Annotated in this window: 106 protein-coding genes (1 of these 106 cut by a window edge); 64 read left to right on the top strand and 42 right to left on the bottom strand. The window is 72.9% G+C overall.

Features of this window, described 5'->3' with window-relative positions:
* Positions 1-787, bottom strand: partial view of a threonine aldolase family protein gene (locus tag WFH32_RS14280; RefSeq protein ID WP_336708001.1) — the 5' portion only. Its footprint begins 323 nt before the window's first position; the window shows 787 of its 1,110 coding nt (coding positions 1-787); it begins with the start codon at positions 785-787; its stop codon lies off the left edge, out of view.
* A gap of 254 nt (positions 788-1,041) precedes the next feature.
* On the opposite strand from WFH32_RS14280, the gene WFH32_RS14275 reads away from it, so the two are divergent.
* Both WFH32_RS14275 and WFH32_RS14270 read left to right on the top strand, forming a co-directional pair.
* Positions 1,042-2,517 (top strand): tyrosinase family protein, encoded by a 1,476-nt coding sequence (locus tag WFH32_RS14275; RefSeq protein ID WP_336707999.1) that lies wholly within the window; start codon positions 1,042-1,044, stop codon positions 2,515-2,517.
* A complete protein-coding gene (locus WFH32_RS14270) occupies positions 2,514-3,416 on the top strand; it encodes a copper chaperone (RefSeq protein ID WP_336707997.1) in 903 nt (300 codons plus the stop codon). The genes WFH32_RS14275 and WFH32_RS14270 overlap by 4 nt, the downstream gene beginning before the upstream one ends.
* 43 nt (positions 3,417-3,459) lie before the next feature.
* On the opposite strand, the gene WFH32_RS14265 is transcribed toward WFH32_RS14270, so the two are convergent.
* The gene (locus WFH32_RS14265) at positions 3,460-3,903 is read right to left on the bottom strand and encodes a YchJ family protein (RefSeq protein WP_318243950.1); all 444 of its coding nucleotides are present in this window, start codon (positions 3,901-3,903) and stop codon (positions 3,460-3,462) included.
* Positions 3,904-3,931: 28 nt separating this feature from the next.
* Here WFH32_RS14265 and WFH32_RS14260 point away from each other — a divergent pair, with 28 nt between their 5' ends.
* Genes WFH32_RS14260 through WFH32_RS14250 form a run of 3 tightly spaced genes read left to right on the top strand, consistent with a single transcriptional unit; the run spans position 3,932 to position 5,722 of the window.
* Positions 3,932-4,363 (top strand): VanZ family protein, encoded by a 432-nt coding sequence (locus tag WFH32_RS14260; RefSeq protein WP_336707995.1) that lies wholly within the window; start codon positions 3,932-3,934, stop codon positions 4,361-4,363.
* Positions 4,364-4,409: 46 nt separating this feature from the next.
* Positions 4,410-5,195 (top strand): SDR family NAD(P)-dependent oxidoreductase, encoded by a 786-nt coding sequence (locus WFH32_RS14255; protein ID WP_191794502.1) that lies wholly within the window; start codon positions 4,410-4,412, stop codon positions 5,193-5,195.
* Complete coding sequence (locus tag WFH32_RS14250; protein ID WP_191794501.1) at positions 5,192-5,722, top strand: MarR family winged helix-turn-helix transcriptional regulator; 531 nt, start codon at positions 5,192-5,194, stop codon at positions 5,720-5,722. The genes WFH32_RS14255 and WFH32_RS14250 overlap by 4 nt, the downstream gene beginning before the upstream one ends.
* Before the next feature lie 18 nt (positions 5,723-5,740).
* Here the strand turns inward: WFH32_RS14250 and WFH32_RS14245 are convergent, their stop codons facing one another.
* Complete coding sequence (locus tag WFH32_RS14245; protein ID WP_336707991.1) at positions 5,741-6,370, bottom strand: hypothetical protein; 630 nt, start codon at positions 6,368-6,370, stop codon at positions 5,741-5,743.
* A gap of 292 nt (positions 6,371-6,662) precedes the next feature.
* Here WFH32_RS14245 and WFH32_RS14240 point away from each other — a divergent pair, with 292 nt between their 5' ends.
* The 3 genes from WFH32_RS14240 to WFH32_RS14230 are packed head-to-tail and all read left to right on the top strand — an operon-like array spanning position 6,663 to position 8,248.
* Complete coding sequence (locus tag WFH32_RS14240) at positions 6,663-6,959, top strand: hypothetical protein (protein ID WP_191794499.1); 297 nt, start codon at positions 6,663-6,665, stop codon at positions 6,957-6,959.
* Positions 6,960-6,982: 23 nt separating this feature from the next.
* Positions 6,983-7,738, top strand: a complete 756-nt coding sequence (locus tag WFH32_RS14235) for an SDR family oxidoreductase (protein ID WP_336707989.1) — start codon at positions 6,983-6,985, stop codon at positions 7,736-7,738.
* A gap of 48 nt (positions 7,739-7,786) precedes the next feature.
* The gene (locus tag WFH32_RS14230; RefSeq protein ID WP_336707987.1) at positions 7,787-8,248 is read left to right on the top strand and encodes a hypothetical protein; all 462 of its coding nucleotides are present in this window, start codon (positions 7,787-7,789) and stop codon (positions 8,246-8,248) included.
* Positions 8,249-8,338: 90 nt separating this feature from the next.
* On the opposite strand, the gene WFH32_RS14225 is transcribed toward WFH32_RS14230, so the two are convergent.
* Together WFH32_RS14225 and WFH32_RS14220 are read right to left on the bottom strand one after the other, a co-directional pair.
* On the bottom strand, positions 8,339-8,992 hold the full coding sequence (locus WFH32_RS14225; protein ID WP_191794491.1) for a chitinase: 654 nt from the start codon (positions 8,990-8,992) through the stop codon (positions 8,339-8,341).
* 90 nt (positions 8,993-9,082) lie between these two features.
* A complete protein-coding gene (locus WFH32_RS14220; RefSeq protein ID WP_336707985.1) occupies positions 9,083-10,240 on the bottom strand; it encodes a hypothetical protein in 1,158 nt (385 codons plus the stop codon).
* A 270-nt stretch (positions 10,241-10,510) separates the two neighbouring features.
* Here WFH32_RS14220 and WFH32_RS14215 point away from each other — a divergent pair, with 270 nt between their 5' ends.
* The 11 genes from WFH32_RS14215 (at position 10,511) to WFH32_RS14165 (ending at position 25,280) form a co-directional block, all read left to right on the top strand.
* The gene (locus WFH32_RS14215) at positions 10,511-11,551 is read left to right on the top strand and encodes a LacI family DNA-binding transcriptional regulator (protein ID WP_191794489.1); all 1,041 of its coding nucleotides are present in this window, start codon (positions 10,511-10,513) and stop codon (positions 11,549-11,551) included.
* Entirely contained in the window at positions 11,548-12,516 is a 969-nt protein-coding gene (locus tag WFH32_RS14210; protein ID WP_191794488.1) for a carbohydrate ABC transporter permease, read from the top strand. The genes WFH32_RS14215 and WFH32_RS14210 overlap by 4 nt, the downstream gene beginning before the upstream one ends.
* A 4-nt stretch (positions 12,517-12,520) precedes the next feature.
* Positions 12,521-13,348 (top strand): carbohydrate ABC transporter permease, encoded by an 828-nt coding sequence (locus tag WFH32_RS14205; RefSeq protein ID WP_030151257.1) that lies wholly within the window; start codon positions 12,521-12,523, stop codon positions 13,346-13,348.
* A gap of 80 nt (positions 13,349-13,428) precedes the next feature.
* The gene (locus WFH32_RS14200) at positions 13,429-14,715 is read left to right on the top strand and encodes an ABC transporter substrate-binding protein (protein WP_336707982.1); all 1,287 of its coding nucleotides are present in this window, start codon (positions 13,429-13,431) and stop codon (positions 14,713-14,715) included.
* A gap of 115 nt (positions 14,716-14,830) precedes the next feature.
* Positions 14,831-16,009, top strand: coding sequence for an ADP-ribosylglycohydrolase family protein (locus WFH32_RS14195; protein WP_191794486.1), 1,179 nt, complete (start codon positions 14,831-14,833; stop codon positions 16,007-16,009).
* Positions 16,006-17,418 carry an ADP-ribosylglycohydrolase family protein gene (locus WFH32_RS14190; protein ID WP_336707981.1) on the top strand — a complete coding sequence of 471 codons (1,413 nt, stop codon included), beginning with the start codon at positions 16,006-16,008 and terminating at the stop codon, positions 17,416-17,418. Before WFH32_RS14195 ends, WFH32_RS14190 begins: the two co-directional genes overlap by 4 nt.
* Positions 17,415-18,422: a ribokinase gene (locus tag WFH32_RS14185; protein WP_336707980.1), complete on the top strand. Its 1,008-nt coding sequence runs from the start codon at positions 17,415-17,417 to the stop codon at positions 18,420-18,422. The genes WFH32_RS14190 and WFH32_RS14185 overlap by 4 nt, the downstream gene beginning before the upstream one ends.
* Positions 18,419-20,578 (top strand): SUMF1/EgtB/PvdO family nonheme iron enzyme, encoded by a 2,160-nt coding sequence (locus WFH32_RS14180; protein ID WP_336707978.1) that lies wholly within the window; start codon positions 18,419-18,421, stop codon positions 20,576-20,578. Before WFH32_RS14185 ends, WFH32_RS14180 begins: the two co-directional genes overlap by 4 nt.
* Positions 20,575-21,783, top strand: a complete 1,209-nt coding sequence (locus WFH32_RS14175; protein WP_191794482.1) for a CaiB/BaiF CoA transferase family protein — start codon at positions 20,575-20,577, stop codon at positions 21,781-21,783. Before WFH32_RS14180 ends, WFH32_RS14175 begins: the two co-directional genes overlap by 4 nt.
* Positions 21,780-22,610, top strand: coding sequence for an HpcH/HpaI aldolase/citrate lyase family protein (locus WFH32_RS14170; protein ID WP_191794481.1), 831 nt, complete (start codon positions 21,780-21,782; stop codon positions 22,608-22,610). The genes WFH32_RS14175 and WFH32_RS14170 overlap by 4 nt, the downstream gene beginning before the upstream one ends.
* A 141-nt stretch (positions 22,611-22,751) precedes the next feature.
* Positions 22,752-25,280: an alpha/beta hydrolase-fold protein gene (locus WFH32_RS14165; RefSeq protein WP_336707977.1), complete on the top strand. Its 2,529-nt coding sequence runs from the start codon at positions 22,752-22,754 to the stop codon at positions 25,278-25,280.
* Between the two features lie 157 nt (positions 25,281-25,437).
* On the opposite strand, the gene WFH32_RS14160 is transcribed toward WFH32_RS14165, so the two are convergent.
* Positions 25,438-26,400 carry a glycoside hydrolase family 19 protein gene (locus WFH32_RS14160; RefSeq protein ID WP_336707976.1) on the bottom strand — a complete coding sequence of 321 codons (963 nt, stop codon included), beginning with the start codon at positions 26,398-26,400 and terminating at the stop codon, positions 25,438-25,440.
* Between the two features lie 374 nt (positions 26,401-26,774).
* On the opposite strand from WFH32_RS14160, the gene WFH32_RS14155 reads away from it, so the two are divergent.
* Both WFH32_RS14155 and WFH32_RS14150 read left to right on the top strand, forming a co-directional pair.
* Entirely contained in the window at positions 26,775-27,104 is a 330-nt protein-coding gene (locus WFH32_RS14155) for a nucleotidyltransferase family protein (protein ID WP_336707974.1), read from the top strand.
* Between the two features lie 158 nt (positions 27,105-27,262).
* Positions 27,263-27,772: a hypothetical protein gene (locus WFH32_RS14150; protein WP_336707973.1), complete on the top strand. Its 510-nt coding sequence runs from the start codon at positions 27,263-27,265 to the stop codon at positions 27,770-27,772.
* 46 nt (positions 27,773-27,818) lie between these two features.
* Here the strand turns inward: WFH32_RS14150 and WFH32_RS14145 are convergent, their stop codons facing one another.
* Positions 27,819-28,859 carry an ADP-ribosylglycohydrolase family protein gene (locus tag WFH32_RS14145; protein ID WP_336707971.1) on the bottom strand — a complete coding sequence of 347 codons (1,041 nt, stop codon included), beginning with the start codon at positions 28,857-28,859 and terminating at the stop codon, positions 27,819-27,821.
* Positions 28,860-29,076: 217 nt separating this feature from the next.
* On the opposite strand from WFH32_RS14145, the gene WFH32_RS14140 reads away from it, so the two are divergent.
* The 3 genes from WFH32_RS14140 to WFH32_RS14135 all read left to right on the top strand — a co-directional run bounded on the left by WFH32_RS14140 (position 29,077) and on the right by WFH32_RS14135 (position 32,014).
* Complete coding sequence (locus WFH32_RS14140; RefSeq protein ID WP_336707969.1) at positions 29,077-29,916, top strand: VOC family protein; 840 nt, start codon at positions 29,077-29,079, stop codon at positions 29,914-29,916.
* A 78-nt stretch (positions 29,917-29,994) separates the two neighbouring features.
* Positions 29,995-30,999, top strand: coding sequence for an HNH endonuclease (locus tag WFH32_RS19310; protein ID WP_442946342.1), 1,005 nt, complete (start codon positions 29,995-29,997; stop codon positions 30,997-30,999).
* 292 nt (positions 31,000-31,291) lie between these two features.
* Complete coding sequence (locus tag WFH32_RS14135) at positions 31,292-32,014, top strand: hypothetical protein (RefSeq protein WP_336707967.1); 723 nt, start codon at positions 31,292-31,294, stop codon at positions 32,012-32,014.
* A 15-nt stretch (positions 32,015-32,029) separates the two neighbouring features.
* Here WFH32_RS14135 and WFH32_RS14130 read toward each other — a convergent pair whose 3' ends face one another.
* Entirely contained in the window at positions 32,030-33,541 is a 1,512-nt protein-coding gene (locus WFH32_RS14130) for an exonuclease domain-containing protein (RefSeq protein WP_336707965.1), read from the bottom strand.
* 132 nt (positions 33,542-33,673) lie between these two features.
* Between WFH32_RS14130 and WFH32_RS14125 the strand changes: the two genes are divergently transcribed.
* The gene (locus WFH32_RS14125; protein ID WP_336707963.1) at positions 33,674-33,949 is read left to right on the top strand and encodes a hypothetical protein; all 276 of its coding nucleotides are present in this window, start codon (positions 33,674-33,676) and stop codon (positions 33,947-33,949) included.
* A gap of 69 nt (positions 33,950-34,018) precedes the next feature.
* Here WFH32_RS14125 and WFH32_RS14120 read toward each other — a convergent pair whose 3' ends face one another.
* The gene (locus WFH32_RS14120) at positions 34,019-34,981 is read right to left on the bottom strand and encodes a hypothetical protein (protein ID WP_336707961.1); all 963 of its coding nucleotides are present in this window, start codon (positions 34,979-34,981) and stop codon (positions 34,019-34,021) included.
* Between the two features lie 124 nt (positions 34,982-35,105).
* Between WFH32_RS14120 and WFH32_RS14115 the strand changes: the two genes are divergently transcribed.
* On the top strand, positions 35,106-36,191 hold the full coding sequence (locus WFH32_RS14115) for a hypothetical protein (protein ID WP_336707960.1): 1,086 nt from the start codon (positions 35,106-35,108) through the stop codon (positions 36,189-36,191).
* A 100-nt stretch (positions 36,192-36,291) separates the two neighbouring features.
* Positions 36,292-37,137 (top strand): SDR family NAD(P)-dependent oxidoreductase, encoded by an 846-nt coding sequence (locus WFH32_RS14110; protein WP_191794468.1) that lies wholly within the window; start codon positions 36,292-36,294, stop codon positions 37,135-37,137.
* A gap of 144 nt (positions 37,138-37,281) precedes the next feature.
* Here the strand turns inward: WFH32_RS14110 and WFH32_RS14105 are convergent, their stop codons facing one another.
* The 5 genes from WFH32_RS14105 to WFH32_RS14085 all read right to left on the bottom strand — a co-directional run bounded on the left by WFH32_RS14105 (position 37,282) and on the right by WFH32_RS14085 (position 40,809).
* Positions 37,282-37,698, bottom strand: coding sequence for an Hsp20/alpha crystallin family protein (locus WFH32_RS14105; protein ID WP_336707958.1), 417 nt, complete (start codon positions 37,696-37,698; stop codon positions 37,282-37,284).
* Positions 37,699-37,837: 139 nt separating this feature from the next.
* A complete protein-coding gene (locus WFH32_RS14100; RefSeq protein ID WP_336707957.1) occupies positions 37,838-38,638 on the bottom strand; it encodes an excalibur calcium-binding domain-containing protein in 801 nt (266 codons plus the stop codon).
* A 144-nt stretch (positions 38,639-38,782) separates the two neighbouring features.
* On the bottom strand, positions 38,783-39,400 hold the full coding sequence (locus WFH32_RS14095) for a class I SAM-dependent methyltransferase (RefSeq protein ID WP_318243948.1): 618 nt from the start codon (positions 39,398-39,400) through the stop codon (positions 38,783-38,785).
* Positions 39,401-39,665: 265 nt separating this feature from the next.
* On the bottom strand, positions 39,666-40,304 hold the full coding sequence (locus WFH32_RS14090; protein WP_191794466.1) for an SDR family oxidoreductase: 639 nt from the start codon (positions 40,302-40,304) through the stop codon (positions 39,666-39,668).
* Between the two features lie 82 nt (positions 40,305-40,386).
* Positions 40,387-40,809, bottom strand: coding sequence for an organic hydroperoxide resistance protein (locus tag WFH32_RS14085; RefSeq protein WP_191794465.1), 423 nt, complete (start codon positions 40,807-40,809; stop codon positions 40,387-40,389).
* Positions 40,810-40,989: 180 nt separating this feature from the next.
* On the opposite strand from WFH32_RS14085, the gene WFH32_RS14080 reads away from it, so the two are divergent.
* The 3 genes from WFH32_RS14080 to WFH32_RS14070 all read left to right on the top strand — a co-directional run bounded on the left by WFH32_RS14080 (position 40,990) and on the right by WFH32_RS14070 (position 46,019).
* The gene (locus WFH32_RS14080; protein WP_191794464.1) at positions 40,990-42,468 is read left to right on the top strand and encodes an amino acid permease; all 1,479 of its coding nucleotides are present in this window, start codon (positions 40,990-40,992) and stop codon (positions 42,466-42,468) included.
* Between the two features lie 77 nt (positions 42,469-42,545).
* On the top strand, positions 42,546-44,669 hold the full coding sequence (locus WFH32_RS14075; RefSeq protein WP_336707950.1) for an MMPL family transporter: 2,124 nt from the start codon (positions 42,546-42,548) through the stop codon (positions 44,667-44,669).
* Between the two features lie 129 nt (positions 44,670-44,798).
* Positions 44,799-46,019: a Fic family protein gene (locus WFH32_RS14070; protein ID WP_336708084.1), complete on the top strand. Its 1,221-nt coding sequence runs from the start codon at positions 44,799-44,801 to the stop codon at positions 46,017-46,019.
* Between the two features lie 70 nt (positions 46,020-46,089).
* On the opposite strand, the gene WFH32_RS14065 is transcribed toward WFH32_RS14070, so the two are convergent.
* Positions 46,090-47,004, bottom strand: coding sequence for a lysylphosphatidylglycerol synthase transmembrane domain-containing protein (locus WFH32_RS14065; RefSeq protein ID WP_336707948.1), 915 nt, complete (start codon positions 47,002-47,004; stop codon positions 46,090-46,092).
* A gap of 314 nt (positions 47,005-47,318) precedes the next feature.
* Complete coding sequence (locus WFH32_RS14060) at positions 47,319-48,665, bottom strand: NAD(P)/FAD-dependent oxidoreductase (protein ID WP_138826692.1); 1,347 nt, start codon at positions 48,663-48,665, stop codon at positions 47,319-47,321.
* 313 nt (positions 48,666-48,978) lie between these two features.
* Here WFH32_RS14060 and WFH32_RS14055 point away from each other — a divergent pair, with 313 nt between their 5' ends.
* The 3 genes from WFH32_RS14055 to WFH32_RS14045 all read left to right on the top strand — a co-directional run bounded on the left by WFH32_RS14055 (position 48,979) and on the right by WFH32_RS14045 (position 53,099).
* A complete protein-coding gene (locus WFH32_RS14055) occupies positions 48,979-49,920 on the top strand; it encodes an ATP-binding cassette domain-containing protein (protein WP_191794459.1) in 942 nt (313 codons plus the stop codon).
* Positions 49,921-50,098: 178 nt separating this feature from the next.
* Entirely contained in the window at positions 50,099-52,417 is a 2,319-nt protein-coding gene (locus WFH32_RS14050; RefSeq protein WP_336707945.1) for a YhgE/Pip domain-containing protein, read from the top strand.
* A gap of 22 nt (positions 52,418-52,439) precedes the next feature.
* A complete protein-coding gene (locus tag WFH32_RS14045) occupies positions 52,440-53,099 on the top strand; it encodes a TetR/AcrR family transcriptional regulator (protein WP_336707944.1) in 660 nt (219 codons plus the stop codon).
* A 135-nt stretch (positions 53,100-53,234) separates the two neighbouring features.
* On the opposite strand, the gene WFH32_RS14040 is transcribed toward WFH32_RS14045, so the two are convergent.
* Positions 53,235-53,972, bottom strand: a complete 738-nt coding sequence (locus WFH32_RS14040; RefSeq protein ID WP_138826684.1) for an MIP/aquaporin family protein — start codon at positions 53,970-53,972, stop codon at positions 53,235-53,237.
* Between the two features lie 97 nt (positions 53,973-54,069).
* On the opposite strand from WFH32_RS14040, the gene WFH32_RS14035 reads away from it, so the two are divergent.
* Positions 54,070-54,579: a hypothetical protein gene (locus tag WFH32_RS14035; RefSeq protein ID WP_191794456.1), complete on the top strand. Its 510-nt coding sequence runs from the start codon at positions 54,070-54,072 to the stop codon at positions 54,577-54,579.
* Positions 54,580-54,750: 171 nt separating this feature from the next.
* A complete protein-coding gene (locus tag WFH32_RS14030; protein ID WP_336707943.1) occupies positions 54,751-56,484 on the top strand; it encodes a M20/M25/M40 family metallo-hydrolase in 1,734 nt (577 codons plus the stop codon).
* A gap of 91 nt (positions 56,485-56,575) precedes the next feature.
* Here WFH32_RS14030 and WFH32_RS14025 read toward each other — a convergent pair whose 3' ends face one another.
* Entirely contained in the window at positions 56,576-58,117 is a 1,542-nt protein-coding gene (locus WFH32_RS14025) for an APC family permease (protein ID WP_191794455.1), read from the bottom strand.
* Between the two features lie 212 nt (positions 58,118-58,329).
* Between WFH32_RS14025 and WFH32_RS14020 the strand changes: the two genes are divergently transcribed.
* Together WFH32_RS14020 and WFH32_RS14015 are read left to right on the top strand one after the other, a co-directional pair.
* Entirely contained in the window at positions 58,330-60,102 is a 1,773-nt protein-coding gene (locus WFH32_RS14020; protein ID WP_336707942.1) for a glycoside hydrolase family 9 protein, read from the top strand.
* The gene (locus WFH32_RS14015; RefSeq protein WP_336707940.1) at positions 60,099-60,707 is read left to right on the top strand and encodes a GNAT family N-acetyltransferase; all 609 of its coding nucleotides are present in this window, start codon (positions 60,099-60,101) and stop codon (positions 60,705-60,707) included. Before WFH32_RS14020 ends, WFH32_RS14015 begins: the two co-directional genes overlap by 4 nt.
* Before the next feature lie 66 nt (positions 60,708-60,773).
* Here WFH32_RS14015 and WFH32_RS14010 read toward each other — a convergent pair whose 3' ends face one another.
* Entirely contained in the window at positions 60,774-62,441 is a 1,668-nt protein-coding gene (locus WFH32_RS14010; RefSeq protein WP_336708083.1) for a beta-N-acetylhexosaminidase, read from the bottom strand.
* 333 nt (positions 62,442-62,774) lie between these two features.
* On the opposite strand from WFH32_RS14010, the gene WFH32_RS14005 reads away from it, so the two are divergent.
* The 11 genes from WFH32_RS14005 to WFH32_RS13955 all read left to right on the top strand — a co-directional run bounded on the left by WFH32_RS14005 (position 62,775) and on the right by WFH32_RS13955 (position 73,819).
* The gene (locus WFH32_RS14005; protein ID WP_336707939.1) at positions 62,775-63,635 is read left to right on the top strand and encodes an ABC transporter permease; all 861 of its coding nucleotides are present in this window, start codon (positions 62,775-62,777) and stop codon (positions 63,633-63,635) included.
* Positions 63,632-64,525 carry a carbohydrate ABC transporter permease gene (locus WFH32_RS14000; protein WP_336707937.1) on the top strand — a complete coding sequence of 298 codons (894 nt, stop codon included), beginning with the start codon at positions 63,632-63,634 and terminating at the stop codon, positions 64,523-64,525. The genes WFH32_RS14005 and WFH32_RS14000 overlap by 4 nt, the downstream gene beginning before the upstream one ends.
* Before the next feature lie 26 nt (positions 64,526-64,551).
* The gene (locus tag WFH32_RS13995) at positions 64,552-66,210 is read left to right on the top strand and encodes a hypothetical protein (RefSeq protein ID WP_336707935.1); all 1,659 of its coding nucleotides are present in this window, start codon (positions 64,552-64,554) and stop codon (positions 66,208-66,210) included.
* Complete coding sequence (locus WFH32_RS13990) at positions 66,207-66,956, top strand: ThuA domain-containing protein (RefSeq protein WP_336707934.1); 750 nt, start codon at positions 66,207-66,209, stop codon at positions 66,954-66,956. The genes WFH32_RS13995 and WFH32_RS13990 overlap by 4 nt, the downstream gene beginning before the upstream one ends.
* Complete coding sequence (locus WFH32_RS13985) at positions 66,953-67,753, top strand: sugar phosphate isomerase/epimerase family protein (protein WP_336707933.1); 801 nt, start codon at positions 66,953-66,955, stop codon at positions 67,751-67,753. The genes WFH32_RS13990 and WFH32_RS13985 overlap by 4 nt, the downstream gene beginning before the upstream one ends.
* Positions 67,750-68,739 carry an NAD-dependent epimerase/dehydratase family protein gene (locus WFH32_RS13980; protein ID WP_336707931.1) on the top strand — a complete coding sequence of 330 codons (990 nt, stop codon included), beginning with the start codon at positions 67,750-67,752 and terminating at the stop codon, positions 68,737-68,739. Before WFH32_RS13985 ends, WFH32_RS13980 begins: the two co-directional genes overlap by 4 nt.
* 130 nt (positions 68,740-68,869) lie before the next feature.
* Complete coding sequence (locus tag WFH32_RS13975; RefSeq protein WP_336707930.1) at positions 68,870-69,631, top strand: GntR family transcriptional regulator; 762 nt, start codon at positions 68,870-68,872, stop codon at positions 69,629-69,631.
* Positions 69,632-69,900: 269 nt separating this feature from the next.
* The gene (locus tag WFH32_RS13970; RefSeq protein ID WP_336707928.1) at positions 69,901-71,025 is read left to right on the top strand and encodes an SIS domain-containing protein; all 1,125 of its coding nucleotides are present in this window, start codon (positions 69,901-69,903) and stop codon (positions 71,023-71,025) included.
* Positions 71,022-71,972 (top strand): BadF/BadG/BcrA/BcrD ATPase family protein, encoded by a 951-nt coding sequence (locus tag WFH32_RS13965; RefSeq protein WP_336707926.1) that lies wholly within the window; start codon positions 71,022-71,024, stop codon positions 71,970-71,972. Before WFH32_RS13970 ends, WFH32_RS13965 begins: the two co-directional genes overlap by 4 nt.
* Positions 71,969-72,886 carry a zinc-dependent alcohol dehydrogenase gene (locus WFH32_RS13960; protein ID WP_336707924.1) on the top strand — a complete coding sequence of 306 codons (918 nt, stop codon included), beginning with the start codon at positions 71,969-71,971 and terminating at the stop codon, positions 72,884-72,886. The genes WFH32_RS13965 and WFH32_RS13960 overlap by 4 nt, the downstream gene beginning before the upstream one ends.
* 237 nt (positions 72,887-73,123) lie before the next feature.
* Positions 73,124-73,819 carry an MOSC domain-containing protein gene (locus WFH32_RS13955; RefSeq protein ID WP_336707922.1) on the top strand — a complete coding sequence of 232 codons (696 nt, stop codon included), beginning with the start codon at positions 73,124-73,126 and terminating at the stop codon, positions 73,817-73,819.
* Positions 73,820-73,909: 90 nt separating this feature from the next.
* On the opposite strand, the gene WFH32_RS13950 is transcribed toward WFH32_RS13955, so the two are convergent.
* Both WFH32_RS13950 and WFH32_RS13945 read right to left on the bottom strand, forming a co-directional pair.
* Positions 73,910-74,434, bottom strand: coding sequence for a PH domain-containing protein (locus tag WFH32_RS13950; protein WP_191798268.1), 525 nt, complete (start codon positions 74,432-74,434; stop codon positions 73,910-73,912).
* Positions 74,435-74,482: 48 nt separating this feature from the next.
* Entirely contained in the window at positions 74,483-75,112 is a 630-nt protein-coding gene (locus tag WFH32_RS13945; RefSeq protein WP_336707921.1) for a histidine phosphatase family protein, read from the bottom strand.
* Positions 75,113-75,328: 216 nt separating this feature from the next.
* On the opposite strand from WFH32_RS13945, the gene WFH32_RS13940 reads away from it, so the two are divergent.
* Positions 75,329-75,523, top strand: coding sequence for a hypothetical protein (locus WFH32_RS13940; protein ID WP_129429526.1), 195 nt, complete (start codon positions 75,329-75,331; stop codon positions 75,521-75,523).
* Positions 75,524-75,531: 8 nt separating this feature from the next.
* Here the strand turns inward: WFH32_RS13940 and WFH32_RS13935 are convergent, their stop codons facing one another.
* Positions 75,532-76,182 carry a GNAT family N-acetyltransferase gene (locus tag WFH32_RS13935; RefSeq protein WP_336707919.1) on the bottom strand — a complete coding sequence of 217 codons (651 nt, stop codon included), beginning with the start codon at positions 76,180-76,182 and terminating at the stop codon, positions 75,532-75,534.
* 221 nt (positions 76,183-76,403) lie between these two features.
* Between WFH32_RS13935 and WFH32_RS13930 the strand changes: the two genes are divergently transcribed.
* Both WFH32_RS13930 and WFH32_RS13925 read left to right on the top strand, forming a co-directional pair.
* Entirely contained in the window at positions 76,404-77,714 is a 1,311-nt protein-coding gene (locus tag WFH32_RS13930) for an ROK family transcriptional regulator (protein ID WP_336707918.1), read from the top strand.
* A gap of 246 nt (positions 77,715-77,960) precedes the next feature.
* Positions 77,961-78,410, top strand: coding sequence for a peptidoglycan-binding domain-containing protein (locus tag WFH32_RS13925; protein ID WP_191798261.1), 450 nt, complete (start codon positions 77,961-77,963; stop codon positions 78,408-78,410).
* Positions 78,411-78,754: 344 nt separating this feature from the next.
* On the opposite strand, the gene WFH32_RS13920 is transcribed toward WFH32_RS13925, so the two are convergent.
* Entirely contained in the window at positions 78,755-80,569 is a 1,815-nt protein-coding gene (locus tag WFH32_RS13920) for an FAD-dependent oxidoreductase (protein ID WP_191798259.1), read from the bottom strand.
* A gap of 509 nt (positions 80,570-81,078) precedes the next feature.
* On the opposite strand from WFH32_RS13920, the gene WFH32_RS13915 reads away from it, so the two are divergent.
* The 3 genes from WFH32_RS13915 (at position 81,079) to WFH32_RS13905 (ending at position 82,560) form a co-directional block, all read left to right on the top strand.
* Positions 81,079-81,444: a hypothetical protein gene (locus WFH32_RS13915; protein WP_336707917.1), complete on the top strand. Its 366-nt coding sequence runs from the start codon at positions 81,079-81,081 to the stop codon at positions 81,442-81,444.
* A gap of 11 nt (positions 81,445-81,455) precedes the next feature.
* Positions 81,456-81,716 carry a metal-sensitive transcriptional regulator gene (locus tag WFH32_RS13910; RefSeq protein ID WP_138826660.1) on the top strand — a complete coding sequence of 87 codons (261 nt, stop codon included), beginning with the start codon at positions 81,456-81,458 and terminating at the stop codon, positions 81,714-81,716.
* A 235-nt stretch (positions 81,717-81,951) separates the two neighbouring features.
* Complete coding sequence (locus tag WFH32_RS13905; RefSeq protein WP_191798255.1) at positions 81,952-82,560, top strand: DinB family protein; 609 nt, start codon at positions 81,952-81,954, stop codon at positions 82,558-82,560.
* 151 nt (positions 82,561-82,711) lie between these two features.
* On the opposite strand, the gene WFH32_RS13900 is transcribed toward WFH32_RS13905, so the two are convergent.
* Positions 82,712-82,984, bottom strand: coding sequence for a hypothetical protein (locus WFH32_RS13900; protein WP_336707916.1), 273 nt, complete (start codon positions 82,982-82,984; stop codon positions 82,712-82,714).
* A 146-nt stretch (positions 82,985-83,130) separates the two neighbouring features.
* On the opposite strand from WFH32_RS13900, the gene WFH32_RS13895 reads away from it, so the two are divergent.
* Both WFH32_RS13895 and WFH32_RS13890 read left to right on the top strand, forming a co-directional pair.
* Positions 83,131-83,802, top strand: a complete 672-nt coding sequence (locus WFH32_RS13895; protein WP_191798252.1) for a DsbA family oxidoreductase — start codon at positions 83,131-83,133, stop codon at positions 83,800-83,802.
* Positions 83,803-84,019: 217 nt separating this feature from the next.
* Positions 84,020-84,178, top strand: coding sequence for a hypothetical protein (locus WFH32_RS13890; RefSeq protein ID WP_191798250.1), 159 nt, complete (start codon positions 84,020-84,022; stop codon positions 84,176-84,178).
* Between the two features lie 103 nt (positions 84,179-84,281).
* On the opposite strand, the gene WFH32_RS13885 is transcribed toward WFH32_RS13890, so the two are convergent.
* The 7 genes from WFH32_RS13885 to WFH32_RS13855 form a co-directional block, all read right to left on the bottom strand.
* Positions 84,282-85,187 (bottom strand): ABC transporter ATP-binding protein, encoded by a 906-nt coding sequence (locus WFH32_RS13885; protein ID WP_336707914.1) that lies wholly within the window; start codon positions 85,185-85,187, stop codon positions 84,282-84,284.
* Positions 85,188-85,189: 2 nt separating this feature from the next.
* The gene (locus WFH32_RS13880) at positions 85,190-86,269 is read right to left on the bottom strand and encodes a FecCD family ABC transporter permease (protein ID WP_336707913.1); all 1,080 of its coding nucleotides are present in this window, start codon (positions 86,267-86,269) and stop codon (positions 85,190-85,192) included.
* Positions 86,266-87,324 (bottom strand): FecCD family ABC transporter permease, encoded by a 1,059-nt coding sequence (locus WFH32_RS13875; protein ID WP_191798246.1) that lies wholly within the window; start codon positions 87,322-87,324, stop codon positions 86,266-86,268. The genes WFH32_RS13880 and WFH32_RS13875 overlap by 4 nt, the downstream gene beginning before the upstream one ends.
* Positions 87,325-87,337: 13 nt before the next feature.
* Complete coding sequence (locus WFH32_RS13870) at positions 87,338-88,396, bottom strand: iron-siderophore ABC transporter substrate-binding protein (RefSeq protein WP_336707912.1); 1,059 nt, start codon at positions 88,394-88,396, stop codon at positions 87,338-87,340.
* Between the two features lie 253 nt (positions 88,397-88,649).
* Positions 88,650-89,615 (bottom strand): DNA-3-methyladenine glycosylase family protein, encoded by a 966-nt coding sequence (locus tag WFH32_RS13865; RefSeq protein WP_336707911.1) that lies wholly within the window; start codon positions 89,613-89,615, stop codon positions 88,650-88,652.
* Between the two features lie 119 nt (positions 89,616-89,734).
* Positions 89,735-90,325, bottom strand: a complete 591-nt coding sequence (locus tag WFH32_RS13860) for a ribonuclease H family protein (protein ID WP_191796590.1) — start codon at positions 90,323-90,325, stop codon at positions 89,735-89,737.
* A 282-nt stretch (positions 90,326-90,607) separates the two neighbouring features.
* Positions 90,608-90,985: an FKBP-type peptidyl-prolyl cis-trans isomerase gene (locus tag WFH32_RS13855; protein ID WP_030151190.1), complete on the bottom strand. Its 378-nt coding sequence runs from the start codon at positions 90,983-90,985 to the stop codon at positions 90,608-90,610.
* Between the two features lie 123 nt (positions 90,986-91,108).
* Between WFH32_RS13855 and WFH32_RS13850 the strand changes: the two genes are divergently transcribed.
* Positions 91,109-92,227: a VIT1/CCC1 transporter family protein gene (locus tag WFH32_RS13850; protein WP_336707910.1), complete on the top strand. Its 1,119-nt coding sequence runs from the start codon at positions 91,109-91,111 to the stop codon at positions 92,225-92,227.
* A gap of 73 nt (positions 92,228-92,300) precedes the next feature.
* Here WFH32_RS13850 and WFH32_RS13845 read toward each other — a convergent pair whose 3' ends face one another.
* On the bottom strand, positions 92,301-93,713 hold the full coding sequence (locus WFH32_RS13845; protein ID WP_318244157.1) for a GntT/GntP/DsdX family permease: 1,413 nt from the start codon (positions 93,711-93,713) through the stop codon (positions 92,301-92,303).
* Positions 93,710-94,330, bottom strand: a complete 621-nt coding sequence (locus WFH32_RS13840; RefSeq protein WP_336707909.1) for a gluconokinase — start codon at positions 94,328-94,330, stop codon at positions 93,710-93,712. The genes WFH32_RS13845 and WFH32_RS13840 overlap by 4 nt, the downstream gene beginning before the upstream one ends.
* 130 nt (positions 94,331-94,460) lie before the next feature.
* On the opposite strand from WFH32_RS13840, the gene WFH32_RS13835 reads away from it, so the two are divergent.
* The 3 genes from WFH32_RS13835 to WFH32_RS13825 all read left to right on the top strand — a co-directional run bounded on the left by WFH32_RS13835 (position 94,461) and on the right by WFH32_RS13825 (position 98,465).
* A complete protein-coding gene (locus tag WFH32_RS13835; RefSeq protein WP_191789876.1) occupies positions 94,461-95,147 on the top strand; it encodes a FadR/GntR family transcriptional regulator in 687 nt (228 codons plus the stop codon).
* 113 nt (positions 95,148-95,260) lie between these two features.
* A complete protein-coding gene (locus tag WFH32_RS13830; protein ID WP_336707908.1) occupies positions 95,261-96,622 on the top strand; it encodes an MFS transporter in 1,362 nt (453 codons plus the stop codon).
* A 355-nt stretch (positions 96,623-96,977) separates the two neighbouring features.
* A complete protein-coding gene (locus WFH32_RS13825; RefSeq protein WP_191796586.1) occupies positions 96,978-98,465 on the top strand; it encodes a sugar porter family MFS transporter in 1,488 nt (495 codons plus the stop codon).
* 84 nt (positions 98,466-98,549) lie between these two features.
* Here WFH32_RS13825 and WFH32_RS13820 read toward each other — a convergent pair whose 3' ends face one another.
* Positions 98,550-99,236: a response regulator transcription factor gene (locus WFH32_RS13820; protein WP_336707906.1), complete on the bottom strand. Its 687-nt coding sequence runs from the start codon at positions 99,234-99,236 to the stop codon at positions 98,550-98,552.
* Complete coding sequence (locus WFH32_RS13815) at positions 99,233-100,714, bottom strand: sensor histidine kinase (protein ID WP_336707904.1); 1,482 nt, start codon at positions 100,712-100,714, stop codon at positions 99,233-99,235. The genes WFH32_RS13820 and WFH32_RS13815 overlap by 4 nt, the downstream gene beginning before the upstream one ends.
* A 127-nt stretch (positions 100,715-100,841) precedes the next feature.
* Between WFH32_RS13815 and WFH32_RS13810 the strand changes: the two genes are divergently transcribed.
* Both WFH32_RS13810 and WFH32_RS13805 read left to right on the top strand, forming a co-directional pair.
* A complete protein-coding gene (locus tag WFH32_RS13810) occupies positions 100,842-101,651 on the top strand; it encodes a GAP family protein (RefSeq protein ID WP_336707902.1) in 810 nt (269 codons plus the stop codon).
* A gap of 104 nt (positions 101,652-101,755) precedes the next feature.
* Positions 101,756-102,418 (top strand): class I SAM-dependent methyltransferase, encoded by a 663-nt coding sequence (locus WFH32_RS13805; RefSeq protein ID WP_336707901.1) that lies wholly within the window; start codon positions 101,756-101,758, stop codon positions 102,416-102,418.
* A gap of 12 nt (positions 102,419-102,430) precedes the next feature.
* On the opposite strand, the gene WFH32_RS13800 is transcribed toward WFH32_RS13805, so the two are convergent.
* The 5 genes from WFH32_RS13800 to WFH32_RS13780 all read right to left on the bottom strand — a co-directional run bounded on the left by WFH32_RS13800 (position 102,431) and on the right by WFH32_RS13780 (position 107,743).
* The gene (locus WFH32_RS13800; protein ID WP_336707899.1) at positions 102,431-102,976 is read right to left on the bottom strand and encodes a DivIVA domain-containing protein; all 546 of its coding nucleotides are present in this window, start codon (positions 102,974-102,976) and stop codon (positions 102,431-102,433) included.
* Positions 102,977-103,145: 169 nt separating this feature from the next.
* Complete coding sequence (locus WFH32_RS13795; RefSeq protein ID WP_191796580.1) at positions 103,146-104,627, bottom strand: flotillin family protein; 1,482 nt, start codon at positions 104,625-104,627, stop codon at positions 103,146-103,148.
* A gap of 139 nt (positions 104,628-104,766) precedes the next feature.
* Positions 104,767-105,261: an NfeD family protein gene (locus WFH32_RS13790; RefSeq protein WP_318244155.1), complete on the bottom strand. Its 495-nt coding sequence runs from the start codon at positions 105,259-105,261 to the stop codon at positions 104,767-104,769.
* Positions 105,262-105,469: 208 nt separating this feature from the next.
* The gene (locus WFH32_RS13785) at positions 105,470-106,594 is read right to left on the bottom strand and encodes a phosphotransferase family protein (RefSeq protein WP_336707897.1); all 1,125 of its coding nucleotides are present in this window, start codon (positions 106,592-106,594) and stop codon (positions 105,470-105,472) included.
* Between the two features lie 84 nt (positions 106,595-106,678).
* Positions 106,679-107,743: an ABC transporter permease gene (locus WFH32_RS13780; RefSeq protein WP_336707895.1), complete on the bottom strand. Its 1,065-nt coding sequence runs from the start codon at positions 107,741-107,743 to the stop codon at positions 106,679-106,681.
* 92 nt (positions 107,744-107,835) lie between these two features.
* On the opposite strand from WFH32_RS13780, the gene WFH32_RS13775 reads away from it, so the two are divergent.
* Positions 107,836-108,429: a TetR/AcrR family transcriptional regulator gene (locus WFH32_RS13775; RefSeq protein ID WP_168210032.1), complete on the top strand. Its 594-nt coding sequence runs from the start codon at positions 107,836-107,838 to the stop codon at positions 108,427-108,429.
* Positions 108,430-108,577: 148 nt separating this feature from the next.
* On the opposite strand, the gene WFH32_RS13770 is transcribed toward WFH32_RS13775, so the two are convergent.
* Positions 108,578-110,365 carry a pyruvate dehydrogenase gene (locus tag WFH32_RS13770; protein ID WP_191796577.1) on the bottom strand — a complete coding sequence of 596 codons (1,788 nt, stop codon included), beginning with the start codon at positions 110,363-110,365 and terminating at the stop codon, positions 108,578-108,580.
* Positions 110,366-110,572: 207 nt separating this feature from the next.
* Positions 110,573-111,841, bottom strand: coding sequence for an MFS transporter (locus WFH32_RS13765; protein ID WP_318244154.1), 1,269 nt, complete (start codon positions 111,839-111,841; stop codon positions 110,573-110,575).
* 144 nt (positions 111,842-111,985) lie between these two features.
* On the opposite strand from WFH32_RS13765, the gene WFH32_RS13760 reads away from it, so the two are divergent.
* Complete coding sequence (locus WFH32_RS13760) at positions 111,986-112,285, top strand: GNAT family N-acetyltransferase (RefSeq protein WP_336707894.1); 300 nt, start codon at positions 111,986-111,988, stop codon at positions 112,283-112,285.
* Positions 112,286-112,408 lie beyond the last annotated feature (123 nt).

Raw genomic sequence — 112,408 nt, 5'->3', positions numbered from 1 at the left:
CGTGCGCCGCGTTGGTGCGCCACAGGTCGTCCTCGAGCAGCGCCGTGAGCTGCGCCGAGACGAAGCGCATCTTGGACGCGAGCTGCATGGTCATCTTGCGCACGAAGTCGACCCCCTGGGCCGCGTCGGGGTCCAGGACCACGACGGCCTCACCGAACAGCAGGCCGTTCTTGGTGCCGCCGAACGACACGACGTCCACTCCGACGTCGGTCGTGGTCGCACGCAGCGACACCCCGAGCGAGGCCGCCGCGTTCGCGAGGCGGGCCCCGTCGAGGTGGACCCGCAGGCCCGCGGCGTGCGCGCGGTCGCTGATCGCGCGGATCTCGTCGGGGGAGTAGACCGTGCCCAGCTCGGTCGCCTGCGTGATCGAGACGACGAGGGGCTGCGCGCGGTGCTGGTCGCCCAGGTCGCCCACGAACCGGTCGATCGCCGCAGGGGGCAGCTTCCCGTCCGGCGACGGGACCGTAAGGAGCTTGATGCCGCCGACACGCTCCGGCGCAGCGTTCTCGTCCTGATGGATGTGCGCGTGCTCCGACGTCACGACCGCGCCCCAGCGCGGCAGCATCGACGTGAGGGCGACGACGTTCGCGCCCGTCCCGTTGAACACCGGGTACGCCGTGGCCGCCTCGCCGAAGTGGTGCCGGACGACCTCCTGGAGACGCCCGGTCCACGGGTCCGCGCCGTAGGACCCGGCGTGCCCCACGTTCGCCGCGGTCAGGGACGCGAGGACCGCGGGGTGGGCGGGGGCGTAGTTGTCGGACGCGAACGAACGCTGGGTCGAAGACACCCGGCCAGGGTAGACCCGGGCCGTCGCCCGCCGAGAGTGACGCACGAGGAACCCGAGGGTGACGCGTCCGCGCCGCCGGGCCCGCGCGACAAGAACCCCCACGAGGCGCACCCTGGAAGTGCGGGGGCGGTCGCCCCTGCACGACGCAGGGGGACGCGGCGGGCGAGCAGCCCGTCCGCCCGGGCATCGCGGCCCGGGGCACGACCGATCACCCGCTCCCACGCCGCCCCCGCCGGCACACGAGGGGGAACACCATGGCAAGCGCACCGCACCCCGACCCGCAGCTGGGTGGACCGTTCGTCCGTCAGGACGTCTGGAAGCTCTACCTGCAGGGACCCGACGGCCAAGCCGTCATCGACGCGTACGCGAAGGCCGTCGCGGTCCTCAAGGCCGGCCCGCCCACGGGAGCCCGGTCCTGGCTGCACCAGACCCAGGTCCACGGCATGAGCCCGGACCCCCACGACGGGCTGCGCAACCAGTGCCAGCACGGCTCCTGGTACTTCCTGCCCTGGCACCGGCTCTACCTGGGCTACTTCGAGGCGATCTGCCGCGACATCATCCGCAACCGGAACGACATCCCTCAGAAGGTCAAGGACACGTGGGCCCTGCCCTACTGGGACTACGACACGGCCACGACCAACACGCTGCCACCGCCCTTCCGGGACCCCATCGGGCCGGACGGCCTCGCCAACCCGCTCTACGAGGTGCAGCGCAAGAGCGGCGTGAACGCCGGGACGGCAGCCCTCGCCGCCACCGAGACCACCGCGAAGGGCTGGTTCCACCAGCCGCTCTTCACGTCGAAGATCCCGAACACGGCCACCTTCGGCGGGCCCACGACCGGGTTCAGTCATCTCCCCGGCACGATCGGCACCCTCGAAGGCACACCGCACGGCACCGTCCACAACTTCGTGGGCGGCAAGATGGGGAACTTCAACACCGCGGCCTCCGACGCCGTCTTCTGGCTGCACCACTCCAACATCGACCGGCTGTGGGAGGTGTGGCGGTCCCACACCGGGCAGGGGCGCGACCCCGCGAAGAGCGTGTTCACCCAGAAGTTCGCGTTCCTCGACCCGTCCGGGGCCCGCAGAGAACCCGAGAGCTGGGAGGTGCTCGACACCAGCGCGTTCGGGTACGTGTACGCGGACATCGGCGTCCCGCCGTCGGCCCGCACGCTGAAGCGTGAGAGGAGGCGGCCCGTGGCCGGTATCGGAGACACAGGGGGCGAGGACGATGCTCGTCGCGAGGAGGAGGTGCGGCGCCTCGAGCAGGTCCCGCCCGAGGCCGTCGCGGTCAACCGTGAACCGGTACGCCTCGCGTCCGGGACGGCGAGCGTCGACATCGCGGTCGGGCCGGGCGCGGCCCGGGACCTGACCGACCGGGCGGCGTCGCCGACCGAGCCGGAGCGGCTGCTGCTCGTGCTCGAGCACATCACGCTGGAGGGCGACAACCAGCCGCCCACCTACGCCGTGTACGTGGGCGACACCGAGGACGACGACGCGCTCGTCGGGAACCTGCCGCTCTTCGGAGTCCGCGAGTCGCAGGAGGCCGACGCCGAGCACGGGCTGTCGTACGTCTTCGACATCACCGACGTCCCGGCCGTCCTCGGCGAGAGAGGAGCCTGGGACCCCGGTCACCTGCACCTGACCTTCCACCCCCTCGTCCACGACGAGCAGGAGGCGTTGGCGGCGCCCGAGGTCGTCGTGCGGACCGTCCGCCTCATGGTCCAGTGACCGTCGCGGCCGGGCGTCCTCCGCGCCCGGCCGCCGTGCGCCCGGCAGCCCACGGGCTGCGCGTCCGCGGGGCGGCTGGCCACGGGCGGGGCGTCCGGGCGGCGGGCACCGAGGCGCGACGGTTCCTCGGTCGTCATCCCGAGTGGCCGTTCCTGCTGGCGGCGGCCGCCGCGTGGGTGGCGCTCCTCGGTTCCTGGTCGCCCACGTCGGGCTCCGGCGCCAGCGGACCGGGACCCGCGGCGGGGCACCACGCGCTCCAGGGAGCGGGCGCCGGGTGGTCCTCCGCGTGGCTCGACCCGGCGGCACCCGCGACGGGCTGGGCCGACGGCATCCACGGGTTCGTGCCCGGAGCGGCGGCGGACTGGGGGCACTGGGGGCTCATGGTCGTCGCGATGATGCTGCCCGGGCTGGTCCCGTCCGTGCGGCACGCGGCGTTCGCCTCGCCGCGCAGGCGACGGCACCGGACCACGGCGACGTTCGTCGCCGCCTACCTCGCGCTGTGGATGGTCGTGGGACTCGGGGTGACGTTCGTCGTCGGCCTGCTGCGTCCCGGGGTCATGGCCGCCGCCGCGGTCCTCGTCGCGGCGTCGGCGTGGCAGCTGACCCCCGTCGTCCGGCGAGCCCTGGCCCGGTGCCATCGCTCGGTCCCGCTGGGCGTCGAGGGCCGGCCGGCCGACGTCGCGGCCCTGCGGTTCGGCTGGTTCCACGCCCGCGCGTGCGTGCTCACGTGTGCACCGTTCATGGTGGCGTTGACCTTCGCGGGGCACCCGCTCTGGCTCACGCTCGGGATCGCGACCGTGACGTGCCTCCAGAAGCTCGGCACCGACGCCGAACGCTGGGTGCATCCTGTGGCCGTCCTCGGGGTGCTGTCGGCCGTGGTCCTGGTCGGGACGAGCTGAGTGCGACGCGCCCACCCGCCGAGGGTGACGGCGCGGAGAGCGGTCACCCTCGGTGGGCAGGGACGTCACCGTCGACGTAGTACCAGCGTCCGCCCTCCCGGACGAACGCGCTGACCTCGTGCAGCGACCCGCGCTCGCGGGTCTCCGCGGACCGGTAGTGGGCGACGAACTCCACCACGCCCGTCCGGTCGAGCGGGCCGCCCGCGCTCGTCGCGACGACGTCCAGACGGCGCCACGTCACGTCGTCGTCGAGGTCCAGGTCCGTGGGGCGCGTCGAGGGGTGCCAGGTCGCGAGCAGGTAGTCGGCGTCACCGACTGCGAACGCCGCGTAGCGCGAACGCATCAAGGCCTCGGCCGTCGGAGCCCCCACCGTGTCGGAGCCGCCCGCAGCGAGCCCGCGGTGGTACCGCCCGCAGCACGCCCCGTACGTCTCTCCGGACAGGCAGGGGCAGCGGGCGTCGTCGGGCAGGGGAGAGGTCGCGGTCACCCGACCATCCTTCCGTAGGGTGTGAGCCGTGCGCCTCCTCCGCTGGACCTTCGCCGTCTACCTTGCCGCCGTGCTGGTCGTGACGTGCTGGCCGTCCCCGCAGTCGACGGCCGCGCCCGGGTGGGCGCTCGCCGTCCTGGACGCGTTCCGGTCGGCGGGGGTGGCGATGTCGTACGAGTTCCTCGAGGCGGCCTCGAACGTGGTGATGTTCCTGCCGTTCGGCGTGCTGGGGCTGCTCGTGCTGTCCGGGGCTCGTCCCGCGGTGCCGCTCGGGCGGGCGGTGGGGTTCGTGGTCCTGGCGGGGTTCGCCGTGTCGCTCGCGGTCGAGCTGTCGCAGCTCGTGATCCCGGGCAGGTACTCGACCGTGCAGGACGTCGTGATGAACACCACGGGGGCGCTCGTGGGCGCGGCAGCCGTGGCGGGAATTCTGGGCGCCCGACGCCCGTTGACCCGAAGATAGTGTCGTGAAGACACTAAAATTCTCGCATCGTCACCCGGAGGTCCCCATGTCCACCCCCCACGTCACCGGCGCACCCCTCGACGGCTCGCCCTTCCAGGGCAAGGTCGCCCTCGTCACGGCCTCCGGTGCAGGCATCGGGGAGGCGGTCGCGAAGCGGCTGGCCTCCCAGGGGGCGGCCGTCGTCGTCTCCGACGTCGACGACGACGCCGGTGCGCGGGTCGTCGCCGACATCGAGGCCGCGGGCGGGCGTGCGGCCTACCGCCGCGCGAACGTCGCCGACCCTGCAGACGTGAGCGCGCTCGTGGCGTTCGCCGTCGAGACCTTCGGCGGGCTGCACCTCGCGGTCAACAACGCAGGCGTGGGCACCCGGCCCTTCCGTCTCGACGAGATGCCCGAGGACGGCTGGGACCGCACGCTCGACGTGACTCTGCGCGGGACGTTCCTGTCGATGAAGGCCGAGATCGCCCACATGATCGGCCACGGCGGCGGCAGCATCGTCAACATCGCGTCGATCGCGGGCCTCAAGGCGTCGCCCGGACTCGCGCCGTACTCGGCCGCGAAGGCAGGTGTCGTGTCCCTCACGTACGGCACGGCGATCGAGTACGTGACCGACGGCATCCGCATCAACGCCGTCGCACCGGGCGCGATCGAGACGGCCGCGCTCGCGTCGCTGCCCGAGGAGGCCCGCGCCGGGTACGCGGCCGACGTCCCGATGAAGCGCCTCGGCCAGCCGTCCGAGATCGCGGACGCCGTCGCGTTCCTGCTGTCCGACCAGGCCAGCTTCATCACCGGTGTGGTCCTGCCGGTCGACGGCGGCACCCGGGTCGCGTGACCGACGCACCGCAGCACGGGGCGGGGCCGGGCGACGGCCCCGCCCGGGCGGCCACCCCGACGGGCGACCCGCGCGTGCCCGGGTACCGGTCCGACCTGCTCGACTCCCTGGTCCGGGTCATGGGCCTGTGGACGAGCGGTGACTTCCTCGCGGCCGTCGCGGCGCGCGAGGGGATCGACCTGGACACTCCGGCGATCGTGGTGCTCACGGTCGTGTGGCGGCAGGGCCCACGGCGGCCCTCGGCCATCGCCGAGCACCTGTCCACGGGGCCGTCGAACGTCAGCAAGATCCTGCGCCGCCTCGACGCCGCAGGGCTCACCGAGCGTCGCGAGGACCCCGACGACGCCCGGGCCTCGCGCGTCCACCTCACCGAGGCGGGTGCCAGCGTCGCCAGGACGTTCGTCGCCGCGGGCGACGCGCTCGTCGACGAGCTGCTCGACGGCTGGTCCGCGCAGGACCGCCTGGCCTTCACCGAGCTCATGCGGCGCTTCGAAGGGGCGAGCGAGGCCTTCCTCGACCGGGGCTGACGCGCCCACCGGCGCCCGCTACGCCCACAGCAGGCGCCACCAGGTCTCGCCCGGTGCGTCCGCGCGGTGGATCCGGTGGATGCGGTGCGGCGCGTTGAGGGCGTCGTCGAGGCCCAGCTCGTCGACCACGTAGGCCCACAGGAGCTCGCACTCGCAGTCCGGGACGTGCTGCTCGGTCACGAGCAGGTCTGCCTCGAAGCGGAGGATCGCGCCTTCGGCGACCAGGCGCTCGTCGCAGCGTCCCGGTCCGACCACGAACCCGTGGAGCGTCACGTCGTCCGGGTGCTGGGCGGCGGCCCGGAGCAGGCTCGCCAGCGGCGGCGAGCCGTTCGACCGGTGGGCGAGCCGGGTCGGGGCGAGCCGTGCGAGGAGGGCCTCGGCCAGGGGCCCGTCGAGGTTCGCGAAGAACGTCGGTTCGAGCGGGTCGTCGTCGGGGTGCAGGACCGGCTCCAGCAGCTCGGGCACGGCGTCGTCGAGGAGCCAGCCGTGGGTGTGCGGTCCGTGGACGTGGTGGAAGCCGTCGGGGCCGTTGGCCTCGGCGGCCTGGCGTTGCCAGAGCGCCCGGAGGGTGGGCAGGCCCAGGGGGGAGACCGGGTGCCGGTTCGTCGCGCGTCGTCGGGGGTGGGAAGGGCGGTTGCCGTGGCTCATGCCGGTAGGGTGCCGCGCCTGCGGGGACGCCCGGCGAGGCGGGACGACCCTCTGTGGACGAGGACGTCGGAACCTGACCTGTGGACGACGCCGGAGACCTGGGCGTCCCGCGACCCGATGGGCACTTCTCCCCTCGGACCGGTCCGCGTCGTCGGATAGCGTGCTGCCCTGACCGACGAGATCGCCAGGAGGAGAGCATGAGCGAGGGACTGCAGGGGGCGGATGTCGATGGTCTGCGTCGGCTGGCGGGGGACCAGGTCGAGGCGCTCGTCACACTGCGAAGGGGTCGGTCGTGAACGGCCCGCAGGTGGGAGGGGGAGGCGAGGAGCCGAAGCGGCTCGACGCGAAGAAGCTCGCAGCTCTCCGCCGGTTCGCCGGTGCCGTCGTCGTAGTGATCGTCGTGAACTTCGTGATCGCCGGGGCGGTGGCGATCTTCGGCGGGGACAGCGACCAGGATCCTGTGGGGCGCTGGGTGGGTGTCGGGTTCCTGCTGTGCCTCAACGTGTTCCTCGTGGGGGTGCAGGTCAGGATTCGACGGTCGGACGCCTGGAGGCTCGCGACGTCCGACCGCGACGCCCGGCAGGGCTGAGCCCGACGCGAGAGGATGCGTCCATGACCACGATCCTCGTGACCGGCGGCACCGGCACGCTCGGCGCCCCCACCGTGACGCTCCTGCGCGCCGCGGGGCACGACGTCCGCGTGCTCAGCCGGTCCGCCAGGCCCGGCCCGGCCTTCGTGGCCGGGGACCTCACCACGGGCGAGGGCCTGCGGGAGGCGTTCGACGGTGCGGAGACCGTCCTGCACCTCGCGACCCGCGGCCCCCGGGCCGACGTCGAGATGGGCCGCCATGTCGTGGCTGCGGCCCGCGACGCCGGGGTGGGCCACGTCGTGTTCCAGTCGATCGTGGGCGTCGACCAGATCCCGCTCGGCTACTACACGGCGAAGGTCGAGGTCGAGGACCTGCTGGCCGCGTCCGGCCTCCCGCACACGATCCTGCGGGCCACGCAGTTCCACGAGTTCGTCGACAACCTCTTCATCGCGCAGCGCTTCTCGCCCGTGCTGCTCACGCCGGCGCTCGAGGTCCAGCCGATCGCGGTGCCCGACGTCGCCGCGCGTCTCGTGGAGATCGTCGCCGCCGGGCCGTCGGGCCGGGTCGTGGACGTCGGCGGGCCCGAGCGCATCACGGGCCGCGAGGCCGCGCGCGCCTGGCTGCGGGCGACGGGCAGCCGGCGCGGGGTCGCCCAGGTGCGGTTGCCGGGACGGACCTTCGCCGCGTACGCGGCAGGCCACCACATGGTGCCGGGCGAGCCCTCCGGGACGGGGACGTACGGGCAGCACCTGGTCGAGCGGTACGGGCGTTCCCGCTAGCGGCTCCCCCGGTTGCCGGGGCCCGGTCCGCGCGTGATCGTGGGGAGCATGACCCGAGCCCGTGGTGCCTCGCGATCCTCGTTCGACGTCCTCGCCCGGTCGCTCGCGATCGGTGTCGCGGCGGGCAGCCGTGCGTCGCTCGGCCTGGCCCCTCCGCTGCTCACGTCGTCGCTGTCCGGGCCGTGGGCTGTGGTCGCCAAGGTAGTCAGTGCGCTGGGGGTCGCGGCCGAGCTCACGGGCGACAAGCTGCCGAGCGCGGGTTCGCGGCTCGAGCAGCCCGGTCCGCCGATCCGCATGGTCTCGGGGGCGGTGGGCGCGCTCGTGCTCGCGCGCCGCGCCGAGGCCGGGGTCCTCTTCCCGCTGCTCCTCGGGGCGGCCGGTGGCGCTGCGGGTACCTGGGGCGGCGCCGCGTGGCGCGCGGCCGCGGTCGGCAGGCGCCCCGACTGGCAGGCTGCGGTCGTCGAGGACGCGGTCGCGCTCTCGCTCGCGGTGTTCGCGACGCGCCCCTGAGGCGCCCCCGCCCCAGCAACGTCCCCGGACGACCGCCGCCCGACGGCGCCGCCCACCTCCGGGGCGAGCTCCGCCGTCGTGCCGCGGGCCTCAGCAGGTCAGGGCGTCGCCCGTCGTGGTGCCCAGGAACTCGGCGTAGCGGCGGAACAGCGCGACCCGGTTCGCGACCTGGCGCGGGTTGCCGCCGTCGCACTCGAGCGGGCCGTTGATCGCGCGGATCGTCTCGCGGAAGCCGTGCTCCCCGACGATCGCCTCGTGGCACGTCATGGTGCCCTCGCCGGGCTGCGTGTTCCAGTACCAGAGCGCGGTCTTCCAGGCGACGGTCGGGTCCGTCTCGACGAGGAACGGGTTGTTCAGCAGGTCGATGCCCAGGGCGTCGCCCGCGGCCTTGTAGTTGAAGTTCCAGGAGAGCTGGATGGGGCCCTTGCCGTAGTAGGCGTCCTGTCCCGCGGGGCACCCGTACGGCTGCGACGGGTCGCAGTAGTGCGAGTACACGGCCGTGTTGAGCTCGCTCACGTGGAGCAGGCCCGTGCTCTCGTGGCTCACGTTCGCGAGGAACGCCGCGGCCTCGCGGGCAGCGATCTCGGGACCGCCCGACGTCGCGAACTCCGGGTACGCCTCGGTCGCGGCGACCAGGCCCGCGTACGTGTAGAACGGGTTGCGGTCCGGGAACATCTCCTCGAACTGCGCCTCGGTCACCACGAAGCCCGTCGTGATGCCGCTCGTCGAACCTGTCTCAGCCATGAGCCACCCTCTCGTCACTGTCCCCGGCGGAACGTCGTCCGACGACTCGTCGGTGACTCGTCGGTACCCCGCCTGCGTTCAGCGGTCACCCTAGGGGACGAGCGAGCGCTCCTCGGCATCGGTGTGCAGTGCGCTCCGGGAGCCTTCCTCGACGTCCGGCTCGGGGCGGTCGCCCGGGTCGGGGGAGTCCTCGGGGGAGACGTCCGTGTGCGCTGCACCGCCTGTTCTGGCGTACACGAGGACGGCGACCAGACCCGCGACCCAGCCGGTCACGAGCGGCCAGAAGAGGCTCGCCTGCACGACGGGCAGCACCATGTTCATGGTGGCCGAGTGCAGCCCGAACGCGGTGTACGTCGTGAACGACCGGGTCGCCGCGGGGACCGTCGCGGCGGCGACGGCGGCGAACCAGACCGCGAGCACCAGGGTCCAGCGCCCCGCGCTCGGCGGGAGCCGTCGGGTCGCGAGCCACGTCCCGCCCGCGACGAGGAGGCCCACGACCAGGGCGAGGGCCACCTCCATGCCCTGGACCGGTCGTCCTTGCGGCGCGAAGCGGAAGATCATCGCCCCCGTGGCCACCTCCGCGACGAGGTCGATCGGGCCCCGGGCGCTGCGGTGCCACACGAGCCACGAGCTGCCGGCCCCGAGCACGACCCACACGAGCGCGGCCGTCAGCCCGGCGGTGAGCACGGTCGGCCAGGCGCGGGCCCGCAGCGGCTTGCGCGCCCTGCGCGTCGCGGGGAGCGCCTCCTCGGCGGAACGGTTCGTCAGGGCGAGGGCCCCGACGAGCGCGATCCCGACGAGCCAGCCGTTGACGAGCCCCCACCAGCCGCCGTCGAACGACGCGGAGAGGAGATGGAACGCCGGGTTCAGGGGGGCGGGGAAGGAGATGTCCGCGACCGTGTCCGCGACGGACCCCGCGGTGCCGCCGGCCACGACCCCGAGCCACGTCCCGAGGAAGACGCCCCACGTGCCGGTGCGTCGAGGCAGGCGTCGCGTCGCGAGGTACGCCACGACCATGACGACCAGCCCTGCGAGGAGCGCCGCGAGGATCGTCTGACCCGTGATCGCCGAACCGCCCGGGACCGTGCCGTTCGGGTGGGGGAGGAACGTGCGGACGAGCGCGCTGTGGACCCGGTACGTGAAGTTCGCGTGGACCCAGTCGCTCAGGACCGCCGTCCCGACCCACAGGATCGAGGTGACCAGCCCGGCGACGAGCACGGCGGGGTCCCTGCGTGACGTCATCGGCATGCCCGCGAGGGTAGCGCACACGCATGAGGAGCCCGGGCCCGGAGAGGAGAGCCCGCGGCCCGGTCCTGCCCGACGTCGGAGCGCGCCCTCGCGCGGAAGGTGGGCTCCGTCGTCGGGCCCGGAACCGCCCGGCGGTTGACACCCTCCGAGGCCGCGTGCAAGAGTGCCTCTCAATCCGGAAACGTTTCCAGAGTCTTTCGCACCGCTGCGTTGGAAACGTTTCCAAATCGAGATCTTCCGCACCACCTTCGACGGAGAGGGCAGGAACCGATGGCACCACGTGCAACGTTGAACGAGGTCGCCGAGCGCGCAGGGGTGTCGCTCGCCTCGACCTCCCGAGCGCTGCACGGCTCCGGCGCCAGCAAGGCCATGGTCGAGCGCGTGCGCGCCGCCGCCGACGAGCTCGGATACAGCCCCGACGCCGTCGGACGCTCGCTGCGCATGCGCCGCACGTTCCAGATCGCCTTCGCGGTCGCCGACATCGGCAACCAGGTCTACGTCGAGATGATGTCCGCGATCCACGCGGTCATCGCGCCCTACGGCTACCGGGTCGTCGTGACGACCACGGGCGACACGGCGGAGTCCACCACGGACCTCGTGCGCAGCCTCGCGAACGGCATGGTCGACGGGATCGTCCTCAGCCCCCTGCGCATGAGCGAAGAGCTCGTCCGCGCGATCCACGAGTCCGCGGTGCCGGTCGTCGTGATCGGTCGTTCGCTCGGCGCCCACGGCATCGACTCGGTGTCGACCGACTCCGCGGGCGGGATCGGCCAGGCCGTGACCCACCTGCTCGACATCGGCCGCCGCCGCATCGCGTTCCTCAACGGCCCCCTCGACACGACCCCCGGTGAGGCACGCCAGCGCGGCTTCGACGCCGCCGTCGCCGCTCCAGGGTTCGCCGCCGAGCACGTCGACGTCGAGATCGCCGAGGACTTCACGGTCGCCGCCGGTCTCGCCGCCGCGCGCACGCTCATCGAGCGCAACGCCGCTGCCGGCGGCCTCGACGCGATCGTCGCGGCCAACGACCTGCTCGCGATCGGCGCGATGCACGCGGCGCGCCAGAGCGGCCTCGACGTCCCCACCGACCTCGCCGTGACCGGCATGGACGACACCGAGATCGGCCGCGTCTTCTACCCGAGCCTCACGAGCGTCTCCCTGGGATCCGCCGAACGTGGTCGGCGGGCCGCCCAGCTCCTGCTCGGACTGGTCGAGGGCAGCGACCAGGAGACCCGGCACGTGGACGTGGGACCGACCCTCCTCGTCCGCGAATCCACCCGACCGACCGACGTACTCGACGGAGAGAAGTCATGACAGCCCCCACCGTGGAGGCCGGCCCCCGACCGACCGCCCCCGCACCCCAGCGGCCGAAGCCGCGCCGGACCGGAGGGATGGCCCGCTCGAAGCGGCGCGAGGCCATCGCCCTCGTCATCCCGTCGCTGCTCCCGATCCTCGTCCTGAGCGTCGCGCCCCTCCTCGTCGGCGTGGGCCTCGCGTTCACCGACGCCCGCCTGGTCCGCAACCCCGAGTACGCGTTCGTCGGGATGGACAACTTCGTCCGTCTGGCCGACAACTCGTTCTTCTGGGACTCGTTCCGGATCGGCATGATCTGGGCCGTCTCCGTGACGCTGCTCCAGCTCGTCGCGGCCATGGGCCTCGCGCTCCTGCTCAACTCCGACCTCAAGCTCCAGGGCCTGACCCGGGTGCTCGCGCTCATCCCGTGGGCCATGCCACCCGTGGTCGTCGCGATCATGTGGCGGATGATCTACTCGCCCAACGCCGGGCCGCTCAACGCGTTCCTCGGCAGCGTGGGCCTGCCCGACGACATCAACTGGCTCGCGGACTTCTCGACCGCGCTGCCGGCCGTGATCGTCGTGGGCATCTGGGTCGGCATGCCGCAGACCACCGTGACGCTGCTCGCCGGGCTCCAGCAGATCCCCGACGAGCTCCACGAGGCCGCGGCGATCGACGGCGCGAACGCGTGGCGCCGGTTCACCGCGGTCACGCTCCCGAGCCTGCGGCCCATCATCACGTCGATCACCTCGCTCAACTTCATCTGGAACTTCAACTCGTTCTCCCTGGTCTACGTGCTGACGGAGGGCGGACCGGGCGGCCGCACCATGCTGCCGATGCTCTACACGTACCTCGAGGCGTTCAAGAACAGGAACATCGGCTACGCGGCCGCCATGGGCGTCGTGCTCGTGGTCGTCGTCGTCCTCCTGCTCGCGATCTACCTGTGGTCCCAGTTCCGCCAAGACCGCGACAGCACGGGGAAGTGATCTGATGCGTCATCTCGTCCGGCCAGCCCAGTACGTGGCGCTGTGCTTCTACATCGTCTTCCTCGGCTTCCCGCTGCTGTGGCTCATCTCGGCGTCGCTCAAGTCGTCGGGGGAGCTCAACTCGCTCACCGTGAGCCTGATCCCGCAGGACGTCGAGTGGGGCAACTACTCGGCCGCGCTCGAACGCCAGGGCCTCGTGCGCTCGGCGTGGAACTCCGCGATCGTCGCGCTCGTCTCGACCGCGCTCGTGCTCCTCATCGCGCTGCCCGGCGCGTACGTCCTGGCCCGGCTCAAGGGCCTGGTCCGCGGCATGGGCGTCGGGTGGATCCTGGTCAGCCAGGTCTTCCCGGTCATCCTCATCATCCTGCCGCTGTTCCTCATCCTGCGGACCATCGGCCTGACCGACAGCCTGGTCGGCCTGACCCTGGTGCACACGACGTACACGCTGCCGTTCGCGCTGTGGATGCTGCAGGGCTACGTGAGCTCGATCCCGATCGAGCTCGAGGAGGCGGGCTCGATGGACGGCGCGAGCCGCCTGACGGTGCTCCGCCAGATCGTCTTCCCGCTCCTCATGCCGGGCGTCGTCGCGACCGCGATGTTCAGCTTCGTGTCGTCGTGGAACGAGTTCTTCTTCGCGCTCGTCCTCCTCCAGTCGCCCGAGAACTACACGCTGCCGATCACTCTCAAGATGTTCATCGGCGGCGAGGGCAAGGTCGCCCTCGGCCCGCTCGCGGCGGGCGCCGTGCTGGCCGCGATCCCCAGCATCGTCTTCTTCTCGATCATGCAGAAAAGGCTCACCGGCGGACTCCTGTCCGGTGCCGTCAAGGGGTGAGCGCAGTGCGCACCCGCCTCGACGGAACCCGTCCCACCCACCCCACCCGCACGACCCCCACGCCTCAGAAAGGCAGACACATGAAGACTCGTGGTGCGTCCATCGCCGCATGCCTCACGATCGGCACCCTGTTCCTCACCGCTTGCGGAAGCGGCGGAGACAGCGACGCCGGTGGAGACTCCGGTCCGATCACGCTGAAGTTCCAGTCGCTGTCCGACCAGCCCGCGGCCATCGCCGCGACCGAGAGCATCGTCTCCGACTGGAACGAGGCCAACCCCGACGTCCAGGTCGAGATCGTCCCCGCGGGGTGGGACGGCATCTACGACAAGCTCATCACGCAGTTCAACGGTGGTGCGGCGCCGGACATCATCCACTACGAGGCCGCGAGCATCGTGCCCTTCGCGGCGGACGGATACCTGGCCGACCTCTCGGAGTACATGTCCGACGAGTTCCGCGCGGACGTCCCCGAGGGCATCCTCGACGCGGTCACGGTCGACGACAAGGTCATCGCGTACCCCACCGAGCTCCAGTCCTACATGGTGTTCGCGAACAAGACGCTGCTCGACGCCGCGGGCGTCGCGATCCCCACGGGCGAGACCATGACGTGGGACGAGATGCGCGCGATCGCGCAGGCCACGACCAAGGACGGCACGTACGGCCTGGGCTGGGGGCTCAAGAGCCCCACCGCCGCGTACATGTCCTTCGCGCCGGGCTTCGGCGGCACCTACTTCGAGGGCAGCGGCGCGGACGCGACGCTGTCGATCGGCGAGGGCGAGATGGCCGTGCCGAACCTCGTGGACGCCATGGCGTTCGAGGACAGGTCGATCCTGCCGGTGACCCTGAGCCAGACCGGTTCGGAGACGCTCGCGACGTTCTACGCCGGGCAGGTCGCCATGACGATCCAGGGCTCGTTCCAGGCCGCGAACATCGCGACCGACGCCCCCGAGGGCTTCGACTGGATCGTGCTCCCACCGCTCGAGGGGTCGGAGGGTGCGCAGCAGGCCGCCAACCCGCAGACCCTGTCCGTGAACATCGACTCCGCGCACGTCGAGGAGTCCGCGGAGTTCATCGAGTTCTTCACGCAGACCGACAATCTGGCCGCTCTCAACGAGGCCGACGCGCTCATCCCCGCGACGACCTCGGCGCAGGAGGCCCTCGCGGCCAAGCTCGGCACCGAGAACGGCTGGGACGTGATCCTCTCCTCGGGGCAGCACCTCGTCTCCGCGCCGTACCTCTTCGTCGACGCGTACGCGCAGTGGAAGGACACCGTCGCGACGCCGGCCTACCAGCGCTTCCTGGCGCAGGAGATCGACGCCGACGGCGTGGCCACCGAGCTGACGACCGGCTGGGAAGAGATCACCAAGTAGTGCAGCCGTGGGGGGGGGGGGGGGGGGGCCCCCCGCCGCCCGCCCGCACGGACGACGACCACGGGCGGCCTCGAGCCGCCCGGACGCAGAACGACGAACGACAGGGAGTGACCTCGTGAGCTGGCTGGACGAGAAGGCAGTGGCGGTGATCACCGGCGCAGCCGTCGGCGACGCGCTGGGTGGGGCGACCGAGGGGTGGACCCCGGAGCAGATCGAGGAGCGTCACGGCGGACGGGTCACCGGCATCGTCGGGCCGTTCTACCCGAACTGGCAGGACGCCCGCCCCATCGCGCCGTACCACAAGGGCGACGGCCACATCACGGACGACACCCTCATGACCCAGGCGCTCGTCGAGGTCTACGCCAAGCGCCGGGCGCACCTCGACGCGTACGCCGTGGCCGAGGACCTGGTCCCGCTCATGATCGGCGAGCCCCGCTGGATCCCCGAGCTCGAGTCGACGGCCCTGCTGCTGCAGCGCGTGTTCCTCGCGGAGAAGTGGATCGTCGCGCGGCTCCACTACGGGCACGTCGACCCGCGCGAGGCCGGGGTCGGCAACATCGTCAACTGCGGCGCGGCCATGTACGTGGCCCCCGTGGGGCTGGCCAACGCGGGTGACCCGCGCGGCGCGTACGCCGAGGCGATCGACCTCACGGGCGCCCACCAGGCGAGCTACGGTCGCGAGGCTGCGGGCGTCTTCGCCGCCATGGTCGCCGCGGCGGTCGCCCCCGGTGCGACCGTCGAGGACGTCGTGGCGGCCGCGCTCGACGTCGCGCACGACGGGACGCTCGCCGCGCTGCGTGCGGTCGTCGACGCTTTCGAGGGCTGGACCTCGGTCCCCACGACCGACGAGGAGGAGCGCGCGCTCGCCCGCAAGGTCCGCGAGGTCGTGGCCCCCTTCGACTCGGTGGGCCCCGAGTACCGGCAGATGTCGATGGACGCGCGCCGTCCCTCGCGCACCAAGGCCATCGAGGAGCTGCCCGCGGCGCTCGGGTTCGTGCTGGGCCACCGCGGCGACTTCCGCGGCGCGGTGCTCGGCGCGGTCAACTACGGGCGCGACGCCGACTCGATCGCCGTCATGGCGGGTGCGATCACGGCCGGGCTCGGCGGGACCGAGGTCGTGCCGACCGAGTGGCTCGACGAGATCGAGCGCGCGAGCCGCACCGACGTCCGTGCGACCGGGCGCCTCATGGGGCAGGTCGCGGGCGACATCCTGCGCGCCGACCGCGAGGCCGCGAAGGCCCGCCTCCTGGCTCTCGACGAGATCGAGGCCGCGACGGTGGGAGCCCCGGCGTGAGACTCACCTGGGCACAGCCCGAGGACCTGCTCGCGCACGAGCTCGTCCAGTCGACGATCGAGGGCAAGGACGTCTCGGGCGTCGTCGCACGGTGGACCGCGGCGGGCGGCGACACCGTCCCGGCCGTGAGCGGCGCGGGCCCCGTGCCCGCGCCCCCGGCGCTGCGCGACCTGGCGCGCGAGCTCCTCGACGAGCTCGACGCCCTGCCCGCGGCGCCGGCCCCGGCCGAGCCGGACGGGTGGGCGCAGATCGCCGCACTCCTCCCGGCAGCCCCGGTTCTCCCCACGGTGCCCGACGGCGAGCTCGCGCGCCGCGTGCACGGCGCCTGGACCGGACGCTCGGCAGGGTGCCTCCTGGGCAAGCCTGTCGAGAAGATCCCGCGCCAGGGCATCGAGGAGATCCTGCGGGCCACAGGTCGCTGGCCCCTCGCGACGTGGTTCACGGCGGTCGGGCTGCCCGACGACGTCGCGGCGCGCTGGCCCTGGAACCGGCGCAGCGCCCCGACCTCGCTCGAGGAGAACATCGACGGGATGCCCGAGGACGACGACCTCAACTACCCGATCCTCGCGCTCGCCCTGCTCGAGAAGCACGGCACGGGCTTCACGACCGACGACGTCGCCCAGCTCTGGCTCGACAACCTGCCCGCGGGGCGCGTCTTCACCGCGGAGCGCGCGGCGTACCGCAACATCCTCGACGCGCGTCCCGTGCCCGAGACCGCGACGCACCAGAACCCGTTCCGGGAGTGGATCGGTGCGCTCATCCGCACCGACGTGCTCGGGTGGGTCGCCCCCGGCGACGTCCGGAGCGCGGCGTACCTCGCATGGGTCGACGCGCGCCTGAGCCACACGCGCAACGGCGTCTACGGCGCCATGTGGGCGGCGGCGCTCGCCTCGGCGTCGATGGTCTGCGCGAGCGTCGAGGACGTGCTCGACGCGGCCCAGACCGTGCTCCCTCCCGGCAGCCGGATCGCGCAGGCCGTGCGCCTGGGCCGCGAGGCCGCGCTGGACGGGGACGTGAGCGTCGGCCTCGACCGGATCCACGCCGCCTACGGGGACCTGCACTGGGTCCACGTGCTCAACAACGCGGCCGTCATCGCGTACGCCCTGACCAAGGGTGCAGGGGACTTCGGGACGAGCGTCTCGATCGCGGTCACCGCGGGCTGGGACACCGACTCGGCCGCCGCGACCGTGGGCGGCGTCGTCGGGGCCCTGCTCGGGACCGACGGGATCGGGCAGGCATGGACCGGACCGGTCGACGGCCGCATCGCGACCTCGCTCCCCGGCGGGGAGCAGCGCATCGACGACCTCGTCGCCCGGACGCTCGCGCTGCGGCTCACGGAAGCCGTGGTCCCGGTGGCCGACCCTGCTGACCCTGCCGACGCTGCCGGCACTGCGAGGGTCGGCGCATGAGCCCCGACCCGAGCACGCACCGCCGGGGGCGCGTCGTCGTCGTCGGTTCGGCCAACGTCGACCTCGTGGTCGACGTCCCCCGACACCCCGGCGGCGGCGAGACGATCCTCGGCGGCGACCTACGCCGCAGCCCCGGCGGCAAGGGGGCCAACCAGGCCGTCGCCGCGGCCAGGGCGGGCGGCGCCGACACGACGTTCGTCGGGGCCCTCGGCCGCGACGAGTCGGGCGAGCTGCTGCTCGCCTCGCTCGACGGCGCAGGGGTGCGTACCGACCTCGTCGGACGCACCGCGGCGCCCACGGGCACCGCGCTCATCACGGTCTCGCCCGACGGCGAGAACGCGATCGTCGTCGCCCCGGGTGCGAACGCGCACGTGCGCATCGGCCCGGAGCAGGCCGAGCGGATCGGGGCCGCGGACGTCGTCCTGACGCAGCTCGAGATCCCGCTCGACGTCGTCCTCGCCGCGGGTGCCGCCCGCCGGCCGGGGGCTGTGCTCGCGCTCAACGCGGCACCGTCCCGCGACCTGCCCCACGCGATGTGGGCCGCGCTCGACCTGCTGATCGTCAACGAGCACGAGGCACGCGACCTCGCGGGGGAGGCCGCCGACGCCGCCGGGGCCGGTGCCCCGGTCGATCCCACCAGCCCCGCCGACCCGGCCGCCCCCACCGACCCCGTCGACGCCGCCGAGCACCTGGCCGCGACCCTGCTCGCCAGGGTGCCCGCCGTCGTCGTGACGCTCGGCGGTGCAGGGTGCCTCGTCGCCCAGCGCGGCTCGGCCCCCGTCCGCCTCGCGGCCCCGCGCGTCGACGCCGTCGACACGACCGGCGCGGGCGACACGTTCTGCGGCGTGCTCGCCGCCGCCCTCGCGGGCGGGTCCACCCTCTTGGACGCCGCCCGGACCGCCTCGTTCGCGGGCGCTCTGGCCGTGACCCGGCCCGGGGCCCAGGACGCCGTGCCCACGGCCGACGAGGTCGCCACCTTCGCCCACCCGGAGCAGCAGCCATGAGCTACACGTTCGACCCGCTCGTCCCCCGCCCCATCGACCTCCCGACGGTCGTCCCGCTCGACGCCGCCACCGATACCACCGACGGCACCACCGACACCGCGCAGGACCTCGCCGCACTCGACCAGGCGAAGATCTTCGCCGCGCCCGACGACCCCGCGCAGTGGGCCGCGTGGCGCGAGCGGCTCGAGGCGTGGCGTACCGACGCGCGCGAGCGCCACGGCTTCACGGGCGCCGTGTACGAGCGACCGCAGGCCGCGTGGGCCGCGAGCTGCTTCACGATCGCGCAGGTCTGGCTGTGGGACGAGCTGCTCTACTCGTTCGAGGAGAACCGCTTCACACCCGAGCGCTTCCTGGCCGACGCGCGCGAGCGCTTCGCGGACCTCGACGCCGTGGTGCTGTGGCACGCGTACCCCGTCATCGGGATCGACGACCGCAACCAGTGGGACTTCTACCGTGACGTCCCGGGCCTCACGGGGCCGGGTGGCCTGGTCGCGACCCTGCACGCCGCGGGCCTGCACGTGTTCGTCGACTACAACCCGTGGGACACGGGCACGCGCCGCGGGGAGGGCGACCTGTCCGAGCTCGCCGTCGTCGTCGCGGACCTTCCCGCCGACGGCGTCTTCCTCGACACGCTCAAGAAGGCCGAGCCCGAGCTCGTCGAGCGGCTCGAGGCCGCCCGGCCGGGCATCGTCCTGGAGGGCGAGTCCAAGCTCGCGGTCGAGCGCATCGAGGACCACTCGTCGTCGTGGGCGCAGTTCTTCGCCGACTCGTCCGTGCCGGGCGTGCTGCGCGCGCACTGGTACGAGCGCCGCCACATGCAGCACCACGTGCGCCGCTGGAACCGCGACCACACTGACGAGCTCCAGTCCGCCTGGATCAACGGTGTGGGCGTCATGGTGTGGGAGGTCGTGTTCGGGGTGTGGGTCGGGTGGAGCGAGCGCGACGCCGCGACCCTGCGCCGCATGGTCACGGTCCAGCGCGCCGCCAAGGACCTGCTGCTCGACGGCGGATGGACCCCGCTCACGGACCTCGCCCCCGAGGCGCGCGAGGCGGGCGTGCACGCGTCGCTGTTCTCGCACGAGGGCGTCTCGCTGTGGACGCTCGTCAACCGCGGCGAGGACGACTGGACGGGCCCGGTCCTCACGGACGCCCCCGCCGGCCGCCTGATCGACCTGACCGGCCTGGCGGCCCCTGCCGCCCCCACCGACCCGACCGGTTCGCCGGTCGACACGACCGGTGGCACCGTCGACGGAGCCGGTGCCATCGCTCCATCCGTCACGGTCCCGGGGCGCGGCATCGCCGCGCTCGTGCACGTCGCGCCCGCCGCCGCCGAGCCCGACTGGCTCCCCGGCCTGGTGGAGGACATGCGCCGCCACGCACCGAGCGCGGACGCACGGTTCCCGCACCGCCTCGCGCGCCGGATCGTGCCGCAGGCCCCGGCGGCCCGGCCCGCAGACGCCGCACCGACCCACCCCGGGACCGGAGCGGGCCAGGACGCCGAGGCGAGCGCCGTCGTCGTGCCCGCGGGGCCCTACGTCCTGACCGTGCGCTACCGCGCCCGCGAGACCGGGATGTACCAGGGCGCGCCCTACGTCGAGGAGTGGAAGCCCCTCGCACCGCGGCTGCACGACCCGCGCACGCTCCAGCGCGACGGCGAGCTCGCCGCTCCCGTCGCGGTCGCGGCCACCGAGGTCACCAACGCGCAGTTCGCACAGTTCCTCGACGCGACCGGCTACCGGCCGGCCATCCGACACCGGTTCCTCGCGCACTGGGTCGCCGGCCGACCGCCCGCGGGGCGCGAGGACGAGCCCGTGACGTTCGTCGACCTCGACGACGCACGCGCCTACAGCGCGTGGCGAGGGGGCCGGCTCCCGAGCGAGGACGAGTGGCAGCTCGCGGGCGAGACCGGCGGACTGCTGCGCGGTGCCCCCGTCGTGTGGAACTGGACGGAGAGCGAGCACAGCGACGGCCGCACGCGGTACGTCATGCTCAAGGGCGGCGCGGACCACGAGTCGGTCGGCTCCGAGTGGTACTTCGACGGCGGCGTCCAGCGCCCCGAGTTCAGCGCCAAGCTGCTCCTGCCGGGCCTGGGCCTGGCGCGCAGCTCGAGCATCGGCTTCCGGTGCGCGTGGACCGTGAACGAGGTGACGGCATGACGGTCTCGCGCGACCCCCAGGACGGCGCGCTCGCGGGCCTCAAGGTCGTCGACGCCTCGACCCTCTTCGCGGGGCCCATGGCCGCGATGCACCTCGGCGACATGGGCGCCGACGTGATCAAGGTCGAGCACCCCACCAAGCCCGACCCCTCGCGCGGGCACGGCGCCGCGAAGGACGGCGTCAACCTCTGGTGGAAGACGCTCGGCCGCAACAAGCGGACCGTGACCGTCAACCTGTCGAGCGACGGGGGCCGGGAGGTATTCCTGGCGCTCGCGGCCGAGGCCGACGTCGTGATCGAGAACTTCCGGCCCGGGACGCTCGAACGCTGGGGCCTGGGCTACGAGGAGCTCTCGGCGCACAACCCGCGCCTCGTGCTTGCGCGCATCAGCGGGTTCGGGCAGGTGGGGCCGTACCGGTCGCGTCCCGGCTTCGGGACGCTCGCCGAGGCCATGAGCGGGTTCGCGGCCATGACGGGCGAGGCGGACGGCCCGCCGACCCTGCCGCCGTTCGGCCTCGCGGACGGCGTCGCGTCGCTCGCGACCGCGTTCGCGGTCATGGTCGCGCTCCAGAGCCGCGAGCGCTCGGGGCGCGGCCAGGTCGTCGACACCGCGATCATCGAGCCCATCCTGGCCATGCTCGGGCCGCAGATCACGCGCTGGGACCAGCTGCGGACCGTGCAGCCGCGCACGGGCAACCGCTCGGCGAACAACGCGCCGCGCAACACGTACCGCACGAGCGACGGCCAGTGGGTCGCGGTCTCGACCTCGGCGCAGTCGATCGCGGAGCGCGTCATGCGCCTCGTGGGGCACCCCGAGGTCATCGACGAGCCGTGGTTCGCGGTGGGCGCCGAGCGCGCCCAGCACGCCGACGAGCTCGACGCGGCCGTGGGCGGGTGGATCGCGCAGCGCACGCGCGACGAGGTCGTGGCGGCCTTCGAGGAGGCGCAGGCCGCGGTCGCGCCCATCTACGACGCGCAGGACATCGTGGGGGACCCGCAGTTCCAGGCGCTCGGCACGCTCCACGAGATCGAGGACCCCGAGCTCGGGCCCATGCTCATGCAGGGACCGCTGTTCCGGCTCTCGGACCACGACGGCGTCATCGGGTTCACGGGCCGCGCGCACGGCGCCGACACCGACGAGGTGCTGGGCGAGCTGGGCTTCGACGCCGAGCGCGTCGCCGCGCTGCGGGAGGCGGGGGCCGTATGAGCACCCCGCCGCTCACGCTGCTCTACGCCCCGGGAGACCGGCCCGAGCGCGTCGCCAAGGCGTTCGCGACGTCCGCCGACGTCGCGATCGTCGACCTCGAGGACGCGGTCGCCCCGGCGGCCAAGGAGTCCGCGCGCGCCTCGGCCATGGCGCTGCTGGCCGAGGTCTCGCGCCGCGTCCAGGTGCGCGTCAACCAGCGCGGCACGCCCTGGCACGCCGACGACGTCGCGGCGGTCGCGATGCTGCCCCGCGCCGTGGGGGCTCGCGTGCCCAAGGTCGAGTCGGCCGACGAGGTCCGCGACCTCGCCGCCGCGCTGCCCGGGCGCGACCTGCACCTGCTGATCGAGTCGGCGCTCGGGGTCGAGCGCGCGTTCGAGATCGCGTCCGCCTCGCCCCAGGTGGCGTCGGTCGGCCTCGGCGAGGCCGACCTGCGCTCGGACCTGCGCGTGGACGACGACGGCGCGCTGGCCTGGGTGCGCAGCCGCCTCGTGGTCGCAGCGCGGGCCGCGGGCCTCCCGTCGCCGTCCATGTCGGCGTACACGCACGTCAAGGACCTCGACGGGCTCGTGGCCTCGTGCCGTGCGGGCCGTGCGCTCGGCTTCCTGGGGCGCACCGCGATCCACCCCGTCCAGCTCGACCCCATCCGCGAGGCGTTCCTCCCGAGCACCGACGAGGTGTCGCGGGCGCGCGAGGTGCTCGACCGCGTCGGCACCGCGGCCGCGCGCGGGGTCGGGGCGATCGCGCTCCCCGACGGCACGTTCCTCGACGTCGCGATGGTCGAGCGCGCACGCTCGGTCCTCGCGGTCGCGGGGGAGGCGACGGCCTGAGCGCTGTTCTCCCGGGGGCCGCCCGCGCACCGGCGCGCGAGCGGGCCCCGTCTGCTCCACCTGCACCGAGGTACCCGCACGAACCGATCCACCTGCACGCACCGACGAACCGCCTGATCACGCTTCTCGAAGGAGAGAACGATGACCACAGTGCCCCTCCCGACGACACCACCGCGCGTCCCTCGCTCGCGACGACGGATCGCCGCCCTCCTGGCCGGGGTGGTGGGAGCGGGCGGCGTCGTCGTCGGGCTCCCGCTCGCCGTGGCCGGGCCCGTCGCGGCCGCTGAGCAGGGCACGCTCGTGCCCGGCAGCGCGCCCTCCGAGGCGCTCGGCGCGGGCGGCGCCGTCGACTACACGGTGTACCTCCCGCCGGGCTACGACGAGGACGCCGAGCAGCGGTACCCGACCGTCTACCTGCTGCACGGGCGCGGCGACACGCAGGCCGCGTGGCAGCGCGTCGCGACCGACCTCGACGAGCTCATCGGCACCGAGGCGATCCAGCCCCTGGTCGTGGTCATGCCCGACGCGCCCTGGAACGACCGGGGGAGCTGGTACACGGACTCGGCCTACGAGGGTTCCGCGGACTCCGCTGACGGCGCGGGTCTCCAGGTCGAGACCGCGCTCACGCGCGACCTGGTCGGGCACGTCGACGCGACCTACCGGACCGTCGCCGACCGTGAGGCACGCGCTGTCGGCGGCTACTCCATGGGCGGGGCGGGCGCGCTGCGCCTGACCCTCGCGCACCAGGACGAGTTCTCGGCGGGCATCGTGCTGAGCCCCGCGGTGTACGTCCCCCAGCCCCCCGCGGACTCCTCCGTCCGTGACCACGGGGGCTACGGCGTCGGGCACGAGCTGTTCTCGCCCGAGCGGTACACCGAGCTCTCGTACCCGGCGGCGCTCGCTGCGCTCGACCCGGCCCTGCCCGTGCACCTGTTCGTCGCGGTCGGCGACGACGAGTGGGCCAACCCCGACCCCGCCGAGGCCAGCCACGACATCGACTTCGAGTCCGCCCGGCTCTACAACACCGCGCGCCGCGTGCCGGGGGTGACGGCCGAGCTGCGGGTCATGAACGGCGGCCACGACTGGGACGTCTGGCAGCCCGCGTTCCGCGAGGCGATCGTCGACGTGTCCTCGCGCCTGCGCACCGAGCCCACCGTGCCGTGGGACGCTGAGCTGCTCGGCTCCGCGGGCGACGACCGCGCGGGCGGCATCCTCACCACGCCCGACGGCGGCACGACCGTCGCCCTGAACCTCGCCGGGGCGTGGGCCGGGTCGCAGCCCGCGGGCGGCCTCGACGTCGTGCTCGCCCGCCGCGACGCGGACGGTGCGCCCCAGTGGCAGCACCCGATCGCGACGGCCGCCGACGAGCGCGCGTACGGCGTGGTCGCCGGACGGGCCGGGACGACGCTCGTCGCCGGGTACACCAAGGGGGACCTCGACGGGAAGCACCCGGGCTCGACGCGCGACGACGGGTTCGTCGCGGCCGTGACCGCCGCGGGCGAGCGCGCCTGGACGCTCCAGACGGGCGACCCCGCCGCGGCCGACCGCTTCTACGCCGTCTCGTCCGACGGGGCGGGCGGCGCCTACGTCGCCGGGTACACGAGCGGGACCGTCCCCGGCGGGACGAGCGCGGGGGACAAGGACGCGATCGTCGGGCGCGTCTCGGCCGGGGGCGAGCTCCTGTGGCTGCGCCAGGTCGGCGGGGCGGGCGAGGACAAGGCCCTCGCCGTGGCCCCCGGCCCGGACGGTTCCGTGTACGTCGGCGGGGTCGCGGGGCAGGGCATGCCCGGCGCACAGGCGGCCGGCGCCAACGACGGCTGGGTCGCGCGGTACGACGGCGCGGGCGAGCTCGTGTGGCTGCGCGGTGTCGCGACGTCGGCCAACGACCAGGTGAGCGGGCTCGTGGCGCGGGCCGACGGCTCGGTCGTCGCCGTGGGGCACACGCGTGGCGCGCTCGGCGGGGAGTCCGCAGGGGACAACGACGTGTTCGCGCGGGCGTTCGACGCGCGCGGCGAGGTCCTGTGGACGACGCAGACCGGCACGGCGACCGACGACCGCGGCGTGACCGGCGTCGCCGGGGCCGACGGCACCGTGCTCGTCGTGGGCACGACGTACGGGGCGCTCGGCACGCCGGTCGGCGGCGTGGACGTGTTCACGCTGGCGCTCGCGGCCGACGGCACGCCCGGGGCCGTGACCCAGCTCGGGACGCGTGAGCGCGACGGGGCCGACGAGTGGGACGACGCGAACCTGTTCGCCGCGGCGGCCCCCGGCGTGGACGGCGCGTGGTTGAGCGGTCTGACGTTCGGGGCTCCGGCCGGCCTGGTGAACGCCGGGGCAGGGGACGTGTTCGTGACCCGGGTCGAGTTCGCGACCGGGCCGTCGGTGCCCTCGACCGAGGTCGGCGTCGAGGCGACGGCGCGCTGCGTCGGGGGCAGGGCGCAGGTCTCGGTGCGAGCCCTCAACGGCGGCGACCACCCCGTGGACGTCGCGGTGTCGACGCCGTTCGGGAGCAAGAAGTTCACGGCCGTCGGGGCCGGGAAGAGCGCGCAGCAGACGTTCTCCGCCCGTGTGCCGGCGATCGAGGCGGGGGCGGCGACGGTCACCGTGCTCGAGCCGTCGGGGCCGGTCGAGGTCCTCGCGCCGTACGCGGCGGTGGACTGCGGGGCCTGACGGGGCCAGCCGCGGGAACCTGAGCGCCGAGCGTGCAGTTCGGGTCGTCGTCGAGCGTCGGTGACGGCCCGAACTGCACGCTCGACGACGGCGTGACACCCGACGGCGGAGCGCACCTCGGAAGGTGCGCTCCGCCGTCGGGCAGGGCAGGGACGACTCAGCAGGTGAGGTTCGACCCCGTCGTCGTGCCCAGGATCTGCGCGAAGCGCTGGAACGCCGCGATGCGGCTCTGCACCTGCGCAGGGTTGCCGCCGTTGCACTCGAGCGTGCCGTTGATCGACCGGATCGACTCACCGAAGCCCGAGCCGCCCACGATCGCCTGGTGACCGGACATCGTGCCCGCACCCGACTGCGTGTTCCAGAACCACAGGCCCGTCTTCCAGGCCACGGCCGGGTCGGTCTCGACCAGGTACGGGTTGTTCAGCAGGTCGATGCCCAGGGCGTCGCCCGCGGCCTTGTAGTTGTAGTTCCACGAGAGCTGGATCGGGCCCTTGCCGTAGTACGCGGACTGACCCGCGGGGCAGCCGTACGACTGGCTCGCGTCGCAGTAGTGCGGGTAGTTCGCGGTGTTGATCTCCTTGACGTAGACCAGCGCGCCCGTCTCGTGGTTGACGTTCGCGAGGAACGCCGCCGCCTCACGCTTGGCGACCTCGGTGCCGCCCGACGTGGCGAACTGCGGGTACGCGCTGAGCGCCGCGACCAGGCCCTGGTAGGTGTAGAACGGGTTCCGGTTGGGGAACATCTGGTTGAACTGGGCCTCACTCACCACGAAGCCTCCCGTGCCGCCACCGGTGCTGCCACCCGTGGTGCCGCCCGTCGTGCCGCCGGTGGTGCCGCCGGTCGAGCCGCAGGCGCCCTGGGTGCGCCAGACGCCCCACTGGCCCGTGGTGCCCGGGGCCTCGCCCTGGGTCCACCACCCGGCCTTCCAGTTCTGGCCGTCCTTCGAGACGACGGCGCCGCCCGTGTACACCGCGGACGAGGACCACGCCGGAGCGCACACCTCGGCAGCGGCCGCACGGGGCGCGGGTCCGGCGATCGACCACGCGAGGGCCGTCGTCAGGAGAAGAGCAAGGAGGGCCAGCACCGTCGCTGGTCGTCGGATCGTTCGTGCCGTGAGCATGCACGTGCCTCTCGTCGATAACAGGGGACGTCTGCGAGCCTGTCGGGAGGTCCGGGCGATGGTCAACGCACGTAGGGGGTACTACGTAGGGCGCTCGTTGCTCGTGCGGCGTCGCCGAGCGGAGTCCTTCCGCGCAGGGAACACCTCCTGATAGGTTGTGCTATCAGGAGGTGGGGCGGTTGTCAGAGGATCACTCGTCGCCGGTCGAGAGGGCCTTTGCTGCCCACCTCGGACGGGTGGCGCGTCGGGCCGACGCGGCGCGGGACGAGGCGCGTTCGTCGCTCGTCCGGGCGGTCCGACAGGCGACGGACCTGGGATGGAGCCAGCGACGGATCGGTGCGTCGATCGGTCGGAGCCAGCCCGAGGTCCATCGGTTGCAGCGTGTCGCAACGAAGACCGCGGACGAGGTCGTCGAGGAGCAGACCCTCCTCGACCGTGTCATGGAGGAACGTGCAGCGGTCGTCCGGGTTGCGGCGAAGCACGGAGCCGCAAACGTCAGACTCTTCGGCTCGGTGGCCCGAGGCGAGGACACGGCCGAGTCGGACGTCGATCTCCTGGTGGACCTGGAGGCCAGTGTCGGACTGTTCGCGCTGGGTGCGCTCGAGGTCGAGCTCGGGGAGCTCCTCGGGCGTCGGGTGGACGTCGTACCGGCCCGCGCGCTCCGGCCGGAGGTCGCGGCGACGATCGAGTCGATCCCGCTGTGAAGCGCGGAGACCGGGAACGGGCCGAGGAAGCGCTGCACCACCTGGGCATCCTGCGGCGGCACGTCGCGGGGCGCTCCTGTGGACAAGTCTCCGGCGGACCGGGGCGGTCGGTATGGTCGCCCCGGCTCCGCGCTGGAGCCTCGGACGCAGTGCGGGGGGTGCCATGCGAGGGGGGCGTCCTGAGCGCGGTGCTGGCGGCCGCGCTCGTGGCGGGCTGCGGCGGGAACGGCTCGGCGGCACCCGCGGCGGTCACGCTCGCTGACGCGCCCGAGCACTACGGCGCCGTCCTCGCCGACGTCCGTGAGGTGGTCGACGACGAAGCCGGACCCCGTGAGTGGACGTCCGTCGAGCGGGCGCCGATCGTGTGGGAGGTCGCCGAGGGCCGGTGCCCGTTCTGGACCCCGGGGTGGCGCGCCGAGGAGCCGATCAGCATCGACGGCTCCTGGGCACAGGTCGTCGACACCCTCGACGCCGTCCTGACCGAGCACGGGTTCCACGCCCTCCACGAGAACGAGTCACCCACCGGCGGCTGGGCGTTCCTCTCGGCCGAGGACGCCAACGGCGCCGTCCTCACGCTCCGCTCGACCGGGCACACCGAGGTAGGGGTGTCCGGGGGATCGGTGCTGCGCGGTGAGGCGGCGGGGTGCCCGGGGTGGGAGGAAGGCTAGGCGTCGGTCTTCACCACGGTGCTCGCCCCCGGGCCGGGTGCTCGGGTCAGGGGATGCTCCTGCCGCGTCGGGCAGTCGCGTGGGCAAGCTCGCCGAGGCCCTCGGCATCGAGCCCCGGCCAGCCGTGGACCAGGTCGAGCCACTCGGCGGGGAGGTCGCTCGTCCCGTAGCGCGCGCCGAGGAGCGCCCCCGCGATGGCGGCCACCGTGTCGGTGTCGCCCCCGATCCTGACTGCTGCCTGCAGCGCGCGCAGGGTGTGCGGCGCGCGCTCGGCCACGGCGCCCGACGACGCAGCCGAGCCGTCGCGCTCCAGTTGGGCTCCGCCGTCGGGCACCTTGGTGGAGGCGATCGCGTGCCACGCGGCCTGGAACGCCGTGACCGTGAAACCGTTGGCCCCGAGGTCGGCGGTGGGACGATCCTGCTCGGCGTCCGCGATCCATGCCGCCCAGAGAGTCCGTCGACCGGGCGGCAGGAGGTCGAGTCCCGTGCGGACGTCGAGCATCCCCTGAGTGATCGCGACCCGGACCGCCTCCGACCACAGCACGCAGGACTCGCCCGCGAGCGGGTCGGTGTGCGTGAGCTCGGCGACGGCGCGGGCTGCGCGGGCCGTCTCGGTGCGGTCGTCCAGGGCGACCACCCCGACGATCCCGGTGCGCATGAGCGCACCGTTGCCCGCTGTCCGGCCCGTCGAGACGTGGAGGGCCTGGCTCGCCGCGCGCAACCTCGCGGCCGGTCGCCCGGGGAGGTGCGCGGCGTTCCTCAGGACGGCGGCGGTCTGCGTGCCGACGTCGGACGCGCCCCCGGTGAGCCACGCCTCGAAGGCCGCGGCGACGTCGTCGAGCGGGCCCTCGGTCGTCAGTCCCCGACCCTGTGCCGCGACGCGAGCGACGCACACCGCCATCTGCGTGTCGTCGCTCCACTCGCCGGGTGCGTAGGGGCCGAGCCCACCGCCGCGCATGACCGCGGCCTCGTCGGCGCGGGGCGGCGTCGCGAACTCGTACGGGACGCCCAGGGCGTCGCCGCACGCCTGCACGACGAGGACGCCTGCGGCACGGTCGAGGAGGTCGGGGGCGAGGTGAGTGGTCACGGGGAGAGCGTAGGGGGCGCAGGACCTCGGGGAGCAGCGGGGGCTGAGTGACGAGCGCAGTGCCCGCCGAGTGTGCAGTTGGGGCTGTCTCCGGGGCGTTCGGACCACCCGAACTGCACGCTCGGCGTTCGCGCACTCCTCCGGAGGCCCGTGTCGGCGGCGGCTGGGAAGGTGGGATGCGGGAGGCCCCGCACCGTGCGGGACCGGGAAGGTCGTCATGAGCTCACCGACGCAGCCCCGCACGTACCCGCACGGGGTGCCGTGCTGGGTGGACACCGAGCAGCCCGACGTCGACGCCGCCACCGCGTTCTACGGCGCCCTGTTCGGGTGGACGTTCACCGACAAGATGCCGCCCGGCGCACCCGGGCGCTACGTCGTCGCCTCGCTCGACGAGCGGGACGTCGCGGCGATCGCCTCCCCGCCCGACGGGAGCGACGCGACGCCCGAGTGGATCACCTACGTCGCGGTCGACGACATCGGCGTGACGGCCGGGGCGGTCGCGGCCGACGGCGGCGTGCTGCTCTCCGGCCCCGAGATCGTCGGCCCACCCGGACGCATGGCCTCGGTCCAGGACCCGCAGGGCGCACGGTTCCGCCTGTGGCAGGCCGGCACGCGCCTCGGCGCCCAACGCGTCAACGAGCCGGGGACCTGGAACTTCAGCAACCTCCTCACCCCCGACCCCGACCGCGCCCTCGACTTCTACGGTCCGCTGCTCGGGTGGGAGCTCGACCCCGAGCTCGGCGCCGGGATGTTCCGCGTCCCGGGCTATGGCGACCACCTCGCACGGACCGTCGATCCCGGCATCCACGAGCGGCAGGAGTTCGCACCGCCGAGGTTCGCCGACGTCGCCGCGGGAGTCGCACGCGTGTCCGGCCCAGCGCGCTGGGACGTGGCGTTCTCCGTCGCCGACCGGGACGAGAGCGCGACCGCGGCCGAGCGGGCCGGTGGGGTCGTGCTGGCGACGTCGGAGAACGAATGGGTGCGCGAGGCCGTGGTGCGCGACCCGCAGGGAGCAGAGCTGACGCTGTCGCAGTTCGCGCCGCAGGAGTGGGGATAGGAAGACCCGTCCCAGAACCGGTTGGCGCGCCCATCTATCCGTCGGCCCGACAGAGGTGCTCACTGATCACTAGGCATCATGGGACCGGCTAGGCTCTCAGCACGTCATCGATCGAGTCGGGGTGCAATGGGACGGTCGGTCTGGAGTTGTTACTCCAAGGTGTTTGCGTCGAGCGAGGATGCCCTGTATGGCGATCGCTTTGGAGAGCGTTATGAGTACAATTCGAACGTAGTCAATAGTTCCCAGGTCTCCGAAGGGGATGTTCTCGTCATTCGGGACGCTCAGTTGATCTACGGATTCGGCATCGCGGAGCGAATTGATGCGACGTTGGGACACAAGCTCATGCAAAGATGTCCAGAGTGCGGTCTCGCCTCTATAGGTCCGCGGAAGACAAGGCTGCCCAAGTATCGCTGCTTGAAGTGTAAAGCGGTCTTCGATTCCCCGCGCAGCGAGCCGCTAGTTGTCACGGAATATGTTTCCCACTATGGTCGCTGGTGGGTTCCCCTGCCGTCCCCGGCTCCTATCTTTCATTTGCGGGACGTCTATGCGTCCGGGGACCGGCAGAATGCTATTCGGCGACTGGATACGGAGCGTGCGGAGCGGTTGATCAACCGTCTTGCTGGCGTCGATGGGGAGTTCTTTGTCCAGGCTTCGCGTGCGATCGGTTCCTTGGAAGGGGGGTTCCTGGAGTCTGCTGCAAAAGTCCGTCGAGGGCAGTCCAAGTTCCGACAGGCCCTTATTGGGCGCTTTGGGGCGGTCTGTGCGGTGACTGGCCCGCAGCCGGAGCAGATTCTTGATGCGGCCCATCTCTATCCTTTTTCGGAGGATCCTCGGCATGACCTTCAGAGCGGCCTGCTCTTCCGGGCCGACGTTCATCGCCTTTTCGACCGACTCGTCCTTACTATCGATCCAATGACGTGGCAAGCCCGAGTGGATCCGGGCCTGCTCGAGCGCTTTGCTCTCCTTCGCGATCTATCGGGGAGGAGTCTGGTCGTTGAGGAATCGCGCCGGCCGCGAGTGGACCTGCTACACAGCCATTTCAAACTCGCGACTCAGGCCTGGCGCGATCGTCGACGAAGGTAGATGGCGCCAGGGCCCCAGAATGGCGGTAGGGCTGCGGGGCCCGCCTGCGCGCCGACGACGCCGCGTACGTCGCGCTCGCGGAACGTCTCGACGCGGTGCTCGTGACGGCCGACGCCAGACTGCCCCGTGCCCCGAGCGTGGCTGCGAGATCGAGGCCGTCTGACCCCTGTGGACAACCGCGACCGCACCCGGTAGCACCACCACGATGGTCCCAGGGCGCGCGTCGCGCGCCGGTCCTGTCCCGTGGCGCACGCGCCGAGCGGCCTGGGCGTCAACGACAGGGGGAGTCGGAATGGGTACGACCGTCACACGGCTGTGGGCTACCGCGGGCCTGGTGCTCACGGGGCTCGTCGTCGCGGGTCTCGTCTCGGTCCTGGTGATCTGGATCGCGGGGATCGTGCGCGGCGACGAGGGCCTGGCGTACAACGGGGGTGTCGGCGTTGTGCTGCTCGCCCTCTACCTTCCGTGGTTCGCCACCCACTACTGGTTCCGACCGACCCTCGTCGGCCTGCTGCTGCCGTTCGTGGCGGTCTTCCTCTCTCCCTTGCCGCTCGCCGCGTTCCTCGTCGGCCCGCATCTCGCGGTCCAGGTCGGCGGGGAACCGGTGTCGTCGGCCACCAGCACGATGCAGATGGTCGTCGTCGGCACGCTGCTCCTCGCCCCGGTCGCCGGCCCGGCGTGGTTCGTCGCGCGCAGCCGGCGCCGGTGGGCGCGCCTGTTCCTCCGGGCCGACGCGGTGCCGGGTGGCCGCGTGGTGGAGCTCGTCGAGGCCGTCCGGTACGCGCACTGGACGGGCGCGCGGCTGGTCGACGTGCGCAGTGGTGAGTTCGCGCAGGGGTATCTCCCGGGGCGCCACCGGCCGCGGCAGGTGTGCGTGGTCGACGGCGAGTTCCGCGTCGTCGACCGGGTCTCACCGATCGTGCAGGGTCTCAGCTGGGCGCGGACCCCGCCGACGACGCACTACGTCACCGCTTCGTGGGAACCGTCGGCGCCCGACGAAGCAGCGTTGGCATGACCTCCCCCGGAGAGGTCAGCCGACCGTGACCCGCCCCAGCAGCTCCTCGAACACCCGCTCGCTCACGACCGGGATCCCGTACCGCCGAGCCGTGCGCGCCTTGCCGGACAGCGAGTCCGGGTCGGCGGCGATGACGACGCGCGTGCGCTTGGTGACGTTCGGCCAGGGTGCGAGCCCGGCGCCCCGCGCCTCACGCTCCCAGTCCTCGCGCGGTCGCGTCATGGCCCCGGTCAGCACGATCTCGTCGCCCCGCGCCAGTCTGAACCGCGGCCGGTCAGCCACGCTCGCCACGGCCGGAGTCGCCGCGATCGGAGTCACCGCGACCAGCACGGCGGCCTCCCCGTCGACGACCGCGGCGTCCGGGGCGCCGGCACCGTTCGTGGTGGGCGCGACCACCACGGCCGTGTCCGCACCCCCGGCCGGCCCGCCGTCAGCACTGCGGCCAGCCCCCAGCCCGACGGCGCCGCTCGCCTCCGCGCCCGGGTGCGCTCCGGCGTCGGGAGCTCCGCCGAGAACGGCAGGCGTCACGCCCAGGTGCATACCGCCGTCGGGCAGGGTGCTCGCCCCGATCAGCACGCCGCGCCCCGCGCGCGCGACCGCCGCCGCGACGTCGTCGGCGTCCATGCCGAGCTGGCCAGCGACCTCGTGGAGGTCGGCGACCTCGCTGTCGGAGAGCACTCCGTCCGTGAGCGCCACCCGCGCGAGCGCGTCGAGGTACCCGTGGTGCAGCGACTCGACCTGCGCGCGGCTGAGCCCTGCCTCGTCGGCGGCGGCGAGCAGTGCCCCGCGCTCGGTGAAGGACACGTACCGGTCGAGCAGGGCGAGGTCGAGGAGCGCGAGGTAGTCGTCGGCCTGGGGTGGGAAGGGGACGCGGTCGAGGCGGTCGGACAGGCCGGACAGCCAGTGGCCGGTTGGGCGGCTCGCGCCGCGCAGCACGGGGACGAAGTCGGCAGCCGCCGGAAGCCCAGGCCATGAGTGCGTCGCGGACGCCTCGTGCGCGACGGCCCAGAGCGGGTCGGTGTCGTCGAGCCCGAGGTAGTGCTCGAGGAGTCCGGCCGTGGCGCGCGCGTCCCCGAGGGCGGAGTGGGCGCCGTCGTGCACGACCCCGGCGAGCTCGCAGCAGATCGCGAGCCCGCGCGGCGCGGACGGCAGGAACGTCCCGGCGAGGCGCATGGTGCACAGGCACGCGAGCGGGTCGATCCCCACGGGCAGGCCGACGCGGCCGAGCTCGGCGCGCAGGAACCGGGTGTCGAAGCTTGCGTTGTGCGCGACGATCACGCGCCCTTCGAGGAGCCGCGCGAGGTGCGGCGCGACGACGGCGAACGTGGGCGCGAGCCCGACGTCTGCCGCGCTGATGCCGTGCACGTGCTGGGGTCCGAGGTCGCGCTCGGGGTTGACGAGCGTGCACCACTCGTCCTGGACGCGGCCGGCGGCGTCGGTGAGGACGACGGCGACCTCGGCGATGCGGTCGTGCTGGCGGGGCGAGAACCCTGTGGTCTCGAGGTCGATCACGGCGAATCCGGGCACGGGGGACAGCGTGCCAGGTCCGGGCTGCGGGGTGAAGTCCGCGCATAGAAGGCGTCGAGGGAGTTCTCGCCGAGCGAGACGCGCGAATCGTTTTTAACCTGGACGGACATACCAATTCATCGGGGAGCCGTAGTGCGCACTGCCGCCATCACGACCACAGTCCTGCTGTCCGTCGCCGTGCTCACAGGCTGCAAGGGCGGGGAGACGGGGCCCGGGCAGCCCTCGCCGACCCCCTCCTCGACGAGCTCCCCGACGCCCTCGCCGACGACCCCGCCGGTCACCCCGTCGCCGACGCCCACGCCGTCACCGACCCCCACCGACCCCGCGACGCCCCCGGAACTCGGCGAGAACGACGTGTCGATCCGGGTCCAGATCCCCGAGCGCACGGCCCCGCCCTCGGACGACTGACGCGTCGGGCGCCGCGGCCCGCCGCGCCCGAAACGCCCCAGCACTCGCCAAGGCGTCACGCCGCCCGGCTCAGCCCTTCGTCCGCGCCGCCCGTCGGCGACGCCTCGCCTCCTCGGCCTTCGCCTCGGCGCCCTCGAGGTCGCGGTCGACGGCGGCCAGGTCCTCCTCCGCCGCGGCGAGCGCACTCCGCGCCTCGTCGAGCGCCGCGAGCGTGTCGTCGCGTTCGGCGGTGAGCCGGGCGATCTGCTCGTCGAGCGCGCTGAGTCGCGCGTCCAGCGGCCCGACGGCGTCGCTCGCCTCCCGCACGACGTCGGCGGCCTGGTCGCGGCGTCCTTCGAGACGGTCGATCTCCGCGGCCGCCGCGGCGACCTCGCGTTCCGCGTCCGCGAGGGTGGTGTCCGATCCCGGGTGCTCGGGCACGGGTGGAGGAGCCTCCGCGGCCTGGTGCTCGGCGATTTGCGAGCGCGCCCCCGTTCCGCGGCGCCGGGCCTCTCGCTCCGCGCTCAACGACACGACGTCGGCGCTCTCTCCGGACTCGTCGACGATCCCGAACCCGACGTACTGCAGCGCCTGCGTCAGGCGCCCGGCCTGCACGAGCGTCCCGGCGTCACGGTCCATGACGGCGGCGGTGAGCGTCTCGCCCAGGCGCCGCAGCACCTCGCCGGACACGGTCCGCCCGCGGACCTCGCCCGCTGCTGAGACGTCCCCGACCAGCGCGTCGACCTGGCGTCGGCGGTCGCGGTCGAGCTCGGTCAGCCGCATCCGGTCGCGCGCCTCGGTCGCGGCGCGCAGGTCGTCGCCGAGCGCGACGAGGCTACCGACCTCCTCGGGGTGGGCGCGGGCCACCTGGTTGACGACCCATGCGGCGACGGTCGGCTTGGTCAGCGCGTTCAGGCGTGCGGCACCCACGGCGTCCCCGGCGGCGGTCGCCTGCTTGGCCGCGGCGTTCCGTGCGGCGACGAACTCGTCGAGGGGCAGGGCGAACAGCCGGTCGATCACCTGATCGCCGGTCGCGTCGGGCTCCTCGCTCATCGGTCCAGCGTCGCACCGTTCGCGAGCGGGCACCCTCCGGGAACCCGGCGGCCCGCAGAGGGTAGGGTCCGGGGTTGACCGCGCCCGGCCCGGGGCGCCCGGTCGTCGACGTGCAGGGGAGCCCATGGACCAGGAACCGTCGGTGATGACCGCCCGTGGTGAGCCCGACGCCACGACGGAGCCGTCGGTCGCGGACGTCGTGCTGCCGGACGCGGCGCCGGACGCGGCACCCGATGCCGTCCAGGCTCCTGTGCGACCCAGGCTCCGCATCCCGCAGCTCCCTGCGACGCTGCCCGGACGACGACGGCCCGACGCCGCCACCGGCGAGGCCGCCACTACCGACCCCACCGCCGAACCCACCGCCGATCCCGCCCCCGACGACGCGGCCGACGCTCCGCCGTCGGGCCGTGACGAGGCCGAGGGCAGGCCGCGCCTCGACGCCCTGGTCACCGGTTGGGTCGCCCGCGCCCTGGACGCGTACCCGCGACCCGTCCTGCCGCTCACCGACCACTGGGACGCCTCGGTCGCGGGGCTCGTGCGCCAGGTCCCGCTGGTGCCGCGCTTCGCGACCAGGCCGCTCGAGCTGCTCGACCGGTTCGGGGCCGTGCACGTCGGGCCACGCGAGGTCGGGTTCGACGGCGACGCGATCGACTGGGAGCGTGTCCTCGAGGTGCGCACGCAGCCCGCGTGGTCGAGCCTGTCGGCCGACGCCCTCGAGGCGAACTTCGCGCAGTACCTGCGTGTGATCCCGCGCGTGCCGGGGCGCGGCTGGGTCCTGGGCAAGGTCTCGGAGCTGCTCGTGTCGCTGTACCTGACGGTCGTCCCGCTGCCCGACGACGCCGCTCACCTCCTGACGACCGGCGGCACGACCGGCGGCACGACGGACGGCACGACGGACGACGCGCCGGACGGCGACGCGGGGTCCAAGGCAGCCTCGTTCACGCGGCGGACCGTGTCCGAGATCTGCTACAAGCGCCGCATCGGCGAGGGCGAACGGCAGGCGAGCACGACGTCGGTCCTGCTGCAGCTCGCGTTCCCCGGCTCGACCGACGCGATGCTCGCGCTCGCGGCCGAGCGTGGCGTACCGGTCGTGCACGTCCCTGTCGACGAGGGCGAGATGGGCGCGACGATCAAGCGGGCCGCGGCGTGGCGCTCGACCGCGCTGGGACTACGGGACCGCTTCACGCGAGACACCGGCCCGACGGCGTAGCCCGGCCCGGGCGGCGACCGCGCCGCCCTGCCCGGCCCCCGCGCGCGGTCTACGCTCCGAGAGGGGCACGGCGACGGCACGACACGAGGCGGGACGGCACATGGCACGCAGGACGATCGTCATCACCGGAGCGAGCGACGGGATCGGGGCGGCGGCGGCCCGGGCGCTCGCCGAGGACGGGCACGAGGTCGTGGTGGTGGGGCGCTCGCCCGAGAAGACCTCGGCGGTCGCGCGCGAGCTGGGCGCCGACTTCTTCGTGGCCGACTTCGCGCGGCTCGCCGAGGTGCGGTCGCTCGCCGCGCAGCTGCGCGACCGCTACGAGCGGATCGACGTCCTCGCGAACAACGCGGGCGGCATCATGGCCGATCGACAGGTCTCCGAGGACGGCCACGAGCTGACGTTCCAGGTCAACCACCTCGCACCGTTCCTCCTCACGACGCTGCTGCTCGACCGGTTGGAGGAGAGCCACGCGAGCGTCGTCAGCACGAGCAGCGCCGCGCACCGGCTGTTCAGCGACTTCCACGTCGACGACCTCGAGTCCGAGCGGTCGTACGCACCCAACACCGCGTACGGCAACGCGAAGCTCGCCGTGAACCTGTTCACGCGCGAGCTCGACCGTCGGTACCGCGCGGCTGGGATCTCAGCCGCGGCGTTCCACCCGGGCGTGGTCGCGACCAACTTCGCCGCGACCTCGACGAGCAGCATGCGCGTCATGTACCAGACGGTGCTGAGCCGCTTCCTCACGTCGTCGGCCAAGGGCGCCGACACGCTCGTGTGGCTCGCGACGACGACCCCGGGCGTCGACTGGCAGCCGGGGAGCTACTACGTCAAGCGCAAGGTCGCGACGACCCACCCGCTCGTGAGCGACCCACGGCTCGCGGCCGACCTGTGGGAACGGAGTGTGGAGATGGTCGCCGCTGACGGCGCCCCGGGGGCGGCGGCCTGAGGGCTGCGTCGTGAAGGTCCCGGCCCCGGCCCCCGACGGTCCCCGGACAGCACGACGGGCCCGGTGCTCTCGCACCGGGCCCGTCGACTCACCGCACCGCAGGCCGAAGGGGGGTGACCGGCGGCGGGGAGGTCTGGAAGACCGTCATGACGCGGAGGTCGTGACCTCGATGCGCTGCGGCGTCGTGCCGGCGTAGACGCCGGAGACGGTGACGGTCAGGACGCCTGCGTCGTACCGGGCGCTGATGGCGCTCGCGTCGGCGGGCTTGGGCAGGGTCACGACGCGGTGGAACGCGCCGTAGCGGACCTCGCGGACGCGACGGCCCTCGGCCTCCTCGGCCCGCTCGTCCTTGCGCTCGCCGCGCACGACGAGCTTGCGGCCCTCGACCTCGACCGTGACGTCCTGGGCCGGGTCGATGCCCGGCAGGTCGAAGCGGGCGACCAGGTCGTCGCCGTCCTGGAAGACGTCGGCGTGGGCCGGGACGCCTGCCACGGGGCGGGCGGTGAGCAGGTCGCGGAGGACGCGGTCGAACGCGGGGGCGGTGGTCAGGGTGGTGGTCATGGTGACTCCTTCGGTCGGTGCGGAACCTCTGACCGATACAACTTGAGTCGCCTCCGCTCAATTCCAGATCGGCGTTCGCCCTGGATGAACGACCGCGCCCCCGGGAGGGCGCGCCGACCGGGGCCCCTCGCGGGGGGAGCTACTCGCAGCCCACCCCGTCGCCGTCGCGGTCCAGCTTCTTGCTGTAACCGGGCTCCCCGAGCCGGATCGGCGCCTTGCCGGCCGCCCGGACCGCGTCGCAGTTCGCGTACGACACTGCACCGCCACCGGTCCCCCCGGCGATCCCGGCGGGCGCGTCCGGCGTGGGCTCCTTCGGCGTGCTCGACGACGCACCCGAGCGACCCGTGGCCGCGCTCCGCGCCTGGAGGTCTGCCTCGGCCGCAGTGACCGCTCCCTCGCGTCCTTCGACCGCGGTCAGCCGGGCCTGGAGGTCCACCTCGGCCGTCACGGTGGCCGACTCGCGGGTCACGAGCTCGGCCTCCTTCGCGACCACGGCCTCCTCTCGAGCCGTGATGTCGGTCTGAGCGGCGCCCAGCTCGTCCTGGGCGGTCGTGAGTGCCGCGCGGTCCTCGTCCAGGGAGGTGCGAGCCTCCGTGGCCTCGCCCAGGGTGGCCTCGGCGGCGGCGAGCCGCGAGCCCGAGGTCCCCGCGCCCATCAGCAGCCCGACGATCAGGAAGGCGAGGCACAGGAAAGCGACGAGAACGATGCGCCGCGTGCGGCCGTCGTGGCGGCCGGGGGCGAACGCTCCGCCACCGGCGAGGCTCGCGACCGGCAGCGCCATGGTCTGCTCGGTCGGCTCGGTCGTTGCGGGTTCCTCGACCCAGAGCGGCCAGTCGGCGGGTTTCGCCGGCCAGCGAGGGTCGGGTGTCCAGCTCGGGTCGGGGGTCCAGCCCTCGGGCGGGGTGGGCCAGCCCGGGGGCGGGTTGAAGCGAACGGTCATGGGATCGGCTCCTCGTCGAGCGGGCACACGCGCGGCGGTGCCGGTGTCGACCGCTGGTCGGTCGACACCCGGAGGCTAGGGGAGAAGAGTCCTCGTGTCAGGATCGTGGAGGGGGTGAAATCCCCCGATGCGGACCATGGCCCGTCAGGCCCCTGGCACTCCCAGCACTGCGACGAGGAAGTCGCCGTCCTCGGCGAACGGCCGCAGGTCCCACGTCGAGAGCTTGAGCTGGACCTCGAGCCCGGCCTCGGCGGCGTCGGCGAAGAACGCGTCGAACGCGTACCCGCGCCCCGCTCCGAACCCGACGACGGCCCGACCGCCCGGCGCCAGGTGGGCACGGAAGCGGCGCAGGACCTCGACCTCGGTGCCCGGCGCGAGGAAGGTGACGACGTTCCCGGCGCACACGATCACGTCGAACGGCTCGGCGACGCCCGCCGCGGGCAGGTCGAGCTCAGCGATGTCCCCGACGAGCCACGTCGAACCGGGGTGGTCCGTCTCGGCGGCCTCGATGAGCACGGGGTCGACGTCGACCCCCACCACGACGTGCCCGCGCGCCGCGAGCTCGGCGCCGACGCGCCCCGGTCCGCTGCCGGCGTCGAGGATGCGGGCGCCGCGGGGAACCATCGCGTCGACCAGCCGGGCCTCGCCCGCGAGGTCGGCGCCCTGGGCTGCCATGGCGCGGAACCGCTCGACGTACCAGGTCGAGTGGGACGGGTTCACGGCGGTCTTCTGCTCCCAGCGGGTGGGGTTGGCCTTGCTCACCGGTTGCTCCTCGGGGTCGGGCGGAGGCGTTCAGGGTCGAGTGTCGTGTCGTGCGGCGACCGGCACGAGAGCCGACCGTCGCACCTTCGACCGTACCCCCACCGGGTACCACCCCTGGAGCCGTCCAGGGCAGACGCGACCCGGTCTCACCGACCGGACCACCCCACCTGCCGACCAGGGACCAGCCTGCGGTCGAGAACGGGATCGAGGTCGGCATCGGCGTCAGGACGACCTCAACCCCGTTCTCGGCACCCCGGGTAGCGGCCTAGCGGCCGAACACCTCCAGGACCGGCGTCTCGCCGTCGACGAAACGGACGAACTGCCCCACGGTCGACGGCGAGCGCAGGGCCTGCGCGACGACGAGGGCGACGTTGCCACGCGAGGTCTTCCCCTCGTGCGCGTCGACCGTGATCGTGCCGGTCGCCTCGTCGTTCGTCAGCGTGCCGGGACCCAGGATCGTCCAGTCGAGGTCGGTCCCCCGCAGGTGGTCGTCGGCCGCGAGCTTGGCGTCGGCGTACGGGAAGAAGCTGTCGTCCTTCGCGATGCCGTGGTCCGGCACCGAGCCGATCCACGACACCATGACGTAGCGCGAGACGCCCGCGGCCGCGGCCGCGTCGATCGAACGGATCGCGGCGTCGCGGTCGACGGCGTAGGTCCGGTCGGGGTCCCCGCCGCCGGCCCCGGCGGACCACACCACGGCGTCGTGCCCGCGCAGGGCCTCGGTGATCTCCTCGGTCGTCGCGTTCTCGACGTCGAGCAGCAGCGGCGTGCCGCCGAGCTCCTCGACGAGCGGGAGCTGCGACTCGTGCCGCACGATCCCGCTGACCTCGATCTTGTGGTCGGCGAGGATGGGGACGACCAGGCGGCCCACCTTGCCGTGGGCTCCGATCAGGGCGACGTTCATGGTTCTCCTCGGGGTGTCGGTGACGGTGCTCCCTCCACCGTGCACCGCGCGGGCGCTCCCCGCTCGCCGGGGAGGGGCCGGGCTACTCCTCGACCACGGCCACGGTCACCTCGATGTTGCCGCGTGTCGCGTTCGAGTAGGGGCACACCTGGTGCGCCTGCTCGACGAGCTCCTGGGCCACGTCACGCTCGACGCCGGGCAGGCTGGCCTCGAGGTGGACGGCGAGGGTGTAGCCACCGCCCTCGAGCGGGCCGATCGAGACGCTCGCGCCGATGGCCGAGTCGGCGACCGCGATCTTGCGCTGTCGCGCGACGCCCAGCAGGGCGGAGTGGAAGCAGGCTGCGTAGCCCGCGGCGAAGAGCTGCTCGGGGTTGGAGCCGTCGCCGCTGCCTCCCATCTCCTTGGGAACGGCCACGTCGAGGTCGACCCGACCGTCGGTCGACCGGACGTGACCGTTGCGGCCCTCTCCGGTGGCGAGTGCTTCCGCGGTGTAGAGAACCTTCATCGTGCTACCTCCAGGGTGGGGCGGTCGGGCGAACCCTTCGAACGTATGTCGCTCGGGGCAACAGAGCGCGGTCGGTTCGCGCAGAGCGCAGCGGGCTCGCTCCTCGCCCCCCGGGTGCGGGTACCGTGGAACGGCCGCCATCTCGGCAACCCCCCTCGAGCACGGACAGACCGCACCCCCATGAGCAACGCACCTACGCCGTCGGGCACACCTGACAGCGCTTCCCCCGCCCTGCCCGACGACGCCGCGCACCCCGCAGCGCCCGGCACCACCGAGCAGCTCTCCCACGGCCTGCGCACCCGGCACCTGACGATGATGGGCCTGGGGTCCGCGATCGGGGCCGGCCTGTTCCTCGGCAGCGGCGTCGGGATCGCGACCGCGGGACCCGCCGTCCTGGTCTCGTACGCCGTCGCGGGCCTGCTCGTCATCCTCGTCATGCGGATGCTCGCCGAGATGGCGTCGGCCGTGCCGTCGAGCGGTTCCTTCTCGGTGTACGCCGAGACCGCGCTGGGCCGCTGGGCCGGTTTCACGATGGGCTGGCTCTACTGGTTCACGCTCATCATGGTGCTCGGCGCCGAGATCACGGGCGCCTCGCAGATCGTGTCCGGATGGGTCCCGGGCGTGCCGCAGTGGGTCGTCGCGCTCGTGTTCGTGGCGGCGTTCGCGGTCGTGAACCTGTGGGGCGTCAAGCACTTCGGCGAGTTCGAGTTCTGGTTCGCGTTCATCAAGGTCGCCGCGATCGTGGCGTTCCTCGCGATCGGCGTGCTGCTCGTCCTGGGCTGGCTGCCCGGCACCGACCCCGTGGGGACGACCAACATCTTCGGCGACCCGGCCTCGCTCGCGGGTTTCGCCCCTCACGGCCTGCCGGGTATCGCGGCGGGGCTGCTCGTCGTGGTCTTCGCGTTCGGCGGGATCGAGATCGTGACGATCGCCGCAGCCGAGGCCCGCGAGCCGCAGAAGGCCATCGTGACCGCGACCCGCTCGATCGTGTGGCGCATCCTCTTCTTCTACGTGGGCGCGGTCGCGATCATGGCGCTCGTCCTGCCGTGGGACGCCCCCGAGCTGCTGAGCGGCCCGTTCGTCGCGGTGCTCGACCTCGCGGGGCTGCCCGGCGCGGCCCGCCTCATGGAGGCCGTCGTGGTCGTCGCGCTCCTGTCGGCGTTCAACGCGAACGTCTACGGGACGTCCCGCATGGCGTTCTCGCTCGCGGGCCGCGGCGACGGACACCGCGCCCTGACCAAGGTGTCGCCGACCGGCGTCCCGTGGGTCGCGGTGCTGCTGTCGGTGTTCTTCGGCCTCGTGTCCGTGGGGCTCAACTGGCTGCTGCCGGGCGAGGTCCTCGGCATCCTGCTCAACGCCGTGGGCTCGGCGCTGCTCGTCATCTGGGTGTTCATCGCGGTCTCCCAGCTCCGGCTGCGCCCGCGCATCGAGGCCGCCGCGGGCGGTGCGGACAAGATGACGCTGCGTATGTGGGCCTACCCGGGGCTCACCTGGGCGACGCTCGCAGGGCTCGCGGGACTGATCGTCCTCATGCTGTTCGACGACGCCGCGCGCGTCCAGCTCGTGTCGACGCTCGTGCTCGTGGGCGTCATCGTCGGGATCTACGCGGTGCGGTCGCGGCTGCGGAAGCGGACCGAGCGGGCCGACGCCGGGTCCTGACCCGTTGACACCCGCCCCCTCGCGGGTGTGCGCTGGAATCTCGCGCCAGGGAGCACCGGGAGTCTCGGGGAGAACCCATGTCTCGCATCGCCGGCTGGATCACGCACCGCTACGCCAAGTGGGTCGTCATCGCCTTCTGGGCGGTCGTCCTGGCCCTGACCGCGCCGCTGGCGGGCAAGCTCACGGGCGCGCAGGACAACGACGCCAAGTCGTGGCTCCCGGCCAACGCCGAGTCGACCCAGGTGCTCGACGTCGCGAGCAGCTTCACGTCGCCCAACACGATCCCGGCGGTCCTGGTCTACGTGCGAGAGTCGGGCCTCACCCCCGAGGACCTGGCCAAGGTCTCCCAGGACGTCGTGACCTTCGGCGAGCTCGACACCCTGGACGGGGACGTCGTCGGGCCGATCCCGTCCGAGGACGGGCAGGCCGCCCAGGTGATCGTGCCCCTCGACCTGGGCAGCGAGGGCTGGAACCTCGCGGCGGACGCCGTCGCGGACCTGCGCGCGACCGCGGAGGACGGCGCGAACGGCATGGACGTCCACGTGACGGGCCCGGCGGGCGCGGCCGCGGACTCCTCCAAGGCGTTCGAGGGCATCGACTCGACGCTGCTGTACGCGGCCGCGGGCGTCGTGATCGTGATCCTGCTGCTGACCTACCGCAGCCCCACGCTGTGGCTCCTGCCCGTGGTCTCGGCGGGCGTCGCGCTGACGGTGTCGCAGGCCGTGGTCTACGTCCTGGCCGACACGACCGGCCTGACGGTGAACGCGCAGAGCGCGGGCATCCTCACGGTCCTGGTCTTCGGCGCGGGGACGGACTACGCCCTGCTGCTCGTCGCGCGCTACCGGGAAGAGCTCCGTCGCCACGAGGACCGGCACGAGGCCATGTCGCTCGCGCTGCACCGCGCGGGCCCGGCGATCGTCGCGAGCGGCGCGACGGTCGCGATCGGCATGCTGTGCCTGCTGTTCGCGCAGATGAGCTCGACGGCAGGGCTGGGGCCGGTCGCGGCGGTCGGGATCGTGGTCGCGCTGCTCGTCATGCTGACCCTGCTGCCCGCGCTGCTCGTCGCGACGGGCCGGTGGGTCTTCTGGCCGCGCGTGCCGCACCTGGGAGACGACGAACCGACCGAGCACGGCGTCTGGGCGCGGCTCGGGACGCGCATCTCCCACCGGCCCCGGCGCGTGTGGGTCGTGACGTCGATCGTCCTGGCCGTGCTGGGACTGGGCATCACGCAGCTCGACGCGAACGGGCTCTCGAGCGCCGAGTCGTTCCGCGGGGAGCAGCCGTCGATCGTGGGGGAGCAGGTCCTGAGCGAACACTTCCCCGCGGGGTCGGGGTCGCCCGTGGTGGTCGTCGCGGACGACTCGTCGCCCACCGCTGTGGCCGCGGTGCACGACGCGTTCGCGGGCACCGAGGGCATCGACGCCTCGACCGTGACCGAGCCCGTGACCGCGGGCGGCTACGCGTACATGGAGGGCACGCTCACGTCCGAGCCGGACTCGCAGGCGGCCTACGACACGGTCGACCGGGTCCGGGACGCGGTCCACGCGGTCCCGGACGCCGACGCCCAGGTGGGCGGGGCGAGCGCGATCACGCTCGACGTCCAGCGCGCCTCGGCCGCGGACAACATGCTCATCATCCCGATCATCCTGCTGACCGTGCTGGTCATCCTCGCGCTGCTCCTGCGCGCGATCACGGCCCCGCTCATCCTGGTCGCGACGGTCGTGCTGTCCTTCACCGCGGCCCTCGGCGTGAGCGCGCTCGTGTTCCGGTACGTGTTCGGGTTCGAGGGCGCCGACACCTCGCTGCCGCTGTTCGTGTTCGTGTTCCTCGTCGCGCTCGGGATCGACTACAACATCTTCCTCATGACCCGGGTGCGCGAGGAGTCGCTGCGCGTCGGGACGCGGCGAGGGGCGCTCGTCGGGCTGGCCGCGACGGGCGCGGTCATCACGTCGGCCGGGCTCGTGCTCGCGGGGACCTTCGCGGTGCTGGGCACGCTGCCCGTGGTCGCGTTCGCGGAGATCGGGTTCGCGGTCGCGTTCGGCGTCCTGCTCGACACGCTCGTCGTCCGGTCGGTGCTCGTCACGGCCCTCAACCTCGACGTGGGGCGGCACATGTGGTGGCCGAGCGCCCTGGGCCGCAAGGAGGACGTGCCGGTCGAGGAGGCCCCGGTGGTCCCGACCGGCGCACCGGTCCGCGAGTAGCACCCGGCCAGGAAGACCCGCGCCCGACGGCGGGGCGCGCCTCCCAGGGGAGCGGCGCCGTCGGGAACTGTGCTCACCCCTTCTCCTTACTTACAGTTTCGGCAAAACTGTAAGTACTATGGAGCGGTGATGACAGATCCGCTGCCCCTCGCGATCGCGCCGGTCGGCCACGAGGAGCACGTCTGGGTGGCAGAGAACGACGGGCTGTCCACGCGCGCACAGGTATCTGCCGGATCCGGCCCGTATGCCTCGACGGTTCCCGCCAAGATCGTCGGCCTGGCTCCCGACGTCCCGAGCGACCTCGCTGCCGACGTCGAGGTCGCCACGTCCGAGCTCACGCGCTTCGACGCCTACGCACGTGCCGCGCTCGGTGTGGACAGCCCCGCACTGGGCCCTATGGCGTCGGTGCTGCTGCGCACGGAGTCGGCGTCGTCCTCCCAGATCGAGAACCTCACGGTGGGTGCCAGGCAGCTCGCCCTGGCAGAGATCGACCAGCCCACGAGCACCAACGCGCAAACGGTCGTGGCCAACGTGCGCGCGATGGAGGCGGCGCTCGTGCTGGCCGACCGGCTGGACGAGTCCGCGATCCTCACCATGCAGCACGAGCTCCTCTCGGGGCAGCGCGGCTGGGAGCAGCATGCAGGGAGATACCGCGACGGGCTGGTCTGGGTGGGAACCAGCAGCATCAGTCCACGTGGAGCCTCGCACGTCGCCCCCCAGGCGGAGCTGGTCGCGCCCGCGATGAGCGACCTGGTCGAGTTCATGCGCCGGGACGACCTCCCCGTCCTGGTCCAGGCGGCCGTCGCCCACGCGCAGTTCGAGACGATCCACCCGTTCGTCGACGGCAACGGACGCACGGGCCGCGCCCTCGTCCACGCACTGCTCCGATCCAAGGGGACGGTCCGACACACGACCGCCCCCGTCTCGGCGGGGCTCCTGGTCGACACCGAGGCGTACTTCGAGTCGCTGACGGCCTTTCGCGAAGGGGACGCTCGGCCGATCGTCGAGCAGCTCGCTCGTGCAGGTCGCTACGCCGCGCGGTCCGGTACGCAGCTCGTCGACGACCTGGCGGCGCAGATCTCTCAGGCGAAGGAACAGCTGGGGAACCTGCGCCCTCAGGCCGCGGCCTGGAGGGTCGTCCCTCATCTGGTTGCGCACCCCGTGGTCAACGCAGCGTTCCTGACCAGCAGGTTGCAGATGAACACCGTCACGGCGCAGCGCGCGTTGAACCAGCTCTCCGATGCCGGTGTGCTCCAGGAGCGCACCGGCAAGCAACGCAACCGCATCTGGCAGCACGACGGCATCCTGGCCGTGCTGGACGTGTTCGCGCAGAGCATCCGTCGGCGCTGACCGGAGACCCTGCGGTGCGTGCCCGACGGCGGGGCGCGCCTCCCAGGGGAGCGGCGCCGTCGGGCAGGGGTCAGACCACGTCCTCGCGCTGGAGCCGGCGCAGCGTGATCCAGCCCAGCAGGACCGGGACCCAGCACGAGATCAGCCGGTAGAGCAGGACCGCGGGCAGGGCGATCGTCGACGCGATCCCGAAGCTCACGAGCCCGCCCGTGAGCGCGGCCTCGACCACGCCCACACCGCCCGGGGTCGGGGCCGCGGACGCGAGCGTCTGCCCGACCATGGTCGAGAACGCCGCGGCGATCGGGTCGTTGCCGCCGCCGAGCGCCAGGAGGCAGGCCCACAGGGTCGCGGCCGAGGACACCGTGGTCCCCATCGCACCCAGGACCGCGAGGGAGAGCCGGCGAGGGTCCTTCGCGAGCCCGCCGAGCTGACGGAACGCGGGCAGCACGTCGTCGCGCGCGTACGTGCGGACCGCGTGCCGGAACCGCGGCACGGCGAGCACCACGACGCCCGTGACGACGACCGCGACCACCGCGGCGAGCAGCGCCCACTTCGCCCAGCCCGGCACGTGGCGGTCGATGCTGCGCCCCGCGACGAGCGCCAGCACCGTCAGGAGCACGAGGTGGACCAGGACCTGCACGATGCTCTGGAGCGCGACCGTGCCCGTCGCGAGCGCCGTGCTCATGCCCGACTTCGACAGGTAACGGACGTTGAGCGCGAGCGACCCGACGCTCGCCGGGGTCGCAGTGCCCGCGAACGCGTTCGCGAGCTGCACGCGGGTGGTCCGCAGGAACGGCAGGTGCCTCGGGGAGCACGCGGCGAGCGACGCCGCGGCGGCGAAGAACCCCGTCGCGGCGAAGAACACGGCCAGGAGCGCCCACGCCGGCTGTGCGTCGCGCAGGGCCTCGCCCATGCGCGGGATCTCGCTGATCTCCGGGATGACGACGTACGTGAGCCCGCCGATGAGCACGAACCACACGAGCACGCGCAGGGCGTGGCTCCGGGGGGACCGGGCGGGCTTCGGGGCCGGGGCCGGGCTCTGGTCCGGGGCCCGCTCCGGGGCCTGGCTCGGGGTGGCCTGCGCCTCTGGGACCGCAGCCCGGGGCTCGGGGTCGGGTGCGTGCGTGATGACGAGCTCCTTGCCGAGGATGTGCGGGCCGTCCCGTGACCCTACCGACGCACGGGGCGGGCCGTCCCGTCGAGTGTGCAGTTCGGGTCGTCCCTGGCGGCTGGAGGCGATCCGAACTGCACACTCGGCGGCGGGTGACCGGGTGACCGGGCGACCGGGTGGTCACGCGGTCAGTCGTTCGGCGTGACCTCGGGCAGCGGCGCGGGACCGTCCGCGGGCACCCAGCCCTTGGGCGGCCGGACGGTCGGGACGTCGCCCACGATCGGCACCGGTCGGCGGTGGAACGGGAAACCGTAGCGGGTCACGAGCCCCGCGAGCGTCGTCAGGCGGTTGCGCGGTCCGATGAGGCTCATGATGTGCACGAACAGCCACGCCAACCACGCGGTCCCGCGGGTCAGGCGCAGCTTCCCGGCGATGTCCGCGACGGCCGCTCGGCGCCCGATGACGGCCATGGTGCCCTTGTCGAGGTACCTGAGCGACGTCGTCGGGCGGCCCTCGACGAGCGCGCGGACGTTGCGCCCCACGACCTTGCCCGACTGGATCGCTGGCTGGGCGAGCTGCGGCAGGCCCGCAGGCGAGACCGCGACGTCCCCCGCCGCGAAGTGGTCCGGGAACCCCTCGACCTGCAGGTCGTCGCCCACGCGGATGCGCCCGCCGTCGCCCAGGGGCAGGTTCCAGCGCGAGACCTCCTCGTGCGGGGCGACGCCCGCGGCCCAGATCGTGAGGTCCGAGCGGATGAAGTCGCCGTCGGTGAGCTCGACGCCGTCGGGCAGGACCTTCGCGACGCCCGCGCCCAGGTGCAGGTCCACCCCGCGACGCTGGAGCTCGCGCGCCGCGTACGTGCGCAGCTTCGCGGGGAAAGGCTTGATGAGCTCGGTGCCGCGCTGGACGATCTTGACGCTGAACGCGTCGCCGTGGATCTCCGGGTACGCGGGTGCGAGGCCCTGCGTGCGGAGCTCGGCGAGGGCTCCCGCGACCTCGACGCCCGTCGAGCCGCCGCCCACGACGACGACGCGCAGGCCGTCGTCGGTCCCCGGTGAGGCCGCGGACTTCTCGAGGCGGACGAACAGGGTGTCGCGGATCTTCAGCGCCTGCGAGCGCGAGTACATCGCGAACGCGTGCTCCTTGGCGCCGGGGGTGCCGAAGAAGTTGGTCGTGACGCCGTTGGCCAGGACGAGGTAGTCGTAGCGGATCTCCTCGTCGTTGAGCAGCCGGAGCGTCTTGGTGTGCGGGTCGAGGCCCACGAGGTGCTCGTGGACCACGCGCACGTTGCGCTGTCCCAGCCGCAGCGCGCGCAGGAAGTACGTGACGTCGCCCGGGTTCAGGCCGCCCGTGGCCACCTGGTAGAGCAGCGGCTGGAACGTGTTGTAGACGCGACGGTCGATCAGCGTGACGCGCACGGGCGCGCCCGCGAGCGCCTTGACCGTCGCGAGGCCCGCGAACCCGCCGCCCACGACGACGACGTGGGGGAGCTGTGCCCCGGTGGGTGCGGGGTGCGCGGCGGTGCCGTCGTTCACTGTGTGCCTCTCGATACGTCTCGTGTGCGACACGACGATGTGCCGGGTGGTCCGGGGCACGAGCGTATGTCGCTCGGGGGGCGAGGGCGAGAGGGAGGCGAGATGGGCGCGCCGGTCCGAGACGGGTGCTGCGGACCGTGGCGCGAGGGTCCGTCTCGGACCGGAGCACCTGTCTCGTGGGCCCTGCGTGACGGGGATCACGGGCCCGGGTATCTGACGTCGTGTGGACAACCGGGGCCCTCGGAGCGTAACTTCGAACTGACCGGTCAGTCTAAAAGAGTGATCGGGACTCAGAACTCTCGGAGGAACCCCCATGAACCAGCCCGTCGCACGGCACAGCAGCGACGAGGCCACGTACCTCGTGCAGGCCCCGACCACAGCACCCGTCCCCGGCGCTGCGACGAACGTCAGCAGGCCCGACGACGTCGCGCACCTCCCGCACGGAGAGGTCGCCGCCGCGGACATCGCCGACGACCTGACCCTGCGCGGCCCGCTCGGCGGCGAGATCGCCGAACCCGACACCCCGCCGCTCGGCAACGGCACGCCCCCGCACGCCGTCAGCGCCTACGACCTCCAGCTCCACGGCCCACGCGGCCTCGTCTACGGCCCCGTCGACCTGGAGATCCCGGCCGGCGAGGTCGTCGTCCTCCAAGGTCCGCAGGGCGCCGGCCGCTCGAGCCTGCTCCTGACCCTCGCGGGCCGTATGGCCCCCGACCACACCCCCGACGGCTGGCTCGTCGTGCTCGGCGAGAACCTCACGGGGCGCCGCGCGCGCCGCACCGCGGTCCAGCGCCGCGCCGCGATCGCCGGCTTCCACGGGATCGACGAGCTCGACGACGCGGTCACGGTCGGGGACTCGGTACGCGAACGCCTCACGTGGCTCGCACCCTGGTACCGCCGGACCCCCAAGGTCACCCCAGAGGTGTACGAGCGCGTGGCCCGCCCCGTGTTCGGTCGCCGCGAGCTGCCCGCGCTCGACGCCATGGTCTGGGACCTCGACGAGGTCGACGCCATGCTCCTGCGGATCGCGATCGCCCTGGCCCAGGACCCCGAGCTGCTCGTGGTCGACGACCTCGACCAGGTCCACGACTCGGCCCGCCGCCAGATCGTCTGGGAGCGCCTCGAAGCCCTCGCGGCCACGGGCCTGACCGTGATCGGCTCGGTCGCCTCCGCGGGCGAGGTCGACGCGATGCGCTGGGGTCGCACCCCGCACGTCGTGCGCCTCGCGACGGGCCCGCAGCTCGTCCCGGCCTGACCCTTCCCTCCGAGGGTGACCGTCCCCTCCGCCGAGGGTGACGGCCTGACCCGCCGAGGGTGACGCCGCGTCACCGTCGGCCCTCGATCCGGTCACCCTCGGCGACCCGCACCTCCCCGCCCACGCTCCGCCGTCGGGCCCCATCCTTCGCACGAACAGAACGGAAACACCTCTCGTGATGTCCTGGACCTCCACCGGTACGGAGCTGCGGCGCTTCCGCCGCGGCCTCCTGCCCAAGCTCGCCGTGGGCGCGATGATCTTCGTGCCCCTGCTCTACGGGGCCATGTACCTGTGGGCCTTCTGGGACCCGACCGGCAACCTCGACAAGCTGCCCGTCGCGATCGTCAACGCCGACACCGGCACCGAGGTGGACGGTGAGCGCCTGGACGCCGGCGAGGAGGTCACGTCCACGCTCGTCGACTCGGGCGACCTCGAGTGGGCGCGCGTCGACGCGGCCGAGGCCGAGAAGGGCGTCAAGGACGGCACCTACTACTTCGCGCTGACCATCCCCGAGGGCTTCTCCGAAGGCATCGCGAGCGCCGCGGGCGACGACCCGCAGTCCGCGCAGCTCATGGTCACGTACAACGACGCGAACTCGTTCCTCGCCACGACCCTGGGCCGCAGCGCCATGACACAGGTCCAGGGCGCGGTGCGCGAGGAGATCGGCGCGCAGGCCGTCGACAAGGTCCTCGTGGGCCTCGGCAGCGCGCGTGACGGGTTCGCGCAGGCCTCCGACGGTGCGCTCACGCTCACCACGGCGAGCGGCCAGCTCACGGACGGCGCGACGCAGGTCGCCGACGGCGCGACGTCCGCCGCCGACGGCGCGGGCACGCTCGCGGCCGGGATCGACCGCCTCGCCGACGGCGCCGGGTCCGCCGTGGCGGGCGCCGGGCAGCTCGCGACAGGCGCGGGAGCCCTGTCCCAGGGCGCGTCGTCGGCGAGCGCGGGCGCCTCGAAGCTCGCCGCCGGTGCGTCCTCCGCGGCCGACGGGGCCTCGGCCCTCGCGGCCGGTGCGGCCACGACGCAGTCGGGCATGGTCCAGCTCGCCGACGGCTCGCAGAAGCTCGTCGCGGGCTTCACGGCGCCCGACGGGCTCGTGGCCGGGGCGGACAAGGCCGCCGCGGGCGCCCAGCAGGTGTCCGACGGCGTCGCGCAGGTCCAAGGACAGGTCACCTCGCTCACGGGCAGCGTCCCCACGCTCCGCGCGCTGCTCCAGCAGAACGCCGCGACGCTCGGCGCCTCCGCCGACCCCCGGGCGCAGGCGCTCGCGGCCGCGAACCAGCAGGCCCTCGGCCAGCTCCCCTCGGACGCCGAGCTCGCCCAGAGCGCGGCCGGGCTCCAGACCCTCGCCGACGGCTCGAAGCAGGTCGCGGCCGGGCTGCCCGCTCTCTCGACCGGCCTCAAGGCGGCCTCGGCCGGAGCGGCGCAGATCGACGCGCAGCTCCACCCGGGGTCGGGCACGCAGACCGTCCGTGACGGCGTCGACGGCGTGGCCGCCGGTGCCGCGAACCTGAGCAGCGGCCTCACGACCCTGCGCGGCGGTGCCTCGGACCTCGCGGCCGGGAACGCCTCGCTCGCGACCGGGGCGGGCACGCTCGCCGCCGGTACCTCGTCCCTCTACTCGGGCGCCCAGCAGCTCGCCGACGGCGCACAGTCCGCCGCGGTCGGCGCCGGGGCGCTCGCCGAGGGCACCACCACCCTGGCCGACGGCGCCACGCAGGTCGCCGACGGCGGGGCACAGCTCACCGACGGTGCGCAGACCCTGACCGACAAGCTCGCGGAGGGGTCCGAGGCCATCCCCGACGACGGCACCGCCCTGCGCGAGCAGCGCGCCGACGTCATCGCGGCCCCCGTGACCGTCGCGGACCACGACCTGGCCGAGGCCGAGGGGTTCGGCGAAGGGTTCGCGCCGTTCTTCATCCCGCTCGCCCTGTTCGTGGGGGCGCTCATCACCTGGCTGCTCATGCGTCCGCTGCCCTCGCGGGCCCTCGCGACGCCCGCCTCGGGCCTGCGGACCACGCTCGCGGGGTTCCTGCCCGCGCTGTGCATCGGGTTCGCGCAGGTCGCCGTGATGCTCGCCGTCATCCACTGGGGCGTCGGCCTCGACATGACGCACGCGCTCGGGACGCTCGCGTTCACGACGCTCGTCGCCGCGACGTTCCTCGCGCTCCAGCAGGCCCTCATGGCGCTGCTCGGCCCGGCCGCGGGCAAGGTCGCGATCCTGGCGCTCCTCATGCTGCAGCTCGCGTCCTCGGGCGGCACCTACCCCGTGCAGACCACGCCCGCGTTCTTCCAGGCCATCCACCCGCTACTGCCCATGAGCTACGCCGTCGACGGGCTGCGCCAGACCATCACGGGCGGCGTCGACGGACGGCTCTGGTTCGCGGTGGTCTACCTCGGCGTGCTGCTGCTAGCGTCGCTGGCGATCAGCGCCTGGCGGGCGGGCCGCATGCGCACCTGGACCCTCGACCGCCTGCACCCGGCGCTCGAGATCTGACGACGAAGAGGCTGGACGAACGATGACGACGACCAAGGCGGACCCGACGGCGGACGGACCGGGCGCCGTCGGGCCCCTTGAGCCCGGCGCCACCGCGGAGGCCACCGGGAGCCGGCGCGAGCAGGCCTTCGCGGCCCGCCGCGCCGGGACCCGGCAGCAGATCATCGACGCGGCCGTGAGCCTCATCGCCGACCAGGGCTTCACCGCCACGTCGGTCGAGGACATCGCGGCCGCCGCGGGCGTGGCCAAGGGCAGCGTCTACTACAACTTCGGGTCCAAGTCGGACGTGTTCGAGGCCGCGCTCGCGGGCGGGCTCGAACGCCTGACCCTCACGCTCTCCGAGGCCCGCGCAGGGCTGCAGGGCAAGGAGGCGCTCGCGGCGCTCATCGCGTCGCTGCTCGAGCAGATCAGTGCCCACCCCGACTTCGCGAAGCTCCTCGCGGCCGAGGTCTTCCGGGTAGGGCGCGAGTGGCAGGAGACCGTCGGGCACATCCGTGCGCGCGTCATCGAGTTCTACGCGGCCGCGCTGCGCGAGGAACGCCCCGGGGCGGACGTGTCGCTGCTCGCGGCGTCGGTGTTCGGGGCCACGCTCGTCGCGGGGCTCGAGTGGCTCGTGTTCCAGCCCGAGCGCGAGTTCGACGAGGTGCTCGCCGCGGTGCTGGAGCTGGTCGCGGGACTCTGAGGGCGGTCCGCGCCCGCCGAGGGCGACGCGCCGCTCTGCCGAGGGTGACGCCCGTGCCCGCCGAGGGCGACGCACGCGCCTGTCGAGGGTGACGTGATGGCGCAACGCTCGCTCCGCCGTCGGGCCCTGGGCGGCTCAGCCCAGGAGCAGCTTCCAGCAGCCCACCCCGATGAGCCCCGCGAGCAGCGGCGCGACGACGGGCACCCACGCGTAGCCCCAGTCGGAGGGGCCCTTGTGCTTGAGGGGCAGGAGCGCGTGCACGATGCGCGGCCCGAGGTCACGGGCCGGGTTGAGCGCGGGACCCGTCGGTCCGCCGAGCCCCGCGACGAGCGCCCACACGAGGAAGCCGAGGGCCATGTGCGCGAGCCCGGGCTCGGTCGTGGTCAGCGGCGAGTTGACGATCGCCAGGGCGCACGAGAACAGGATGACCGAGCCCAGCAGCTCGTTCGCGAACCCGTTGACGCGGCTGTGCGCGGCGTTGACGGTCGAGAAGGTCGCGAGCACGTCGTCGACGTTCTCGGTGCGGTCGTAGTACGGCTTGTGGGTCGCGACGATCGCGAGCTGCCCCGCCATGGCCCCGAGCATCTGCGCGACGACGTACGGCGCGACGTCGGCCCAGGGGAACAGGCCCCACGTCGCGAGCCCGATCGTGAACGCCGGGTTGATGTGGTTGCCGCTGATCCCGCCGAACATCAGCGCCGGGATCATGACGCCGAACCCGTAGCCCATCGCGATGAGGCTCCAGCCGCCGCCGTACCCCTTGGACCCCTTGAGGTGCACGTTCGCGACCGTGCCGTTGCCGATGATGATGAGTATCGCCGTGCCGATGAACTCGCACGCGGCACGCACCGCCAGGGAGTAGTCCGGATCCATGCGCACACCCTGCCAGGGGTGGGCTGCGGGCGGGCGGTGCGACACCCCGCGAGACGGGGCCTCGCGCGATCCCGGGGGATCGGGGACACTGCCCGTCATGGAGCATGAGGCTCAGGCAGGTCCCGGGACACGGCAGGCCCGACGGCGTCGCTCGCCGCGGTCTGTCGTCGCACCGCTGGTCGTGGTCGCCGCGGCGGGGGTGCTGACCGTGCTGCTCGCTGCCTGCGTGGCCGGGACCGGGAGCGAGACGTGCGTGAGCTGGGCGTCCTTCCCGGACGACGCGGCCCGGACCGAGCAGGCCGACCTCGTGGTCGACGCGACCGTCGTCGAGCAGGCCGGGACCCGCTCGATGTTCGGTGCCGAGGCGAACGTGTGGTCGGTCGACGTCGGGTCGGTCACGAAGGGAGATGCGGAGCCGGGCGAACGCCTGGAGGTCGTCTCGACGCCCCCGACGTGCTCGGGCGAGGGGTACCCCGAGGGCGACCCGCTCGACGTCGACGGCGAGGTGCGCCTGTACCTCAAGGACGCCGAGTCGTTCCAGCTCCCCGGGTCCGGCGAGGGGTGGGCGCTCATCACCCCGCTGGACGGGGTCGGGACGGTCCCGTAGTCCTGGGCGGGTGTCGCCGTCACCCTCGGTTGGTCAGCTCGTCACCCTCGGCGGGCCGCCGTTCCTGTGTCGTGTCCCGCACCTTGCCCGTACGCTCGCGACAACCGAACTCCCGCAGCGTCGCGTCGAGTGTGCGGTCTGCTGCTGGGAGACCAGTGGAGGAGAACGAGTGTGAGAACACGTCCGATCGTCCCGTCCGTCGCCGCGCTGAGCCTGGGGCTCGCCGCGGTGTTCGTCCCGCCGGCCGCCGCTGCGCCGCCGGCACCACCCGCCCCGCTCGAGGACCACGTCACGGGCGCCGCCGTCATGGAGCACCTCGAGCAGTTCCAGGCCATCGCGGACGCCAACGGCGGCAACCGCGCGCTGGAGACCCCGGGGTACGAGGCGAGCGCCGCGTACGTCGAGCAGGTCCTGACCGACGCCGGGTACACGCCCGAGCGCCAGTACTTCACGTTCGAGGACCTCGTGACCGACGAGCTGTCGCTCACGGCCGGCGGGGTCGCGGTCACGCAGAGCGTCTTCCCCGCGGAGTTCGCGCCCGACACCCCGCCGGAAGGCGTCACGGGCCCTGTGGTCCAGCCGGCCGACGCCCTCAAGCAGGGCTGCACGGCCGACGCGTGGGCCGGGGTCGCGGCCACGGGCGGCGTCGCCCTGGTCAGCCGAGGGGCCTGCAACTTCTCGCTCAAGGTCGAGCACGCCGCCGCCGCGGGGGCGGCGGCAGTCATCATCTACAACAACACGGCGGGCCCCATCAGCCCGACGCTCGGTGCGCCCAGCGACGCGTGGGTGCCCACGGTCGGCATCACGCAGGCCGACGGCCAGGCGATCATCGCCGGGGTCGCAGGCGGCCAGACGAGCGCGACGTACGTGCTCCAGACCTCGACCGTCTCGCACACGACGTTCAACGTCATCGCGGAGACGAGCACGGGCCGAGCTGACAACGTCGTCATGATCGGCGCGCACCTCGACGGGGTGCCGGAGGGTCCGGGCATCAACGACAACGGGTCGGGGTCGGCCGCGATCCTCGAGACCGCGGTCCAGCTCGCGGAGCACGGCGGCCCGCTCGACAACCAGGTGCGCTTCGCATGGTGGGGCGCCGAGGAGGTGGGGCTGCTGGGCTCGACGCACTACGTCGACGACCTCGTCGCGAACGACCCGGCCGCGCTCGACCAGATCGCGACGTACCTGAACTTCGACATGGTGGGCTCGCCGAACTACGTGATCGGGGTCTACGACGCCGACGAGTCGACGTACCCGGCGCCGGTCGAGGTGCCGCCGGGCTCGCCCGAGACCGAGGACGTCTTCACGGACTACTTCGACGGGATCGGGCAGGCGTGGGTCGACTCGGAGTTCTCGGGCCGCTCGGACTACCAGGCGTTCATCGCGAACGGCGTCCCGGCGTCGGGCCTGTTCACGGGTGCCGACGACGTCAAGACCGAGGCCGAGGTCGCGCTGTTCGGCGGCACGGCGGGGATCTGGCAGGACCCGAACTACCACTCGGCGAACGACGACATCGACAACGTCGACCCGGTCGCGCTCGACATCACGTCCAAGGCGATCGCGCACGCCACGGCGTCGCTCGCGGCGGACACGTCGGCGATCAACGGCGTGGTCTCGCCCGTCGACCCGGAGCTCACGGGGCTCACGGCGACCGCCCGCTGCACGGGCAAGGTGGCGTCGCTCTCGGTCGTCGCGACGAACGGCGAGGACCGTCCGCTCGACGTCCGCTTCACGACGCCGTTCGGCGAGAAGACCTTCAACCACGTCAACCCGGACAAGATCGCGCACCAGTCGTTCAGCGCGCGGTCCGGGTCGCTCGCGGCGGGCAGCGTGACCGTCAGGGCGTGGGACGACGCGGGGTCGCAGGAGACCTACACGCTCGACTACGCGGCGCTCACCTGCTGACCTGGCCGTGAGATCGGCGTCATGCCCGACGGCGCCCCCTCCTCCGGTGAGACTCTCGCCGGAGGAGGGGGCGCCGTCGGGTACGGGAAGGTCAGGCGGGTGGGGCCGGGTCGCCCGGCGAACCCGGCGGGCCTGCTGCCGCGGCCTCCGCCTCGCGCGCCGCCACGTTGCGCTTCGAGAGCAGGCTGTTGCGGTACCCGAACGACGCGTAGAGCACGAGCCCGATCACGACCCACACGAGGAACCGCAGCCACGTGAGCGTCGTCAGGTTCGTCATGAGCCACAGGCACGCGACGCCCGAGAAGACGGGCAGCACGGGGGACCAGGGGACGCGGAAGCCGCGCTCGATGTCGGGACGTGTGCGGCGCAGGATCGGGATGCCGAAGCTCACGAGCACGAACGCCGACAGCGTCCCGATGTTGATCATCTCCTCGAGCAGCTCGACCTGCGCGAGGCCCGCGATGAGGGCGACCACGATGCCGGTCCCCACCTGGAGACGGACCGGGGTGTGGAACCGGTGCGAGGTCCTGGAGACGCCGCGCGGCAGCAGGCCGTCGCGGCTCATCGAGAACATGACGCGCGTGAGGCCCAGGAGCAGCACCATGATGACGGTCGTCAGGCCGACCAGGATGCCGACCGAGATGACGCGCCCGGCCCAGTCCGCGCCCACCAGGATGAAGGCCGTCGTGAGCGACGGGTCCTCGGAGGCGGCGAGGTCGGTGTACGGGACCATGCCCGTGACGACGAGCGTCACCAGGATGTACAGGACCGTGACGACCGCGAGGCCGCTGAGGATGCCCTTCGGGATGGTCTTCTGCGGGTTCTTGGCCTCCTCGGCCGTGGTCGCGACGACGTCGAACCCGATGAACGCGAAGAACACGAGCGCCGCGCCCGCGAGCAGGCCCATGACGCCGTACGTCGTCGGTTCGAGGCCCGTGAGGAAGGCGAACAACGGCTGCTCGAGAGCCGTCTTCTCGGGGGCGGGCTGCGACGGCGGGATGAACGGCGTGTAGTTCTCGGCCTTGACGTAGAAGAAGCCCACGACGATCACGAACAGCGTGATCGCGACCTTGATGATGGTGAACACGCTGTTGATGCGGCTGCTGAGCTTGGTCCCGATCGCGAGGAGCGTCGTGAAGACCCCGACGATGAAGACGGGCCCCCACTCGAGGTCCACGGGTCCGATCGGGATGCTCAGCGGCAGGTCGATGCCGAAAAGCGCGAACGCGTCCGCGAGGTAGATGCCCCAGAACTTCGCGATCACGGCCGCCGCGAGCAGCATCTCCAGGATCAGGTCCCAGCCGATGATCCACGCGACGAGCTCGCCCATCGTCGCGTAGGAGAACGTGTAGGCCGAGCCCGCGACCGGCAGCGCCGAGGCGAACTCGGCGTAGCACATGACGGCGAGGGCGCACACGATCGAGGCGATGACGAACGAGATGATGACCGACGGCCCGGCGAAGTTCGCGGCGGCGGTCGCGCCGACCGAGAAGATGCCTGCCCCGACCGCGACCGCGACCCCCATGACCGCGAGGTCCCAGGCGTTGAGATCGCGCTTGAGGGAGCGCTCGGGGTCGTCGAGCGACGCGAGCGACTCCTCGACGGACTTGAGTCGTAGAACACCTCTGGCCATCGCTCCAGTCTGTCCGCAGGGCTCGCATCACGCGCGGCGGACGGAGAGGCGGCACCCCTGGCCGCCGGTCGCGCCGCTCTCCGGAAGGCACCGCCCACGGTGTCTTGTGATGTATCTTCTGGTATCTAGTGGTACGGATGCGACGAACGGTGGAGAGCGATGACAGCGACGAACGGCCGTCCCCGGCAGGGCGTGACGAAGCAGGTGGACGCATGAGGCTCACCGCGCCGGTCACGGTCCTCGTGAACCACCTCGGCTACGCCACGGACGGGACGAAGAAGGCCGTGGTCGCCACCCCCGTCCCCGTCGACGTCACGTCCGCGCGCCTCGTGCGCGTGGACGCCTCGGACTCGGACGGCCCGACCCGAGAGGTGGACCTCGCCGTCGGACCGGAGACGCAGGTCGACGGCTGGACCACGGGCACCTACCGCCGCATCGACCTGCCTGATCACCTCGCGTCCGGGACCTACCGGGTCGAGGTCGTCGCGTCGGGCAAGGTGCACGCCTCGTGCGACGTGATCGTGGGCGAGCACCGTCTCCAGTACTCGACCGTGTCGGACGTGGCCTCGTACTTTCGCGCGGTCCGTTCCTCGGGCGAGATCGACCGCAAGGACCGTCACGCGCGGTTCTACGGCGACGACTCGGGCCGCGAGGTCGACGCGAGGGGCGGCTGGCTCGACGCGTCGGGAGACTTCTCCAAGTTCCTCAGCCACCTGACCTACACGCGCATGATGAGCCCCCAACAGATCCCGTTGTGCGCGTGGGCGCTGATGTCGGCCCGCGACGAGCTCGAGCACCGGCACCCGGACCTCTGGAAGGGACAGGGGAACCGGCTCCGGGACGAGGCGCTGTTCGGGGCCGACTTCCTGGTCCGTTTCCAGGCTCCTGAGGGCTACTTCTACACCGGCATCTTCGACGCGCTCACGAAGGACCTGCAGGAGCGCGTGATCACGGCACCTCTCCAGGACTCGGTGCGTACGCAGCGGTGGCAGGCCGCGTACCGGCACGGGGGCGGCCTCGCGATCGCCGCGCTCGCGCGCGCCTCGACGCTCGACGACGACGGCGAGCTGACCCGCGCCGACTACCTGGCCGCGGCCGTCCGCGGGTTCGAGCACCTGGAGTCCCGCAACCGCGACTACCTGTTCGACGGCGAGGAGTCCGTGATCGACGACTACTGCGCCCTCCTCGCGGCGTCCGAGCTGGTCGTCGCCCTCCGCGACCCCGCAGGGCTCCCGGCGGACGACGGGGTCCTCCGACGAGCCGAGGCCGCCGCGCGTCGCCGCGCCACGTCGCTCTGCGACCGGTACCGCACCGACCCGGACGGGATCGGCTTCCTGGAGGGCGACGTGCTCGGGCGCCCGTACTTCCACGCCGCCGAGACCGGGCTGCCCCAGGTCGCCCTGCTGCGGTTCGCCGAGGCCGGTGCGGGGGATGACGTCACCCTGGCGGCGCTCGCCCGGCGCACGGCCCTCGCGCTGGCGCTCGCGACCGCGAGCAGGGTCGACGACGTCCCGAACCCGTTCGGCTACCTACGCCAGTACGTACAGCCCGACGGCGAGGGACCACGCACCGCGTTCTTCTACCCGCACGCCAACGAGACCGGGTACTGGTGGCAGGGCGAGAACGCCAACATCTGCTCGGTCGCCTACGCGGCCGTCCGGTGCGCCGAGCTCGACGAGTGCCCGCCCGACGCCCGTGCACGGCTCCTGCGCCTCGCTGACGACCAGGTCCACTGGGTCACCGGCCTGAACCCGTTCGACGCGTCGATGCTCCAGGGCAGGGGATCGAACAACGTCGAGTACTCCACGGCGTTCCAGAACGTGCCCGGTGGCATCCTCAACGGCATCACGAGCGGGTTCGACGACGAGCAGGACGTCGCTTTCATGCCCCAGGGCCCCGCCGAGGGCGGGGACTCCTGGCGGTGGGCCGAGCAGTGGATCCCCCACACGGGCTGGTTCCTGCTCGCCGTGAGCGCGGTCCGGTGAGCGGGCTGAGGACGTTCGAGCCGTTCGACCTGCCCGGGATGTACGACGTGTGCCTGCGGACCGGCGACTCGGGACGGGACGCCACGGACCTGTACACCAACCCGCACCTGCTCGGGCACGTCTATGCGGGGCCCTATCCGGTGGCCGACCCGGGGCTGACGATCGTCCACGTCGACGAGCACGGCCTCGGAGGCTACGTCGTGGGCACCGCGGACACGCTCGCGTTCGAGGAGTGGCTCGAGGCCGTGTGGTGGCCCGCCCTCCGCACGCAGTACCCGCGGAGCCTGGCCGTGGACCCCCGCGACGGGACGCACGACTGGGAGCGTGTCGCGCACCTCCACGACGTCCTGGTCACGCCCGACGAGCTCTACGAGAGGTACCCCGCCCACCTGCACGTCGACCTGCTGCCCCGCATCCAGGGGTCGGGGGTCGGGCGCCGCCTGATCGCCGAGCTCGTGGCGCGGCTCCGGGACCGCGGGGTGCCCGGGCTGCACCTGGGGGTGGGGTCGGGCAACCCTGGTGCGCGCGCCTTCTACGAGCGCGTCGGGTTCGTGTCGGCCAGGGACGAGGACTGGGGCTCGACCATGGTCATGGACCTGCGATGAGCGGCGCGGGGCCGGGGGCGACGGGGCCCCCGCCCCCCCCCCCCCCCCCCCCCCCCCCGACGGGGCTCAGGGGGCGTCTGCGACCGACTCGACCCAGGTCCGGGTGGCGCCGATCGTGTCCGTCGACGTCCGCTTCCACACCCCTTCACCGCCCTGCTGCCAGGGCCGGGGGCCGTCGAGCGGCCGGTACTCGACGCCCAGCGCGTCCAGCCGAGCCAGGTGGTGCTGCAGCCGGGCGTGGAAGGCCGGACGGTCCTCGATCCCTCCTGACCACAGCACCTCGGCGAGGGCGCACGCGCGGGGGAACGCGAGGTAGTCGATCCGTCGCTCGTCCGGGACCCACTCGCTCCAGACCTGGAACTGCCCGCCCAGGACGTGGCTGCGCTGCGTGTCGGTCCAGCCGGCGGGGGCCGGGGCGAAGGCCGAGACGTCGTCGAGCGTGATCGCACCGCCCTCCGAGCGAGGCTCGCGCGGGTCGTCCGACTGGTCGAAGTTGAAGTAGGTCGGGAACAGGGGTGAGCGCACCACGTCGTGGGTCTCGGCGGCACGGGAGGACGCCCGCTCACCGCGCCAGGCCATGATGATCGTGTCCTCGAGCACCCCGCCCGTCACGAGCCCCTCGTCCCACACGACCGCCCGCACCCCCCGGGCGGCGAGGTGTGACGCGAGCGCGCGCAGCAGGTGCGCGTGCATCTGGGCGGACTCGGAGTATCCGTGCTCCGCCATCTCCTCGGAGATCGCGGGGTCCTGAGCCCACCACGACATGTCGCACTCGTCGCCCCCGAGGTGGACGTACGGGACCTGCATGGCGTCGCAGAGCTCGTCGAGCACCTCGGTGAGGAATGCGACGACCTGGCGGGTCGGGCTCACCGACGAGCCACCGGCCCAGACGGTGTCCTGGACGGCGTGGTCGACCCCGGGCCGACCGAGCTCCGGGTATGCCGCGCGCAGCGCCGACGTGTGGCCGGGCACGTCGATCTCGGGCACGACCACGACACCGCGCTCACGGCCGTAGTGTGCGATCTCCCGCAGGTCGGCCAACGAGTAGCTGCCGCCGTGGGGCGTGCGGTCGTGCTCGCCGTCAGGACCGAGACGGGTCGAGGGGCGCCAGCCCCCCACCTCTGCCAGGCGGGGGAACCGCTCGCTGGCGATCCGCCACCCCTGGTCGTCGGTCAGGTGCAGGTGCAGCCGGTTGAAGCGGTGGGCTGCCAGCAGGTCGATGTACCGCAGGATCGTGCGCTTCGGGGCAAAGTGCCGCACGACGTCGAGCATGCCTCCCCGCCACGGGTACCGGGGGGAGTCCTCCACCCGCCCGCACGGGACGTCGAGGACCGCGTCGGGCGGGCCCGGTACGCCAAGGCCTGCGGCGCGCAGTGCCGACGGGGGCAGGAGCTGGGCAAGGGTGGTCAGGGCGTGCGAGACCGACTCGAGGTCGGTCGCCTCGATCGTGATGCCCTCCGGGGTCACGTCGAGCGTGTGGGCCGTGCCGGTCGGGTCGTCCGCCCTCCGCCCCACCCGGACCCGGAGCGGCACGGGGTACGCGTCGTCGCGCAGGCGTCCCGCGAGGAGCCCGAGGCGCGCGACGGCCCGGAGCACGGACCGCTCCGCGTGGGCGAGAGCGCCGTCCGGGAGGCCCTCAGCTCCGGGGAGCGGTTCGACGAGGACCGCGAACCCGGTCCTCAGGTCGAGTCGTCCGGGTCGCTGACCTGCATGTTTCGGCCGCGGGAGGAGCATGTCGTAGGGTCCCCGGGGCATGTCGTCGGCGAGACCTTCATCGGCCGCCGAGCACGGATTCGTATAAGACAACATGGGACAACCTTCCCGCGAATCGGCGATCTTGTCACTCTCTTGGACTCAGTGGTATGTTCCTGGCAACTAGTGGTCTTATCTGGTTTGCAGTGGAGCAGCCCGGAGGGCGACAGGAGAGAGAGGGTCAGCGTGGCACTTGACCAAGCACCTGCGCGGACGGAGGCGAGACGGACCCACGAGCCGTCGACCGGGCGAACACCACCCGCCAGGCACGTCGCCTTCGTCACCCGGCTGCGCCGGGACTACCCGCTGCTCGTCATGGTGGCGCCGGCGGCACTCGTGCTGCTGCTCTTCACGTACGTCCCGCTCCTCGGGAACGTCATCGCGTTCATGGACTACGTGCCCTTCCTGGGCTTCTCCGGCTCCGAGTGGGTCGGGTTCGACAACTTCACGACGCTCTTCTCCGACTCGGCGTTCTGGAGCGCGCTGTCGAACACCCTGCAGATCACTGCCCTCCAGCTCGTGCTGTTCTTCCCGGTGCCGATCATCCTGGCCGTCTTCCTCAACTCGGTCGTGCGGCCCACGATCCAGCGCTTCACCCAGTCGGTGATCTACCTGCCTCACTTCCTGTCGTGGGTCATCATCGTCGCGTTGTTCCAGCAGATCTTCGGTGGCGCCGGGGTGCTCAACCGCTTCCTCATCACCCACGGGCTCACACCGATCGACATCATGTCGAACCCGGACACCTTCAAGCTCCTGCTGACGGTGCAGGGCATCTGGAAGGACGCCGGCTGGGGGACCATCATCTTCCTCGCCGCGATCGCAGCGATCGACGGTCATCTCTACGAGGCCGCGGCGCTCGACGGTGCGGGCCCCTGGAAGCGCTTCTGGCACGTCACCCTCCCGGGGATGCGACCGATCATCGTCCTGATGCTCATCCTGCGGCTCGGTGACTCGTTGACCGTCGGGTTCGAGCAGATCCTGCTCCAGCGCGACGCGGTCGGCCCTGCGGCCGCCGAGGTGCTCGACACCTACGTCTACTACAACGGCGTCGTCGACGGGAGCTGGGGGACGGCCACGGCCGCCGGGCTGCTCAAGGGGATCATCAGCCTCGCCCTCGTCCTCGCCGCGAACAAGCTCGCGCACAAGCTCGGTGAAGAAGGGGTCTACCAGCGATGAGCACCGTCCAGCGCCCCGCGTGGCAGGGCAAGCCACGCCTCGGAACGTCGATCGTGCGAGGGCTCGGTCTCGCGCTCCTGTGCGCGCTCGTCCTCTTCCCATTCCTCGTCGTGGTCTCCACTAGCCTCGCGACCCAGGCCGACATCGACGCGAACGGCGGCTACGTGATCTGGCCGGCGAGCTTCTCGCTCGACGCCTATCGCCAGATCTTCGACGGCACCCAGGTGACACGCTCGATCGTCATCAGCATCGGCATCACCGCCGTGGGGACGGCTTTCAGCCTGTTCTGCACCGTGCTCGCCGCGTACGGGCTCAGTCGACGCGGCTCGCTCTTCCAGCGCGGCCTGCTGGCGTTCGTGCTCATCACGCTGCTGTTCGGCCCGGGCATGATCCCCGTCTACCTCATGGTCAAGAACCTCGGGATGCTCAACACGTACTGGGCGCTGATCATCCCGGGCGCGGTGAGCGCGTTCAACGTGGTCATCGTGCGGGGCTTCATCCAGGGGATCCCCGGGGAGCTCTTCGACGCGGCGAGGATCGACGGTGCGAGCGAGTGGCGCGTCCTGTGGTCGATCGTCATGCCCCTGTCGCGAGCCGTCATCGCGGTCGTCGGGCTGTTCCTCGCCGTCGGCTACTGGAACAACTACTTCAGCCCCCTGCTGTACCTGAACGACTCCAGCATGTGGCCCCTTCAACTCCTCATGCGCTCGTTCGTGCTCCAGAACAACGTCACCAGCACCGCGCAGCACCTCCCCGGGGCCGTCATGCCGCCCCAGCAGGCGATCCAGATGGCCCTGGTCGTGATCGCGACCCTGCCGATCCTCTGCGCCTACCCGTTCCTCACCAAGCACATGTCCAAGGGCATGCTCACCGGCGCCGTCAAGGGCTGAGCAGCCAGATCAAGGAGATAGAGACGATGACGCAACACCGTGGTTCCTCATTCGGCCTCGAGACGACGGGGGTCTCCCGCCGCACGGTCCTCAAGGGCTCGCTGTTCGGGCTCGCGGCGGCGGCCTTCGGCGGTTCGCTGCTCTCCGCGTGCGCGGCCGGGGGCGGGTCGGGATCTGCCGCAGGTGCGGCGGGCGGCCCGGCCGTGGCGCTGCCCACCTACCTGGAGCCCCTCAAGCCGACCCCGACGCTCACCGGCACCGCGAAGGGCGTCATGGACGTCTACGACGCGTTCCCGCTCGACGGGCCGCGCACGGTCTCGGAGACGGTCGGTGACGGGAGCGACTTCGAGTTCCTGGTGATGACCTACGGCCAGCCGGCCCCTCCCGTCCAGGAGAACGCGTACTGGCAGGCTCTCAACGAGGAGCTGAACCTGAACATCAAGCCGGTCCTGGTGCCGTTCGCGGACTTCCCGACGAAGTTCCCCGCCATGGTGGCCGGGGACGATCTTCCGGACGTGGTCTCGGTCCCCGTCAGCATGAACGTGTCCCGCCTGCCGGAGCTGGCGCGCACGCAGTTCACCGACCTCTCCGACCACCTGTCGGGCGACGCGGTCCTCAAGTACCCCAACCTCGCCGGGATCCAGGAGTACGCGTGGCGCAACGGCGTGCTCGGCGGCCGCATCTACGGCGTGCCCAAGTCGGACCCCGTGTTCGGCGGGCAGATGTACACGAAGACGGACCTGTTCCAGGCGGCCGGGGTCAGCGAGCACCCGAAGGACTACGCGGAGCTGGTCGAGACGCTCAAGGCGGTCACGAACGCCAAGGCCGGCGTCTACGCCCTCGCGTCGCCGATCACCGACTTCATGCTCCAGATGAACGGCCTGCCCAACAAGTGGCAGAAGAACTCCGACGGCAGCTTCACGTCGCACTACGAGCACGCGGGCTTCGTGCCGGCGATCGAGCAGATGGCCACGCTGTACAAGGACGGGTACTTCCACCCCGACACGGCCACGATGGACAAGACGCAGCGCGACTCCCTCTTCCGGTCCTCGCGGCTGGCCATGACCTACGACGGCAACCGGGCGTTCGGCATCATCGCCGAGGACCGCGAGCTGACCTTCGGCATGATGGGGTCGTTCGGTGCCGACGGCGGCAACCCGACGTACTGGACCGGTGGCGGCGCGTACGCCATCACGATGCTCAAGAAGACCGACGACGCTGCCGAGATCGACCGCTTCCTGCGCGTCATGAACTGGCTCGCCGCCCCGTTCGGGTCGAAGGAGTCCTTCGTCCAGGCCTACGGCAAGGAGGGCGAGAACTACACGTTGCAGGACGGTGTCCCGATCCTCACCGAGCGTGGGCAGCGTGAGCAGGACCTCGGGTTCGCGTACATCGCCGGCGGGGCACAGGTCCTGTGCGACCCGCAGGGTGCCCCGGGCGTCGACGCGGCGATCCACGCGTGGCAGAGCTCCGTGATCCCCTACCTCACCGACAACCCCGCGCAGCACCTCTACTCCACGGTGCACAACTCCAAGGGGTCGTCGCTCGAGCAGGGCATGACGGACGCGATCACCGCGGTCTTCCTCGGCCGCCAGCCGGCGAGCAGCCTGGAGGCGGCCGTGGCGAAGTGGAAGAAGAACGGTGGCGACAAGATCGCCGCCGAGTACGCCGAGGACGCGGCGTGAGGTTGACGCAGCCCCTGCGCGCGCTGGTCGTGGTGGACGGCACCGACCTCCACCACGACCTGCTCGGTGCCGCGTCCGCCCTCCGGGACGTCGTCCTGGAGGGCGGGGTGGTCGCCGACCGTGCGGTGGGCGTGGACCGCTTCGTCGACCCGATGCCGGTCACGGCCGAGGCCGACGTCTACGTCCTCTACCGCTCGAGCACGCACCTCGCGCCCGAGCAGCAGGCGGCGCTCTCGGCCGCGGTGGCCGCAGGCAAGGGCCTCGTGGTCCTGCACTCGTCGAACCTCTTCGGGTTCGAGCAGGGAGGGCTCGACGCTGACCGGGTCGCCCACGAGCTCGTCGGCTCGCGGTACGTGTCCCACGGGGACGACGGCTCGGAAGGGACCTACACGGTCCGACTGCGAGGCGACCACCCGGTCACCTCGCACATGACGGACTTCGTGATCGAGGACGAGTACTACGTGATCGAGTGCCGGGACGACGTCACGGTCCTCGCCGACCGCGCGACCCCGGACGGCGGTACCCAGCCGATCGTCTACGTCCGTGAGCACGGCCAGGGGCGCGTGGTCTACGTGGCCCTGGGCCACGACATGCGCGCGTGGGGCAGCCCGCACTTCCGCCAGGTCGTGAGGCAGGCGGTCCTGTGGGCGGGCGGCGTCGACCTCGACGCCGTCGCGTCGTGGTCCACGCGGTTCCCCCTGGGGAACGGTCGTTTCATCGGGCCCGACGGCGGAGCCCGGGCATGAGCGCGCCTCTCGCGGTCCAGCTGTGGTCCGTCCACACGCTGGCGGGTCGCGACCTCCCGGGGGTGCTCGGACGTGTCGCCGAGATCGGGTTCGCCGCGGTCGAGCCCATCTCCCTGTACGGGCGCAGCCCCGCTCAGTTCCGCTCGCTCACCGACGGGTTCGGGCTGGAGATCTGTTCCGCGCACGCGCCGTTCCCGGCCGGAGACGACGGCGAACGAACTCTCGACACGTACGAGGAGCTGGGGGTCGACACGCTCGTGTGGAGTCTCGAGCCCGAGGAGCTCGCGACACGGGACACCATGCTGCGAGGTCTCGAGCGCGTGAACGACGGCGCACGGCGGGCCGCTCGCCGAGGCATGACCATCGCGTACCACAACCATTTCGCGGAGTTCACGGCCTCGTACGACGGCGAGCTCGCGTACGACGCTCTCCTCGCCGCGCTCGACCCCTCGGTCGTGATCGAGCTCGACATGTACTGGGTCGCGGTCGCGGGGCTCGACCCCGCGGCGGTCGCCGCGCGCCTGGGGCCCCGGGTGCGTCTGCTCCACGCGAAGGACGGGCCCGCCCGCGGCATGTCCGACCAGATGGTCGCCCTCGGCGACGGGACGCTCGACGTCGGTGCCGCGGTGCGGGCGTGCTCGGCGCTCGACTGGTGCATCGTCGAGCTGGACCGGACGGCGGGCGACATGTTCGAGGCGCTCGCGAGATCCGCCGACCACCTGACCCGGCGCGCGCTGGCCCACGGGCGCGCCGGCGCCGGGCCGGCCGCTCGCCCCCACAGCAAGGAGGACCTGTGACCGTCCCTCTCCGACTCCTCTTCCTCGGAGGAACCGGCGTCATCAGCTCGGCGTGCGTGCGCGAGGCCGTCGCCGCCGGGCACGACGTGACCGTCGTCAACCGCGGCCTGTCGACCGCCCGCGCGGTGCCCGCGGGCGTGCGGGCGCTCGTGGCCGACGCCCGGGACGCCGATGCCCTCCGCGCGGTGCTGGGCGAGGAGCGCTTCGACTCCGTGGCGAGCTTCATCGGCTACAGCGCCGCCGACGTCGCGACCGACGTCGACGTGTTCTCGGGGCGGACCGACCAGTACGTCTTCGTCTCGACGTGCTCGGTGTACGAGCACCCGGCGGCGGTCCTGCCGATCCGCGAGTCCGCCGCACGCAGCGCTCCCCGGTTCGAGTACCCGGCCGGGAAGATCGCCGCCGAGGCCCACCTGGAGGCCGCTCACCGCACGGGGTTCCCCGTGACGGTCGTGCGCCCCTCGCACGTCTACGACCGCACGACCCTCCCGCTGCTCGCCGGCTGGACCGCGGTCGAACGCATGCGGCAGGGGAAGCCCGTCGTCGTCCACGGAGACGGCACCTCGCTGTGGAACGTCATGCACGCCGCCGACTTCGCCCGCGCGTTCGTCCCGCTCCTGGGCAACCCGCACGCCGTGGGCGAGGCCGTCCACATCACGTCGAGCGAGCTCGTCACCTGGGACGGGATCCACGAGGCTGTCGGTCGGGCGGCCGGGGTGCGCCCGACGCTCGTCCACCGGTCGAGCGAGGACGTGGGCCGGGTCGTCGACTGGATGGGGGTCGTGCTCCAGGAGGACTTCCGGCACACGGTGGTCTACGACCGTTCCCGCCTCGAGCAGCTCGTCCCGGGCTTCCGCGAGCTCTACGACGTCACGCGTGGCATGCGGGAGACCGTGGCCTGGTTCGACGCCGAGGCGTCGCGCCGCACGGTCGACGCCTCGCTGGACGGAGCCTTCGACGAGCTGGTCGGGGCGCGGTCCCGGTAGTGGTCCCACGGCGGGGTGGCGGTGGAGCCCGACGCGACCCGGCAGGTCCCGGCGGGGTGTTCAGGTGGTTTGCGGCTATATTCACGGAGAGGTTCGACGGTTGACGATCCAGACACGAGGGGCTAGGAACATGGTGCGGTCGACGGTGTCGGCGACGGACGACCCGGATCCACTGTGGGTGCAGGCGGCCAACATCATCCGTGCACAGATCACCGACGGTGATCTGCCTCCTGGTCGTCGCCTCCCTGCCGAGCGCGAGCTCTGCCTGCAGCTCGGCGTCAGCCGTGTCACGCTCCGCAAGGCGCTCCAGCAGCTCGTCGAGGAGGGGGCGCTGCGGTCGTCGCACGGTCGCGGCTGGTATGTGGCCCAGCCCCAGGCGGAACCCGAGTGGCCCAACACCCTCGAGTCCTTCACGGAGACGGCTCACCGCAAGGGTCTCGAGCCCACGTCCGTCGTCCTTCGGGCGGAGGTTCGCCAGGCCTCGCTCGACGAGTCCGAGGAGTTCGGGGTCGTCGCGGGCACGGAGGTCTTCCACCTCGTCCGGGTCAGGCTCCTGGACGGCGTGCCCATCGGGATCGACGACTCCCGTGTGCCCCTGCCCTTCGCCCCGGGGATCGACGGCGTGGACTTCTCCGACGCCTCGCTCCTGGACGAGCTCGCGGCGCGGGGGGCCACCCCGCTTCAGGCGGACTCGATGATCGAGGCCCGCGGGAGCAGCGTGGAGCATGCCGGACCGCTGGGCCTGACCGAGGGGGCTCCCGTCCTGGTCATGCGCCAGGTGCTCGAGGACGCCGCAGGGCGCGTGGTGCTCATCACGACCATCACCTACCGCGGTGACCGCTACCGCCTGCACACCACGTTCGCGCGGCCGAACGGCCACCGCCCGGTCTGACGTTCTACCGGGCCCCTCGCGGACGGCATCCGTCCGGGGCGGTCGTCCCACGCGTGCGCCGTGCCGCCTGGTGGCACCAACGATCCATGGTCTGCCGCAGCGGCGCGCACTCCACCGACCGGCGTCGTCCGCGTGCGCGAAGAACCTGTCTACACCCTGGTATCCCTGTGATTCCATGTGGTCTATATTGGTATTAGCAATGTACTCACTGGTTCCTCGACCTGGTCGCGCAGCGCGGGTCGTCGGAGCCCCACGACGGGGAGGTCGACATGTCCGCTCAACGCATCGACTATCGCGAGGCGCAACGGCGCCAGCCGCACGCGCTCGTGAGGGTCGCGGCACACGTCGCGGGACAGCTCGCGAGCCGCACCGGGCCAGACCTCTCGACCCTCGTGGCGAGCGCGGTGCCGGTGTTCCTCGGGATGGGGGCGAGCTGCGCGGCCGCAGCTCTGCCCGTCGCGCTCCTGAACGCCGGGGGCCGCCCGTCGGTACGCGAGATCGCGAGCGAGACCGACCAGGCCACGGACCGCACGGGCACCGTGGCGATCGCGGTCTCGCAGTCGGGCCGCAGCCCGGAGACGATCGAGGCGCTGCGGACGTTCCCGGTCCGCTGGGCGCTCGTCAACGTGGCCGGGAGCTCACTCGCGGAGGCAGCAGGAGACCTGTCCGTCGACCTCGGGTCGGAGCCCGACAGCTACGCCTCGACCATCGGGTACACGGGGACCCTCGTCGGCCTCGCGATCCTCGCCCGTGCCGCGCTCGGAACGGACCCGCTCGTCGCGGCGGCCGAGTGGGACGGCATCGACCGGCTCGTCGAGAGCCTTGAGACGGACCAGGCCGCACCCCTCCGGGCGCTCGCCGATGCCGCCGCGACGATCACCTCGGTCGACGTGGTCGCGGCCGGCGCTTCCCGGGCAGCCTCCGAGGCCGGCGCGCTGCTCCTGCGGGAGGTCTGCCGGATCCCGAGCGCAGCCGTGGTGACCCGCAACTACCTGCACGGCGAGATGGAGTCCGCTGGGGGCACCCTGCACGTCGTGATCGGCGACGGCCGAGAGGTGCGCCTCGCCCACACCCTCGCCGACGCAGGGCACCCCACGTTGCTCGTGACGACCCAGGACGTCGAGCCCGGCGGGGACCTGCGTGTCGTCCGTCTCCCCGACGTCGGCGAACCGGTCAGGGTCGTACTCGAGACGATCGTGCTCCAACGGCTCGCGAGCTCGTTCGCGGACGCCCGGGGCGTCGCCATCGAGGACTTCGTCTTCGAGCACGACGACACCAAGGTGACCGACGCCACGGGCACTTCGGGGCCGCCGCCGCTGGTCGGCGCGAACGCCCTGGCGGCGTTCGTCGGCGGCCCGGCCGACGAACTCGCGAGCCAGGTGCACGACCGATGAGCATCGTCGTCGGGGTCGACATCGGCGGGACCAAGACGCACGTGCGCGTCGCCTGCGACGAGGAGCGCCTGGTCGACCTCGTGGTGCCCAGCACGGGGTGGGCGGCCCTGCCCTCCGGAGCAGCGGCCCGTTGGGTCGCAGAGCGCGTGCACGTTGCACTGGGACGCTGCCGCCCGGCGCTCAGGCTCGCCGACGTCGCCCACCTCGCCGTGGGAGCGCACGGGTGCGAGACGCCCCGGCAGTGCGCCACCCTCGCGGATGAGCTGCACCACCTGCTGGACGTCCGGTGCACGGTCGTCAACGACGCCCAGCTGCTCGTCCCGGCCGCAGGCCTGGACGAGGGGATCGGCCTCGTCGCCGGAACGGGGTCGGTCGCCGTGGGGCGCCACCGTGAGACGGGTACGTACCTCTCAGCAGGCGGGTGGGGATGGGTCCTCGGCGACGACGGTTCTGCGTCCGCTCTGGTGCGGGACGCCGCACGGGCGCTGTTCGTGCGGGCCGACGTCGGTGCGACGCGTGACCCGTTGGAGCCCCGGCTCCTGGCCTCGTTCGGCGCCGAGGACCTCGTCGAGCTCGCCTCGATCATGAGCTGGCGCGGTGGCGTCGAGACCTGGGGCCGGCACGCGCCCGTCGTCTTTCGCGCGCTCGAGGCGGGGTCACAGGTGTCGCGGGCCGTCGTGACGGCCGGGGGCGGCGCGCTCGCAGAGCTCGTCGGCAACCTGATCTATCGCGGTGCGGCCGGGACGACCGTCGTCGTGGCCGGCGGCGTGGTCACACGGCAGCAGGCGCTCCGCACCGCCCTGGCCGACGCGTTGGCGCGGCGCGCGCCTCACACGACCCTGCACCTTCTCGAGGAGGACCCCGTCGAGGGGGCCGTCTTCCTGGCGCGGAGGAGCATCGCCACGGACCGTGGCGCTCTCTCCCCGACCCGGTCGAACGTGTCATGAGGGTCCACGAGACGGTCGGCCCGTGCACCTCGCACCTGGTCGACGTCGAGCCGGTGGTGCCGGGACGTGGCGAGGTGCTGGTCCGGAGTCTGGCCCTGGGGGTCTGCGCCTCGGAGCGTGGTGCGTGGGGTACGCACGACGGGCCCGAGCCGCTACGGCTGGGACACGAGGTCGCGGGCGAGATCGTCGTGCTCGGGCCCGACGTCCAGGGGTGGTCCGTGGGCGAGCGCGTGACGGGCTTCGCCCACCCGGCCTTCGCGGAGCAGATCGTCATGGCCACGTCGGACCTGGTCCTGGTCCCCTCTGGCGTCCCGACGTGGGCGGCGCTCGGCGAGCCGCTGGCCTGCATCGTCGAGGCCGTTGGGCGCAGCGGGGTCGGTCCGGGAATGCGGGTCGCCGTCGTCGGTCTCGGCTTCATGGGGCTCGGTGCCCTGCAGGTCGCGCTCGCGCTGGGAGCCGACGAGGTCGTGGGCTTCGACGTCGCCCCGACTAAGCGGGCTCTTGCCGTGCGGCTCGGCGCAGCGGCGGCGCACGACGCACGCCTCGTCCCGGACGGAGCGCGCGCGTCGTTCGACGTCGTCGTCGAGTTCACCGGGACCGCGCCAGGCCTCAGGCTTGCGGGCGACCTGACGGGCCAGCACGGGACCCTGTGCGTGGGTGGCTACCACCACGACGGTCCGCGCGAGCTGGACGTCGAGCTCTGGTACCGCGGGGTCACGGTCGTCAACGGCTTCAGTCCGGACCGCGACCGGCAGCGCGCGGCGCTGCGACGGGGGATGCGCATGATGGCCGACCGGCAGGTCACGTTCGAGCCCCTGGTCACGCACCGCCTGGCCTTCGAGGACCTCGACGCCGCGTTCCGGCTGTTCGAGGAGCGCCCGGAGGGGTTCGTCAAGGCAGTGCTCGAGCTCTGATCTCGAGCTCTCGGCCCGCGGGGTCGGTCGTGACCGCGACCGCTCCCGCCACCGACGGTGACGCCCGCCCCCGCCGACGGCGACGCCCGCCCCCGCCGACGGCGACGCCCGCCCCGCCGAAGGTGACCGCCCGCCCCCGCCGAGGGTGACCGCACGCACCGCCCAGGGTGACGCGACGGACCCGCCGGTGCGACGCCGTCGGGCCGGAGCGCGGGTGCGACCTGGGAGAATCCTCCGATGACCTTCTCGACCCCGGAACCTGCCCGCCCCCGCGCGCCGCTCGGCGCGACCGGTGAGCTCCTCGCGGTGTGCCGCGTGCACGTCCTGCTGCCCGACGCGGGCGCGGTCGGCGTGACCGCGATCGACAAGCGACCCGTCGCGGGGCCGGTCAAGGTCCGCCCGCTGGGCCTGTACGCCGACGTCCAGGCCGACCGCGCGCACCACGGGGGTGAGGAGCAGGCCGTGTACGCGTACTCGCAGGAGGACGCCGACCACTGGTCGGCCGAGCTCGGCTACGAGGTGACGCCCGGGCTGTTCGGTGAGAACTTCCGCACGCGCGGCGTCGCGGCGAGCGGGGCGCTGATCGGCGAGCGCTGGCAGGTGGGGACCGCGGTCCTGGAGGTCACGCAGCCGCGGACGCCGTGCTCGACGTTCGCGCGGCGCCTGGGCGAGGAACGGTGGGTCAAGCGGTTCACCGACGCGAACCGCACGGGTGCGTACCTGCGGGTCGTGACCCCGGGCGAGGTACGGGCCGGGGACGCGGTCGAGGTCGTGTCCCGGCCGTCGCACGGCGTGAGCATCGCGGACTGGTTCGGTGCGCGCGTCGCGGGGACGACGGTCGAGGTGTCCCAACGCCTGCTCGACGCCGAGGCAGCGGGCGAGGTCCGGCTGTCGGCCGAGGTGCGCGAGCGGGCCGGACGGGCCGTCCGCTGACGCTGAGTGCGTGATTCGGCGGCGACACGCCCGGCGAGTCGCCGCCGAATCACGCACTCAGCGACGGCCGGACGGCGACGGCCGGACGGCTCAGGCGCGCCGCGGCTCGCTCGGGGGCCACTCACCGTCGTCCGAGCCGTCGTCGGCCGCGAACAGCAGCTCGTGGAGCCGGACCTGGACCTCCTCGACCCGCGGGACGTCGGGCAGCGTCATGCCGGGCTTGGCCGTCGCGTCCGAGATGATGAGCGTCCCGCAGCCGAACATGCGGTCGACCAGGTCCTTCTCGTACGTGACGTCGTTGATGCGGTAGAGCGGGATGTCGCGGCCCGTGCGCGTGAGGATGCCCGTGCGCGTCGACAGGCGCTTGGTCGTCACCGTGTACTGGGTGGTCAGCCAGCGCAGGTGCGGCACGACGACCCACACGAACGCCGCGACGACCGCCACGCCGAGCGTGCCCCACAGGATCACGGGGTGCTCGGGGGAGAACCAGAGGATCGCCGTGGCCGCGGCCACGATCAGGACCAGGACCAGGACCGGCAGGAACAGGGCCTTGGGGTGGGTCCGCAGCTCCATGACGACGGTCTCGCCCTCGGCGAGGTTCTTGTTGACGCTCATGGGGAGCATCGTGCCACCTCGGGCGGGCGTCGCGGCACGGTGTCCCGGTCAGGCCGTCGGCAGGTTCCAGCCCTCGACGGTGCGCAGGCCGTGCCCGTGGCCGAGCAGGCTGATGCTCGCTGTGCCCAGCTCGAACCGGGCGGCGGTCGCGGGGCCCAGCTCGAGCCAGACCGCGGCGAGCACGCGCAGCAGGTGACCGTGCGCGACGAGGAGCACGTCGCCGCCGTCGCGGAGCACGGGGTCGACGCGCCGCACGACGCTCCGTGCCCGGTCGGCGACGTCGTCGAGCGTCTCGCCGTGCCGGGTCCCCGGCTCGCCGGGGGCACCGTCCGCGCGGGGCACGACGTGCACGCCGTCGCGGAAGATCAGCCAGTCTCGGCCGATCTCCCGGCTCACGTCGTCGGCCGTGCGGCCCTCGACGGGGCCGTAGTCCCACTCGGCGAGGTTCGGGTCGGCGACCGCGTCGGGGTGTCCCGCGAGGTCGGCGGTCCGCCGGGCGCGCAGCAGGGGGCTGCGCAGGGCGAGGGCGAACGACCGCCCGGCGAGGAACGCCCCGGCCGCCCGGGCCTGGTCCTCGCCGTGCGGGGTCAGGGGGATGTCGCTCGTGCCGGTGTGCTGGCCGGTGCGGCTCCACTCGGTCTCGCCGTGGCGCAGGAGCACGAGCTGGGGTTCGGGCATGGTGTCCTCCGGGGTCGGGCTGCTGTTCCGAGCATCCCCCAGGCCCGACGGCGGAGCACCCGCAGGGCGCCCGTCGCGCCTCGGGGACGGGTCCCCCGGGGGAGGGCCGGCCGCTGCCGGAGGGCCTGCGGCGCCGGGCGCACGGGGCGTTCGGGAGCCGGTGTGACGGAGTCGGGGGTCGTCCTGGAGCCCGTTCTGGCCCTAGGCTCGACCGTCATGACCACCTACTCGATCCTGACGGCGACCGCTGCGCTGCGAGGCGAACCGTTCGAGGCCGAGACCGACGAGGCGGCGCTCGACGTCGTCCGGTCACGCAAGCGGAGCGGGAACCTGCCGCTCACGTCGTTCTCGTTGCAGACCTCGGACGACCGCACGGTCGCGTCGTGGACCGGGGCGCACGAGGTCGTCTGACCCGCTGGCTACCGGGCGCGCAGGGCAGGCCGGGCCGCGTCCTGGGTGCCGAGCCTCGTCCCCAGGGTGAGCCCGCCGTCGTCAGGAGCGGAGAGGGGCTCGAGGCCCAGCCGCGAGTAGAACGCGATCGCGCCGTGGTTCTCGCCGCCGACGCCGAGGTGCAGGCCCGGGACGCCGAGGTCCACGAGCCGGCCCTGGAGGTGCTCGATCATGCGTCGTCCCCACCCGGTGCCCTGCGCCTCGGGGAGCAGGTCGATGTGCAGGTGCGCGGGGTGCGTCGCGGGCTCGACGAGCCAGGGCCGCGGCGGCGCGGGGGTGCGGTCGTGGATCTGGCGGACGAGGCGCGCGTCGGGCGAGGGGTCGGCGGGGTCCGGCAGCGGGTACCGCTCGCGCAGGGGTGGCCACCACTCGCGCTCGCGCCACTCCTCGAAGGCCAGCGTGTCGCGGCAGCCGATCACGTAGCCGACGACGCGGTCGTCGTCGGTGACGAGAACGGTCACGAGCGACGGGTCGTGGGCCGCGTAGGGGGCGGCGTAGACCTCGCCGAGCAGGCGGGGGTCGGCGTAGACCCCGGTCGCGTCGCGGCCGTTGTCGCCCGTGCGCAGGCAGATGTCGTACAGCGCGTCCAGGTCGTGGGGCGCGTAGGGCCGGATTCTCACGGTGGTGCTGTTCCTCGGGTCCGGGGGGTCGCCGGGCGCTCCTGGTCGCGCCGTCTCGGCGAGACCTCGTGCGGGGGTCGACGGGTTACGTGCTGCCAGTCAAGTTTACAGACGATCACCTCGGTGCCCCGCGCCGGTCCGGTCTCGATGCCGCTCCGGGTTTCGGGCACGCTTGTGCCCGAGCACCGCGGACGCCGGGGCCGGAGGAGGAGAACGACGCCGTGAGCACGAGCACCAAGAGGGTCGGTAACGCGACCGTCCTGCGCGCCCTCAACGACGGGGCCGCGCTCGAGGCGCTGTTCCGTCACGGCCCCATGACCTCGGCCGGCCTCCAGGAGATCCTGGGGCTGTCCAAGCCGGCGACCGCGACCCTCGTCGCGCGGCTCGAGGCCGCGGGCCTCGTCGAGCGCTCGGGACACCGCGACGGTCGGCCCGGACCGCGTGCCGTCGTCTGGACGTTGCGCGGCGCCTCCGGGTACGCGGCCGGTGTGGACGTGACGGTCGGCCAGGTCTCGGTCGTGGTCGCCGACCTCACCGACAGGGTGCTCGGCAGGTCGGCACGCGCGGTCGCCTGGACGGCCGAGGAGAACCCGTCCGGCGCGCTCTCGCCAGGCGCGCACCTCGACGTCGTCCGGGCCGTCGTGGACGAGGCCTGCGCACGGGCCGGGATCTCCCGTGCCGACCTCCTTCAGGTCGTCGTCGGCTTCCCCGGGTCGGTCGACCCGGCGACCGGGCGCCTCGCGTACGCCCCGCACCTCGCGGTCTGGAACGACCAGGACGTCGGGGCGCAGCTCGCCGAGACGCTCGGTGTGAGGGTCGCGGTCGAGAACGACGTCAACCTCGTGGCGCTCGCCGAGGTCGCGCGCGAGGACCTGGCCGACGTCCGGGACCTGTTCGTCCTGTGGGTCGACCAGGGGGTGGGGGCCGCGACCCTGCTCGACCGGCGCATCCGGCGAGGTCGCCACGGCGGCGCGGGTGAGATCGACCATGTTCCCGTCCCCGACCCGGCCCGGCGTGGTCGCGCGCCCGAGGGTCGGAGCACGGTCGCCGACCTCGTCCGGCTCGACGCCGTCGCGCGTCTCGCGCAGGCCTACCGCCTCGCACCGTTCGACGCCGCGCCCCTCGACACGCTGCGGATCGACCCCTCGGTCGGCGGCCGGGCGTCCGACCTCGCGCGCAGCCCGCAGGTCCGTGAGGCCGCGACCCTGGCGCTCGCGGCGGCGGCGGCCGACCCGTCGGGTGATGCGGGAGACTTCCTCGACGACCTCGCCCGGCGCCTCGCGGTCGTGCTGAGCATGGCGGTCGGGGTGCTCGATCCCGACGCCGTGGTGCTCGGCGGCGAGGTCGCCGCCGCCGGTGGGGAGGCCCTGCGGGCCCGCGTCGCCGCGGCGCTGCGCGCCGAGCACGGCGCGCCGACCTCGGTGCTCCTGTCCACCGCGCAGGGCGACGGCGTCGTCGACGGGGCGCTCGCGGCAGCCCTCGGCGAGACCAGGCGCCGCGTCTTCGGTGCGGGGAGCGTCACCGCGTCCTGATCGGTGACCACGGGTCGGCGGAGACCGGACGGGGTCCCGCACACGGCGTCGCGCGTCTGCTGCGTACGGTCGGGTGTCGGCCGTTCTGAGATGGATGTGCCCTCCGGAGTCCGATGAGGGCCTCTTTCCCTATCTGTCGCCTCTTCACCACCTCTCCGCTACGTTGGCGATGTCTCACCCACGGGTGCCGGGGTGACCCCCGGCCGCCCTCACTCCATCGATGCACAAAGGGGTACTTCGTTGAGGATGAAGCGCACACTTGTCGCGGGCACGGTCGCACTGGCGACCTTCGCTCTCCCTGTCGTCGCCGCGGCGCCGGCGTCAGCTGCCGCCGGACCGGTCAGCTCGTACTGCAGCACCGTCATGCGCAACTCTGCCTACACGAACGAGCAGACGGCATGGTGCCGGGTGCAGCAGTGGACCGGTCACCGGACGGTCGGGGGCGGGTACATCGCTGAGGGGCCGTACCAGGGTCCGATCGACGGCATCCCCGGGGTCAACTCCTGGAGGGCATTCCAGCAGTACCTGAAGCTGTCGGTCGGCTACTCGGGCCCCATCGACGGGATTCCTGGGCCCAACACCTACAGGGCGGTCCAGCTCCTCGCGCAGAAGGGCGGATACACGGGCCCTGTCGACGGCGTCCTCGGCCCGAACACCTGGGCGGGTGTCGCACGCTACGTGCTGACGAAGATCTGACGCACGCCGTGCCGAGCCCGGCCTCCAGGGGCCGGGCTCGCTGCGTTCACCGCGGGATCGAGGTCAGGACGTCGCCCTCAGGCGACGCCGTCGATCCCCACGATCGACAGGAAGACCACGAGGGACCCGAGCAGCACGACGGCGACACCGACCGAGATCAGCAGGACGGTGCGGGGACGGACGGGCATGGGGCTCCTGCCGGGGTCGGGGTCGCGCGCCGGTCGTCCGGGCGCGGTGAGGGAACCCGACCATCGTAGGCAGGACCGGTGCCTTCCCGGCGCGGGCCCTGTCGGAGGCGGTCGGCGCGACGGGGCGGGCGGGTCTCCCTGCCCGCCCCTGTCCCGTCAGGCCGCAGGGTCGCCGGACGGCACGAGCTCGTCGTCATGGGCAGCGCGCAGCGCGCGCGTCCCGTCGCGCCAGGTGAGGTAGCCGCCGTCGAGGTTGTGCACGTCGTAGCCGAGCTGCGTGAGCAGCCGCGCGGCGGTGTGCCCGCGCTGCCCCACCTGACAGTGCACGACGACGGGTGCCCCGGACGGGATCTCGGCCGCGGCCCGATCGCGCAGCTCGTCGAGCGGGACGTTGAGCGCAGTCCCGCCGGCGACACCCACCACCTCGACCGTCCCGCGCGCGTGCTCGCCGGGCGTGCGGACGTCGACGACGGTCGCACCTTGCGCGACGAGCGTGTCGAGCTCGTGCCACTGGACGCTGCGGGTCTCGCCCGTGCGCAGGTTGTCGGCCACGTAGCCCAGCATGTTGACGGGGTCCTTGGCCGAGCCGTACGCGGGGGCGTACGCGAGCTCGAGGTCGGCGAGGTCGGAGGCCGTGAGCCCGCCTGCCATGGCGGTGGCGAGCACGTCGATGCGCTTGTCGACGCCGTCGCGCCCGACGCCCTGGGCGCCGAGGATCAGGTCGGTCTCGGGGTCGACGAGCAGCTTGAGGGCCATCTGGGTCGCGCCGGGGTAGTAGCCCGCGTGCTGCGCGGGGTGCGTGTGGATCGCACGGTAGGGGCGCCCCTCGGCCTGGAGGCGCTTCTCGTTGCGTCCGACGCTCGCGGCCGTGAGCCCGAAGACACCGACGACTGCCGTCCCCATCGAGGGGCGCATCCCGCTGCGGCGACCGAGGATCACGTCGGCGACGTGGCGCCCGTGCCGGTTGGCGAGGTTGGCGAGCGGGATGAGGGTGGTCGGCTCGTCGCCGGCCGTCCCGGGGGCGGAGCCGGTCGGCGCGAGCGCGTCACGCTTGGTCGCGGCGTCGCCCACGGCGTAGACGTCGGGCACCGAGGTGCGCAGGTCCTGGTCGACGAGGATGCCGCCGCGGGGTCCGACCTGTGCTCCGGCGAGGACCGCGAGCTCGACGTCGGGACGCACGCCGATCGCGGCGACGACGAGGTCCGCAGGGACCGTGCCGCGGGGCGAGCCGTCGGCGGAGGAGAGCTCGGCGGCGTCGGGGCCGAGCATGCTGACCTGCGTCGAGGTGCGCACGTGGACGCCGTGGGCCTCGAGCTCCTGCTGGACGCGGATCGCCATCTCCGGGTCGAGCGGGGCGAGGACCTGGTCGGCGAGCTCGACGAGCGTGACGTCGAGGCCGCGGTGGACGAGGTTCTCCGCGACCTCGACCCCGACGAACCCGCCCCCGATCACGACGGCCGAGCGGGCAGGTGGTTGGACCCGGCCGGGCGTCGTCGTGGCGCGTGCGCCGTCGGATCCCGTGCCGTCGGTTCCCGTGCCGTCGATCGCGGCGACGATCCGGTCGACGTCGGCCACGTCGCGCAGCACGAGGGCGCGCTCCATGCCGGGGGCGGGCGGGACGATCGGGCGGGCCCCGGGGCTCAGGACGAGCCGGTCGTAGGTCTCGACGGACTCCTCGCCCGTGGCCAGGTCGCGGACCGTGACGGTGTGGGCGTCGGCGTCGACTCCCGTGACGCGGTGGCGGACGCGGACGTCGATCCGGAAGCGGGCGGCGAGCGACGCGGGGGTCTGGAGGAGGAGCGCGTCGCGGTCCTCGATGACTCCTCCCGCGTAGTAGGGCAGGCCGCAGTTGGCGAACGAGACGTGCTCGCCGGCTTCGAGGACGACGATCCGGGCGTCCTCCGACAGGCGGCGAAGACGGGTCGCCGCGGACATGCCTGCCGCGACGCCTCCGACGATGACGATCTTCATGCTTTCCTCCTGGGGGTCGAGGAGCACTATACCCCCGGGGGTATAGTGGGATCACATCCACCGAGGAGGACGAGCGTGTGTAGAGCTGTGACCTGCAAGAAGTGCGGCAGGACGACGTGGGCCGGTTGCGGCCAGCACGTCGACCAGGTCATGCGGGGCGTACCCCGTGCCGACCGCTGCGAAGGCCACGCGGCCGAGGCCAAGGCGCCGGGTCGGGGATCCTTTCTCGCGCGCCTCTTCAAGCGCTGACCCGCCCCGACGCGACCACCACGACCACGAGGAGAACCCCATGTGCAGCCCCGCCCGCTGCGGAAACTGCCGCAAGATCACGTGGACCGGCTGCGGCATGCACGCCGACGAGGTCCTCGCCGAGTTCGAGCCCTCCGAACGCTGCGCCTGCCGATGAGCCCGGCGCCCCGGCGCGCCGTGCCCGACGCCCCGTCCGAGGCACCGCCGCCCGTACCCGGGCAGACGGCCGCTCCGCTGCCCGTCCGGGTGCGGCGCCCCACGTGGGGCAGGCGACGGCTCGTCGTCGGCGCCCTGCTCGCTCCCGGGCTGCTCGCGCTGCTCGTGGAGGCGGACGGGGGCTGGGCTGGACCCACCACCTCACCCCCCTGTGGCTGGGGCTGCTCGCGGTCGTGGCCGTCGTCGGCGGCCTCACGCTCGCGAGCTACGTCCCGGCCCGGGGCGAGTCCTGGCGGGATACCCTCGGGTGCTCGCCGTGCGCCGTCGTCTCGGGCGGCACGGTGCTCGCCGCCGTGTTCCTGGTCGGCCAGGCGCCGCACCAGGTCGGGATGGTGCTGCCCGCGCTGGCTGTTGTCCTGTTCGGGCTGGTGCAGCGCACGAGCAGCACGCGCGACGCGTGCGCGCGATGAGAGGAAGTGTCATGGAGCTCGACAAGGACGAGATGAAGAAGGTCTCGAACCGGCTCAAGCGTGCCCAGGGGCAGCTTGCCGCGGTCGTGCGGATGGTCGACGACGGTGGCGACTGCGCCGACCTCGTCATGCAGCTCTCCGCGGTGTCCAAGGCGCTCGACCGTGCAGGGTTCGCGATCATCGCCTCGGGCATGAAGCAGTGCCTCACGGACGAGGAGAACGGCACGGCGGACGTGCAGAAGCTCGAGAAGCTCTTCCTGTCCCTCACGTAGCCGGGCGGCCCAGCCCCCGCTGCCCGACGGCGCAGCGGCCGCCGCGCTGTTGCCCTCGCCCGGGACGGTGGTCGAGCCGCACCCTGCCGCACGACGAGCGGTTCCCCTGCTGCGACGCGCCCGCGGTCGCCACCCCGGGAGGCGACCGCGTGCGCCCCGGGGGATGATCGCGAAGGTGAGCAGGACGCCCGGGCGAGCGACGCCGTCGGGCAGGAGCGACCCCCAGGAGCCCCGCATGAGCGACGACGCGACCTACGGCAGCCCCGTCTTCGACTGGTCCGTGCTGACCGTCCCGACCCCGCTCGCGATGGTGCGCGGGCAGCTCGGGTTCTCGTGGCTCGAGGTGCTGGGACGGCTCGTGACCCTCGACCAGGACGAGTTCGGGTGGGAGCCCGGGCCGGACGCGCTGCGGGTCGTGCGGCGAGGGGAGGAGCGCTCGCCCCGCACGCTCGGGGTCGGCGAGTGGGTCATGGAGTGGCCGGAGGGGTCGGACTCGCCGCAGCCCCGGACGATCGCGTGGCTCGTCGCGCACCTCACCGAGGCGTTCTTCGAGCGGTGGGAGTGGACGTTCGGGGACCGCATCGCCCGGCGGGACGCCGTCGCGTTCTCGGGTGAGGTCGACCCCGCGATCGAAGGGCTGACGCGCTGGGTGGACCTGTGGCGCGACGGCGTCGACTCGCTGCCCGACGACGAGGTGTTCACGGTCGGGCTCGGCCAGGCGACCGAGATCGACGCCCAGGCGCCGTTCGGGCATCTCGTGCTCCACATGAACCGCGAGCTCATCCACCACGGCGCCGAGATCATGGTGTTGCAGGACCTGTACCGGGCGCGGTCCGCGGGCTGAGTCGATCCGAGCTCGAGGAGCAGTTCACGTCCCTCCCGGAGGACGCCCTTGCGGCCCGACGGCGGCGCGCCACCCCCGCGGGGCGGCGCGCCGCCGTGCTACGCGGACGGGGCCGTAGCAGTCCTCTCGGCGACGTCGCCGAGGTCGTCGGTCAGCGCCGGGCGGTGAAGCGGTACTCGCCGCCCGCGTACGTGCAGGAGCTGACGATGTACCCGCGGTTGCGCCACTCGGCGCGTCCGGCGTTGCAGCTCGCCAGCGTCGAGAAGCCACCGACGACGACCGGTGTGCTGAGGAGTGCGACCTGCCCGCTGACAGGTGCGGCCTGGCCGCTGTGGGGCGCCGCGCTCGCCGGGGCCGCAGCTCCGACCAGAGCGGTGACGCCGACTGCTGCGGAGACGAGGGCTCCGATGACCTTGTTTCGCATGTTCTCCCCTGATTCATCCGAATGCCCCGTAGTGGGCACGTCGCCAATCCTCCTCACAGGGCTGGTCGGCCCGCAACCGGAGAGGCGTCGGCAGGATCACACGCTTCCGGGGAATCCCCGGCCCGTCGCCGCCGTTGAGAACGGTCATGAGCGAAAAGGTGAAGGTCGACATCTGGTCCGACGTGGCGTGCCCCTGGTGCTACGTCGGCAAGCGCCGCTTCGAGACGGCCCTGGCCGGGTTCGCAGGCCGCGCCGACGCGCCCGAGGTGGAGATCGAGTACCACTCGTTCGAGCTCGCACCGGACACCCCGGTCGACTTCGAGGGGACCGAGGTCGACTTCCTGGCCACGCACAAGGGCATGCCCAAGGGGCAGGTCGAGCAGATGCTCGGTCAGATGACGACGGTCGCCGCGGCCGAGGGGCTCGCGTACGACTTCGACGCGCTCCAGCACACCAAGACCCTCAAGGCGCACGAGCTGCTGCACCTCGCGAAGTCGCGCGGCAAGCAGGTCGAGATGAAGGAGCGTCTGCTCAAGGCGTACTTCGAGCAGGGGCGCCACGTCGGCCGGATCGACGAGCTCGTCGCCCTCGCGACCGAGGTCGGCCTCGACGCGGACGAGGTCCGCGCGGCCCTCGAGAACGGCGACTTCGCGGACGACGTCGAGCAGGACATCGCGCAGGCGCGCGCCTACGGCATCAGCGGTGTCCCGTTCTTCGTGTTCAACGGCAAGTACGGGGTCTCGGGCGCACAGGACCCGGCCGTCTTCACGCAGGTCCTCGACCAGGTCGTCGCGGACGCCGCGGAGTCCGTGGCCTGAGGCCCCGGTTCGCCCCTGTCCCGGGCCGCCTCCACCTACCACGTGGAATGCGACCGAGATCACAACAGGAGCGGTAGCGAATGCGACCGAGTATCAGCCAGACTGTCGGAAACCCGCAGCGTCGCTGGTCCCGGTGGCCCCGCAGGCGTCCGCCCGTCGAGACGGCCGGCCATCCCACCACCCACGAGCACCGCAGCACGTGACATCAGGAGATCCCATGACTGACACCCAGGAAAACCTCTTCCACTCGATCGCGAACCCGCGCCGCACGACGCTCGTGACGGTCTCGGCCGCCGAGGCCGCCGCGCCGTTCACGATGGTCGGCAGCGACGACGCCGCGGTGTGCGTCGACGGGGTGTGCGCTCTCCCCGAGTGATCACCGGCTGACCCTCGGCTGACCGGGTGGCGGTCGAGAACGGGGTTGAGGCCGTTCTGGCCCTCGGAACGGCCTCAACCCCGTTCTGGGCAGCGCGAGCGACTCAGCCGCGGTGGTGCCGGCCCATCGGCACGAGCGTCGGCGTCCCCGTGATCGGGTCGGGCACGACGAGCGAGTCCAGGCCGAACACCTCGCGCACCATCTGCGCGTCCACGACGTCGCCCGGCGCTCCCTCGGCGTGGACCCGGCCGTCGCGCATCGCGACGAGACGGTCGGAGTAGCGGCACGCCATGTCGAGGTCGTGCAGCACCATGACGACCGTGGTCCCGCGCGACTCGTTGAGGTCCACGAGCAGGTCGAGCACGTCGATCTGGTGCGCGATGTCGAGGAACGTCGTCGGCTCGTCGAGCAGCAGCAGGTCGGTGCGCTGCGCGAGCGCCATCGCGATCCATACGCGCTGCCGCTGCCCGCCCGACAGCTCGTCCACGGACCGCTCGGCGAGGTCGAGCGTCCCGGTCGAGGCGAGCGCGTCGGCCACGGCCTCGTCGTCCTCCGTGGTCCAGCGCCGGAACCAGCCCTGGTGGGGGTAGCGGCCGCGACCCACGAGGTCGGCGACCGTGATGCCGTCGGGCGCCACGGGGCTCTGCGGCAGCAGGCCGAGCGTGGTCGCGACCCGCTTGGTGGGCATCGAACGGATGTCCTCGCCGTCGAGCAGGACGGCGCCGCCCACAGGCTTGAGCAGGCGAGCGAGGCCGCGCAGCAGCGTCGACTTGCCACAGCCGTTCGAGCCGACGATCGACGTGATCTTCCCGGCCGCGACCGTCAGGCTCAGGTCCTCGACGACGCGGCGCTCGTCGTACGCGAGCGACACGTGGTCGGCGGCGAGCGTGTGGGTCCCGGCGGTCCGCGTGCCGGTGGCCCCGGCGCGCGCGGTCCGCCCGTCGCCAGGATGCCCGACGGCGTCGCTCGCCTCGGGCGCGCCCCCGGAGGTCTCGGGGTGGTCGGTCATTCTCAGCCTCCGCGTCCGGAACGGTTGGTGCGCACGAGCAGCCACAGCAGGTAGGGGGCGCCGACGATGCCCGTGACGACGCCGACGGGCAGCGTCACGTCGGGGATCGCGAACTGTGCGACGAGGTCGGAGCCGAGCACGAGCAGCGAACCCACGAGCGCCGCGGGCACGAGCGCGAGCCGGCCGTCGCCCAGCGTGCGGCGGGCGATGGGGGCCGCGACGAGCGCGACGAACGCGACCGGACCCACGACCGCGACCGCGGATCCCGCGAGGCCCACGGCCACGAGGATCAGCAGGAGCCGGGAGCGCTCGACGCGGATGCCGAGCGCGGCCGCGGCGTCGTCGCCCAGCTCGAGCGAGCGGAGCCGCGGAGCCAGGTAGGCCGTGAGCGGCACGAGCACCGCGAAGCAGACCAGCAGCGGGTTGAGCGTCGACCAGTCGGAGCGCGCGAGCGAGCCCGTGATCCACACGAGCGCGGCCTGCGCGTCGCGCACGTCGCTCGTCGTGAGGACCCACGAGACGACGCTCATGCACAGTGCCGCGACGCCGATGCCGATGAGGACGAGCCGGTATCCGGCGACGCCGCCGCGCCACGCGAGCAGGTAGATCGCGACGGCCGCGACGAGCGACCCGGCGAGCACCAGGCCCGTGAGCGCGAGCCCGCTGATCCCCAGCACCACGACGCCCAGGACGCCCGCGGCGCTCGCGCTCTGCGTGATCCCGATGATGTCGGGGCTCGCGAGCGGGTTGCGCACGATCGACTGGAAGAGCGCGCCCGACAGGCCCAGCGCTGCCCCCACGACCAGGGCCGTCAGGAGACGGGGGAGGCGCAGCTCGACGATCACGAACTGCGTGAGGACGTCGGCGCGGCCCAGGACCGTGTCGAGGATGCCGGACAACGGCACGGCGGCGTCGCCCAGCGTCATCCCGACCGCGGCGAGCACGACGAGCGCGACCGACAGTCCCGTCACGAGCCGCGCCTCGCGCAGGCGCCCACGGTGACGCGAGGCCCGGGCGACGTCGACGCCCGGGGGAGCGACGCCGTCGGGCAGGCCGTGCGGAGCGGTGGTCGGAGTGCTCACAGCGACACCGTCTTCCCGCGCCGCACGAGCGCGATGAACAGGGGCGCGCCCACGACCGCGGTGACCACGCCCACCTGGAGCTCGCCCGGCCGTGCCACGACGCGGCCGATCACGTCGCACCCGATGAGCAGCACGGGCGCCGCGACGGCGGCGTACGGCAGCACCCACCGGTAGTCCAGCCCGACGACGTAGCGCGCCACGTGCGGGACGACGAGCCCCACGAAGGCCACGGGTCCGACGGCCGCGGTCGCGGCCCCGCACAGCAGCACGATCGCGATGCCCGCGACGACGCGCGTGCGGGTCACGTCCTGCCCGAGGCCGCGCGCGACGTCGTCGCCCAGGGCCAGGCCGTTGAGCGAACGCCCGAGCGCCAGCGCCAGGACCAGGCCCACGACGACGAACGGCAGCACCTGCCACACGACCGTCGAGCCGCGCGCCGCGAGCGAACCGACCTGCCAGAAGCGCATGAGGTCGAGCGTGGCGCGGTCGACCAGGAGGACCGCCGTGACGACCGACGTCAGCGCCGCCGTGACGGCCGCACCGGCGAGGGCGAGCTTGACGGGGGTCGCGCCCTCGCGACCGACGCTCGCGACCCCGTAGACCACGGCCGCCGCGATCGCGGCGCCCGCGAACGCGAACCACACGTACCCGCCGACCTGCGAGACCCCGAAGAACGAGATCGCGCCGACCACGAAGAGCGACGCGCCCGCGCTGATGCCGAGCAGGCCCGGGTCGGCCAGCGGGTTGCGCGTCAGGCCCTGCATGAGGGTGCCCGCGGCGCCGAGCGCGGCCCCCGCGACCAGTCCGACGAGCGTGCGGGGCACGCGCTTCTCGATGACCACGAGGTGGTCGGGGTTGGTCGGGTCGTAGCTCGTGAGCGCGTCCATGACGACGCTCAGCGGCAGGGCGTTGGCCCCGACCGCGAGGCTCAGCGCGCACACCGCGGCGAGCGCCACGACCAGGACCACGAGCCCCACGACGAGACGCCGAGCACGGGCCGGGCGACGCGAGGTCGCCCGGCCCGTGCCGGCGTCCGTGCTGTGGGTCGTGCTCATGAGTGGTGTGAGACTACGACACCTTCTCGGCGGCGGCCGCGAGCTGCGGCACGTACTGGTCGAGCATCCACGGGATCGACAGGGCCGTGGGGGCGCTCGACGCCATGACGAACGACTCGCCCACGATCGGGGCGAAGCGGCCCTCGGTGATCGTGGGCATCGCGGCGATGACCGGGTCGGCCACGAACGTGTCGACGTCGGCCTGCGTCGCGAAGTACATGATGAGGACGTCGGTCTCGATCTTGGAGACGTTCTCGTAGCTCAGCGGGTACCAGAAGGTCCCGGACGACGGGTCGGCGTCGAGCTCCGCGACGCTCGGCGAGAGCGTCATGCCGAGGTCCTCGACGACCTGGACGCGCGGGTCCCCGGCGCGGTAGACGTTGAGCTGGTCGGCCGTGTTGGCGGCCGCGTAGAAGAAGGACTTGTCCTTGATGACCGGGTAGGCGTCCGACTGCGCGGCGATGCCGGCGTTCGTCTCCTCGAGCAGGGCGTCGGCCTCGTCCTCGAGCCCCAGCGCCTTGCCGACGATGTCGAGCTGGTCCTGCCACGACAGGGACCACGGCTCGTCGGGGTACGCGACGACCGGAGCGATCTTGGAGAGCTTGTCGAACTCCTCCTGCGTGATGCCCGAGTAGGGGGCCAGGATGACGTCGGGCTTGGCGGCCACGACCTCCTCGAACGGCACCTCGCTCGTGTCGCCGCCCGAGAGCAGCGTCGGCGTCTCGGCACCCATCTCGTCGAGCTTCTCGGCGACCCAGGGGAGCACGCCGTCGGCGTTGCCGCCGTACTTGTACGCGGGCATCGCGACGGGCACGACGTCGAGCGCGAGGACCGCGTCCTGCGTCGACCAGCCCCACGTCACGACGCGCTCGGGCTTCTCCTCGATGACGGCCTCGCCGAGCGCGCTGTCGATCGTCACGGGGAAGGCGCCCTCGGCTGCGGCGCTGCCGCCTGCGGGCGACGAGGCGTCGTCGGTGGACCCGCCGGAGCAGGCGCCCAGGGCGAACGCGGTGGCGACGGTCGCGGCGACCAGCGCTGCGGGCCGGAGCCGTCGAGAGACGGTGCGAGACATGATGCTCCTCGGTCGGTGCTGCACGGGGGTGGTGGTGCTAGAGGTAAGGCTAACCTCATAACCTGTGCGCCCTCGACGGAGGGGGCCCGTGCGACCCAGTGGGATGGTTCACAACGTGCTGTCATCTCCCGGCCGGGTCGTGTCGCGCCCCGGCCGCAAGATGCTGGCGGTGCGAGGTCCGAGAACGGGGTTGAGGCCGTTCTGACGGCTCTGGCGACCCCAACCCCGTGCTCGACCGCGCGGAACCTCGTGCTCAGTTGCCCCGGTGGTCCTGGATCGACAGTCTCGGACCCCGCCGCGGCGCGAGTCCCCGGCCCGACACCTCGAGCAGCCGCACGACCCGGTACCGGTGCGGCGCGTAGGGCGCGAGCAGCGCCAGCATCCCGGCGTCGTCCGTCCGCTCGCCGGTCAGTGCCCATCCGACGGCCTTCGCCAGGTGGAAGTCCCCGACCGACACCGCGTCGGCGTCCCCGAGCGCCCGCTGCGCGACCTCCGCAGCCGTCCACACCCCGACCCCGGGCACGAGCTGCAACCGCGCCTGCGCCGCGGCCGGGTCCATCGCGGCGCACTCCTCGAGCCGCCGGGCGACGCGCGCGCACTCGACCACGGTCCGTGCCCGCCGCGGGTCGACGCCCGCCCGGTGCCAGTCCCACGTGGGGATCGTGGCCCAGGTCCGGGCGTCGGGGACCACGCGCATGCCCTCGGGCGCGGGCCCCGGCGCGGGCGTCCCGTACCGCGCGAGCAGCCAGCGCCACGCGTGGTGCGCCGTCACGGTCTGCACCTTCTGCTCCAGGACCGCGGGCACCAGGGCCTCGAGCACGCGCCCGGTGCGGGGGACGCGCAGCCCGGGGTGCCTGCGGTGCGCGTCCGCGAGGCGGGCCGGGGGCTCGAAGGAGGCTGCGTCGTCGGGCTCGCCGAGGAGCGACGGGAGCGACGCGGCGAGCTCGCCCGCCCCGGGCCCCCACGCCTGCCCGACGACGTCACGCACCCCCGCCTGCACCAGGCGGTAGGTCACGGGTCCGGTCGGGAAGAGGCTCGTGCGCCACGTCCCGGCGTGCGGGCCGCCCGGCACCACGCGGAACGTGGGGTCATGGGGGCCGCGCGCGAGCTTCGCGAGCGTCGAGCGCAGGTCGAGCGGGCGCTCGGACCGCAGGGCGAGGGGGAGCGGGGCGCCCGGTCCGGACCGGGCGGGCGCCGGTGCGGGGAGCGGCGAGGACATCACGCCAGTGTCGCACCGCCACCTGAGCCCAGGGTCCCCCGCACGGTCGCCGAGAACGGGATCGAGGTCGCCACCGTGTCGGTGGCGACCTCAAGCCCGTTCTCGGCAGCTCGCGAGAGTCAGTCGAAGAGCGTCGACTCGGTCCAGGCGTCCGCGGCGGCCTTGCTCGCGGCGGTGGCCCCGACCTTGGTGGCCGCACGGCCCGCAGAGGCCGGCCGCTTGGCGGGCGCGGCCACGAGGTCGTCCGTCCCTGCGAGCGTCGCCCGCTCCTCGCCACGACCCGCGGCCCAGTCCTGCGCCGCGAGGCCCGCGAGCTGGTCGGCCCGCTCGTTGAAGTGGTTGCCGACGTGGCCGCGCACCCACCGGAACCGCACCGGTCCGGGGCGGGCCGTGATCGCGGCCTCGATGCCCTGCACGAGCTCGAGGTTCTTCACAGGGCTGCCACCGGCGGTCCGCCAGCCCTTGCGCTTCCATCCTTCGAGCCACTCCGACGCGCACTTGATGGCGTACTGGGAGTCGGACTCGATGAGGAGCGGCTCGGCGCTGGGGTGGGCGCGTACCGCTTCCAGCAGAGCCATGAGCTCCGCGATCTGGTTCGTCCCGGAGGCTGCGCCGCCGGAGTCGAAGGTTCCGTCGTGGTTGATCCACGCCCAACCGATCGCTCCACCCGGGTTGACCAGGCACGAGCCGTCGGTGCTGACAGTGATCACTTGTGCGTCCTCGCTCATCGGAGTCGGAAGTCCGTCGCGCCCATTGTCCCCGACTTTCCGGGGCGCAGGGACCGCCGTCTGCCCGCCCCGGCCCGACGGCGGAGCGCACCCGGGTGCGCGACGTGCGTTCCGCCGTCGGGCGCCTGGGATCTCGTCAGGACCGGCGTGACCGGAAACTCACCCCTGCCACGGTGAGCGGTCGGGAGTGTCCCCCCGGGAGCACGACGCCCCCGTCCCCACCGGTGACCGGGGGAGCGGGGGCGCCGCAGGATCAGGCCGTGCTCAGCTGACGCCGAGCAGGTCGATCACGAAGACGAGCGTCTTGCCGGACAGGCGGTGGCCGCCGCCGGCCGGGCCGTACGCGAGCTCCGGGGGGCAGACGAGCTTGCGGCGCCCGCCGACCTTCATCCCCGGGATGCCCTGCTGCCAGCCGGCGATGAGGCTGCGCAGCGGGAAGTTGATGGACTGGCCGCGGCTCCAGGACGAGTCGAACTCCTCGCCGGAGTCGTACTCGACGCCCAGGTAGTGGACGTTGACGGTCGAGCCGGGCTGCGCCTCGGCGCCGTCGCCGACGATCAGGTCGGTGACCTCGAGCTCGGTGGGGGCCGGGCCCTCGGGGGCATCGACCTCAGGACGGGTGCGTTCGGTGTTCTCGGACATGTTCCGATCCAACCACGCCGCACCCCCGCGCGGGCTGTCGGAACTCCCGAGAACCGCAGAACCGTGCGGAAAAGTTGGGGATCCCGAAACCCACGGAGGGCCTTTTCTTGCCATGATGAACGCATGACTCCCCCCGCCACACCGACCTCCGGCGTGCCCGCACACGCAGGTGCGGACCGCCGTCGGACCCCTCAGGACATCCGCCGCTGGCGCCGCTACCTGGCCGACGAGCGTGCCGAGGCCGCGACCTACCGCGACCTGGCCTCGCGCCGCAGCGGCGAGGAGAAGGAGATCCTGCTCGCGCTCGCCGACGCCGAGAAGCGGCACGAGGACCACTGGCTCGCGCTGCTGGGCGACGACGTGGGCAAGCCGTTGCGGGGCGACTGGCGCACGCGGTCCCTCGGGCTGTTCGCGCGCCGGTTCGGCGGGGTGTTCGTGCTCGCGCTGGCGCAGCGGGCCGAGGCCCGGTCGACGTACGAGACCGACGCCGACGCGACCGCGACGATGGCTGCCGACGAGCGCATCCACGAGGAGGTCGTGCGCGGCCTCGCGACGCGCGGGCGCATGCGCATGTCGGGGACGTTCCGCGCCGCGGTGTTCGGCGCGAACGACGGCCTGGTGTCCAACCTCGCGCTGATCCTCGGGATCGGGGCGTCGGGTGCGTCGAACGCGACCGTGCTGCTGTCGGGCCTCGCGGGCCTGCTCGCGGGTGCGCTGTCGATGGGCGCGGGCGAGTACGTCTCGGTGCGCTCGCAGCGCGAGCTGCTCGACGCGTCGACGCCCAGCCCCCTGGCCTCGGCCGCGCTGCCGCACCTCGACGTCGACGCGAACGAGCTCGCGCTCGTGTACCGGGCGCGGGGCCTCGCGCCCGACGAGGCCGAGAAGCACGCGGGCGAGGTCCTGTCGACGTACACGGCCGCGACCGTGATCGCGCCGGCGGTGGAGGGGGACGAGTTCGAGACGCACGGCTCCGCGATGGGGGCTGCGGTGTCGTCGTTCCTGTTCTTCGCGTCGGGCGCGCTCATCCCCGTGCTGCCGTACCTGTTCGGCCTCCAGGGCGGGGTCGCGGTGCTCGTCGGGAGCGGGCTCGTGGGGCTCGCGCTGCTCGGGACGGGCGCCACGGTCGGGCTGCTGTCGGGTGCCTCGCCGATCAAGCGTGCGCTGCGCCAGCTCGCGATCGGGTTCGGGGCCGCGGCCGCGACGTACGTGCTGGGCCTGGTCTTCGGGGCGACGGTCGCGTAGCGGTCCGCGCGCAAGGGGGCCCGACGGCGGAGCACGCCTCCACCGTCGGGCCTCCGGTTCCGGGAGGGGTGCGCTAGACGACGAGGCCCAGCAGCAGGATCACGACCAGCGCCACGACGGACAGCACGCACTCCATGACGGACCACGTCTTGAACGTCTGACCCACGGTCATGCCGAAGTACTCCTTGATGAGCCAGAACCCGGCGTCGTTCACGTGCGACAGGAACACGGAGCCCGCACCGATCGCGAGGACGAGCAGCGCAGCGTGCGTGGGCGGGAGCCCGGTCGCCAGCGGGGCCATGATCCCGGCGGCCGTGATGGTCGCGACCGTCGCGGACCCCGTCGCCACGCGGATGAGCGCCGCGACGAGCCAGCCCGCGAGGAGCGGCGAGAGGTTCGCGTCGGAGATGCCGCTCGCGATGACGTCGCCCACGCCCGAGTCGACGAGCGTCTGCTTGAAGCCGCCGCCCGCACCCACGATGAGCAGGATGCCCGCGATCGGGGCGAAGGACTTGTCGACGAGCGTGCTGATCTCGTCGCGCGTGCGGCCCATCGCGCTGCCGAACGCGACGAGCGACACGAGCGCGGTGATGAGCAGCGCGACGAGCGGCGTCCCGATGAACTCGAGGCCCTTGCCGACGGGCGTGCCCAGGGTGCCGGTCGTCTCGACGACGGTCCGGGCCAGCATGAGGATCACGGGCAGCAGGACCACGGTGACGGCGACCGCGAAGCTCGGTCGCGGGGCGTCCTGGTCACGCTCGCTCACGCCCAGGACGGTCGTGGGCGGGGGCAGCTTGACCCACACGGCGAGCGGCTTGGCGAGCAGCGGCCCTGCGACGATCACGGTCGGCACCGCGACGAGGAGGCCGAGCCCGAGCGTCAGGCCGAGGTTCGCACCGAGCGCGTCGATCGCGAGCAGCGGGCCGGGGTGGGGGGGAACGAGGCCGTGCAGCGCCGAGAGGCCCGCGAGGGCGGGGATGCCGACGAGGATCGGGGACACCTTGGAGCGGCGGGCCACCATCATGACCACGGGGATGAGCAGGACGACGCCGACCTCGAAGAACAGCGGGATGCCGATCACGAACGCGATGAGCGCCATGGCCCACGGCAGCCGTTGCACGGGCGTGCGCGCGAGGATCGTGTCGACGATCTGGTCGGCGCCGCCCGAGTCGATGAGCATCTTGCCGATGATCGCGCCGAGAGCGATGAGGACGCCGACCCCTGCGACGGTCGAGCCGAGCCCGGCCGAGAAGCTCACGAACGCGCTCACGAAGTCGATGCCCGCGACGATCGCGAGGACCGCCGAGCCGATCATGAGGGACAGGAACGGGTGGAGCTTGAGCCACACGATCAGGACGATGATCGTCGCGATCCCGACGACGGCCGCGAGGATCAGCTGGGCCGTCCCGGCGTCGGTCGTGGGGGTCTCGGTGGCTGCGCGCAGGGCGCCCGCGGCGAGCGGGTGCGAGGCGAGGGTGAGCATCATCGCTCCTCGGTGTCGGTGTCGGTGCGGGGGTCGCCCGCCAGGTGACGGGGCGTGCGGGGGATCGTGGGGTGGGGCAGGGCGCTGGTCGCGAGGATCCGGTCGACGAGTTCCTCGGGCGGGGTGCCGACGTCGAGCGTGATCCCGTCCTCGTCGTCCGCGAGGGGTTCGAGCGTCGCGAGCTGGGACGGCAGGAGCGACGCGGGCATGAAGTGCCCGCTGCGGTGCGTCATGCGCTCCTCGAGGAGCTCGGGGCTCCCGGTGAGGTGCACGAACCGCACGCGGCCGTGGGCCGTGCGCAGGAGGTCGCGGTAGGTGCGCTTGAGCGCCGAGCAGGTCACGACGGCGGAGTCGCCCTCGGCGGCCTGCTGGTCGAGCCAGTCGCGCATCGCCCGGAGCCAGGGCCAGCGGTCCTCGTCGGTGAGCGGGGTGCCTGCGCTCATCTTGTCGATGTTGGCCTGCGGGTGGAACTCGTCGGCCTCGGCGTAGGGGCGGTGAGTGCGCTCGGCGATCAGGGTCGCGACCGTGGTCTTGCCCGAGCCCGCGACGCCCATGATGACGAGGTGCACGGGTTCGGTCTCGCTCCCCGGAGTCGGGGCGGGGCTGACGTCTGTGTCCATGAGGGGTTCCTTGGCCTGTCGACTGCTGCGTCGTGCGCGGACCTCTGCGGCCGCTGTTCGAGCATGCATGATTGGTATCACCTTTGGCAAACAATGGTGTGACCAATGGTGGAAGCCGTAGGCTCGACCCATGTCCGCGACGGTGCTCCACAGCTCGGTGACCGACGTCCTCGGCCAGCGCATCACCGCAGGTCACCTCCCTGCGGGCAGCACGCTGACCCTCGACGGGATCGGCACCGAGTTCGGCGTCTCCCGTACCGTGACCCGCGAGACCATGCGCCAGCTCGAAGCGCTCGGCCTCGTGCGCTCGGGCCGACGCATCGGCCTCGTCGTCCTCCCCGAGCAGGACTGGAACGTCTACGACGCCCGCATCATCCGCTGGCGCCTCGCCGGACCGGGCCGCGACGCCCAGCTGCGCTCGCTGACCGAGCTGCGCTGCGCCGTCGAACCCCTCGCCGCGGCCGGTGCCGCCCGGCACGCGACCCCCGAGGCCCGCACCGAGGCCGTCGAGCTCGCCGCGCGCATGCGCGAGCTCGGCGAGGCCGGGCGCCTCGAGGAGTTCCTCCAGCTCGACATCCGCCTGCACGCCCTGCTCCTGCGCTCGTGCGGCAACGAGATGTTCGCGGCGCTCACCGAGGTCGTCGGCGAGGTCCTCGCCGGGCGCACGCACCTGGGCCTCATGCCGCAGGCGCCCGTCGCCGAGGCGCTCGACGAGCACGAGGCCGTCGCCCGCGCCGTCGCGGCGGGAGACCCCGTCGAGGCCGAGCGCGCCATGGCGGCCCTCGTGGGCGAGGTCCGGGCGGCGCTCGCGGAGTGAGCGGTCGCCCCGCCGGCCCGACGGCGTCGCGCACCGCGCGCAGGGGACTCACGTCCTGAGACGGTCGCCCCGGGAGACGGTTTTCCGGCCGGTGCGAGGTAGCCTCGTCGCTCGTGCCCCGCCTCGACGGCATCCTTGCCGACACGACCCCGCTCCGCGTCTCCCCGCCCTTCCGCCGGCTGTGGTGGGGGCTCGGGATCTCCAACCTCGGTTCCCAGCTCACGGTCGTGGCCGTAGGGCTCCAGGTCTACGCGCTCACGGGCTCGACGCTCGCGGTCGGCGTGCTCGGGATCTTCGCGCTCGTGCCCCTCGTGGCGCTCGGCCTGTACGGAGGCGCGCTCGTCGACGCGTACGACCGCCGCAAGGTCGCGCTGCTCGCGTCGTGGGCGCTGTGGGTCGTCACGGGGCTGCTCGCGCTCCAGGCATGGCTCGACGTCGGGTCGGTCGGGGTCCTGTACGGGCTCGTCGCGCTCCAGTCCGCAGCGTTCGCGATCAACAACCCCGCGCGCTCGGCGATCATCCCGCGCCTGGTCGAGCCCCGCCTGCTGCCCGCCGCGAACGCGCTCCAGACGATCTCGTGGAGCATCGCGCTGACCGTGGGCCCGCTGCTCGGGGCGTTCCTCGTGGCGCTGTGGGGGTACGGGATCGCGTACACGATCGACGCGGTGCTGTTCGCGGCGGCGCTGTGGGCCGTGTGGCGGCTGCCGTCGATCCCGCCGGTCCTCACGAGCGACGTGTCAGAACCAGCGAGCACTCCGGGTCACGGTGGTCCTGACAACCCGGCGGGGGATGGGGCGGCACCCCGCCGCAAGGTCGTCGGCATCAGCTCGGTGGTCGACGGCCTGCGCTACCTCGCGACCCGGCCCAACGTCCGCACGACCTTCCTGGTCGACCTCGCCGCGATGATCCTCGCCTTCCCGCGGGTGCTGCTGCCCGCGGTCGGCGTCCTGTTCATCGGGGGCGGTGAGACCACGACGGGCGTCCTGAGCGCGGCGTTCGCGGTCGGCGCGGTGCTCGCCGGGGTGTTCTCCGGGGCGCTGTCGCGCGTGCGCTGGCAGGGGCTGGTGATCGCGTGGGCCATCACGGCGTGGGGGCTGTCGATCGCGGCGTTCGGTGCCGTGCTGCTCCTGGTCGGCTCGACGAACCCGTCGCAGGTGCTCGTGGGCGGGCTCGTCGCGGCGTGCGTCGCGCTCGCCCTCGCGGGGGCCTCCGACGCCGTGAGCGCGGTCTTCCGCCAGACGATCCTGCAGACTGCGACCCCCGACGACATGCGCGGCCGACTCCAGGGGGTCTTCATCGTGGTCGTCGCGGGCGGCCCCCGCCTGGGCGAGGTCGTGCTCGGTGCGCAGGCGAGCTGGTTCGGCGAGGCGTGGGCCGCGGTCGCGGGCGGCCTGGCCTGCATCGTCGTGGTGTGGCTGATCCTGCGGGCGCAGCCGCGCTTCCTCAGGTACGACGCGCTGCACCCCGAGCCGTAGGGCGGTCTGGTCCGGTTCGTCGAGCGTGCAGTTCGGGTCGCCGGAAGAGCCCCACGGCAGCCCGAACTGCACGCTCGGCGATCCGGGGTCGGGCGTGCGCGGCCGGTTCCGGGACGCCGACCCTCTCGGGCTGCCCGTCCCGCTCCTGGTCGGAGCGGGCGTCGTGCTGCTGCTCCTCGCGACCTTCCTGCGGTTCACCGCGCGAGGGGGCACACTCGGTGACCCGGCGGAGACACCGTCGCACCTCCGACGCCGCAGGTCACCTGTCGCGTGACCCTCACCACGGTCGCTCACCGCGCGACCACGCCTTCTCCTCACTATCGTCGAAGGACAACCTGACACGGAGGGGGTCGTCATGACCAGCAACGACGCGGGAGCGGCTGGGGACGCACAGGCCCAGGCCAGGGCCAAGCGGCTGAACAAGAAGGTCGTCGGGATCAGCCTGGCGGCCGCACTGGGTGGCTTCCTGTTCGGGTTCGACACGGCGGTGATCAACGGGGCCGTCGACTCCCTGTCCGAGACGTTCGAGCTGAACGCGGCGATCACCGGGTTCGCGGTGTCGTCGGCGCTCATCGGCTGTGCGGTGGGCGCCTGGTTCGCGGGGCCCGTCGCGAACAAGATCGGCCGCATCAAGGTCATGCTCATCGCGTCGGCACTGTTCTTCGTGTCGGCGTTCGGTTCCGGGCTCGCGTTCTCGGTGGTCGACCTGATCCTGTGGCGCGTGGTCGGCGGCCTGGGTATCGGTGCCGCGTCGGTCATCGCGCCCGCGTACATCGCCGAGGTCTCGCCGGCGCGCATCCGTGGGCGGCTGGGGTCGTTGCAGCAGCTCGCGATCGTGACCGGCATCTTCGCCTCGCTCCTCACGGACGCCGCCCTGGCAGGGGCCGCTGGCGGTGCGTCGAACGTGCTGTGGCTGGGCCAGGAGGCGTGGCGCTGGATGTTCATGGCGGCCGCGGTCCCGGCGGTCGCGTACGGCCTGTTCGCGCTCCGCATCCCGGAGTCCCCGCGCTACCTGGTGGCGAAGGGCGAGACGAAGAAGGCCGCCGAGGTCCTGCGGGAGTTCACGGGGGTCGAGGACGTCGACCACAAGATCGCGGACATCGAGAACTCCCTCAAGTCGGACACGAAGGCGTCGATCAAGGACCTGAGGGGCAAGCGCCTGGGTCTCAAGCCGATCGTCTGGGTCGGCATCCTGCTCTCGGTCTTCCAGCAGTTCGTCGGCATCAACGTGATCTTCTACTACTCGACGACGCTGTGGCGGTCGGTCGGGTTCTCGGAGGACGACGCGCTCCTGACCTCGGTCATCACGTCGGTCACGAACATCGTGGTGACGATCGTGGCGATCCTCCTGATCGACCGGATCGGCCGCCGCATCCTGCTCCTCGCGGGATCGACGGGCATGTTCGTCTCGCTCGGCATGATGGCCGTCGCGTTCACGCAGGCCACGATGACCACGGCCTCCGACGGCACGTCCACGGCCTCGCTCGACGGCGCCTGGGCCACGGTCGCGCTCATCGCGGCCAACGCGTTCGTGGTGTTCTTCGGGGCGTCGTGGGGGCCGGTCGTCTGGGTGCTGCTGGGGGAGATGTTCCCCAACCGCATCCGTGCGAGCGCGCTCGCGGTCGCGGCCGCTGCGCAGTGGGTCGCGAACTTCGCGATCTCGACGACCTTCCCCGTGCTGGCCGACATCGGCCTGAGCTTCGCGTACGCGTTCTACGCGTTCTTCGCGCTGCTGTCGCTGTTCTTCGTCTTCTACAAGATCCCGGAGACGCGCGGCAAGGAGCTCGAGGACATGCGCGACGACTTCGTCATCAAGCGCGGGCACATCGTCGAGTCGGCCTGACGCCCGGCCCTCGACGAGCGCGCAGATGCCCCCGATCCCCTCCCGGATCGGGGGCATCTCCCGTTCGGGGGTGAGGGCCGTGCGCTACGCGAGTCCCGTGTCGCGCGCGACGATCGCGGCCTGCATGCGGGTCGTGACCTGGAGCTTGGCGAGCACGCGTGACACGTGCGTCTTCGCGGTGGCCTCGCTGATGACGAGCGCGTCGGCGATGCCCTGGTTGGACAGCCCGCGGCCGAGGGCTGCGAGCACGTCGGTCTCGCGCGGGGTCAGGTCGGACAGGCGCGGGTCGCCCGGCGTCCCCGTGCCCGACGGCGGCGCGCCCCCCGGGAGGTGAGCGGCGCCGTCGGGCCGTGGGGCGGACGCGAACGCCGCGAGGAGGCGGCGCGTGACCTCGGGTGCGAGGACGCCGTCCCCGGCCGCGACGCGGCGGACCGCGTCGATGAGGGCGGCGGGCTCCGCGGTCTTGAGCAGGAATCCCGCGGCCCCTGCGCGCAGGGCCTCGTCGACGTACTCGTCGAGGTCGAACGTCGTCAGGACGAGGACCTCGGCGAGGCGTTCGGCGACGATCGTGCGCGTGGCCTCGATGCCGTCGACGCCGGGCATGCGCAGGTCCATGAGGACGACCTCGGGGCGCAGGGCGCGGGCGTTCGTGATCGCGGCGGCGCCGTCGGAGGCCTCGCCCACGACCTCGACGTCCGGTGCGGAGTCGAGCAGGAAGCGCAGGCCGGCGCGGATGGCGGCGTGGTCGTCGGCGAGCAGGACACGGATCATGCGGGGGCTCCGGGTGTGTCGGTGGGGTCGAGGGCGGGCGGGGTGCGTCCTGACGCCTCGGTGCAGGACCGGCTCAGCGGCAGGTCGGCCCGGACGGTCCACGCGTCGCCCGCGTCGGTCGGGCCTGCCCGGAACGTGCCGCCGAGCGCCTCGGCGCGCTCGCGCATCGTGAGGAGACCGGTGCGGGCGCTCAGGCTCGGGGGCAGCGGCCCGGAGCGGGCGGTCAGGGTGCTCGTGACCTCGACCGTGAGTCGGTGCTCGGGCGGCTCGTCCAGCCCGAGCACGACCCGCACGCGGCCCCCCGGGGCGTGCTTGGCCGCGTTCGTCAGTGCCTCCTGCACGATCCGGTGCGCGGCCTGGTCGAGAGCCGACGGGAGGCGCGCCGACCGGGCGTCGTCGGGGTCCTCGACCTCGACCGTGAGGCCCTGGGCGCGTGCGGACGAGATCACGTCGTCGAGCCCGGCCAGGCGCGCGGGGGCCGCGACGGCCTCGCCCGCGAGCACCGTGCCGCGCGACGCGTCGCGGGTCTCGGGGCCGGCCGAGCCGTCGGTGCGTGGCAGGTCCGAGCGCAGCAGCAGGATCATGGCTCGCATCTCCTCGAGCGACGTGATGCTGCTCGACCGCACGAGCTCGAGCGCCGCCCGGTCCTTCGCGGCGTCGGGAGGCGACGCGAGCGCGGCCCCCGAGTGGATCGCGATGGCCGACAGGTGCGACGCGATGACGTCGTGCAGGTCGCGTGCCATCGCGGCGCGCTCGGCCCGCACGGCCTCGTGCTGACCGAGCTCGGCGATCTGCTCCAGGTCGGCTGCCCGTTGAGCCTCGAGGTCGGCGCGCTGCGCCTCCAGGTCGGCCCGCTCGGCCGAGAGCGCGGCGAGGTCGGTCTTCTGGCGCACGTTCGCGGCCCACCACAGGGGCGTCGCGATGATCGCCGCCGCCTGGATGCCGCCGAGGGCGAACCCCTGCACGTCCCGGAAGTACTCGCCCGTGGCCACCGCGGCCGCGACGACGAGCACCGTCACGACGACGTTGACGACCGCCCGGAGCCGCCTGCTCCCGTAGAGGCCGCACGCGAACAGCAGCTCCCACAGGACCAGGAGCATGCTGAGGCTGCCGCCGATCAGGACGTCGGCGACGACCGCGACGGTCCCGCCCACGAGGGCGAGCGCGGTGTGGCGGCGCTTGGCGAGCAGGATCAGGCAGCCGACCGCGAGGGGCACGACGTGCCACCACCGGTTCGCGGGCTGCACGAACGCAGACACGGACCAGACCGAGACCACCCCGACCGCAAGCAGCGCGACCCCGACGAGGAACGTCCCGGCCGCGTCGTACGGGTCCCCGCCGGGCCCGTCGTCGCGGAACCCGGCGTCGACCCGGCGCACGAGCCGCCGAATGCGCGAGGCGTGGCTCGGCGCCGTCGCCGCGTCGGCGCCCGCGGTCGGGGACCCGGTGTCGGCAGCCGTGGGCAGGGGGTCGGGCACGCCCCCATCACAGCACAGCGACCCCGCCCGGGGATCGCCCGAACGATGTACGGCGCGCCGCCCGCCGGCCCGAGGATCACTCGTCCGCCCGACGACGCCACCCGCCGCCGCGCACGAACCTTGCGGCATGGAACTCCTGCCCCTCCTCGGTGCGCTCGTCGTCCTGGCCCTCGTCGACTCGACGAGCTTCGGGACGCTGCTCATCCCCGTGTGGCTCCTCATGACCCCGGGGCGGGTGCGCGTCGCGCGCCTGCTCGTCTACCTGGGCACGATCGTCGGGTTCTACCTCGTGGTCGGGGTCGTGATCGCGCTGGGGGCGGAGGCCTTCGCCGAAGGGTTCGGCGAGCTCTTCGAGACACGGCCCGCCCGGATCGTCGAGCTGCTCGTGGGGGCCGCGCTCGTCGCGTACAGCTTCCACCTCGACCGACGGTCCAAGGGCTCGTCGGACGGACAGGGGCGCGTCCTGCGGTGGCGGGCCCGCGCGATGGGAGCGTCGGACGAGACGGGAGCGGCGCCGTCGGCCCTCACGCCCGTGCCCGACGGCGCAGCGCGCCCCGTACCCGGCTCGCACCCGGGCGTGGCGACCGCGCCGCGCACCGGCTCCGTGACGGCCCTCATGGGGCTGGCGCTCGCGGCTGCGGCGATCGAGCTCGCGTCGATGCTGCCGTACCTCGCGGCGATCGGGATGATGACGCGCGCGGACCTCGGGTGGCCTGCGACGGCGGTCGTCCTGGCGGGGTACTGCGTCGTCATGGTGCTGCCCGCGCTGGTGCTCCTGGCGGGACGGGTCCTCGCGGCCCGCCAGGTGGGGCCGCTCCTCGACCGGCTCAACGCGTGGATGACGAGGAACGCGGCGTCGACCACGGCGTGGGTCGTGGGGATCGTAGGGTTCCTGCTCGCGCGCGACGCCGTGGTGTGGCTCGGCTGGATCGGGTAGGCATTTGCCGGAACGGCAACGGCGCTTGCGCGCGGGCCGGGCCAGGCCCCATGGTCGGGGAAGACGGCCGACCCCTGCGGCCCGCCCCGACCCGAGGAGCCCGCGTGGCACACGACCACCAGAACCACGAGCACGGCCACCAGCAGCACCACCACGACCAGGCGTTCTGGGACGAGCGCTACGGTTCCGCGGCATCGGTGTGGAGCGGCAACCCGAACCCGCAGCTCGTGCGCGAGGTCGCCGACCTGCCCGCGGGCAGCGCGCTCGAGGTGGGTGCGGGCGAGGGGGCCGACGCGGTGTGGCTCGCGCGGCAGGGGTGGCGCGTGGTCGGGCTCGACGTGTCGCCCGTAGCCCTCGCGAAGGCCGCGGCGCACGCGGACGCGGTGAGCGCCGAGGTCGCCGAGCGCATCGAGTGGCGCCAGGCCGACCTCGTCGGGTGGGAGCCGGGGGACGAGCGGTTCGACCTCGTCACGGCCCACTTCATGCACCTGCCGGCCGACCTGCGCCGCCAGGTCTTCCCGCGCCTCGCGCAGGCCGTGGCACCGGGTGGGCGGCTGCTCGTCGTCGGGCACCACCCCGAGGACCACGAGACGGTGCGCCGCGAGTTCGACGAGCACTTCTTCTACACGGGCGACGATCTCCTGAGCGAGCTCGACCTCGACGGGTGGACGGTCGAGACCAACGACGCGCCCACCCGCGAGATGCTCGACGCCGAGGGACGCCCGGCCACGATCCGCGACACGGTCCTGCGGGTGCGGAGGCCGTAGCCCCGCTCCGGGCTACGCCTGGGGCGCGGTGCGGAGCGTGATCCCCTGGGGGCCCGCGTCGAGCGCGGTCACGTGGGCGCTCGAGCCGTCGGGGAGCAGCACGACGAGCCGGTCGCTGCCGTTCGCGCGGACGCGCGCGTACTGGAGCTGGGTGGTCAGGTCGTGGATGCCGAGGGGCCGGGCGCCGGGCGCGTGGTCCGGTGCGGGCGCGTCCTGCTGCCCGACGTCGTCGCGCGCCGCCGCGGTCGGGTGCGGGACGGTCAGGGGTGACGTCGAGGTGGGGCCGGACTCGTAGGACCGGAGCGTGCCGACGATCGCGTCGATGAGCTCGTCGACCTCGGTGACCTCGTAGCCCTCACGCCACTTCGTGGCCGAGAACCGGACGTCCCCGGCCGCCGCCGAGGTGAGCAACACCGTGCCGGGACGGCCGCCCGCCTCGTACGCCTTGAGCGTCGCGCTGACGTCGTCGAGGTAGATGTCGACCTGCTCGACGTCGTATCCCTCACGGAACTTGGTCGCGGTGAACGTCGTGTCCAGGACCTGCTGTGCGGTCAGCATGCGGGGTGCTCCGAGGGGTGAGGTGGGACGGCGGGGGGGGGGGGGGGGGGGGGGGGCCGGGGGGCGCCCGGCCCGCGCCCCCCCCCCCCCCGCGGGGGGGGGGGGGGGGGGGCGGGGGGGGCCCGGGCGGGGCCCCCCCGCGCCCCCCCCCACCGGTGTCAGGGACGGATCAGTTGGACGACGCGGTCGACGCGGCCGAACCGTTCGACGCCGACTGGCCGCTCAGGTGACCGCCGGCGAGCCCGGCGATGAGCTGGTTGATGTCGACGCCCGTGAGCTGCTTGATGACCTGCTGGCCCTCGCCCAGCACCGACGCGACGTTCTTGGTGACCGCGCTCGCGCCGTCGGTCGAGATGACGGTCATGCCCTGGATCTTGCCGATGGGCTCGGCCGCGGCGCGGACGATCTCCGGGAGGCGCTCGATGAGCTCCTGGACCAGGGCCGCCTCGCCGTACTTCTTGAGCGCCTCGGCCTTGGCGTCCGTGGCGACGGCCTCTGCGCGCCCCTCGGCCTCGACCGCGAACGCCCGCGCCTCACCCTCGGCCTTGATACCGACGGCCAGGGCGACCTGGCGGTCACGCTCGGCCTCACCGGCGCGGCGGACGGCCTCGGCGGAGGCCTCGGCGTCCTGGATCGCGGCGGTCTTGTTGGCCTCGGCGATCGTGGTGCGCTTGTAGGCGTCGGCCTCGGTCGCGGCGTTCGACGAGTCGCGCTGGGCGTTGGCGCGCTGGACCTCGGCGTAGGCCGCGGCCTCGGCGGGCTTGCGGATCTCGATGTCGAGGCGCTCCTGCGTCACACGGGCCTGCTCGGCGAGGGCCTCGCGCTCCTCGACCGCGACCAGGCGCTCCTGCTCGGCCCGGGCGAGCTGACCTGCGGCCTCCGCCTCGGCGTTGGCCTTGTCGGTCTCGGCCTTGATGATCGCGCGCTTGAGGTCGAGGGCCTTCTGGCGCTCGGCGATCTGCTCGGCGGCGTCGATCGCGGCGAACTCCGACGCCCGCTGCGCCTCGGCCTCGGAGACCTCGGCGACCTGGCGGGCCCGAGCGGCCTCGGCACGGCCGAGGTTCGCGAGGTAGTCGGAGCCCGGCGTCGAGATGTCCGAGATGTTGAGCAGGTCGACCTGCAGGCCCTGCTCCGAGAGGTCGGTCTTGGTCGACTCGACGACGCGGTCCGAGAGGCCCTTGCGGTCGGAGATGATCTGCTCGATCGTCATGTCGCCCACGATCGAGCGCAGCGAGCCCTCGAGGGACTCCTTGATGATCTCGGTCAGCGTGCCCTGCTGGGACAGGAAGCGCTGGGCCGCACGGCGCACGCCCTCCTCGTCACCACGGACCTTGAAGTTGATCGAGGCCTTGATCGCGATCTTGATGCGGTTCTTGTCGACGCCCTCGACCGTGATGCCGATCTGGCGCTGCTCGAGGGAGATGGAGAAGCCCTGCTGGAGGATGGGCCACACGAACGTGCGGCCGCCGGTGACGACGCGCTGGCCGGTGCCCGCGGCCTCCTTGCGGCCCGCGCCGCGCCCGACGATGATCAGGGCCTCGTTCGGGGGGACGCGCCGGATGCGCTTGGCGATGAAGGTGATGATCGCGAAGAACGCGATGACCAGGGCGATCGTGGCGATGATGCCGACGAGGTTGGAATCTTCGAGCATGTCGGTACGCGCCTGCGGCGCGACTCCTTTCGGTGGCGGGTCGTGCGTGCGGGTCGTGCGGTCGTGCCGGTCCTGCTGGTGGTGCTGGTGGTGCTCGTCGTGCGGCCGGGGTCGCCGGCGGGGTCATCCGTGGGAGAGGTCAGTCGTTGGGGAAGTACCGCCGGACGCGGACGCGCGTGCCGGACTGCTCGAGGACGACGACGCGGGCCCCCGAGGGGATCGGCTCGTCGGCCCAGGCGAGGCGTCGTTCGAGCTCGTGCGCGGCGTCGAGCGAGACCTCTCCGGTCGCGGGCGAGATGTCGCTCGTCGCGGTGCCCTGGACGCCGACGAGGGAGACCGGGACGGCGTCGTCGGACGCGCGGAGCTTGGCCGTCAGCACGGCCACGAGGAGGACTGCGAGGGCTGCGAGGACCGCGGAGCCCACGTACGCGAGGACGACGGGCAGGTCGTTCGAGACGACGATCGCCCCGGTCGCGCCGAACACGATCGCCCCGACGCCGAGCGAGGTCCCCGAGACGGCGCCGTCGCCGAGCTCGATGAACTCCCCGAGGATCATCGAGATCAGGACGAGCGCGAGCCCGACGATGCCGACGACGACGAACGTGATCACCGCATACCCCCCAGGGTCGGTCACGTCGCGCCGCCGAGCACGGGCCGCCCGAGCACTTGACGTGATCGTGAACTTGCCCGAACTCTAGCGTGACTCAACCCTGCCCCGGGACGAGATGGGTAGTCCGCACCATGCGGCCCGTTCGTCCCGGGTGGTCCCGCGCTCTGCGGAGCGGCCGTCGGACGCACCCCGGGACATGGCCCGATGCGCGTCCGACGGCCGGTGCGTGGGGTCAGCGGGAGAGCTGGTCCAGCAGCACGTCGAGGTTCGCCGCGGCCGTGTCCCGGTAGCCCTGGACCCATTCGCCCTGGTAGTCGCGGGGGACGACCTCGGTCACGAGCACCGCGCTGATGTACGCGCGGTACAGGAGCAGGCGCACGTCGGCGGCCCCGAGCGTGCTCGCCCCGGGACGCACCTGCCCGACGGCGCCGCGCACGCGGGGAGCGCCGTCGTCGGGCGGGATTTCACCCGGGGCGGGGGACGTGAACCACGGCTCCTCGACGGGAAGCCGGCCGCCCGCCGAACGGTAGCCCTCGGCGATCGCGGGCGGGACGGGACCGAGGCCGAGCTGGTCGGCGCCCGCGAGCTCGTACAGGGGGTCGGCCCACAGGCAGCGCTCGGTGTCGATCACGCCGCTCAGCCGCAGCGGGGACGGCTCGTCGGGGGAGCCTGCGGGGTCCACGGGGCCGGGCGACCCGGCCGCGAGGAAGAGGTTGCCCGGCCACAGGTCGGCGTGGACGAGGCGCGGGACCGTGACCTCGGCGAGCGCGTCGTGGTGGCGCGCGACCACGGCCCGCAGGGCGTCGGCGGGGAGGTCGACGTCCCAGGTGCGGGCGTCGGCGAGCAGCGCGTCGACCATGAGGCCGAACGCCTCGGGCCACGTCGGGGCGCTCATCCCGGACGCGGGGGCGGGGTAGCCGAACGCGTCTCCCGTGACGGTGTGCAGGCGGGCCATGAACGCGCCGAGGTCGTGCCGCACGCGCTCCGTCGCGGCGTCGTCGAGCGGGGGCAGCGTGTTCCACACGTCGCCGTCGAGGAACGTGACGACCAGGGCGTCGCCGTCGAGCGCGGTCCGGCTGAAGTCGCTGTGGACGACGCGCGGCATGAGGAGGTCGGGGCGGTCCGCCACGCGCCGGTAGACGTCCTCCTCGGTGCCGAGGATCCCGTGCTCGTAGCGCAGGAGGCGGGAGGTGTCGGCGCTCGTGATCTTCACGACGAGGCGCCGACCGTCCGTGAGGTCGACCCGGAACGTCGAGGCGAACAGGCCGCCGTCCAGGGGAGCGGCGTCGGCGATCTCGCCGAGCGGGGACACGATGCGGGAGAGCTGGTCGTCGGTGACCGTCATCTTGGTGAGCACGCTGGCGATCGTATCGATTCGAGGGGTTCTGCGGAAGGGGTGCGGACGGGGCGGGCGCACGAGCGCCGCCCGCCCCGGCGCTTCTCAGTGGACGGTCGCCAGGGCGTCGTCCGCGGGGGCGCTGGTCGCGGTCGGCGCCGTCGACCGCGACGTCCCGCCACGGACCGACCCGGCAAGCACCAGGCCGACACCCAGCACCGCCCAGCCGCCGAGGACGAGCCAGGGGAACGACGCGTCGGCGCCCGGGAAGTAGGACAGCGTGCGCAGGAGGGTCGCCGACGCGCCAGGCGGGAACCACTGCCCCATGGCCCCCCACGGGGACAGCAGCATCTCGACGGGCATCGCGGCAGCCGAGATCGGGTTGGCGAAGAGCAGGAAGACCACCGGCCCGACGGCCAGACCGGGCCGCCCGAGGATCGTGGTGGCGCCGACGATCGTGCCCGAGATCCCGAGGAGCGTGAGCGCGACGGCGGCGGAGTCGGCGAGGAACGCACCGTGCAGTCCCCCCATGCCGTGGAGGATCGCCGCGATCATCAGTCCGCCGCCGACCGCATAGGCCCCGAGCCCCGCGAGACGGCGCCCCGTGCCGCGCACCACGAGGGCGATCGCGACGCCGCCGACGAGCCCGCCGAGCACGAGGGGGAACGTGGCTGCGGCGAGGGTCGTGCCACGGGCGTCGTCGGGGGAGAGGGGCACCACGTCGGTCACGACGACGGTTGGTGCCGAGCCGACCGGTGCGCCGTGAGCGGCCGCTGCGGCGTCGACCTGGACCTGGAGCGCGGTCGCCCGCTCGCCGAGGAGCTGGGCGACGACCGGGCTCGCGGCCGAGGCCGTGAGGATCTCCGGAGCGGGACCCAGGACGATCGCGCCGTACGCGTCCCGCGCCTCGATGAGCGCCACGGCCTCGGAGCGGTCGGCGACGGCGGTGACGTCGAGGACGCCGGGGCTGCTCGCGTCGAGGCCGGCCTCGACCTGGGTGACCTGCTCTGCCGGGCCGGCGACGGCGATCGGGAGGTCCCGGGGGTCGGCCGTGACCGAGGGCCACAGGAAGGCCAGGACGAGGGTGCTCACGAGGGCGACGAGCCCGAGGGTGAGACCGAGGGTGCGCGGCCAGGGGGTGGTGCCAGGACGCGGGGGCAGGGCGTTCATCTCGGGCTCCTTAAAACGAATGTTCGTTCTTTATAGACTCGCGCCCGGCGCCCGCGCCTGTCAAGAGCGAACGTTCGGTTTATGGTGGGTCGGTGCCCAGAGTGACCGAGGAGTACCGAACCGCGCGCCGCGAAGAGATCGTCGAGGCCGCCCTGCGGGTCTTCCGCCGCAAGGGGTTCCAGGCTGCCTCGATGGCGGACATCATCGCCGAGTCAGGTGTGTCGGCCGGCGCGATCTACGGCTACTTCGCGAGCAAGACCGAGCTCGTCCACCAGACGGCGAGCCGGATCGTCGGCGCGCGAGTTCTCGACATCGAGAAGCTCGCCGCGAACGAACCGCTCCCGGTCCCGGCCGAGGTCGTCCGGGTCCTCATGACCGGAGTGCAGCGCGAGCTCCGCGACCCCCGGATCCTCGTCCAGCTCTGGGGAGAAGCCATGACCGACCCCGCGCTGCGAGAGCTCGCCGCCGGCGTCATCGACCGCATCCTGCGGACCTTCGAGGACTACCTCACCGTGTGGCACCGGAACACGAACGGCCACGGCGAGGCCGAGGCTGCGGCGCTCGCGGCCGAGCAGGCGCCGCTGTTCGTCAGCGCGTGCCAGGGGTGCATGCTCCAGTCGGCACTCGTCGAGGACTTCGACCGCGATGGCTACCTCGACCTGCTCGTGCGCTACCTCCCCCGCTGAGGGGCGTCGAACGCCCGACGCCGGACGCCCGACGCCGGACGCCCGACGCCGGACGCCGAGCGTGCAGTTCGGGCTGTCCCGGGAGCGTTCTGACAGCCCGAACTGCACACTCGACGAGCCGGGGCCGGGGCCGGACTCCAGGCCGGACCTACGGGCGCGGCACGTTGCGCAGGTTCGCCCGGGCCATCGACACGACCTCGCCCATGCCGCCGCCCAGGACCTCCTTGCTCATCGCGACCGCGAAGCCGCGGACCTGCCCGGCCGTGATGGTCGGGGGGAGGGACAGCGCGCGCGGGTCGGTCACGACGTCGACCAGCGCGGGCCCGGGGCGCGAGAGGGCGCCGCGCAGCGCCCCCCGCACGTCCTTGGCCCGCTCGACCCGCACGGACGGGATCCCGATCGCGTTCGCGACCGCGGCGTAGTCGATGTGCGGCGACTCGGTGCCGAACATGGGCAGCCCGTCGACGAGCATCTCGAGGCGCACCATGCCCAGGCTCGCGTTGTCGAACAGGACGATCTTCACGGGCAGCTCGTAGGCCTTGATGGTGATGAGCTCGCCCAGCAGCATCGACAGCCCGCCGTCGCCCGCCATGGCGACGACCTGGCGGTCGGGCTGCGCGGCCGCGACGCCGATCGCGTGCGGCACCGCGTTGGCCATGGACCCGTGCAGGAACGACCCGATGACACGCCGCTTGCCGTTGGGGCTGATGTACCGGGCAGCCCACACGTTGCACATGCCCGTGTCCACGGTGAACACCGCGTCGTCGGAGGCTTCCTGGTCGAGGACGTCCGCGACGTACTCGGGGTGGATGGGGGAGTGCTTCTCGACGTCCTTGGTGTACGCCCCGACCACGCCTGTCATCGACTTCTCGTGCTTGGCGACCATGCCGTCGAGGAACGAGCGGTTCTTGGCCGTGTCGACGAGCGGCAGCAGGAGCCGCACGGTCTCGCCCACGTCGCCGACCACGGCGACGTCGAGCCGGGTCCGGCGGCCCAGGTGCGTGGGGTCGGTGTCGACCTGCGCGGTCCGCACGGACTCGGGCAGGAACTGGTCGTACGGGAAGTCGGTGCCGAGCAGGACCAGGAGGTCTGCCTCCTGCATGGCGTCGTGCGCGGCACCGTAGCCGAGCAGCCCGCTCATCCCGACGTCGAACGGGTTGTCGTACTGGATCCACTCCTTGCCGCGCAGCGAGTGGCCGATCGGAGCCGCGATCTTGTCGGCGAGCGCGATCACGTCGTCGTGCGCCCCGCGGGTCCCCACGCCCGCGAAGATCGTGACCTTCTTGGCCTTGTTGATCGCGTCGGCCAGGGTCCGGAGCGCGTCGGGGTCCGGGACGATCCGGGGCTTCGCGGGGTGGACCGCGACGTCGATGACCTCGGCTGCGGCGTCGAGGTCCGCGACGTCGCCCGGGATGGTCAGGACCGCGACGCCCGGGGCGCCGTACGCGTGGTGGATCGCGGAGTTGATGACGCGCGGCGCCTGCGTGGCCGACGAGATCATCTCGGAGTACACCGAGCACTCGGTGAACAGGCGGTCGGGGTGCGTCTCCTGGAAGAAGCTCGTCCCGATCTGCGCGCTGGGGATGTGGCTCGCGATCGCGAGGACGGGCACCTTGGAGCGGTTGGCGTCGTACAGCCCGTTGATGAGGTGCAGGTTGCCGGGCCCGCACGAGCCCGCGCAGACCGCGAGCTTCCCGGTGACCTCGGCCTCGGCCGCGGCGGCGAACGCGGCGGCCTCCTCGTGGCGCACGTGCACCCACTCGATGCCCTTGCCCTTCCCCTTCTGGCTGCGCCGGACCGCGTCGACCACGGGGTTGAGGCTGTCGCCCACGATCCCGTAGATGCGTTCGACCCCCGCTTCGACGAGCTGCGCGACGAGGAGGTCGGCGACCGTCCTGTTGCGCTTGTCCTGGGGCCGGCCGAGTCCGAGAGCCATGAGGAAACCTCCGCACGAAAGGGTTGGGGACCTCTCCATCGTGCGCCGGAAGCCCGCGGGACGCAGCCGCTGGGGCCGTTCCGCTGGTCACGTCCGGGTGTCAGGTCCGCGTCACAGCGGGTGCGCGTCGAGTGTGCAGCTCGGGCTGTCCCCAGTGCCTCGGGACAGCCCGAAGTGCACACTCGACGAGCCAACGGGCGGCAGTGGCTACGCCTCGTCGGTCACGACGGGGTCGTCGGTGAGATCCGGGCGCGGCGCACCTCGGCGCAGGACCCGCAGCGAGGCGAGGACCGCGACGACCGCGAGCCCCGCCGCGATCATGACGACCTGGAACCCCGCGTGCGCGCCTGCGGCGTCGATGCGCGAGCCCGCGATCGACGCCCCGAACGACACGCCCACGCCCAGCGACGTCCCGACCCACGCGAGGCCCTCGGTGAGCTGGTTCGGCGTCACGAGGTTCTGCACCAGGGCGTTGCCGTTGATGAGGGTCGGGGCGATCGTGAAGCCCGTGACGAACATGACGACGGCCAGCATGGGCAGCGACGTGACCACGAAGAACAGGGAGACGCCCAGGGCGAGCGCGACCATGCCGATCGCGAACCGCTTCCACAGCGGCGAGACCCAGTGGCGGGCGCCGTAGGCGAGGCCCGAGATGAGCGAGCCGAGCGCGAAGACCGCGAGGATCAGGCCCGAAGCCGACTTGGACCCCTGCTCCTCGGCGAACGCGATGGTGGAGACGTCGGTCGCGCCGAAGATGAAGCCCATCGCGACGAAGACGACGGCCAGCACGACCATGCCGGGCGAGCGCATCGCGGAGCCGTGCTTGACGCCCGGGACGACGGGGATCACGGGTGGTTCGGTGCGGCGCTGCGACAGGAACCACACGCCGCCCACGACGGCCGCGACCGCGGGGACGATGATGCCCGCCGAGTCGGTGACCTCGGTCGCGAGCAGGGTCGCGAGGACCGGGCCGACGACGAACACGAGCTCGTCGAGAGCGGACTCCAGGGAGTAGGCGGTGTGGAGCTGTCGCGGGTCCTTGACGGCGTGGCTCCAGCGCGCGCGGACCATCGATCCGTAGGAGCCGATGCTCGCGCCCGCGACGACGGCGCTCACGTAGAGCCAGATCTCGGGGGCCTGGTTGACCGCGGAGAGGATCAGGCCCACGAGCCCGAGGGTGCTCACGACGAGCAGCGGGCGCATGACCTTGGCCTGGCCCACGCGGTCGACGTAGCGCGCGATCTGCGGCGAGGCGATGGCCTGCGCGATCACGTAGGCCGCGGACACGCGTCCGGCCAGGGCGTACGAGCCGTAGATGCCCTGGATCATCAGGACGATGCCGATGCCGACCATGGACATCGGGAGCCTCGCCACGACGGCGGCGGCCGAGAAGTTCAGCGCCCCCGGCTTGCTGAGGACGACACGGTAGGGGTTGCGGGAGTCGTCTGCCGCTGCGCGAGGGGGATCCTGTACCACCGTCTCATTCTCCCATCCGTTGCCCCGGTCGACGGCACACGCGCGGCGCGTGCGACCCCGGGAGCCGGCGACTCGTCGGCACGTACCGAGTGTCACCGTTCCACCGGGCGCGCGCGAACCGATGCGGCCCCGCATGATGAACTGGTGAGCGAGCAGACGCAGGAGATCGCGGTCGTGGACAACACGGCCGAGGAGCGCTTCGAGGCACGCACCCCCGAGGGGGAGGTGGCGGGTTTCGCCGCGTACGTGCGACAACCTGGCCAGGTCGTGTTCACGCACACCGAGGTCGACGACGCCTTCGCGGGCCACGGTGTCGGGTCGACGCTCGCGCGCGGGGCGCTCGACCAGGTGCGGGCCTCGGGGCAGAAGGTCGTGCCCCTGTGCCCGTTCATCCGGGCGTTCGTGCAGCTCCACGAGGAGTACCAGAACCTGGTCGCGCGCTGACGATCACCTGTCGCGGAAACGACCCCGCGGGGGGGGGGGGGGGGGGCCGCCCACGCCCCCGGGGGGGGTGCGCGGCCCCCGGGGGGGGGGGGGGGGGGGGGGCGGGGGGGGGGGAGGGGGGCG

Origin of the sequence: Oerskovia sp. USHLN155, from assembly GCF_037145535.1 — a bacterium.
Classification (GTDB): domain Bacteria; phylum Actinomycetota; class Actinomycetes; order Actinomycetales; family Cellulomonadaceae; genus Oerskovia; species Oerskovia rustica.
The sequence above is the reverse complement of the archived record's forward strand: the minus strand, read 5'-3'. Positions and strand labels throughout refer to the sequence as shown.

What these genes read in the sequence shown, in the direction of transcription:
- WFH32_RS14170 (WP_191794481.1), top strand. Translation starts at nt 21,780, where the DNA reads ATGAGCACCCCGCCGCTCACGCTGCTCTACGCCCCGGGAGACCGGCCC.
- WFH32_RS13910 (WP_138826660.1), top strand. Translation starts at nt 81,456, where the DNA reads ATGGAGCTCGACAAGGACGAGATGAAGAAGGTCTCGAACCGGCTCAAG.
- WFH32_RS13850 (WP_336707910.1), top strand. Translation starts at nt 91,109, where the DNA reads ATGACTCCCCCCGCCACACCGACCTCCGGCGTGCCCGCACACGCAGGT.
- WFH32_RS13780 (WP_336707895.1), bottom strand. Translation starts at nt 107,743, where the DNA reads ATGAACGCCCTGCCCCCGCGTCCTGGCACCACCCCCTGGCCGCGCACC.
- WFH32_RS13945 (WP_336707921.1), bottom strand. Translation starts at nt 75,112, where the DNA reads ATGCCCGAACCCCAGCTCGTGCTCCTGCGCCACGGCGAGACCGAGTGG.
- WFH32_RS13870 (WP_336707912.1), bottom strand. Translation starts at nt 88,396, where the DNA reads ATGTCTCGCACCGTCTCTCGACGGCTCCGGCCCGCAGCGCTGGTCGCC.
- WFH32_RS14005 (WP_336707939.1), top strand. Translation starts at nt 62,775, where the DNA reads ATGGTGGCGCCGGCGGCACTCGTGCTGCTGCTCTTCACGTACGTCCCG.
- WFH32_RS14050 (WP_336707945.1), top strand. Translation starts at nt 50,099, where the DNA reads ATGTCCTGGACCTCCACCGGTACGGAGCTGCGGCGCTTCCGCCGCGGC.
- WFH32_RS13900 (WP_336707916.1), bottom strand. Translation starts at nt 82,984, where the DNA reads ATGCGAAACAAGGTCATCGGAGCCCTCGTCTCCGCAGCAGTCGGCGTC.
- WFH32_RS13950 (WP_191798268.1), bottom strand. Translation starts at nt 74,434, where the DNA reads ATGAGCGTCAACAAGAACCTCGCCGAGGGCGAGACCGTCGTCATGGAG.
- WFH32_RS13800 (WP_336707899.1), bottom strand. Translation starts at nt 102,976, where the DNA reads ATGCTGACCGCACAGCAGGTCCTGGACACGACGTTCACCGCGACCAAG.
- WFH32_RS13885 (WP_336707914.1), bottom strand. Translation starts at nt 85,187, where the DNA reads ATGACCGACCACCCCGAGACCTCCGGGGGCGCGCCCGAGGCGAGCGAC.
- WFH32_RS14070 (WP_336708084.1), top strand. Translation starts at nt 44,799, where the DNA reads ATGACAGATCCGCTGCCCCTCGCGATCGCGCCGGTCGGCCACGAGGAG.
- WFH32_RS14010 (WP_336708083.1), bottom strand. Translation starts at nt 62,441, where the DNA reads ATGCTCCTCCCGCGGCCGAAACATGCAGGTCAGCGACCCGGACGACTC.
- WFH32_RS14020 (WP_336707942.1), top strand. Translation starts at nt 58,330, where the DNA reads ATGAGGCTCACCGCGCCGGTCACGGTCCTCGTGAACCACCTCGGCTAC.
- WFH32_RS14140 (WP_336707969.1), top strand. Translation starts at nt 29,077, where the DNA reads ATGAGCTCACCGACGCAGCCCCGCACGTACCCGCACGGGGTGCCGTGC.
- WFH32_RS13960 (WP_336707924.1), top strand. Translation starts at nt 71,969, where the DNA reads ATGAGGGTCCACGAGACGGTCGGCCCGTGCACCTCGCACCTGGTCGAC.
- WFH32_RS14135 (WP_336707967.1), top strand. Translation starts at nt 31,292, where the DNA reads ATGGGTACGACCGTCACACGGCTGTGGGCTACCGCGGGCCTGGTGCTC.
- WFH32_RS13940 (WP_129429526.1), top strand. Translation starts at nt 75,329, where the DNA reads ATGACCACCTACTCGATCCTGACGGCGACCGCTGCGCTGCGAGGCGAA.
- WFH32_RS14055 (WP_191794459.1), top strand. Translation starts at nt 48,979, where the DNA reads ATGAACCAGCCCGTCGCACGGCACAGCAGCGACGAGGCCACGTACCTC.
- WFH32_RS14105 (WP_336707958.1), bottom strand. Translation starts at nt 37,698, where the DNA reads ATGACCACCACCCTGACCACCGCCCCCGCGTTCGACCGCGTCCTCCGC.
- WFH32_RS13855 (WP_030151190.1), bottom strand. Translation starts at nt 90,985, where the DNA reads ATGTCCGAGAACACCGAACGCACCCGTCCTGAGGTCGATGCCCCCGAG.
- WFH32_RS13970 (WP_336707928.1), top strand. Translation starts at nt 69,901, where the DNA reads ATGTCCGCTCAACGCATCGACTATCGCGAGGCGCAACGGCGCCAGCCG.
- WFH32_RS13810 (WP_336707902.1), top strand. Translation starts at nt 100,842, where the DNA reads ATGGAACTCCTGCCCCTCCTCGGTGCGCTCGTCGTCCTGGCCCTCGTC.
- WFH32_RS14000 (WP_336707937.1), top strand. Translation starts at nt 63,632, where the DNA reads ATGAGCACCGTCCAGCGCCCCGCGTGGCAGGGCAAGCCACGCCTCGGA.
- WFH32_RS13825 (WP_191796586.1), top strand. Translation starts at nt 96,978, where the DNA reads ATGACCAGCAACGACGCGGGAGCGGCTGGGGACGCACAGGCCCAGGCC.
- WFH32_RS13905 (WP_191798255.1), top strand. Translation starts at nt 81,952, where the DNA reads ATGAGCGACGACGCGACCTACGGCAGCCCCGTCTTCGACTGGTCCGTG.
- WFH32_RS14035 (WP_191794456.1), top strand. Translation starts at nt 54,070, where the DNA reads ATGGAGCATGAGGCTCAGGCAGGTCCCGGGACACGGCAGGCCCGACGG.
- WFH32_RS19310 (WP_442946342.1), top strand. Translation starts at nt 29,995, where the DNA reads ATGGGACCGGCTAGGCTCTCAGCACGTCATCGATCGAGTCGGGGTGCA.
- WFH32_RS14235 (WP_336707989.1), top strand. Translation starts at nt 6,983, where the DNA reads ATGACCACGATCCTCGTGACCGGCGGCACCGGCACGCTCGGCGCCCCC.
- WFH32_RS13770 (WP_191796577.1), bottom strand. Translation starts at nt 110,365, where the DNA reads ATGGCTCTCGGACTCGGCCGGCCCCAGGACAAGCGCAACAGGACGGTC.
- WFH32_RS14160 (WP_336707976.1), bottom strand. Translation starts at nt 26,400, where the DNA reads ATGCTCACGGCACGAACGATCCGACGACCAGCGACGGTGCTGGCCCTC.
- WFH32_RS14220 (WP_336707985.1), bottom strand. Translation starts at nt 10,240, where the DNA reads ATGCCGATGACGTCACGCAGGGACCCCGCCGTGCTCGTCGCCGGGCTG.
- WFH32_RS14045 (WP_336707944.1), top strand. Translation starts at nt 52,440, where the DNA reads ATGACGACGACCAAGGCGGACCCGACGGCGGACGGACCGGGCGCCGTC.
- WFH32_RS14215 (WP_191794489.1), top strand. Translation starts at nt 10,511, where the DNA reads ATGGCACCACGTGCAACGTTGAACGAGGTCGCCGAGCGCGCAGGGGTG.
- WFH32_RS13975 (WP_336707930.1), top strand. Translation starts at nt 68,870, where the DNA reads ATGGTGCGGTCGACGGTGTCGGCGACGGACGACCCGGATCCACTGTGG.
- WFH32_RS14210 (WP_191794488.1), top strand. Translation starts at nt 11,548, where the DNA reads ATGACAGCCCCCACCGTGGAGGCCGGCCCCCGACCGACCGCCCCCGCA.
- WFH32_RS14180 (WP_336707978.1), top strand. Translation starts at nt 18,419, where the DNA reads ATGAGCTACACGTTCGACCCGCTCGTCCCCCGCCCCATCGACCTCCCG.
- WFH32_RS13890 (WP_191798250.1), top strand. Translation starts at nt 84,020, where the DNA reads ATGACTGACACCCAGGAAAACCTCTTCCACTCGATCGCGAACCCGCGC.
- WFH32_RS14165 (WP_336707977.1), top strand. Translation starts at nt 22,752, where the DNA reads ATGACCACAGTGCCCCTCCCGACGACACCACCGCGCGTCCCTCGCTCG.
- WFH32_RS14090 (WP_191794466.1), bottom strand. Translation starts at nt 40,304, where the DNA reads ATGAACGTCGCCCTGATCGGAGCCCACGGCAAGGTGGGCCGCCTGGTC.
- WFH32_RS13875 (WP_191798246.1), bottom strand. Translation starts at nt 87,324, where the DNA reads ATGAGCACGACCCACAGCACGGACGCCGGCACGGGCCGGGCGACCTCG.
- WFH32_RS14230 (WP_336707987.1), top strand. Translation starts at nt 7,787, where the DNA reads ATGACCCGAGCCCGTGGTGCCTCGCGATCCTCGTTCGACGTCCTCGCC.
- WFH32_RS14120 (WP_336707961.1), bottom strand. Translation starts at nt 34,981, where the DNA reads ATGAGCGAGGAGCCCGACGCGACCGGCGATCAGGTGATCGACCGGCTG.
- WFH32_RS14245 (WP_336707991.1), bottom strand. Translation starts at nt 6,370, where the DNA reads ATGAGCCACGGCAACCGCCCTTCCCACCCCCGACGACGCGCGACGAAC.
- WFH32_RS13835 (WP_191789876.1), top strand. Translation starts at nt 94,461, where the DNA reads ATGTCCGCGACGGTGCTCCACAGCTCGGTGACCGACGTCCTCGGCCAG.
- WFH32_RS13920 (WP_191798259.1), bottom strand. Translation starts at nt 80,569, where the DNA reads ATGAAGATCGTCATCGTCGGAGGCGTCGCGGCAGGCATGTCCGCGGCG.
- WFH32_RS14075 (WP_336707950.1), top strand. Translation starts at nt 42,546, where the DNA reads ATGTCTCGCATCGCCGGCTGGATCACGCACCGCTACGCCAAGTGGGTC.
- WFH32_RS13845 (WP_318244157.1), bottom strand. Translation starts at nt 93,713, where the DNA reads ATGATGCTCACCCTCGCCTCGCACCCGCTCGCCGCGGGCGCCCTGCGC.
- WFH32_RS14100 (WP_336707957.1), bottom strand. Translation starts at nt 38,638, where the DNA reads ATGACCGTTCGCTTCAACCCGCCCCCGGGCTGGCCCACCCCGCCCGAG.
- WFH32_RS14040 (WP_138826684.1), bottom strand. Translation starts at nt 53,972, where the DNA reads ATGGATCCGGACTACTCCCTGGCGGTGCGTGCCGCGTGCGAGTTCATC.
- WFH32_RS13865 (WP_336707911.1), bottom strand. Translation starts at nt 89,615, where the DNA reads ATGTCCTCGCCGCTCCCCGCACCGGCGCCCGCCCGGTCCGGACCGGGC.
- WFH32_RS13985 (WP_336707933.1), top strand. Translation starts at nt 66,953, where the DNA reads ATGAGCGCGCCTCTCGCGGTCCAGCTGTGGTCCGTCCACACGCTGGCG.
- WFH32_RS14115 (WP_336707960.1), top strand. Translation starts at nt 35,106, where the DNA reads ATGGACCAGGAACCGTCGGTGATGACCGCCCGTGGTGAGCCCGACGCC.
- WFH32_RS13955 (WP_336707922.1), top strand. Translation starts at nt 73,124, where the DNA reads ATGACCTTCTCGACCCCGGAACCTGCCCGCCCCCGCGCGCCGCTCGGC.
- WFH32_RS13895 (WP_191798252.1), top strand. Translation starts at nt 83,131, where the DNA reads ATGAGCGAAAAGGTGAAGGTCGACATCTGGTCCGACGTGGCGTGCCCC.
- WFH32_RS13925 (WP_191798261.1), top strand. Translation starts at nt 77,961, where the DNA reads ATGAAGCGCACACTTGTCGCGGGCACGGTCGCACTGGCGACCTTCGCT.
- WFH32_RS14200 (WP_336707982.1), top strand. Translation starts at nt 13,429, where the DNA reads ATGAAGACTCGTGGTGCGTCCATCGCCGCATGCCTCACGATCGGCACC.
- WFH32_RS14025 (WP_191794455.1), bottom strand. Translation starts at nt 58,117, where the DNA reads ATGGCCAGAGGTGTTCTACGACTCAAGTCCGTCGAGGAGTCGCTCGCG.
- WFH32_RS14205 (WP_030151257.1), top strand. Translation starts at nt 12,521, where the DNA reads ATGCGTCATCTCGTCCGGCCAGCCCAGTACGTGGCGCTGTGCTTCTAC.
- WFH32_RS14175 (WP_191794482.1), top strand. Translation starts at nt 20,575, where the DNA reads ATGACGGTCTCGCGCGACCCCCAGGACGGCGCGCTCGCGGGCCTCAAG.
- WFH32_RS14185 (WP_336707980.1), top strand. Translation starts at nt 17,415, where the DNA reads ATGAGCCCCGACCCGAGCACGCACCGCCGGGGGCGCGTCGTCGTCGTC.
- WFH32_RS13820 (WP_336707906.1), bottom strand. Translation starts at nt 99,236, where the DNA reads ATGATCCGTGTCCTGCTCGCCGACGACCACGCCGCCATCCGCGCCGGC.
- WFH32_RS13795 (WP_191796580.1), bottom strand. Translation starts at nt 104,627, where the DNA reads ATGCTCGAAGATTCCAACCTCGTCGGCATCATCGCCACGATCGCCCTG.
- WFH32_RS14085 (WP_191794465.1), bottom strand. Translation starts at nt 40,809, where the DNA reads ATGAAGGTTCTCTACACCGCGGAAGCACTCGCCACCGGAGAGGGCCGC.
- WFH32_RS13965 (WP_336707926.1), top strand. Translation starts at nt 71,022, where the DNA reads ATGAGCATCGTCGTCGGGGTCGACATCGGCGGGACCAAGACGCACGTG.
- WFH32_RS14275 (WP_336707999.1), top strand. Translation starts at nt 1,042, where the DNA reads ATGGCAAGCGCACCGCACCCCGACCCGCAGCTGGGTGGACCGTTCGTC.
- WFH32_RS13995 (WP_336707935.1), top strand. Translation starts at nt 64,552, where the DNA reads ATGACGCAACACCGTGGTTCCTCATTCGGCCTCGAGACGACGGGGGTC.
- WFH32_RS14110 (WP_191794468.1), top strand. Translation starts at nt 36,292, where the DNA reads ATGGCACGCAGGACGATCGTCATCACCGGAGCGAGCGACGGGATCGGG.
- WFH32_RS13840 (WP_336707909.1), bottom strand. Translation starts at nt 94,330, where the DNA reads ATGGACACAGACGTCAGCCCCGCCCCGACTCCGGGGAGCGAGACCGAA.
- WFH32_RS14080 (WP_191794464.1), top strand. Translation starts at nt 40,990, where the DNA reads ATGAGCAACGCACCTACGCCGTCGGGCACACCTGACAGCGCTTCCCCC.
- WFH32_RS14255 (WP_191794502.1), top strand. Translation starts at nt 4,410, where the DNA reads ATGTCCACCCCCCACGTCACCGGCGCACCCCTCGACGGCTCGCCCTTC.
- WFH32_RS14225 (WP_191794491.1), bottom strand. Translation starts at nt 8,992, where the DNA reads ATGGCTGAGACAGGTTCGACGAGCGGCATCACGACGGGCTTCGTGGTG.